Source organism: Vibrio coralliirubri, from assembly GCF_024347375.1.
GTDB lineage: Bacteria > Pseudomonadota > Gammaproteobacteria > Enterobacterales > Vibrionaceae > Vibrio > Vibrio coralliirubri.
Genome location: NZ_AP025470.1, coordinates 1 through 115,343, shown reverse-complemented (window position 1 = coordinate 115,343; position 115,343 = coordinate 1). Strand labels below are relative to the sequence as shown.

Annotated in this window: 87 protein-coding genes, 8 tRNA genes, 9 rRNA genes, 1 pseudogene and 2 riboswitches (1 of these 107 running past the window's edge); of the genes and pseudogenes, 34 read left to right on the top strand and 71 right to left on the bottom strand. The window is 46.2% G+C overall.

Annotation, left to right across the window (positions count from 1 at the left end):
• Nucleotides 1-792: the 5' portion of a signal recognition particle-docking protein FtsY gene (gene ftsY / locus OCV20_RS00525; RefSeq protein WP_086775812.1), read on the bottom strand. It extends 477 nt beyond the left edge of the window; the window shows 792 of its 1,269 coding nt (coding positions 1-792); its start codon is at nt 790-792; its stop codon lies beyond the left edge, outside the window.
• Nucleotides 793-1,022: 230 nt separating this feature from the next.
• Here ftsY and rsmD point away from each other — a divergent pair, with 230 nt between their 5' ends.
• Nucleotides 1,023-1,625 carry a 16S rRNA (guanine(966)-N(2))-methyltransferase RsmD gene (gene rsmD / locus OCV20_RS00520; RefSeq protein ID WP_086775811.1) on the top strand — a complete coding sequence of 201 codons (603 nt, stop codon included), beginning with the start codon at nt 1,023-1,025 and terminating at the stop codon, nt 1,623-1,625.
• A 10-nt stretch (nt 1,626-1,635) separates the two neighbouring features.
• A complete protein-coding gene (locus OCV20_RS00515) occupies nt 1,636-1,902 on the top strand; it encodes a DUF1145 domain-containing protein (protein WP_016784000.1) in 267 nt (88 codons plus the stop codon).
• Nucleotides 1,903-2,019: 117 nt separating this feature from the next.
• Here the strand turns inward: OCV20_RS00515 and OCV20_RS00510 are convergent, their stop codons facing one another.
• From OCV20_RS00510 to OCV20_RS00495, 4 genes are all read right to left on the bottom strand, one after another.
• A complete protein-coding gene (locus OCV20_RS00510; protein ID WP_017063768.1) occupies nt 2,020-2,604 on the bottom strand; it encodes a YhgN family NAAT transporter in 585 nt (194 codons plus the stop codon).
• Nucleotides 2,605-2,842: 238 nt separating this feature from the next.
• On the bottom strand, nt 2,843-3,079 hold the full coding sequence (locus OCV20_RS00505) for a YecH family metal-binding protein (RefSeq protein ID WP_017061034.1): 237 nt from the start codon (nt 3,077-3,079) through the stop codon (nt 2,843-2,845).
• A gap of 90 nt (nt 3,080-3,169) precedes the next feature.
• A complete protein-coding gene (locus OCV20_RS00500; RefSeq protein WP_048613047.1) occupies nt 3,170-3,790 on the bottom strand; it encodes a lysoplasmalogenase in 621 nt (206 codons plus the stop codon).
• A gap of 926 nt (nt 3,791-4,716) precedes the next feature.
• Nucleotides 4,717-5,091 (bottom strand): hypothetical protein, encoded by a 375-nt coding sequence (locus OCV20_RS00495; protein WP_004736595.1) that lies wholly within the window; start codon nt 5,089-5,091, stop codon nt 4,717-4,719.
• Between the two features lie 244 nt (nt 5,092-5,335).
• On the opposite strand from OCV20_RS00495, the gene OCV20_RS00490 reads away from it, so the two are divergent.
• Nucleotides 5,336-5,665, top strand: coding sequence for a DUF2500 domain-containing protein (locus tag OCV20_RS00490; protein ID WP_017061032.1), 330 nt, complete (start codon nt 5,336-5,338; stop codon nt 5,663-5,665).
• A gap of 60 nt (nt 5,666-5,725) precedes the next feature.
• Here OCV20_RS00490 and OCV20_RS00485 read toward each other — a convergent pair whose 3' ends face one another.
• From OCV20_RS00485 to rhtB, 7 genes and pseudogenes are all read right to left on the bottom strand, one after another.
• Entirely contained in the window at nt 5,726-6,739 is a 1,014-nt protein-coding gene (locus OCV20_RS00485; RefSeq protein WP_017061031.1) for an acyltransferase, read from the bottom strand.
• 160 nt (nt 6,740-6,899) lie between these two features.
• Nucleotides 6,900-8,120, bottom strand: a complete 1,221-nt coding sequence (gene arsJ / locus OCV20_RS00480) for an organoarsenical effux MFS transporter ArsJ (protein WP_086775810.1) — start codon at nt 8,118-8,120, stop codon at nt 6,900-6,902.
• A gap of 206 nt (nt 8,121-8,326) precedes the next feature.
• Nucleotides 8,327-8,818, bottom strand: a complete 492-nt coding sequence (locus OCV20_RS00475) for a cyclin-dependent kinase inhibitor 3 family protein (protein WP_048615023.1) — start codon at nt 8,816-8,818, stop codon at nt 8,327-8,329.
• A 41-nt stretch (nt 8,819-8,859) separates the two neighbouring features.
• Entirely contained in the window at nt 8,860-9,861 is a 1,002-nt protein-coding gene (locus OCV20_RS00470) for an ArsJ-associated glyceraldehyde-3-phosphate dehydrogenase (protein ID WP_048613042.1), read from the bottom strand.
• 158 nt (nt 9,862-10,019) lie between these two features.
• On the bottom strand, nt 10,020-10,361 hold the full coding sequence (locus tag OCV20_RS00465; protein ID WP_048610763.1) for a metalloregulator ArsR/SmtB family transcription factor: 342 nt from the start codon (nt 10,359-10,361) through the stop codon (nt 10,020-10,022).
• 99 nt (nt 10,362-10,460) lie between these two features.
• A pseudogene (locus OCV20_RS00460) lies at nt 10,461-11,681 on the bottom strand (EAL and HDOD domain-containing protein).
• A 45-nt stretch (nt 11,682-11,726) separates the two neighbouring features.
• Nucleotides 11,727-12,344 carry a homoserine/homoserine lactone efflux protein gene (rhtB, locus tag OCV20_RS00455; protein ID WP_048610767.1) on the bottom strand — a complete coding sequence of 206 codons (618 nt, stop codon included), beginning with the start codon at nt 12,342-12,344 and terminating at the stop codon, nt 11,727-11,729.
• An 81-nt stretch (nt 12,345-12,425) separates the two neighbouring features.
• Here rhtB and OCV20_RS00450 point away from each other — a divergent pair, with 81 nt between their 5' ends.
• On the top strand, nt 12,426-13,406 hold the full coding sequence (locus OCV20_RS00450) for an alpha/beta fold hydrolase (RefSeq protein ID WP_086775809.1): 981 nt from the start codon (nt 12,426-12,428) through the stop codon (nt 13,404-13,406).
• Between the two features lie 182 nt (nt 13,407-13,588).
• Nucleotides 13,589-14,416, top strand: a complete 828-nt coding sequence (locus tag OCV20_RS00445) for a Cof-type HAD-IIB family hydrolase (protein WP_017061022.1) — start codon at nt 13,589-13,591, stop codon at nt 14,414-14,416.
• A gap of 87 nt (nt 14,417-14,503) precedes the next feature.
• Here OCV20_RS00445 and OCV20_RS00440 read toward each other — a convergent pair whose 3' ends face one another.
• Nucleotides 14,504-14,971, bottom strand: coding sequence for an EVE domain-containing protein (locus OCV20_RS00440; RefSeq protein WP_086775808.1), 468 nt, complete (start codon nt 14,969-14,971; stop codon nt 14,504-14,506).
• 39 nt (nt 14,972-15,010) lie between these two features.
• On the opposite strand from OCV20_RS00440, the gene OCV20_RS00435 reads away from it, so the two are divergent.
• Both OCV20_RS00435 and OCV20_RS00430 read left to right on the top strand, forming a co-directional pair.
• Entirely contained in the window at nt 15,011-16,555 is a 1,545-nt protein-coding gene (locus OCV20_RS00435; RefSeq protein WP_086775807.1) for a COG3650 family protein, read from the top strand.
• A gap of 2 nt (nt 16,556-16,557) precedes the next feature.
• Entirely contained in the window at nt 16,558-17,154 is a 597-nt protein-coding gene (locus tag OCV20_RS00430; protein WP_086775806.1) for a tRNA-uridine aminocarboxypropyltransferase, read from the top strand.
• A 150-nt stretch (nt 17,155-17,304) separates the two neighbouring features.
• Here the strand turns inward: OCV20_RS00430 and OCV20_RS00425 are convergent, their stop codons facing one another.
• The 8 genes from OCV20_RS00425 to lptM all read right to left on the bottom strand — a co-directional run bounded on the left by OCV20_RS00425 (nt 17,305) and on the right by lptM (nt 27,275).
• Complete coding sequence (locus OCV20_RS00425) at nt 17,305-19,785, bottom strand: bifunctional diguanylate cyclase/phosphodiesterase (protein WP_086775805.1); 2,481 nt, start codon at nt 19,783-19,785, stop codon at nt 17,305-17,307.
• A 192-nt stretch (nt 19,786-19,977) separates the two neighbouring features.
• Nucleotides 19,978-22,476, bottom strand: coding sequence for a bifunctional diguanylate cyclase/phosphodiesterase (locus OCV20_RS00420; RefSeq protein ID WP_086775804.1), 2,499 nt, complete (start codon nt 22,474-22,476; stop codon nt 19,978-19,980).
• 168 nt (nt 22,477-22,644) lie between these two features.
• The gene (gene yigB / locus OCV20_RS00415; protein WP_086775803.1) at nt 22,645-23,361 is read right to left on the bottom strand and encodes a 5-amino-6-(5-phospho-D-ribitylamino)uracil phosphatase YigB; all 717 of its coding nucleotides are present in this window, start codon (nt 23,359-23,361) and stop codon (nt 22,645-22,647) included.
• A gap of 15 nt (nt 23,362-23,376) precedes the next feature.
• Complete coding sequence (gene xerC / locus OCV20_RS00410; RefSeq protein WP_019825207.1) at nt 23,377-24,309, bottom strand: tyrosine recombinase XerC; 933 nt, start codon at nt 24,307-24,309, stop codon at nt 23,377-23,379.
• Nucleotides 24,278-24,976: a DUF484 family protein gene (locus tag OCV20_RS00405; RefSeq protein ID WP_017061014.1), complete on the bottom strand. Its 699-nt coding sequence runs from the start codon at nt 24,974-24,976 to the stop codon at nt 24,278-24,280. Before OCV20_RS00405 ends, xerC begins: the two co-directional genes overlap by 32 nt.
• A gap of 44 nt (nt 24,977-25,020) precedes the next feature.
• Nucleotides 25,021-25,851, bottom strand: coding sequence for a diaminopimelate epimerase (gene dapF / locus OCV20_RS00400; RefSeq protein WP_017061013.1), 831 nt, complete (start codon nt 25,849-25,851; stop codon nt 25,021-25,023).
• An 11-nt stretch (nt 25,852-25,862) separates the two neighbouring features.
• A complete protein-coding gene (lysA, locus tag OCV20_RS00395; RefSeq protein WP_017061012.1) occupies nt 25,863-27,116 on the bottom strand; it encodes a diaminopimelate decarboxylase in 1,254 nt (417 codons plus the stop codon).
• Nucleotides 27,117-27,158: 42 nt separating this feature from the next.
• Nucleotides 27,159-27,275, bottom strand: coding sequence for an LPS translocon maturation chaperone LptM (lptM, locus tag OCV20_RS25915; RefSeq protein WP_063524726.1), 117 nt, complete (start codon nt 27,273-27,275; stop codon nt 27,159-27,161).
• 75 nt (nt 27,276-27,350) lie between these two features.
• Here lptM and cyaY point away from each other — a divergent pair, with 75 nt between their 5' ends.
• Nucleotides 27,351-27,665 carry an iron donor protein CyaY gene (gene cyaY, locus OCV20_RS00385; RefSeq protein ID WP_017061010.1) on the top strand — a complete coding sequence of 105 codons (315 nt, stop codon included), beginning with the start codon at nt 27,351-27,353 and terminating at the stop codon, nt 27,663-27,665.
• Between the two features lie 71 nt (nt 27,666-27,736).
• On the opposite strand, the gene OCV20_RS00380 is transcribed toward cyaY, so the two are convergent.
• Nucleotides 27,737-30,265 (bottom strand): class I adenylate cyclase, encoded by a 2,529-nt coding sequence (locus tag OCV20_RS00380; RefSeq protein WP_017063755.1) that lies wholly within the window; start codon nt 30,263-30,265, stop codon nt 27,737-27,739.
• A 344-nt stretch (nt 30,266-30,609) separates the two neighbouring features.
• Here OCV20_RS00380 and hemC point away from each other — a divergent pair, with 344 nt between their 5' ends.
• From hemC to OCV20_RS00360, 4 genes are read left to right on the top strand one after another with little or no spacing between them, the layout of a single operon-like run.
• Entirely contained in the window at nt 30,610-31,548 is a 939-nt protein-coding gene (gene hemC, locus OCV20_RS00375) for a hydroxymethylbilane synthase (protein ID WP_050622207.1), read from the top strand.
• 2 nt (nt 31,549-31,550) lie between these two features.
• Nucleotides 31,551-32,279, top strand: a complete 729-nt coding sequence (locus OCV20_RS00370) for a uroporphyrinogen-III synthase (RefSeq protein ID WP_086775802.1) — start codon at nt 31,551-31,553, stop codon at nt 32,277-32,279.
• A gap of 19 nt (nt 32,280-32,298) precedes the next feature.
• Complete coding sequence (locus OCV20_RS00365; protein ID WP_086775801.1) at nt 32,299-33,525, top strand: uroporphyrinogen-III C-methyltransferase; 1,227 nt, start codon at nt 32,299-32,301, stop codon at nt 33,523-33,525.
• The gene (locus OCV20_RS00360) at nt 33,525-34,706 is read left to right on the top strand and encodes a heme biosynthesis protein HemY (RefSeq protein WP_086775800.1); all 1,182 of its coding nucleotides are present in this window, start codon (nt 33,525-33,527) and stop codon (nt 34,704-34,706) included. Before OCV20_RS00365 ends, OCV20_RS00360 begins: the two co-directional genes overlap by 1 nt.
• A gap of 865 nt (nt 34,707-35,571) precedes the next feature.
• On the opposite strand, the gene OCV20_RS00355 is transcribed toward OCV20_RS00360, so the two are convergent.
• The 15 genes from OCV20_RS00355 to trxA all read right to left on the bottom strand — a co-directional run bounded on the left by OCV20_RS00355 (nt 35,572) and on the right by trxA (nt 52,715).
• Nucleotides 35,572-35,648 (bottom strand) — tRNA-Asp (locus tag OCV20_RS00355).
• A gap of 43 nt (nt 35,649-35,691) precedes the next feature.
• A 5S ribosomal RNA gene (rrf, locus tag OCV20_RS00350) occupies nt 35,692-35,807 on the bottom strand.
• Nucleotides 35,808-35,907: 100 nt separating this feature from the next.
• Nucleotides 35,908-38,801 (bottom strand): 23S ribosomal RNA (locus OCV20_RS00345).
• 315 nt (nt 38,802-39,116) lie between these two features.
• Nucleotides 39,117-39,192 (bottom strand) — tRNA-Ala (locus tag OCV20_RS00340).
• A gap of 14 nt (nt 39,193-39,206) precedes the next feature.
• A tRNA-Ile gene (locus OCV20_RS00335) sits at nt 39,207-39,283 on the bottom strand.
• Between the two features lie 67 nt (nt 39,284-39,350).
• Nucleotides 39,351-40,905: ribosomal RNA gene (locus tag OCV20_RS00330) — 16S ribosomal RNA — on the bottom strand.
• A gap of 394 nt (nt 40,906-41,299) precedes the next feature.
• A 5S ribosomal RNA gene (rrf, locus tag OCV20_RS00325) occupies nt 41,300-41,415 on the bottom strand.
• 96 nt (nt 41,416-41,511) lie between these two features.
• A 23S ribosomal RNA gene (locus tag OCV20_RS00320) occupies nt 41,512-44,405 on the bottom strand.
• Between the two features lie 353 nt (nt 44,406-44,758).
• Nucleotides 44,759-46,313, bottom strand: a 16S ribosomal RNA gene (locus tag OCV20_RS00315).
• The 16S, 23S and 5S rRNA genes sit together here with 3 tRNA genes alongside, the layout of an rRNA operon.
• Nucleotides 46,314-46,881: 568 nt before the next feature.
• Nucleotides 46,882-47,595 carry an NAD(P)H-flavin reductase gene (gene fre, locus OCV20_RS00310; RefSeq protein WP_017055264.1) on the bottom strand — a complete coding sequence of 238 codons (714 nt, stop codon included), beginning with the start codon at nt 47,593-47,595 and terminating at the stop codon, nt 46,882-46,884.
• A gap of 20 nt (nt 47,596-47,615) precedes the next feature.
• On the bottom strand, nt 47,616-47,885 hold the full coding sequence (locus OCV20_RS00305) for a 2Fe-2S iron-sulfur cluster-binding protein (RefSeq protein WP_008224727.1): 270 nt from the start codon (nt 47,883-47,885) through the stop codon (nt 47,616-47,618).
• A complete protein-coding gene (gene ubiD / locus OCV20_RS00300) occupies nt 47,882-49,723 on the bottom strand; it encodes a 4-hydroxy-3-polyprenylbenzoate decarboxylase (protein ID WP_086773569.1) in 1,842 nt (613 codons plus the stop codon). Before ubiD ends, OCV20_RS00305 begins: the two co-directional genes overlap by 4 nt.
• A 98-nt stretch (nt 49,724-49,821) precedes the next feature.
• On the bottom strand, nt 49,822-50,817 hold the full coding sequence (locus OCV20_RS00295) for a hypothetical protein (protein ID WP_017059249.1): 996 nt from the start codon (nt 50,815-50,817) through the stop codon (nt 49,822-49,824).
• A 111-nt stretch (nt 50,818-50,928) separates the two neighbouring features.
• Nucleotides 50,929-52,188 carry a transcription termination factor Rho gene (gene rho, locus OCV20_RS00290; protein ID WP_017062978.1) on the bottom strand — a complete coding sequence of 420 codons (1,260 nt, stop codon included), beginning with the start codon at nt 52,186-52,188 and terminating at the stop codon, nt 50,929-50,931.
• Nucleotides 52,189-52,388: 200 nt separating this feature from the next.
• On the bottom strand, nt 52,389-52,715 hold the full coding sequence (gene trxA, locus OCV20_RS00285; RefSeq protein WP_010440700.1) for a thioredoxin TrxA: 327 nt from the start codon (nt 52,713-52,715) through the stop codon (nt 52,389-52,391).
• A 111-nt stretch (nt 52,716-52,826) separates the two neighbouring features.
• On the opposite strand from trxA, the gene rhlB reads away from it, so the two are divergent.
• Both rhlB and gppA read left to right on the top strand, forming a co-directional pair.
• Nucleotides 52,827-54,137, top strand: coding sequence for an ATP-dependent RNA helicase RhlB (rhlB, locus tag OCV20_RS00280; RefSeq protein WP_048610414.1), 1,311 nt, complete (start codon nt 52,827-52,829; stop codon nt 54,135-54,137).
• A 6-nt stretch (nt 54,138-54,143) separates the two neighbouring features.
• Nucleotides 54,144-55,637: a guanosine-5'-triphosphate,3'-diphosphate diphosphatase gene (gene gppA, locus OCV20_RS00275; protein ID WP_048617964.1), complete on the top strand. Its 1,494-nt coding sequence runs from the start codon at nt 54,144-54,146 to the stop codon at nt 55,635-55,637.
• Between the two features lie 510 nt (nt 55,638-56,147).
• On the opposite strand, the gene OCV20_RS00270 is transcribed toward gppA, so the two are convergent.
• The 3 genes from OCV20_RS00270 to recQ all read right to left on the bottom strand — a co-directional run bounded on the left by OCV20_RS00270 (nt 56,148) and on the right by recQ (nt 59,263).
• Complete coding sequence (locus OCV20_RS00270) at nt 56,148-56,819, bottom strand: 7-cyano-7-deazaguanine/7-aminomethyl-7-deazaguanine transporter (RefSeq protein WP_048613244.1); 672 nt, start codon at nt 56,817-56,819, stop codon at nt 56,148-56,150.
• Between the two features lie 245 nt (nt 56,820-57,064).
• Nucleotides 57,065-57,376: a DUF3630 family protein gene (locus OCV20_RS00265; RefSeq protein WP_086773568.1), complete on the bottom strand. Its 312-nt coding sequence runs from the start codon at nt 57,374-57,376 to the stop codon at nt 57,065-57,067.
• Nucleotides 57,377-57,424: 48 nt separating this feature from the next.
• Entirely contained in the window at nt 57,425-59,263 is a 1,839-nt protein-coding gene (gene recQ, locus OCV20_RS00260; RefSeq protein ID WP_017065746.1) for an ATP-dependent DNA helicase RecQ, read from the bottom strand.
• A 179-nt stretch (nt 59,264-59,442) separates the two neighbouring features.
• Between recQ and rarD the strand changes: the two genes are divergently transcribed.
• The 5 genes from rarD (at nt 59,443) to tpx (ending at nt 65,121) form a co-directional block, all read left to right on the top strand.
• Nucleotides 59,443-60,351, top strand: a complete 909-nt coding sequence (rarD, locus tag OCV20_RS00255) for an EamA family transporter RarD (protein WP_086773567.1) — start codon at nt 59,443-59,445, stop codon at nt 60,349-60,351.
• A gap of 86 nt (nt 60,352-60,437) precedes the next feature.
• A complete protein-coding gene (locus OCV20_RS00250; protein WP_048617962.1) occupies nt 60,438-61,232 on the top strand; it encodes a helix-turn-helix transcriptional regulator in 795 nt (264 codons plus the stop codon).
• Nucleotides 61,233-61,329: 97 nt separating this feature from the next.
• Entirely contained in the window at nt 61,330-61,992 is a 663-nt protein-coding gene (locus OCV20_RS00245; RefSeq protein WP_017072452.1) for a LysE family translocator, read from the top strand.
• A gap of 91 nt (nt 61,993-62,083) precedes the next feature.
• Nucleotides 62,084-63,841: a gamma-glutamyltransferase gene (ggt, locus tag OCV20_RS00240; RefSeq protein ID WP_086773566.1), complete on the top strand. Its 1,758-nt coding sequence runs from the start codon at nt 62,084-62,086 to the stop codon at nt 63,839-63,841.
• Nucleotides 63,842-64,623: 782 nt separating this feature from the next.
• A complete protein-coding gene (gene tpx, locus OCV20_RS00235) occupies nt 64,624-65,121 on the top strand; it encodes a thiol peroxidase (RefSeq protein ID WP_048613238.1) in 498 nt (165 codons plus the stop codon).
• Between the two features lie 170 nt (nt 65,122-65,291).
• Here the strand turns inward: tpx and uvrD are convergent, their stop codons facing one another.
• Entirely contained in the window at nt 65,292-67,466 is a 2,175-nt protein-coding gene (gene uvrD / locus OCV20_RS00230; protein WP_086773565.1) for a DNA helicase II, read from the bottom strand.
• A 264-nt stretch (nt 67,467-67,730) separates the two neighbouring features.
• Here uvrD and OCV20_RS00225 point away from each other — a divergent pair, with 264 nt between their 5' ends.
• From OCV20_RS00225 to OCV20_RS00210, 4 genes are all read left to right on the top strand, one after another.
• The gene (locus OCV20_RS00225) at nt 67,731-67,991 is read left to right on the top strand and encodes a BufA1 family periplasmic bufferin-type metallophore (protein ID WP_004736650.1); all 261 of its coding nucleotides are present in this window, start codon (nt 67,731-67,733) and stop codon (nt 67,989-67,991) included.
• Nucleotides 67,992-68,055: 64 nt separating this feature from the next.
• Nucleotides 68,056-68,916, top strand: coding sequence for an MNIO family bufferin maturase (gene bufB / locus OCV20_RS00220; protein ID WP_086773564.1), 861 nt, complete (start codon nt 68,056-68,058; stop codon nt 68,914-68,916).
• Nucleotides 68,913-69,680 carry an HvfC/BufC N-terminal domain-containing protein gene (locus tag OCV20_RS00215; RefSeq protein ID WP_086773563.1) on the top strand — a complete coding sequence of 256 codons (768 nt, stop codon included), beginning with the start codon at nt 68,913-68,915 and terminating at the stop codon, nt 69,678-69,680. The genes bufB and OCV20_RS00215 overlap by 4 nt, the downstream gene beginning before the upstream one ends.
• A gap of 1 nt (nt 69,681) precedes the next feature.
• A complete protein-coding gene (locus OCV20_RS00210) occupies nt 69,682-70,140 on the top strand; it encodes a DoxX family protein (protein WP_009848182.1) in 459 nt (152 codons plus the stop codon).
• An 85-nt stretch (nt 70,141-70,225) separates the two neighbouring features.
• Here OCV20_RS00210 and tsrA read toward each other — a convergent pair whose 3' ends face one another.
• Nucleotides 70,226-70,507 (bottom strand): H-NS-like global regulator TsrA, encoded by a 282-nt coding sequence (gene tsrA, locus OCV20_RS00205; RefSeq protein ID WP_009848181.1) that lies wholly within the window; start codon nt 70,505-70,507, stop codon nt 70,226-70,228.
• A 102-nt stretch (nt 70,508-70,609) separates the two neighbouring features.
• Complete coding sequence (locus OCV20_RS00200; RefSeq protein WP_041473010.1) at nt 70,610-71,809, bottom strand: multidrug effflux MFS transporter; 1,200 nt, start codon at nt 71,807-71,809, stop codon at nt 70,610-70,612.
• A gap of 101 nt (nt 71,810-71,910) precedes the next feature.
• On the opposite strand from OCV20_RS00200, the gene OCV20_RS00195 reads away from it, so the two are divergent.
• Entirely contained in the window at nt 71,911-72,852 is a 942-nt protein-coding gene (locus OCV20_RS00195; protein ID WP_012605070.1) for a LysR family transcriptional regulator, read from the top strand.
• Between the two features lie 122 nt (nt 72,853-72,974).
• Nucleotides 72,975-74,765, top strand: coding sequence for an aminopeptidase P family protein (locus OCV20_RS00190; RefSeq protein WP_086773562.1), 1,791 nt, complete (start codon nt 72,975-72,977; stop codon nt 74,763-74,765).
• A gap of 114 nt (nt 74,766-74,879) precedes the next feature.
• Here OCV20_RS00190 and thiH read toward each other — a convergent pair whose 3' ends face one another.
• The 19 genes from thiH to OCV20_RS00095 form a co-directional block, all read right to left on the bottom strand.
• Nucleotides 74,880-75,992, bottom strand: coding sequence for a 2-iminoacetate synthase ThiH (thiH, locus tag OCV20_RS00185; protein ID WP_017061318.1), 1,113 nt, complete (start codon nt 75,990-75,992; stop codon nt 74,880-74,882).
• Between the two features lie 7 nt (nt 75,993-75,999).
• Nucleotides 76,000-76,764, bottom strand: coding sequence for a thiazole synthase (locus OCV20_RS00180; RefSeq protein WP_086773561.1), 765 nt, complete (start codon nt 76,762-76,764; stop codon nt 76,000-76,002).
• 2 nt (nt 76,765-76,766) lie between these two features.
• A complete protein-coding gene (gene thiS, locus OCV20_RS00175; protein WP_048610390.1) occupies nt 76,767-76,976 on the bottom strand; it encodes a sulfur carrier protein ThiS in 210 nt (69 codons plus the stop codon).
• Complete coding sequence (locus OCV20_RS00170; protein WP_086773560.1) at nt 76,973-77,755, bottom strand: HesA/MoeB/ThiF family protein; 783 nt, start codon at nt 77,753-77,755, stop codon at nt 76,973-76,975. The genes thiS and OCV20_RS00170 overlap by 4 nt, the downstream gene beginning before the upstream one ends.
• Nucleotides 77,745-79,037, bottom strand: a complete 1,293-nt coding sequence (locus tag OCV20_RS00165) for a thiamine phosphate synthase (protein ID WP_086773559.1) — start codon at nt 79,035-79,037, stop codon at nt 77,745-77,747. Before OCV20_RS00165 ends, OCV20_RS00170 begins: the two co-directional genes overlap by 11 nt.
• A complete protein-coding gene (thiC, locus tag OCV20_RS00160) occupies nt 79,037-80,986 on the bottom strand; it encodes a phosphomethylpyrimidine synthase ThiC (RefSeq protein WP_086773558.1) in 1,950 nt (649 codons plus the stop codon). Before thiC ends, OCV20_RS00165 begins: the two co-directional genes overlap by 1 nt.
• A gap of 129 nt (nt 80,987-81,115) precedes the next feature.
• A riboswitch (TPP riboswitch) is annotated at nt 81,116-81,214 on the bottom strand.
• A 62-nt stretch (nt 81,215-81,276) separates the two neighbouring features.
• Nucleotides 81,277-81,660 (bottom strand): fluoride efflux transporter CrcB, encoded by a 384-nt coding sequence (gene crcB, locus OCV20_RS00155; RefSeq protein ID WP_004736665.1) that lies wholly within the window; start codon nt 81,658-81,660, stop codon nt 81,277-81,279.
• Between the two features lie 100 nt (nt 81,661-81,760).
• Entirely contained in the window at nt 81,761-83,143 is a 1,383-nt protein-coding gene (locus OCV20_RS00150) for a multicopper oxidase family protein (protein ID WP_086773557.1), read from the bottom strand.
• Between the two features lie 346 nt (nt 83,144-83,489).
• Nucleotides 83,490-83,566 (bottom strand) — tRNA-Trp (locus OCV20_RS00145).
• Nucleotides 83,567-83,625: 59 nt separating this feature from the next.
• Nucleotides 83,626-83,702 (bottom strand) — tRNA-Asp (locus tag OCV20_RS00140).
• A gap of 43 nt (nt 83,703-83,745) precedes the next feature.
• Nucleotides 83,746-83,861 (bottom strand): 5S ribosomal RNA (gene rrf / locus OCV20_RS00135).
• A gap of 100 nt (nt 83,862-83,961) precedes the next feature.
• Nucleotides 83,962-86,855, bottom strand: a 23S ribosomal RNA gene (locus OCV20_RS00130).
• Between the two features lie 355 nt (nt 86,856-87,210).
• Nucleotides 87,211-87,286, bottom strand: a tRNA-Val gene (locus tag OCV20_RS00125).
• A gap of 33 nt (nt 87,287-87,319) precedes the next feature.
• Nucleotides 87,320-87,395: transfer RNA gene (locus tag OCV20_RS00120), tRNA-Lys, on the bottom strand.
• A 2-nt stretch (nt 87,396-87,397) separates the two neighbouring features.
• Nucleotides 87,398-87,473: transfer RNA gene (locus OCV20_RS00115), tRNA-Glu, on the bottom strand.
• 120 nt (nt 87,474-87,593) lie between these two features.
• Nucleotides 87,594-89,148, bottom strand: a 16S ribosomal RNA gene (locus tag OCV20_RS00110).
• A gap of 530 nt (nt 89,149-89,678) precedes the next feature.
• Nucleotides 89,679-90,206, bottom strand: a complete 528-nt coding sequence (hemG, locus tag OCV20_RS00105) for a menaquinone-dependent protoporphyrinogen IX dehydrogenase (RefSeq protein ID WP_048611256.1) — start codon at nt 90,204-90,206, stop codon at nt 89,679-89,681.
• 10 nt (nt 90,207-90,216) lie between these two features.
• Complete coding sequence (locus tag OCV20_RS00100) at nt 90,217-91,674, bottom strand: TrkH family potassium uptake protein (protein WP_017077285.1); 1,458 nt, start codon at nt 91,672-91,674, stop codon at nt 90,217-90,219.
• 34 nt (nt 91,675-91,708) lie between these two features.
• Nucleotides 91,709-92,332: a YigZ family protein gene (locus OCV20_RS00095; protein ID WP_086775428.1), complete on the bottom strand. Its 624-nt coding sequence runs from the start codon at nt 92,330-92,332 to the stop codon at nt 91,709-91,711.
• 227 nt (nt 92,333-92,559) lie between these two features.
• On the opposite strand from OCV20_RS00095, the gene fadB reads away from it, so the two are divergent.
• The 3 genes from fadB (at nt 92,560) to acuI (ending at nt 97,148) form a co-directional block, all read left to right on the top strand.
• The gene (gene fadB, locus OCV20_RS00090) at nt 92,560-94,731 is read left to right on the top strand and encodes a fatty acid oxidation complex subunit alpha FadB (protein ID WP_086775429.1); all 2,172 of its coding nucleotides are present in this window, start codon (nt 92,560-92,562) and stop codon (nt 94,729-94,731) included.
• A gap of 26 nt (nt 94,732-94,757) precedes the next feature.
• Entirely contained in the window at nt 94,758-95,921 is a 1,164-nt protein-coding gene (gene fadA, locus OCV20_RS00085; RefSeq protein WP_017058821.1) for an acetyl-CoA C-acyltransferase FadA, read from the top strand.
• Nucleotides 95,922-96,167: 246 nt separating this feature from the next.
• Nucleotides 96,168-97,148 carry an acrylyl-CoA reductase (NADPH) gene (acuI, locus tag OCV20_RS00080; RefSeq protein ID WP_019825590.1) on the top strand — a complete coding sequence of 327 codons (981 nt, stop codon included), beginning with the start codon at nt 96,168-96,170 and terminating at the stop codon, nt 97,146-97,148.
• Nucleotides 97,149-97,283: 135 nt separating this feature from the next.
• Here the strand turns inward: acuI and OCV20_RS00075 are convergent, their stop codons facing one another.
• On the bottom strand, nt 97,284-98,225 hold the full coding sequence (locus OCV20_RS00075) for a LysR family transcriptional regulator (RefSeq protein ID WP_004736673.1): 942 nt from the start codon (nt 98,223-98,225) through the stop codon (nt 97,284-97,286).
• A gap of 156 nt (nt 98,226-98,381) precedes the next feature.
• Nucleotides 98,382-98,567 carry a hypothetical protein gene (locus OCV20_RS00070; RefSeq protein WP_004736674.1) on the bottom strand — a complete coding sequence of 62 codons (186 nt, stop codon included), beginning with the start codon at nt 98,565-98,567 and terminating at the stop codon, nt 98,382-98,384.
• Nucleotides 98,568-98,716: 149 nt separating this feature from the next.
• Between OCV20_RS00070 and tusA the strand changes: the two genes are divergently transcribed.
• Nucleotides 98,717-98,968, top strand: coding sequence for a sulfurtransferase TusA (gene tusA / locus OCV20_RS00065; RefSeq protein ID WP_004736675.1), 252 nt, complete (start codon nt 98,717-98,719; stop codon nt 98,966-98,968).
• A gap of 83 nt (nt 98,969-99,051) precedes the next feature.
• Here tusA and OCV20_RS00060 read toward each other — a convergent pair whose 3' ends face one another.
• Together OCV20_RS00060 and OCV20_RS00055 are read right to left on the bottom strand one after the other, a co-directional pair.
• Nucleotides 99,052-99,306, bottom strand: coding sequence for a hypothetical protein (locus tag OCV20_RS00060; RefSeq protein WP_017058818.1), 255 nt, complete (start codon nt 99,304-99,306; stop codon nt 99,052-99,054).
• A 151-nt stretch (nt 99,307-99,457) separates the two neighbouring features.
• Nucleotides 99,458-100,012, bottom strand: coding sequence for a TMEM165/GDT1 family protein (locus OCV20_RS00055; RefSeq protein WP_086775430.1), 555 nt, complete (start codon nt 100,010-100,012; stop codon nt 99,458-99,460).
• Between the two features lie 34 nt (nt 100,013-100,046).
• A riboswitch (yybP-ykoY riboswitch) is annotated at nt 100,047-100,222 on the bottom strand.
• A gap of 209 nt (nt 100,223-100,431) precedes the next feature.
• Here OCV20_RS00055 and glyQ point away from each other — a divergent pair.
• The 4 genes from glyQ (at nt 100,432) to OCV20_RS00035 (ending at nt 107,221) form a co-directional block, all read left to right on the top strand.
• On the top strand, nt 100,432-101,346 hold the full coding sequence (gene glyQ / locus OCV20_RS00050; protein WP_017632669.1) for a glycine--tRNA ligase subunit alpha: 915 nt from the start codon (nt 100,432-100,434) through the stop codon (nt 101,344-101,346).
• A 2-nt stretch (nt 101,347-101,348) separates the two neighbouring features.
• Complete coding sequence (gene glyS / locus OCV20_RS00045; protein WP_050052763.1) at nt 101,349-103,415, top strand: glycine--tRNA ligase subunit beta; 2,067 nt, start codon at nt 101,349-101,351, stop codon at nt 103,413-103,415.
• A gap of 214 nt (nt 103,416-103,629) precedes the next feature.
• Nucleotides 103,630-105,717: an alpha-amylase gene (locus OCV20_RS00040; protein WP_086775431.1), complete on the top strand. Its 2,088-nt coding sequence runs from the start codon at nt 103,630-103,632 to the stop codon at nt 105,715-105,717.
• Between the two features lie 253 nt (nt 105,718-105,970).
• A complete protein-coding gene (locus OCV20_RS00035) occupies nt 105,971-107,221 on the top strand; it encodes a valine--pyruvate transaminase (RefSeq protein ID WP_048611244.1) in 1,251 nt (416 codons plus the stop codon).
• A 106-nt stretch (nt 107,222-107,327) separates the two neighbouring features.
• On the opposite strand, the gene OCV20_RS00030 is transcribed toward OCV20_RS00035, so the two are convergent.
• Entirely contained in the window at nt 107,328-107,762 is a 435-nt protein-coding gene (locus OCV20_RS00030) for an Hsp20 family protein (RefSeq protein WP_009848140.1), read from the bottom strand.
• Between the two features lie 422 nt (nt 107,763-108,184).
• On the opposite strand from OCV20_RS00030, the gene OCV20_RS00025 reads away from it, so the two are divergent.
• Nucleotides 108,185-109,111, top strand: coding sequence for a patatin-like phospholipase family protein (locus OCV20_RS00025; protein ID WP_086775432.1), 927 nt, complete (start codon nt 108,185-108,187; stop codon nt 109,109-109,111).
• Nucleotides 109,112-109,171: 60 nt separating this feature from the next.
• Here OCV20_RS00025 and gyrB read toward each other — a convergent pair whose 3' ends face one another.
• From gyrB to dnaA, 4 genes are all read right to left on the bottom strand, one after another.
• Nucleotides 109,172-111,589: a DNA topoisomerase (ATP-hydrolyzing) subunit B gene (gyrB, locus tag OCV20_RS00020; protein WP_048611241.1), complete on the bottom strand. Its 2,418-nt coding sequence runs from the start codon at nt 111,587-111,589 to the stop codon at nt 109,172-109,174.
• 17 nt (nt 111,590-111,606) lie between these two features.
• Nucleotides 111,607-112,686 (bottom strand): DNA replication/repair protein RecF, encoded by a 1,080-nt coding sequence (gene recF / locus OCV20_RS00015; RefSeq protein ID WP_019825571.1) that lies wholly within the window; start codon nt 112,684-112,686, stop codon nt 111,607-111,609.
• Nucleotides 112,687-112,739: 53 nt separating this feature from the next.
• A complete protein-coding gene (dnaN, locus tag OCV20_RS00010) occupies nt 112,740-113,840 on the bottom strand; it encodes a DNA polymerase III subunit beta (RefSeq protein ID WP_017058809.1) in 1,101 nt (366 codons plus the stop codon).
• 81 nt (nt 113,841-113,921) lie between these two features.
• Nucleotides 113,922-115,343, bottom strand: coding sequence for a chromosomal replication initiator protein DnaA (gene dnaA, locus OCV20_RS00005; RefSeq protein WP_019825569.1), 1,422 nt, complete (start codon nt 115,341-115,343; stop codon nt 113,922-113,924).

Sequence of the window (115,343 nt, the reverse complement as noted above, 5' to 3'; positions counted from 1 at the left end):
CTGTTCAACGGCTGCAGCACGGAAGGTATCACCCGCTGCTAGCATCACTTTCTTGCCTTCATTTTGGAATTGTTTCGCCAGCTTACCGATCGTAGTTGTCTTACCTACACCGTTCACACCCACCATTAAGATAACGTAAGGTGTTTTAGTGGTATCAACAACCAGTGGCTGTTCCACTTGGCTTAAGATGTCTGCCATCTCTTCTTTGAGCAGACCATAAAGCGCTTCACCATCTTTTAGGTCATTGCGAGATGCTTTTTCTGTCAGGTTTTCAATGATCTTAACCGTGGTATTCATACCCACGTCAGCGATCAGAAGTTGCTCTTCTAGCTCTTCAAACAGGTCTTCATCGATTTGCTTGCCTTTGAACAGACCAAAGAAACCCGCACCGATGTTTGCTTTAGTGCGGCTTAGGCTGCGCTTAAGGCGAGCAAAGAAGCTTTCTGTTGGTTTTTCTTGAACTTCTTCAACCTTGGCTTGCGGAGCAGCCACTTCTTCCTGTTCTGCTTCTGCTTCTGCTTCTGCTTCTGCTTCTGCTTCTGCTTCTGCTTCTGCTTCTGCTTCTGCTGCGACAGGTTGCTGCTCTTGTTGAGCTTCTTCAAGCGCTTGCTCAGGTTCAGTTGGCTTAGATTGTTCAGCTTCAGGCGCGACCTGTTCAGCCTCAACTTGTGATTCAACTTCAGTTTGATCTTCAACGATTTCTACGTTCGCTTCATTCTGAGTTTTAGGGCTTTGTTCTTCTTCACCAAAACCAAGCCACGATAATAATCCGCGCTTCTTTTTTTCCGTCATCAGAGGAGTTTCCTAGATCTACTAATTAGCTGTATTGACTTAATACACGTCGACTCTTTGCTATTGTTATACAATACAAGCTTGTACAAACGAATAGTAAAGAAAAATGACAAAGCAGTGATAAGTTTGCTTTTAGCTTGATACACTTTGTCATTGCAAATTTATTTAATACACGAACCCACTTAAATTGGGCTCGGTATAGTATCACTTTATTAGCGGTCAAAAAATCTATGGTAAGACGTCGCCAGCAAAACACATCACAAAAAAAGCCATCCGGAGGCTTTGTTCGAATTATTAGTGGCTCATGGAGAGGTAGAAAGCTACCTGTTCATGATTTAGAAGGATTACGCCCAACCATTGACCGAGTAAAAGAGACGCTCTTTAACTGGGTGGCTCAAGATATCCCACATTCAACTTGCTTGGATGTATTTGCCGGCTCTGGCGGTCTAGGTTTTGAAGCAGCTTCTCGCCAAGCAAAAATGGTGACACTGCTCGAAATGAATCAAAAGGCAGCCAAACAGCTTTCTGATAACGCGAAAGAGCTCAAAGCAGACAACATCAATGTCGTGAATACTGATGCTATCTCTTTCCTTAAGAAACCGGGCACTCCTTACGATATGGTTTTCCTTGATCCACCATTTCGTCAAGGCTTACTGGTAGAAACAGTACAACTGCTTGAGAGTAATGGTTGGCTTGCAGACAATGCCATCATTTACGTCGAGACCGAGAAAGAACTGAAACTCGAAGCTATGCCAGAGAACTGGGAATTGCATCGCGACAAGACCACCGGACAGTCAAGCTACCGACTGTTCAATCGAATCACTGAAGAATAGGAGTTATTGAATGAAGTTCTTGCTTCCACTAGCAAAAGCAGCCATCGCCTTTGTTTGGTTTATCTTAATCGTAAATATTTTCTACCCGTTCCCGGGTAATGCTGCGATTGCGCTTTATATCATGACAGCATTCTTGTTCTTCATGCACGGCCTGCAGATGCTGATTTTCATCGGTGCATTCGGCGATAAGATCGAGATGTCACGTTGGGAGAAGTGGTCAATATTGATTTTCGGTGTCTTCGCCTTACTCGATATCCGACGCAAACACATGATGTAATCGAGCTTAAGCCCAGACATAAAACGCTTAGCTACAGAAAACATCACGACAGAAACAGTAGAGACAAAAACGCCGCTCATTTGAGCGGCGTTTTTTTATTCAGCAATGATATTGATGTTAGCCCATGTAGCCTTTCACACCATCGAGGAACATTTGCGTCGACAGCATAACCAACAACAAGCCCATCAAGCGTTCGATGGCTTTAAGGCCTCTCTCTCCCAGCACTCGCAGGAAGAAGCCATTAAACATCAGAATAAAGAAGGTAGCACCCCAAGCCAGCATCACTGCTCCTGAAAGCTCTAACATATTGTCAGGGTGCTGTGTCGACAACAGAATCAATGCCGCAATCACTGAAGGGCCAGCAATCATTGGGATCGCCATCGGCACAATAAACGGTTCTTCACCCGCCGCGAGGCCAGTAATACTACCCGCACTTGGGAAAATCATCTTAATCGCGATGATAAACAGAATAATACCGCCAGAGATACTCAAGGTTTCAGGCTGCACGTGCAGGAAGTTCATGATGCTTTGACCAGCAAACAAGAACAACAGCAGGATAACCAGCGCAAACATCAGTTCACGAACAAGAACAATACGGCGACGCTTCGGATCAATATGCTTAAGGATAGAGAGTACGATTGGTAGATTGCCAAGCGGGTCCATAATAAGAAACAGCATGGTTGCTGCAGATAAAATTTCCATAAGTTTGTCTCGAAAAGCGTAAGTGCGCGGAGTATAGCAGCCTCAACATTGATTTTCGAACGCAGTAATAAAAGGATTAACTTATGTAATTAGAAGGGAATTTTGCGAAAGCAAATAGAACAGTAGAAAGGCGCAAAGGAGAAAAGTAAAAAGAGAATTTAAAGAGTGAAGCCGAAACGTCGCATCCACTCTTCTTATCTATAAAAGCCAAAGGCTCTAAAAACCAAGTCACTGGGAATTAGTGGTTACACACACGTTCGCGATTAGTGCAAAGCTTGTCATCAATAACCACGACCTTTTCCATCTTCAGGAAAAACTTCAGCAATCCATCTAAATCCAGGCCATTCAGCTTACAGGTATGAAAACGCGCTTCTGCGCCATAAGTTTGAGCGAGTTCTTGCGTCAACTCTTCACGAGTCAGTGGCTTTTCACTCAGTAGGTTTAAAACGTTGTGTGCATGAATTTCGGTAGTCATAACTCTATCTCATGTTTAATGGACTAGACGTAGAGTACCTACTTTCATCTGAGCTGCCTTGATGTAGCTCAGAGTTAAGTTAGCTCTACCCTAAATGGTCAGGGAAGCAACAATGAGCGCGTGTGCCAGAAAGTAGCTGCCCGTCACCCAAAAGTAGGCACCCTTAATTGGGCTACGATAGAAATTTAGCGCGTACGCCAATGCTGAAAGCAGCAACACGACACAACCCGCAAAACCCACCGCATGCGACAGTTGAGGATCAAGCAACCAGAGCTCACCAGAAGCCCATGCAAGCTGAATAAGCACGATACCCATGATAACCACAGGAAAGACGAGTTTGTCTAAACGAGGCAGAAGTAAGAAAAAAGCAACGACACAAGCCGCCAACAGCAGAGCGAACAACCACCAGACCATTTCTCCTGATAGCTGTAGCCAAAATGCTTTGCTGTAACAGAGCTGAGCCAGCAAGAAGCAAACAAAATGCAGAGGACGTTTTTGAGTAACAGTATGCAAGACATCTGCGATCGCAGAGACCGCCAACCCAGCAACGACCCAATAGGTAAAATCAGCAACGACAGATTGAGTTAAAGCAATGGTCGCCAATAATACATAGGTAAAAACCTTATACGATAAGGCCTGACCGAGATGTCCATGTTTCGTTCCTGCTATTGCTCCGATACCAGACAAGGAAACCGCCAACCAACTCCACATACCATTTGCCCTATTGCTTTAAATCGTCGCCAGTCTAGGCACACGAGTGTTGATGTAAAGCCTCAGCCCCTCAAAATTGGATCTTGATTACGCTTCCACTAAAAAGAGTCTCTTTAGATTGAAGTCGTAACAATTACCACCATGACAATGGCCATTCGTTTAAAACTAGAACGAATCAACATAAAACCCATTCAAACTGGCATTAGAGTCGCCATACTTGAATTTTGGCCAATTCTAACCTATCGGCCCCACCAAAACCGGCCTAATTCCGTCAAATACCACACTTAAAAAATTAAAATAACCACATTTAAAACAAACAATAACAATAACTTAAATGAAAAACTCAAGATTAATAGGAAAATAAAAACGCCAACCAAGCCTAGACATGTAAAGTAGCCAGTTTTCTTTTTTAACGCCCAGTTTTGTCAGGTTATTTCAAGCCTCCGGTAAAAACCGCCACAAAAACCAAGCCGAAAACTTAAAAAACCAACCAAAAACAGCCTAGCCACCACCAACCCCTATTAATACAGTTTAACAACCTTTAACAATATAAATTACACAAAACAACCATTACAAAACAACAAGTTAAATAAAATTAGAACAAACATAAATCACAACGAACAAATTAAGAACACACCATAAAACACAGTTAAACACTGTCAAACAAGCCAAAAACTCATAGTTTTCTACTACTTTTAAAGCTTTCGAAAGTAATTCTTGATCTAAAGCCATAAGTAGTGCTATTCTTTAAAACATAGCGAGAGACAACCAAATTTAGGAGTAGTGTTATGATTTCATCTTCGCAAAGACAAGGACTTGTAATGATCGCGGTAGTTGTAGGTCTAATGACACTACCGATGATGTACTAAGCAAGTTACAGATAAAAAAAGGGACGCCATGAGCGTCCCTTTTTTTGTTCAATTTTTTCACTTCGAAAACAGATGCAGTGTTAGCACATCCCAGTTCGCATAATAGAAACCTGCGGCAGCTAAAGTCATTGCCATCATCAGTAAGATCGCAACTCGCCAGATAAAACGACCACTACGTGGAGTCAGCTCCTTCTCACAGTCGTTACACATCATGATGAACTTATGTTGATCTTCCAACTTAGCCTCATGTTCATTGACTACCTTATTACGACACGTTGCGATATAGCGCAGCTTGCTCACCATATCGTGCGGTAGCCTTTCTTCACAGCTTGTTACAAGCTCATGCAATCCTTCGCCTTCGGCATGATATTGAAGCCTCAATAATTTCTCTATATTGCGAGTTCTTGTCACCACTTTTTCAATATCGGTCATCTTGGCCCTCCCACTCCACACTATAATTCTAGTCGAGCATTTCCCTATTCTTATACAAAATCACTGTTATTTACGAGAGAAAGAGACAATAAATAACAATGCTTTATCCCAAACTGGCCATTAAATGTGATGTCTGCCGAAAAATAATCAGCTTGGCTTACAACAGTTCACGAATAACGGCTTTAAACACATATCCCTATGGCCTGAAAGACTAGAATAACCATCACGACTACATGGAGGTTATATGCCTAATTCACTCTTTTTTGCCATCTTTGCACTCGCTGCTCTAGCGGCTTGGGTATTTATTGGTTTCTATCGAAAACACTCGCAAGGTGAAAATGCGCCAGAGAAGAAAGTGAATGTCACTGTGTTAGACAAACAATCCATCGACCTTCCTGACGCAGAACCTGGCCAAGAAGATCAAGAGTACTGGATTTACGTTCAACGTGGTGTGGTTGGTCCGAAGCGAGAATTCCAAGTCGGCATCCACTACTTCCACGCCCTGAACCCTGGCGACAAAGGAACCTTAACCTACCAAGGCGATAAGTTCTTACACTTTGCGTTGAAGCGCTAAACGTCAGCCGCTTCAACTGTCTCCCCTAAGTAATCCATCAGAAAGCCTTAGCACTCACCGCTAAGGCAATAACCAACGCGTTTTCTCTGACTTAGACACCAACCAGCTCATCCATAACGCGCCAGCTCCACTGATCACAATCCATAATGGAATAACCCATGCCGGATGTCCTTGGTACCAACCAAACTCTTTCATCGGCCACAAGAAAATCGGGTGCAGCAGGTAAATACCTAAGCTGTGCTTACTGATAAAGCCAACCACTTGGTTACTCTTCTCAGAAAGGCCTTCACCATAGTAACGGCATACCATGAACACCATGCTCGCGGCTAATACGGTATTCAACGTTTTGTAAGATAACCAGCGCCCTACCGTGTACTCTTCTGCCACCAAGCTTGCATCAACCACCATGTAAACCGTGGTTAGTAACGCTAGCCCACCCAGTAAAACACTCACGCCAACTGTCATCTTGTTAAGTGGCACAATCTTATACAGCAAGTAACCCAATGGTAAGTAACCGGTGTACAACCACAATTCGTGGCTCCAAGGGCCATCGATTTTCAGTAAGAACAATAACGTTGTGAACAGCCATACCGCTGTAAAGGCATAGACCGATCTATCACCGTACTTTCTAACCATGATCTGCAAGAACGGAATCACAAAGTAGAGCGGGATGAAGTAATAGAAGAAACCAAGGTGGTAATAGGTGTAATGATGGTAGCTATTCAGCAACACATCCCAACTGACGTCGGCATCAAAACCCATTGCCGACCAACCCGACAGATAGGTATAGAAAAGCGACCAGACAATGAAAGGTATCAGCACCTTGCCCAGACGACGCTTGAGGTAGTATTTGGCGTCAAACGGGCGCTGATCACTGAGCATCAGTGCGCCGGTAATCAAGATGAACACAGGTACTGCCCAGCGGCTGAAACCGTTTACCGTAATGGCAGTAAGCCATTCACCGAAAGGAATAGTGCCCAATTCATTGCGATAAGGCGCCAAAACATGAATCGCGATAACCGCTACGGCCGCGACACATCGTGCTAAATCAAAAAAGAGAATTCGCTGCTTCATGTAAATGCCTGATTAATATTCAATCATTCTACTATAGCAATAAAAAAGCTGACCGGAATAAATACCAAGTCAGCTTAGTGTTAAAGGAGATGCTTATCGCGAATTTAGCTCATACGACGCTAGCTTATGCGACTTTGGCTCTCAATCATGCGGCTGAAGCTTATGCCGCTGAGATTTGCGGTACTTTAGGTAAACGCAGAGAGATCACCGTCGTTATCGCTAAGAATGCGAAGGAGACCCACAGACACGCAGACAAACCTGCCAATTGGAATACCAAGCCCGACAATATCGTGCCAATCAAACGGCCCATCGCGTTTGCCATGTAGTAGAAACCGACATCAAGAGAAACGCCATCGCCTTTCGCATAACTCACAATCAAATATGAGTGAAGTGATGAGTTCACCGCAAAGATGGCACCAAATACCATCAAACCACCCACGATAACGAGCTCTGGTTGCCAACCAATCTGTACCGCATAAGCGATAGCAGCGGTCACGATAGCCAGCGCACCCGCCCATAACAGCGCAGCATGCCCATCTGGCACCTTGCCTTGAGCTTTACTAGTAATCTTCGGCGCTATGCCCTGTACAAAGCCATAAGCGATAGTCCAAGCAGCTAAGAAGCCACCGACCCATGAGTGATCCCAACCAAACACACTGCCTAGGTAAATCGGCAAAGCAATCACAAACCACACATCACGAGCGCCAAACAGGAACATACGTGCTGCGGATAGGATGTTGATGGATTCAGACTTAGAGAAGATCTGTTTGAACTTAGGTTTAGTTTTCGCTTTACCCATGTCCGCTTCTAAGCTCAACACACTGCCAATGAAGACCAATGCCAACACGGCTGCCATCGCGAGCACGGCGTATTGGAAGCCAATCGTTGAAAGCAGCAAACCACCAATAAAGAAGCCAGCCCCTTTAAGCGCATTCTTAGATCCGGTCAGAATCGCAATCCACTTATAAAGTGCGCCCTGTTGTTCATCAGGAACCAAAGTCTTAATTGAACTCTTGGCACTCATCTTATTGAGGTCTTTAGCGATACCAGACAAGGCTTGCGCCGCCATGACCCAAGGAATGGTCAGCATTGCCGTTGGCACAGCGAGCATACCCAAGGCTACAACTTGCATGCCTAACCCGATGTTCATGGTCTTATTGAGGCCAAGACGCGCCCCTAACCAGCCACCGATTAGGTTAGTCACCACACCAAAGAATTCATAGAAAAGGAACAGTGAGGCGATTTCTAACGAACTGTAACCAAGGTCGTAAAAATACAGAACCACCAGCATGCGAAGTGCACCATCAGTAATGGTGAAGTTCCAGTAGTTAAAAGTCACCAACATGTATTGGCGAACACTCTTACTTAGATTTGAAAACATAACGCTATCTCTGCAATCTAAACAAAAAGAGCTTTTAGATCATAGGTGTCCAAAAGCTCTAATTCTTACTTTCCACTTAACTTATACTCAAAATAATTGGAGTTGCAGCTAGGCAACAAGCAAGTTCAGCCCTATGAGCATAGGTGTTCTATGTGATTAGGGTGAACTTGCGCAGTTAACAACGCTGCAGGTTCAAGTATGAAGAGCTACGCAGAAGCTACGCCGTTGATATACTCAACCTGAATAGGCTTAGTAAATGCGCCGGGACGCAGTGCCTGCACCTCTTGAACAACCTTGCTCAAATCCCAGCCTTTTTCTAACAGTAGGTGAGCCGCGAACAAACCAGTGCGACCAGAGCCACCCATGCAGTGCATCGCGACTTTGCCGCCGTTATCGACGATGTTATGTAGCTCAGGGCTAGCTGCTTGCCACTTCGCAGCAAAATCAGCACCCGGTGCACAGTCATCTTCAATTTCGATCTGGAACCATTGCATACCTAGCGCACGTGTTTTTTCGCCAAGTGCCGCCACGTCTTTGCTTGCAAGCTCATGGTCATCAAGTGCTGTCACGATAGCTTCAACGCCTTGCTCTTTTAGCTGAGCCAGTGATGCATCAAGCGTTGCTTCTTTTGTACCTGGGCATGGAGTAAGGATTAACGCACCTTGCTCTAAGTCTAGTTGCCATGTTGGATGTGTCATTGTGTAATCTCCAGATTCTACTATTTCTTAAGTACGCAGGCTTATGCTAAACCAACAGTGCGAACTAACTCAGCGGTACGTGTTGCGTAACCCATCTCGTTGTCGTACCAAGCGTAGATCTTAACCATGCGCTTACCGACCAACATCGTTGATAGTGCATCCACGATTGTTGAGCGTTGGTCGCCTTTGTAATCGATAGAAACCAGTGGACGCTCTTCAAAGCCAAGAATGCCTTTTAGTTCATTCTGAGACGCTTCTTTCAGCATCGCGTTAACTTCTTCTACCGTGGTGTCTTGCTTCACTTCGAAGATGATGTCTGTTAGAGAAGCGTTCGCTAGCGGTACACGAACTGCGTGGCCGTTGATGCGGTTTTCAAGCTCTGGGAAGATCTCAACAATCGCCTTAGCGCTACCCGTTGTTGTTGGGATAAGGCTCATGCCACATGCACGTGCACGGCGTAAGTCTTTATGGGGCGCATCAAGAATAGTTTGCGTGTTAGTTAGATCGTGAATAGTGGTAAACGCTGCGTTCTCGATACCAAGCTTCTCGTTGATCACCTTAACCACTGGCGCGATACAGTTGGTTGTACAAGACGCTGCCGTTACGATTTTGTGTACCGCAGGATCGAAGATATTGTCGTTCACACCTACAACGATGTTTGCAATGCCTTCTTCTTTCACTGGCGCAGATACCACAACGCGCTTCACGCCTTGCTCTAGGTATTTGTTTAGGAAAGAGGTCTTACGGTGTTTACCCGTTGCTTCAATCACCACATCACAACCAGACCAATCGATCGCATCAATGTCGCGCTCTTTTGTGGTTTTGATGCGTTGACCGTTGATGATCATCTCGTCGCCTTCAACAGCCACTTCGTGATTCCAACGACCTTGAACCGAATCGAACTCAAGAAGGTGAGCCAGTGTTGTTGTGTCGCCAGCAACATCGTTAATTTGAACAAACTCTAGCTCTTCCCAATCGAAAGCTGCGCGAAGTGCTAGACGGCCGATACGACCAAAACCATTGATACCTACTTTGACTGTCATTTTCTGTTCTCTCAGTTAATTGCCTTCATATTTGAAGCCGCAGCGTTGTTGACTACGTTCACTTACCCTAATCACATAGAGCCACTATGCTCATAGGGATAAGTTCACTTGTCGCCTAGCTGCAACTCCAACTATTTCGGCATTAAGTTTTAATGTATTTAAACGCAACATACTGGGCGTGAGTTCATCGACTCTAAGCGCTCAATATCTTGCTGGTATTCAGTTTTCAAACAGTTCGATGCGATAAGGTCATCAATTAACTTTAGCATCCAACCCGGTAAATCTTTTGACAGACGGTAAAAAACCCACTGCCCTTGGCGAACATCAGTCAAAATGCCGTTTGAACGCAACTGCGCAAGGTGGCGTGAAACCTTTGGCTGACTTTCTTGTAATGCCTGAGTCAACTCACCAACAGAAAGGCACTCTTGGCGCACAATCATCATTAAGCAACGCACTCGCGTTTCATCAGACAGTAATTTAAAAAATTGGTGAGGAAGCATAATTACATACTCATATATGGATATGCGTATATATTAGTTATAAAAAAACGCACGTCAAGGCGTGCGTTTAAATTGTCATAAAAGTTTAACGAAGAAATATCAGAGCTTGTTGGTCACGGTATGGCTCCAACGGCGCGCTTCAGTAAGCTCCGTTTTGACCTGATCCACGCTTAATCCTAAATCAGCGCAGTGCTCATCAATCTGTTACCAATCGGCATGCTCAAAGCTCTCTTCAAGTGCGAGCAAGGTACCATATGGCCCTTCTCTACGAAGCAGAGCCACCTTGATACTTTTACACAAAGGCAGTTGCTCTACTAAATTCTCTAATGATAGATCGAGCAATGCATCCAGCAACGAGAACAGACCAATCATAAAAGCTTGCTCAGTATGTCCTTCAAAGGCCTGATAACGAGACATACGCTGGCAAAACTGTGCACGCTGCAAAGACAAGCCATACAACTCTTTCGGTTTTTTATCCGAGACGTAAGACGCCACCGCCAGCGAGACGAACATTTTCAGTTTTTCTTGCCCTAGGTACACCAAGGCCTGACGGAATGAAGAGATGGTCACTTCTAGACGAGGCGACATGGTGTTCACAAAGCGCAGTAGCTTATAAGACAAGGCGACATCTTTCGCGACGATACTCTCGACACGCTGAAAGTCGACATCGGGCTTACACACTTCTTGGAACAGCTCCATGGCAATCACTTGCTCTGGGCTAATGTACTTAGTCTTAATGATTTCCGGCTTGCTAAAGAAATAGCCTTGGAAGAACTTAAAGCCCGCCTCTTTGGCTTGCTGGAATTCTTGTTCGGTTTCGACTCGTTCAGCAAGAAAGCTAAACTTTTTCCCTTGATGTGCTTTGACCAAATCACACGCCTCATCCAAGCCCATCTGCATGATATCGAGCTTAACAATATGCGTGTATTTGAGGAAACGTTCCCATTCTGGCGTCGAAGTAAAATCATCTAGGGCAATCATGTACCCCGCTTGATAAAGCTCTTTAACGGCTTCTAATAATTCGTCGGTCGGTTGACAGGTTTCAAGGATCTCAACCACCACCTTGTCTTTCGGCAAGCTCAAAGGCAACCGACGAATCAAGCTTTGGTACGGGAAGTTAATAAAGCAGCGTGAAGATGGGATTGACGGGTTGAGCCCAACCGACAAGAAATTCTCAACGATCAGACGATACGTTGCTCGATTAGACTCTATATGCGCTGGATAGGCATTCCTTTCTCCGTCACGAAACAGCAGCTCATAACCAAGCGTGTTCTTCTTACGGTTTAAGATAGGTTGTCGAGCAACGTAGGTAGCGGTCATTTCTTGATAACTCTAGTTGGTTTAACTATAACTCTATTGCTTTGATTAGGCTTTGGCGGCAGCCAGCAATGCGCCGCAGCCCATGAACATACCACCAAAGATTTTATTTATCTTACCCATTATTCGATCTGAACGAATAAAACGTCCCATTTGTGAAGCTAATGAGGTGTAGCCCAACATAACAACGCTATCAATGAATACCGTTGTAACACCTAGCACTAATAATTGCGGTGCTTGCGGCTGTGTTGGATCAATAAATTGAGGGAACAGAGCCACCAAAAACACGATAGATTTTGGGTTAGTAAGGTTAATCAGCACCGCATTTCTAAGCAGCTTGCCACTCGATAGCGTCGAGTTTTCTTGTGAAGCCACTAAGCTAGAGTTGTCACGCCACTTTTGAATACCCAACCAAAGAAGGTAAACCACGCCCACCCATTTGATGATGGTGAATGCCAACGCGGATTGAGCCACTAATGCACCAATGCCCGCGCCCACCAGCATGATATGGAATGCAAGACCGAGCTGTAAGCCCGCGATCGACGCAAGTGACTTCTTGGTGCCATAACTTAGCCCATTGCTGATTGAGTTAACGGTACCTGAGCCCGGAGCCAAACTAAACAATATCGCCGTAACGACATAAGCAAGCCAAACATGAGTATCCATTTGCATTTCCTTACTAGTTCTTTAATCTAACAACATTAGTAGCAATAAAGCTCTCACACGCATCAGTTCAGGTAATTTCCCATGGAAAACCACAGCGGCGCCCCGATTTCGTACACGCAAGAACCTCAATTCGAGCAAGCGATTAAACACCCGATCCCCACCCTTTGGCAACAACGAAAAGATGGGTATGTAACAACATCCGGTAAAAAGAAGCTGTACTGGTGTAGCCTGACTTCAGAGACTCATACCAAGGCGATTGTTATTTCAAATGGCCGCATTGAGTGCTGCCAAAAATACCAAGAACTTTTTTATGATTTCTATCAACAAGGCTATGACGTTTATTCATTTGACCACCAAGGTCAAGGCCAGTCTGAGCGTATGGTAACAGACTCTGACATTGGTCACATTCATGAGTTTGATGATTATGCATCTGACATGTCTGACGTCATTGCCAGTTTCGATCTCAGTAAGTATTCCAATCGCTACCTGCTCGCACACTCAATGGGCAGCACCATAGCCACCCGCTACCTACAAACTCATCCAGACCACCCATTTGATAAGGTGACTCTGTGCGCTCCGATGTTTGGTATCAATACCGAGTGGTACCTGAAACCTATCGCGATGATCGTTGGACAAGTGCTCACCGCTTTTTATGCCAAGCCGACTTACGCGCCGGGCCAGCAAGCATATTATTCGAAGCCTTTTGAAAACAACTTACTAAGCCACAGCAAGGTTCGTTATCAGTGGTTCCGTCGCTTATATGACGAGTCTCCATCTTTGCAGGTGGGTGGACCAAGCACGCGTTGGGTGTGGCAAGGGTTAATGGCCTCCAAGCAAGCGATTCAACAAACTCGTCAAATCAAGATCCCTCTGCTATTGATTCAAGCTGGGGACGAAAAGATTGTCAGTAACAGTGCTCAAGTAAAGTTCATCTCTAAGCTGAAGAAAACCAACTCTGATTGTCAGTTTAAGTTGGTTGAGGGTTCTAGACATGAGGTGTTGTTTGAGCAAGATGAATATCGCAATCAAGCACTGGATGCGATCAATCAGTTTTTCGCCTAAAGCTAATAGGCTAAGCAACCGACCAAGAAAATAAGCGCTAAAGAGGAAGAGAAGTAAGTGAGCTTTGCCCTCTTTTCTTGCATGAATTTGGCATACAATTTCTACCTAGAGATATTGTATTTAAAACGATTCTAGCGCTGGCTAGCGTCAATATTGGTTAAGCATTTTGCAATGAGGGTTAAATGAGTATTCCTGCACTAAAAGATTCCGTGAAAATTGTTGCTTCTGATTTAGATGGTACGCTTTTGGCTCCCAACCATCAGCTAAGCGACTTTACCAAGCTAACGCTTAAGAAATTACACGACCAAGGTTATACCTTCATCTTCGCAACGGGTCGTCACCACGTCGATGTAGCGGGTATTCGTCAGATCGCAGGCATTCCGGCGTACATGATCACTTCAAACGGTGCACGCGTGCATGACCAGAATGATCAACTGATGTATAGCCAGAACGTACCTCAGGAACTCGTTCAGCCGGTTATTGATATTGTGCGCCAAGATCCAAACCTCTTTATTCACATGTACCAGAATGAAGATTGGCTACTAGACCGTGAAGATGAAATGTTGGCTAAATTCCACAGCGAATCTGGCTTTAGCTACAAGCGCTTTGAAGCTGAAAACGCACCAAGCGAAGGCATCGCGAAAGTCTTCTTCACACATCCAGAACAAGACCACGAATATCTCGTCACGTTTGAACAAAAGCTAAGAGATGCTTTTGGCGACAAACTGAACATCGCCTTCTCTACACCTTGGTGTCTGGAAGTGATGGCCGCTGAAGTCTCTAAAGGCCACGCCCTAGACGCTGTTGCGAAATCACTGAACCTGACACTGGACAACTGTGTTGCGTTTGGTGATGGCATGAACGACGCTGAAATGCTGGCTATGGCAGGTAAAGGTCTAATCATGGGTACATCACATGAGAAAGTGATGAAAGCTCTGCCAGACAATGAAGTGATTGGCAGTAACGCAGACGATGCTGTTGCTCACTACCTAGAAAAGCACCTGCTCTAATCTCGCTCGTCGAACAGATCTGAATAAATAAAAAGGCAGCCAACTGGCTGCCTTTTTTGAACCTTACGTAAAAAGCTCTCTCTAACGCTATCGAGAACCTAGCACTTCTTTACTTAAGATTGCCTGCCACTCTTGTTCGGTAACCGGCATGATCGATAAGCGATTACCGCGTTTCACCAATGGCATTTCGGAGAGTTCAGGCATGGCTTTAAGCGTAGCCAAAGGAATCAAGCGCTCAGTCACTCGCACAAACTCGACATCCACCATAATCCAGCGCGGGTTATCGGGTGAAGACTTAGGATCGTAGTAATCACTCTCTGGGTCGAACTGAAAGTGGTCTGGGTAGGCTCCTCTGGTTACTTTAGCGATCCCCGCTACGCCAACTTTTTTGCATGATGAGTGGTATATCATCACCAAATCTCCAAGCTTGACGTCATCACGCATCATGTTTCGAGCCTGATAGTTGCGTACACCCTCCCAACAAGAGGTTTTTTGTACTCTCAGGGTCTGAATAGAGAAAGTGTCGGGTTCTGTTTTAAATAACCAATATGCCATAATAAATCCAATTAACGGTTGCTCCGAGGAAGATATAACATGAAGGTAATGAAAAACCCAGTGACATGGCTAGTCGCGTTCGCTCTACAAGGCTGTGTTACGGCACCTGATACGCCGCAACAACCGGAACTGCCCCCAGCAACCTTGGATGAGCCACTAAGCATTCAACCGCAAACCTTCATCATGCGTGGTCAGGTGGTGGTTGGTCACGAAAGTCGAACCTTCACGCCTTGCGGCAGCCAACAACAATACTGGTTAGACTTATCTCCAGAGTTAGCGCTAGAAGCACAAGGGCTCTCAACGAGACCTTACCAAGCTTTATATGGCGAGCTGATTGGTCACCTAACCGTGCCGAGCCAAACGGGGTATAATGCAGACTTCACAGCCCGTTTCGTGGTTGATCAAGTGAACATCCTAACCGCAGAGAACCCAGAGCGCTGCGACCAACCACTGCGTTCAACACGAGTATTTGGTAATGAACCCTTCTGGTCAGCAACCTTCGATAAAGACCAGCTCAAATACACTAAGATGGGCGAACAGCCACAGACCCTCGATATTGAATCAAGCCGCACCACATCGAGCAGCCGTGATTACCAATTAGAAGGTAAAGCAGCACAAGGCAAACTCAACCTTACGAAAGAGAGCTGCAGCGACGGCATGAGCGATTCTATCTATGGATGGCATGCCAAGCTTAACCTCAATGACAGTGACTATAATGGTTGTGCGACGGTCTCTAACCAAGATCCAACACTGGATTGGAGCGGACTCTACTTCGCTAGCTCAACGCAAAACTCAGGGTTCTCTATCAACCTTGAACTCAACAATGACCACAGTGCTATCACGACTTATTCATACAGCAATGGAGACCCTTCTATTGTTGAACAAGGCTTCTGGCAGCAACTGAACCAAAATCAGGTACAAGTGGTTATGACTCGCCACCAGCAACAGTATTTGATCTCCGAGCGCATCTTCACACTCGATAATGGCAAGCTAATCGCTGAAAAAGAGAAAGTGGGCAACGTGGTCTATCCGATTGCCAATGGCGGTCTGGTGCTATTCGAAGCTAAGAGTGCGCAAGCACAAGTAAACACCAAAGCTAACGTTGATCTAACCGCAAAGCAGGTCAACTCCAGTGATCAACTTGATCCAAAAGTCGACCAAGCGATCCGAGAATATTTTAAGATCAACAACAGCTCACCTGACGATACCAAGTACCGCTGGTTAACTTACGATCTCAACGGCGACGGTAAAGAAGAGCTGTTCGCCCAACTCGATTGGTGTGGTTCTGGTGGCTGTACACTGCTAATTTTCGAAAACCATCAAGATAACTGGCGCTTCAATAGCCGAGTGACACTGGTTAAGGGCGACATACGCTTAGGTAAATCGCAAAACCATGGCTGGCAGGATCTGATCTTCAACGTCAGTGGCGGCGGTGCAACACCGGCGAATCACACACTGTCATACTCTGGAGTCAGCTACCCGCTAAACCCAAGTGTCGCTCCAGTTGCAGATGATGCTGATATCAGCGACGTGGTTTTGTTTGCTGATGGTATCTCACCCGCACAAAGTGGAGTGAAGCTGTAAACATGAGTAACCAACAAGCTTGCCCTGGTTGTGGCTTTACTCACCAATGTATTTGTCACCTGATACCTAGTGTCGAAAGCCAAATCGATCTTGTACTGCTCACTCATGAGAATGAACTGTCGCGCGATACCAATACCGGAAAGCTGCTTCAGCAATCCCTTGAGCAGTGTCAGTCCATTGTATGGCAAAGGAAAACACCACCAGCGGAGCTCATCGCGCTACTTGAAGATGAAACACGACAACCGTTTCTGCTATTCCCAAGTGCTCAAAGTATCGAGTGCCAGCAAGCCGTGATGACCCAAGCCCAGAGTCGTAAGCCGCTATTCATCATCTTGGATGGCACATGGCAAGAAGCGAAGAAGATGCTTAACAAGAGCTCGTGGTTACAAGCCGTTCCGCAAGTTCACCTCGACATCACCAGCGAATCCTCTTACACCTTGCGCCGCAATCAAGACAGCGGCCACTTGTGTACTTGTGAAGTGGGTATTGAGCTACTCAAGTCTTTAGGTGAAAGCGAACCTGCCAAGCTCATTGATGACTACTACCAACAGTATCTAAAAGTTTTCCACGCCGACAAGTGTGGCCACGCCCTCAAATAGACCGACCAAACAGGCGCTCGCGAAGGCAATAAACACATTTCAGGACGGGACAAGTACTGAAAACAAAAAGGGTGAGCCATAAGCTCACCCTTTTTACATCGTACTTTCGTTATTGAACCAATCAGTGTTTCACGTGAAACGCTCGCTCCATCAAAACAAACGCTGAGGTTGGCCAAAGTAATACCCTTGCAAGTAATCGACCCCCATGTCTTCAGCAATACGACACACCTGTTCGTTATGAACGAACTCCGCCACCGTCTTAGCATTCAGAATCTGACATAAGCTCACTAACTGCTGAGCGATCTTGCGCTGCTTTTTATCTTTATCAATATTGCGAATCAAACTGCCATCAAGCTTGATCACCTGTGGTTCTAGCTTCAATATCTCATCAATGTTCGAATAGCCCGAACCAAAATCATCAACAATAATATTCACACCAAGATCGCGGAAGTGATTACACACCTCAATCAAGCGACCGTAATCCTGAATTTGTTCCGTTTCTAACACCTCTAAGCCAATACGCTGTGGGTGACTGATTTTCTTGATGGCTTGCTCAAGGTGAAGAATGGTTTTCTCATTGCTGAAATCTTGTGGCGCTAAATTAATTGAGAACGAATCGGTTCGCTGACTCATAAAATCGAAGGTGCGCGTTATCATCTGACGACTGAGGCGTGTATAGAGATGGGTTCCTTCAATGATTGGTAAGAACTTACCCGGTGCAATCAGCTGACCGTCCTCTTCAATTCGAACCAAACACTCGTAGCTCTCTACCTGATGACTGTGTGCTGAGACTATGGGCTGAGAACACGCCACAATATTCTGATTAAGCACCGCGCGACTCACGCACGACAGCCAACCAAGTTGCTCTTGACGATGTTTCTCCAATTGAATGAGTGCCTTGGCGCTCACTAGGTGTTTGTTCTGGCTGACTGCGCTGCGCCGCGCATCAATCGCCTTCAACAATAAGTCATCAATAGAGGTAGTCGGGAAATCTCGACGGCTGGCAATACCCGCACAGATAGACACCGACAAGTAATCAATATCGGGTAAACCGGTAGGCTCAAAATTCACATGCTCGGTTTGATCAGCAAATTCCGAGAATCGCTGGTGAATATGTTCTTGGTTCGCCCAACTATCAAACACCACCGCCCACTCACCAATACCGATACTGTAGAGCTGACAGCCCTCATCAAAGAACTGCCACAGCGCCTTTTGAAAGTACTCACTCAAGTCATGTAGAAGCTTGTCACCCACTCGATATCCATACTTCTCATTGATCTGACCAAAGGTCGTGACCTTCAAAGCTAACAAGTGGCTGTCACTGCTCATCTTTGATAGCTTCTCACGCAACACACTGCGATTGGGTAAGCCAGTACGGTGATCAATTCGGTAACTTGCCGTCAATGCGGTGGCTTGCTGCTGAATCTTACTCGCCATGCTGTTGTTCATGTCATCGACATCAAGCAGTGCATTTCGGATCAATGAAAACAGAGGGGATATGTTGGTCGCGGGTTGTGTCTCTAATGGCAATACCGCCTTACCCTCGCCTTCTCTAAGCGCAAGGTAAGTGAGGCTATGGTGCAAGATTCGCTGTTGGCTATTCTCTTGATAAAGTTCTCCCATGCAGTAAACGCCATAGCTGTCGGCCAATTTTTGGAAAACCTCAACCTCTTGGTTACCATCGATAAAGTCGATACGAGAGGTGCAGTTGTAAATGAAGAACTGTTCTGGTCTATGAGAAGCGATCTGTTGAACGCCCAGTCGTATTTGCTCTAGGGTTAATGATGGATGGTCATAACAAAACCGGACCTCATCGCCCACTTGGAACAGGCCGCTGAATTCTATCTCCCCACTTTCCGTTACCTTGAGCGGTAAGTGAATGTTTTGCTCTTTCGGGTCACCGACCATCAAGGGAAAGTTATGCAGTTGCTCAAAAGGTACTTCGAGGCCATCAGCGAGGTAACGATTATAGAGTTCACGAACAGGCATCCCATCCAACTCCAGCAACCGGTTCTCTTGAGCACCTGTCACCCGGAAAGTCCGACCAATCGGATTCCATTCAGTGTAATAACCCTTAGCGATGGAGAGCTCGCCACTGTGCAGCGCCAACATCACATAGGCATTTTCATAGCAAATGCCGTCTAACATCACCCAACGTCCATTATCTGTGATGGTCGATGCACCGCCACAGATAGGTAATGAATATCTCGACTGCTCAAACGCTGAAAATAGATCTCGGTTATTTATCTGCAAGCGGTCTGCGAAACAGATGATACTTTGAGTATTATCATTGCACTCAAGCTGTTGCCACATAGCGTGGCTATCGAGTAATGGTTGTTCGCTATATTCGACAACACCACAAGAGTAAGACGTCGCGTCAAAGCGGGTAACAATCAGATAAAGACCTTGGTGCAGGATGACACCTTGGCTGATGTAGTGGTTAGCACTGCAACCAATCAATTTGGCATTGGGAAAAGTCGATTGAATCACTTGGCAGGCAGCCAAAACAGAACCTTTCTCGAAAGACGAAAACACCTGAATCAGAAGGCTTTCATGTTGATGAAAATCTATCTTTTCCAATTCACGTTGGGTTTGCTCAATGTCTTGTATCAGGAGAGAAGTCGACTGCATATTCACATTAATCGTTACGTTAATGATTTGTTATTGTGCTTATTATAGATAAGGCTTGCACGGAATACTTACGATAGTGTTATGAATAATGTGACCTTAGTTAGACATCATTCATTCCGCCAAAAAGCAGTCATTAATGGCGGCGCAGTACTTTTATCGTCAGTAGTTACACAATGCTGGAAGCTTTAACAGCTAAAACAGTCGCTTAGGCTCACCAAAGTAGTAACCCTGCAGATAATCAACACCCATTTGCTCTGCTATCTCACAAACTTGTTGGTTATGGACAAATTCAGCGACCGTTTTGGCATTGAACACTTGGCACAAACGAACCAACTGAGAAGCGATGTTTCTTTGTTTTTGGTCTTTGTCGATATTACGAATCAAGCTACCGTCGAGCTTAATGATCTGCGGCTCTAGCTTAATGATTTCATCAATATTGGAATAACCAGAGCCAAAGTCATCAACAATAATTCTCGCTCCGAGTGCGCGAAAGTGATCACACACCTCAATCATGCGGCCATAATTTTTAATCTGTTCTGACTCGAGAACCTCTAAACCTAGTCGAGTGGGATCGTTCATGCCACTGATCGCAGCTTCAAGAACCTCAAGCGTCTTGTCGCTCAACAAATCTTGTGGGGATAGATTGATAGAAAACGAGCTCTGCTTATCCGCCATATAGCCAATAGTGCTCTTAATCATGTGTCGACTAAGGCGCGTATAAAGGTGGGTGTCAGCAATGATAGGTAAGAACTTTCCTGGTGGCACAATGGTACCGTCCGACTCCATGATTCTGACCAAACACTCTTGGCCAATCATTTCGTGCGTACCCGATTCCACAATCGGCTGTGAATAGGTGATGATGTTCTGATCTAAAATCGCACGGCTCACACAGCTCAACCAACCAAGTTGCTCTTTGCGGTCCTCTTCGCTCACCTGAATGTCTTTGGCATTGGTGATGTGGGTATTGTTACGTACTCCATAGCGTCGAGCTTCGATCGCTTTCAATAAGATCTCGTCACCGCTGTCGGTTAAGAAATCACAACGACTAGCAAAGCCGCCACACAGAGAAACTGACAGGTAATCAATATCAGCCAAACCATACGGCTCAAAATTTATGTGTTCGATGTCATCGGCGAACTCAACGAAACCTTCTTTTATTTTCGTACTACCAACACTGGCATTAAAAATAATCGCCCACTCTCCGACACCAATACTGAACAGCTCAACCTTCACGCGAGGCTCTTTCACGACACGAAGCTGCAATCGCTCGATAAAGTGATTAGACAGATCAAGCAGTAACTGATCACCCACCTGATAGCCGTATTTTTCATTAACTTGATGGAAATTCGTGAGCTTTAACGTGAGTAAGTGTTCACTAAACAGAATCGTATTGAGGCGTTCTTTCAATACGATACGGTTCGGCAAACCAGTACGCGAGTCAATGCGATAGCTTTCGGTTAAGCGACGCGCTTGTTGATGGAGTTTTTTCTCCATCTGAGTATTCATACTGTCGAGATCAGCGACTGCATTTCTGACAAGGTTAAGCAACGGCGACACGGTTGAGCCGCACTGAAAGTCTTCACAATGAAACTCTTTAATCTCGTCAGACTCACGCATAGCGATATAAGTCAGGCTGTGGTGCAGTATCTCTTGGCGGTCTTCATTACGGTATAGCTCCCCCATGCAGTAGGCACCACATGTATTCACTATCCCTTCAAACGGCTTGAGCTCAAGTTTGCTGTCGATAAATTCAAGTCGAGATACGCAGTTATAAATGATCACCGATTCAGGCTGATGCATGGCTAGCATCTCGGCCCCGTGGCGCACCTTTTCTGCAGTAAGAGATGGGTGGTTATAACAAAACTGCGCCTCTTCACCGACGTGCCAAGGGCTATCAAACTCGATACTGCCATCATCATTAATACGTAGCGGCGTCGAGATACCCTTCTTTCTGCCAAGTTCTCGATAAAGCGGAAAGCTCATCAGCTGGCTAAAAGGAAGGTCTTTGCCATCCGCAAGGTAATGTTTGAATACTTCGATAGCCGGCTTGTCGTTCAAAGCGTATAAGCGATTTCCAACGGCATGTGTGACTCGTAGCTTCATCCCAATCGGGTTCCACTCAGAGTACGCGTCCGACCAAACCTTCAATCTTGGGTTAGTCAGAGCCACCGCAACACAGGCGTGCTGGTAGGTCTGCTCGTTATACATAACCCAACGGCCAAATTCATTCTCATGGCACAGTCCACCAGCAATCGGCAAGGCGTAAGGCAAATTTTCAAAAGCGCTATAGATAGGATAATCACGCCCTTCAACTTGATCGCACAAACTGATGACCGTTTTGGTGTCTTCTGTAAGGCGCAGCTGAAAAGCTAAGTCTTGGCTGTCTTGATTTGGATTGCCGGAAAAAGGCTGGACCGCAGAGGTTAGATGGGTTTCGTTGAACTCACTGATGATGACTAAGGTGCATGCACTTTCAAGGCAATTATCACAGATAACATGACGAGCACTCTGGCCAATTAGCGTCGCATTATTTAAACGATTGAGGGCAACACACGCGATTTGACGAGCTAGATCTGAAGATTGAGCTGAGAAAATTTGAATAAGGTACTGTTTGCTGTCACACCATTCTCGCTGATCAAATTGAGCTCTAAATAACGCCTCAGTATTTGCGAGAAATGTAAATGTTTGCATGCCAACCCTTGTTCAAAATCGAGTGAAGTAACAACCCGCAACCACTGCTATGACTGAAATGAATCGATAAAAAGTAGTCGCCAATTATCCTAGCCTAATCAGGCTTTTATAGGCGACTAATGTAACAATTCACTATCATAAATGCGACACAATAAGCTTACCGAGCCATTAAATTAGTCGCATAAGATCGCTAAGTTGGTCTATTTCAACATCAGGGAGCACACTCGCCTTCGGGGAGCGGTATAAATTGGAACCAGTGTCATTAAACCAGCACGCTTGGAAGCCATTTTGCTTGGCTCCATAGACATCCGTTTTAAGGTGGTCACCAACATGAAGAATATTCGCAGCGTCGCAATCTAGGTGTTGCTGAGCTTTTTCAAACATATCTGGGTAGGGTTTTGCTCTGCCATCAGGGCCGGCTTTAAGGATTAATTGAAAATACTGCCCTAAGCCAATCTTGTGTGGGTCGACATTGCCATTGGTAATCGCAACCAGAGGAATACGCTGGCTAAGCTCAGTCATCACTCGATGCGTTTCTTGAGGAACGTCGACTTGATTGCGCAGCCATAAGGCATGCTCAATGCCCTCTCGAGCCGCTTGTTCTGCTTGCTGCAGAGAGTAACCCAGTTGCAGCAAACCACTCTTAATCTGAGTTTCACGCCACACGGTGACATCATGTTTCAAAGCTGGGTTTTCAGATGCGACTTGCTGCTTAATGCCCTGCCACTCTTCAAGCGATAAAGAAGCCGACACTGGGTGCTTTTGATAAAGCCACTGTGCCATCTCTTTCTCAACCTTCATGATCACAGGCCAGTTGTCATACAGGGTGTCATCCAAGTCAAAGGTCATGGCTTTGATGGGCTTTAACCCTCGATAAATTCGCATAGTAAACCCTTTAATCTAATCTTTATTCTTCTTACGAGCTCTCGGGTGAGCCTGATCATAAGCTTGTGCTAAGTGTTGGAAATCTAAGTGGGTATACACTTGGGTCGTCGAGATGTTTTCATGGCCAAGCAACTCTTGCACAGCACGAAGGTTTTGACTCGACTCCAGCACATGCGTTGCAAAGGAGTGACGCAGTTTATGCGGGCTGATGTGGCTTGCGACAGATTGCTTCTTGCCCCACTCTTCCATGCGCTTTTGCACGCTACGGTGAGAGATACGAGTCCCGAGCTTAGAGACAAACAGCGCGCTTTCACCCGGTGAAGCCAATTCACCACGAACTTTGAGCCATTTATCGACCCACTCTTTAGCTAAACCAGAAAAAGGCGCTTTGCGTTCTTTGTCGCCTTTACCAATCACTCGGATTTCGCCTTGTCGACCCAACACATCTTTGAGATTGATACCGACCAGTTCTGCCAGTCGTAATCCAGCACCATACATCACCTCCATCATCGCTCGATCACGAATCGACAATGGATCGTCCTCATTCACATCAAGCAGTTGACCCACTTCATCAACATCGAGGTTTTTAGGCAAAGGGCGTTGTTTGCGAGGTGCAGAGACACCTTTAGCTGGATTGGCGGTCATTTCGCCACGCAACACAAGGAAATCAAAGAAGCTGCGCAATGACGATAAGCGAGTCGCGATGCTGCTCGCTTTCATTCCCTCACGCATGCCTTTGCTGGCTAGTTGTCTGACCCACGCCGCATCGACTTGACCCCAGTCTTTAAGTCCGAGCGTGACTAAATGACCGGCCATGGTTTCAAGTTGTTGTTTGTAATTACGTTGGGTGTGTAGGCTGAGTCCCTTCTCGCTTCTGAGATATTCATAGAAGCGAGAAAGTGGCTTTTGAAGGCTGTTAGGAAGAGGTATTTTGGGCTCTAGGCTCATTATTTATCTGCCAAGGTAAGGTGTCCGCCAAATGAGCGACAACAAGTGCTAAATGGCGTAAAAAGAGCGTATCCATATGGGGTTGGAAATGTCCGCCATCTTCACTAGAAAAGGCGAGCAAACCCAATGGAGACTGCTTAGCAAGCGGTAGTACTACATAAGAGCCTAGCTCTGGAACTGGATAATCACCAAACAAATCGTGTCTGTCGGCTTTTCTCAAGCGCCCAAGATAAGCATCTTTGCCATTGAAATGGTTAAGCGAAAACTTAGAGTAACCCTCAGCACTCAACTGATAAAAGCCAGATTGCGAAAGAATTCGAACATGAGCCTTAAGCCCAAGATCTAACGCTTTTTGTTCAACGGCTTTTATCACCTGCATAAAGTCACTGCATTTCAGCACTTGCGCTTGCAGATCCATAAACTCATAGAAGGTTTTATCGTTATTTGCTGCCAACGACATCAAGCCAGTGATCTCTTCTTCAAGCTCTTCGATTCGATGACGCTGGCGTTTAAGCTGAACCTCAACCAGAGAAACAGCGCCCTGCTCAACGTTATTGATAGCAAGGCGATCAACCAAATCTTTTCGGTCTTGGAAAAAATCTGGGTTATCACGTAAATATTCCGCGACCACTTCTGCGGTGAGTGCGTCGGCTTCAACGTAAGACAAAACCTATCCTTTATTTTTATGAATCTATTTGTTTTGGGTCGTTGTTAACAAGAAAGTTGACCATCAAACACATGCGTTGCAGGGCCAGTCATAAACAGAGGTTTACCCGGGCCTTGCCAGCTAATGTGTAAGTCACCGCCAGGTAGACGAACCTTCACATTCTCAGCCAGTAAACCTTGAGTAATACCCACTGCAACAGCACCACACGCACCGCTACCACAAGCCTGAGTTTCACCCGCGCCGCGCTCGTAAACACGCAAGCGAACTTCTTCACGGTTAACGACCTGCATAAAGCCAGCATTAACACGCTCAGGGAAGCGTTCATGTGATTCAAGTAGCGGGCCCAAGGTGTCCACATCAGCCGTGTCGACATCATCAACCACGGTAACCACATGTGGGTTACCCATGCTTACCGCACCACAGAACAAGGTGTGTACATCCGTTCTTAAGATATACGTCTTCTCTGGCTGCTTGGCCTTGAATGGAATCTTACCGGGTTCGAACTCAGGAATACCCATGTTCACCGTGATCAGGTCATTCTCTTCAATCTTGAGAACCATTTTACCTTTCTTGGTACTCACGTTAATGCTGTACTTATTCGTTAAGCCTTTCATGCGAACGAATCGTGCAAAACAACGAGCACCATTGCCACACTGCTCCACTTCACTGCCATCTGCATTGAATATGCGGTAATGGAAATCAGTTTCTGGATCATAGGGAGCCTCAACCACAAGTAGCTGATCAAAGCCCACGCCAGTATGACGATCCGCCAAACGACGGATCAAATCTGGAGAAAAGAAAATATTTTGAGTAATGCAGTCCACGACCATGAAATCATTGCCCAAACCATGCATTTTAGAAAAGTGGAAGTGCATAACGCTTAAAATTACTCCGGAAGAATGTTTTCAAGTTCCCACAGACTCGTAAGCTCTTCACGCTGACGAACCAAGTGAGTTTTATCGCCATCCACCATCACTTCAGCCGCACGCGAACGAGTGTTGTAGTTAGATGACATCGCGAAGCCATAAGCACCCGCTGAACGAACTGCTAGCAGATCACCTTCTTCAAGAACAAGGTCACGATCTTTACCTAGGAAATCGCCTGTCTCACAGATTGGGCCAACCAAATCGTAAGTCACAGCCTCACCCTGACGAGGGCTCACAGGAACAATATCCTGCCAAGCTTGGTAAAGTGCTGGGCGCATTAGGTCGTTCATTGCTGCATCGATGATGGCAAAGTTCTTGTGCTCTGTTGGCTTGAGGAACTCGACTTTCGTTAATAATACACCAGCGTTAGCAGCAATCGCTCTTCCAGGCTCGAAAATCAGCTCTAGATCAGAATGATTGTCTAGGCGAGCCAATAAGGCTTTCGCGTAGTCAGAAGGCTGTGGTGGTAATTCATCACGATAAACCACACCCAAGCCGCCACCGACATCAAGGTGTTTGATGTTGATACCGTTAGCACGTAGCTGGTCGATCAGCGCAAGCAGGCGATCGGTTGCATCGATGAAAGGTTCGATATCCGTTAGCTGAGAACCAATGTGGCAATCAATACCATGGATAGACAAGTTATCGAGTGTTTTTGCAAACTCATAGACAGCAGGAGCACGGTCGAAAGCAATACCAAACTTGTTATCACGCAGACCAGTAGAGATATAAGGGTGAGTGTTGGCATCAACGTCTGGGTTGATACGCAGTGAAATCGGCGCTTTAACACCAAGCTCACCAGCTACTTTATTCAGTCGCTCTAGTTCTGGTTCAGACTCTACGTTGAAACACTTAATGTTCAACTCAAGCGCACGCTTCATTTCAGCGGCTGTTTTGCCGACACCAGAGAATACAACTTTTGCTGGATCGCCACCGGCAGCAACCACACGCTCTAGCTCACCGCCAGAAACGATATCGAAACCTGAGCCCAAACGAGCCAAAGTATTCAACACGCCAAGGTTCGAGTTAGCTTTAACGGCATAACACACCAAGTGCGGATGCTCACCAACCGATGAATCAAACGCATTCCAGTGGCGTTCTAATGTTGCACGAGAATATACATACAGCGGTGTACCATATTGCTCTGCTAGTTGTGAAAGTGCGACGTCCTCAGCCCAAAGCTGGCCATCTTCCTGATAGTTGAAGTAATCCAAAGTTCTTATCCCTTATAAATAACGATTTCTGCGTGTTTTCACTTATTGTGATTGTTCGGTCTGCTGAACTTCATCAGGATCGTACAAAGGACCCGTTTGACCACAACCAGAAAGTCCAATAACGGACAGCATAAATAGAGCAGTAATTAATTTTTTCATTTTGCATATCGTGATTATTAACTCAATGCCCCCTATAATCGCACCACACTCAGGAAAAGCAATAGGATAGAAAGGATGAACGAGACTGAATTTCATCAGCTGGTCGATATACAGATGCAAAACATCGAAGAAGCTATCGATGAATCAGAGGCAGATATTGATTACGAAGTGACTGGTAACGTGATGACGCTGGAGTTTGAGAACCGCAGCCAAATCATCATTAACCGCCAAGAACCAATGAAAGAAATCTGGTTAGCGTCTAAGTCTGGTGGCTTTCACTTCAAGCTAGTTGACGACAAGTGGACATGTTCAAAGACGGGCATGGAGCTGTTTGAGATGGTTAAAGAAGAATGCGTGAAGCACGCAGGTGAAGCGATCGATTGGGTCTAATCATTTGTAAGCAAAACTAAAAAGGAGTGAATCAATCACTCCTTTTTTAATATCAATCAGTCTTAGTAAGACTAGATGTTGACTATCTTTGAGCTCCGAGAAGCTAAAGTTGCATCATTACGATAAGGCACAACGTAAGAATTGCCCTCTTCAGGATGAACGATTTGGTAGTACTGAGGTAGATTAAAGTTAATCAACTTAGACGACATCTTCGACTCATCTTTTACCGACGTGTAGAAAGAATTCACGCTCGCGATCATCTCATCTTTTTCACCGCTGTATTGGTGATACACCTCAACTTGGTTCGACTCGTCCAATACATAAATATTGAAGCCTTTATCAGTATCTTCGAAGAAGAACTGAATCAAGCCCTCACTTGCAAAACCATCGACGACTTCTGGCAGCTGATACTCTTGCTCTTTGTCGAGCATCAGTAAAGGTGAGCCCTTGAGCTTGTTGGTTGAGATACTACGGTAGAAATCGACCGAGTTTTCCAACATCTGTACCGACACACCACGACGCTCGAAGAATAGTCCAAACATCTTATTAGCTAAACGAATAGCCTTAAAGCGGCGGCGCTTCTCAGGTTCAATCGGTTTCAATCGTAAATCGATACACTCAGCAAGCAGTTGATACACCATGTTACGCATCACACCACGCAGGTTTTTGCTGTAACAGAACACATCAACCGACTCTGGTGGCAGCGCATCTTGGTGCATTTTGCCAAGTACCGTCTTCAGCGCATCCAGCATTGCCGTATCACCTTGGAAATGCAGCGTACGTACTTCATGCCAAGAGTTACGATAAACCAAGTCGACACTGCCGACTAAGCTCTTACCTTCTTCACCAAAGCTGAAGATATCGGCGTTCTTAAGATCCACTTTTAATGCACGACCACTTAATTCAGACGTCGGGTCATTTTCAAAGTTGATGAACATCGCTAGCTGGCTTATCTCACAAGGGCTCGCCAGTGCTTGCATACTTGGGCGACGCTTACGCAAAGAAAACGTATTACGCAGGTCGCTCACCATTTGATAGAACTTATCGATATCAATGTGAGCGTCACGAACCACAGAGTGCAAACGAGTCGATTCAGTAATCAAGCCATTAAAGAATGACCAAGCAACCAGCTTACTCAAGTACTCATGGTGCTCTAGTGAAGGCTGACCAAGAATACGATGCGCAACCAACGGCTGTTTATACAGATACCAACCTGCTTTGTTGGACTGACCCTGACGAACTTCGATGAAGCTCAAGTCTGGTTCATGCAGATCCGGAGAGATTTGTGGGTTCAGTAGCGTCACTTTACCTGGCAAGACCTCAAACGCAGCGTAAAGCTTACGTGCCAAGATACTGATATCTTGCGGGCTGATTGCCGAAGTAATGTCGTTACGACGCGCAAATTGAATCAGATTACGGTAGCTCAGCATCAAGGCATCAAGCAGCGCATGGTGCACCACTTTAACCTGCTCAACCTTCCAGTTACGGCGGTTATCGAGCTCAGCAATGGTTTCATGTCCCCAATTCCAAGATTTAGTCATCTCGGTTAAGGCTTCACGACGCCACGCGACAGAACCAATGCCTGCATCTCGTGACAACTTTTCGTGGGTCTTAAGATAAAAACAGCGTCTTACTAAGTCCAATCGAGTGTGGTCGTTAATGCGTTCTAGGTAGCGCGTTACCTTTTCAAGCATCAGATAGTAGCTATCCATGCCGTACAGATCCGGTTCATCCGCGAAGAAGCGACGCTTGGTATCAATACTCAGCAGTTGGGTGTTTGGGTATTCCCATGAATAGGCCTCTAACAAGATCGCCTTCAAAACCGATTTATACGGTGAGTCGATACTCTTATAAAGCTGCCACAGGTTTGAACCAAAGTACTCTTCAGCGGGAATGCGATTCAGCTTGCCGAAATCGATCCACTGCGAGCAATCAAGATAACCATCCTGACACAAGCCTTGAACATACTCGTCGTAACACTCTTCCATTTCTGGCGGAATGATTTGCCACAACAAACGTTGACCAGCCAAACGAACCGCAGAGCGATAGAACTCATCAAGCAGTAATAAATGCTGTGAAGAACCACAGTTATCGCCTGTCATCTCTTCAGAATGATTCGAGCGAAAACGCTCTTCATCCATCAAGAAGAAGTTCGCTTCTACTCCTAAGGTTTCAGCCCAATCGGTAATCAGCAAACACTTGTTAGTTAGGCTATCGCGAGAGGCGCCATCCATATCCGGGGAAACACACACCCAGATATCAAGATCACTTGAAGTACTTTGACCAATAGAAGAAGTACTACCCATGGTGTACAAGCCAAGGATTGCAGGTTCATCCGCCTCGGTGAGTTTGCCACCCAGCGTTAATTCGGTATCAGAGACAAATTGCTTTTGGAATTCATTAAGCGTGAAGCTACGAATTCCAAAAGGAACTTGTTGGTCATAATAACCAGGCATCATCGGGTGATTGAAGTGAAGCAGTGCGGGAATAAGGTTGAATACTCGCTGGCCTTGCACATTCATCAACGCCAACGCACGATCAATGCGCTGCTGATTTAGATTGTCTAATCGTTGAATCAAAGTTTGAGTGTAAGCCTGCAAGGTAAGTCCTTGGTTTGAGGTTAAGTGCAGTTCTGTTTAGTTACTGAACGAAAGGAGCAACAAAACGTGATCAATTTAACACTTTTACCCTTAATGGTAAAGCAAAGGAACCCGTCATACTGGTCAATTCCTTGATGACAGAAAGTTAAACTCACGGCGCCGTAGTGTCCTCTTTATTGACTATTTCTAATAATAGCCCATGTTTCAAATGAGATACCAATCACACTATTTTGGTGAACTCATGAAAATCTCTCAGCTATCAAAGTATGGAATGATCAAACAGTAAGAATTCTCGCCTCATAATGGTAGGATTAGGCTATTACAGAACCTATATCGGAAACACCATGACAAATTCAGCACCAATCCGTATCGCGACCAGAAAAAGCCCTCTTGCCCTTTGGCAGGCATACTTTGTAAGGGATGCACTGCAAGCTGCTCACCCTGGTTTAGAGGTTGAGTTGGTAACTATGGTGACCAAAGGTGACATCATCCTCGATACTCCGCTTGCTAAAGTGGGTGGTAAAGGGTTGTTCGTTAAAGAACTTGAAGTAGCAATGCTAGAAGGTCGTGCTGACCTAGCCGTTCACTCAATGAAAGATGTACCTGTCGACTTCCCTGAAGGTCTAGGTCTGGTAACGATTTGTGAGCGCGAAGATCCGCGTGACGCTTTCGTATCAAACACTTACAACAACATCGACGAACTCCCACAAGGTGCTGTCGTAGGTACATGTAGCCTGCGTCGCCAATGCCAACTGTTAGAATACCGCCCTGACCTCATCATCAAAGAGCTGCGCGGCAACGTTGGTACTCGTCTAGGTAAACTCGATGATGGTCAATACGATGCGATCGTGCTGGCTGCGGCAGGCCTTAAGCGCCTAGAGCTAGAAGAGCGTATTCGTAGTTTCATCGAACCAGAACAGTCTCTACCGGCTGTCGGCCAAGGTGCCGTTGGTATTGAATGTCGTCTAGATGATGAACGTCTAATCAAGCTTCTTGAGCCGCTGAATCACAAAGACACGGCTGATCGCGTACTTTGCGAACGTGCAATGAACCTTACTCTAGAAGGTGGTTGCCAGGTGCCTATCGGTAGCTATTCACTATTAGATGACGACAACATCTGGCTACGTGCATTAGTTGGTGAACCGGACGGTTCTAAGATGGTTCGTGGTGAGATCTCAGGCCCTCGTAAAGATGCAGAAGCACTTGGCGTGACTCTGGCAAATCAATTGCTGGATGATGGTGCAAGAGAAATCCTAACCAAGCTCTACGCTGACCAAGAATAATCATGGCAGTGTTGGTGACACGTCCCGGTTCTGAGGGACAATCGCTTTGCCAACAACTAGCGGATGAAGGTATTCAAGCAATCCATCATCCGCTGATTCGTATCGTTGATAATCCAAACTCTGCGGATTTAAGCACCCAGCTTAATAACAGCGATATCATTATTGCAGTCAGTCACCACGCCGTGACGGCTGCCCAAAACATCCTTTCGAAAACCTCATCCATTTGGCCCACTTCGCCGCTTTATCTTGGCGTTGGTCAAAAAACTGCGCACGTTTTAAGCAAAGTCTGTAAACAAAAAGTAAACTACCCTCAAGTTAGTGATAGTGAACATCTTCTTAAACTTACTGAACTTAATGGCGTAGAAAATAAGTCCATTTTGATACTACGTGGTAATGGTGGGCGTGAGCTCATTAGAGATTCTCTACTCAATCGAGGTGCACAAGTCTCTTATTGTGAGACCTACCGTAGAGAATATATTCCTATTAGCGACCACAATACCTATCAAACATGGATAAACAAAAAAACGTCCAAAGTTGTCATCACTAGTCAGGAACAATTGGAGTATCTCTGCTCAATTACCCCTGATGAGTATTTGGCTTGGCTTTCAACAAGACATCTATTTGTCCCAAGCCAGCGCATTGTAGAACGAGCACAACAACTCGGTTTCTCGAATGTGACCAATACTCACAGTGCTACGAACCAAATATTACTGGCTGCTCTCCGGCCCTAGCTAGAAACAGGAAATAAGCATGACAAGCAAAAAAAATAATGAGCATATTGAACCTGAAAAGAAACAAGATACTCAGCCAGTAGTTGTTGAAAACGAAAAAGCTGACTCTACAGAGACAAAACAGCCTGAACAGAAGCTTGATGCCTCTGCGTCAAATACCGCTAAAAATGAGCAGCCTCAAGCTGAGCATCAAGAGCAAATTGAGAAAGCAGAAAAGCAAGGTAAGCGCGGTGTCAAACTAGGCGCTATTGCGATCGCTATTTCAATTATCTTCAGTGGCGGTATCGCATTTCAAATGCAGCAAAAGAGCGCTGAATACTCGGCTCAAATCGCTGCTCTTCAAGCACAACTGCAAAATACCCAATCTGCAGTAAATAAAGACCTACAAACCATCAAGCAAGAGACTATCCAAGAAGCGTCACACGCGGTGGAGAAAACTCAGGTCGTACAGTCTCAACAGCAGAAGAGTATTCAAAGCCTGCAGTTAGCAGTCGCTGACGTGAAAGGTCGCCGCCCGAATGACTGGTTACTTGCCGAAGCCGATTACCTTGTGAAACTAGCAGGACGTAAACTGTTCCTAGAGCATGATGCCGTTAGTGCAACCAAGTTAATGGAAAGTGCCGATCAACGTATCGCAGCACTGAATGACCCGAGCTTAGTGTCACTGCGTCAATCAATGACCAATGACATTACCAAGCTTCGTACCATTCCTCTGATCGACCGTGACGGCTTAGTTCTGCGTATCACAAGCCTGCAACAGCAAGTCGATACACTGCCACTTGCCTATGCGATTCTTCCAGAAGCTGCGGCTGTTGAGAAAAAAGCGGTATCACAAGATATTAATGATTGGCAGAACAACCTGATGACGTCGATGAAAGACTTCTCAGAAAACTTCATCACATTCCGCAGTCGTGATGGCGAAGTTATCCCTCTACTCTCTCCTGAACAACACTTCTACCTGCGTGAAAACATCAAAGGTAAATTAGAAACCGCAATTCGCGCCGTCTACAAAGAACAAGGTGAGCTCTATAGCGCAGCTCTTAATACCGCTAGCGAGTGGTCGAAAGCGTATCTAAACCAAGATAACAACTCAGTGATTGAATTTGAGAAAGCGATTAAACAGCTAAGTGAACAGAACATCTCTGTGAAATACCCTGTAAAGCTTGAATCTCAAAATGAGTTGTCAGATGTGATACGTGAGCGCCTACGTCGTGAAGTCACCGTTATGACCACGGAGGAAAAATAATGATTCGTTGGATTTTTCTTTTTCTCGTTCTAGGTGCTGGGTTAATTGTTGGTACTCAGTTCTCTGGTCAACAAGGCTACGTTCTGATCTCAATTGCGAATAAGACCATTGAGATGAGCGTGACAACACTGGTTATCTTCGTCATTGCTCTTCTAGCGGCTCTATTCGGCTTAGAGTACCTATTTAAAAAGCTTATGTACGCAAGCTCGACAACTTGGAATTGGTTCAGTGTTCGTAAGCTGAAACGCTCTCGTCGTTATACCAATGAAGGCATCATCAAGCTGCTTGAAGGTGACTGGAAAGGTGCTGAGAAGAAGGTAACTCGTTGGGCTAACCATCACGACATGCCTCTACTTTGTTATTTAGTCGCTTCTCAAGCGGCGCACGAACAAGGTAATACGAGTGAGCGTGATAAGTACATCGAGCTTGCTAGCCAACAGGGCGACTCTCTACTGGCGGTTGAGCTAACAAAAGCTAAACAGCAAATCAGTGAGTCAAACTACGAAGCTGCATTCGATACGCTTTCTACTTTAAAAGGCACATACCCTAATAACACTGCTGTACTTGGCCTGTTAAAAGCCACTTACTTGCAACTGAAGTTATGGCAACCATTGCTAGAGTTAACGCCTAAATTAGTTAAGAACAAGCTTCTAACAGCTGATGAGCAACGTGAATTAGAACAGAAAGCACAATGTGGATTACTTCATGATGTAGCTCAACAACAAGGTAGCGAAGGTTTAATCAGCCATTGGAACAAGCTTTCAAGAAAGCAGAAACAAAGTTCGCATCTTGTATCCTGCTTTGTGAAGCAACTTATCGCGCGTAAAGCTGATTCAGAAGCCTTCACTGTGATCAAAGAGAACATTGCAAAGAATGGGTCAAATGAACTCTACATGTTGCTTCCAGAACTGAACCTAGCCGATCACCACCCAGTAGTGATCATGCTAGAACGTGCAATCAATAAAGACAGTGGTAATGCAGAAGCACACAGCGCGCTGGCTCAGTTCTACTTAAGAGAGCAGAAGTGGGCGGAAGCACAAAGCCACTTCGAAAAAGCCCTAGCACTTCGCTCAAATGTTTCAGATTACGGATACCTGTCTGACGCCTTAGAGAAGCAAAACTTAACGAAAGCAGCTCACGAGGTTTCTCGTAAAGCGCTCGCTCTAGTTCAACCCGCTTAAGTCTAAGCGACTCAAACTAAGCCGATGTCTAGCATCGGCTTTTTTGTATCTGTTACTTATCCCTAGATAACTTCTACAATAGCTATAAACCAAACGTCTCAAACCCTTACCCACCCAATGCTAACAAACCAACTAACCATGAAATTGCTCAACTGAGCTTCTCAAACAGACGGAGAACAACTTTAATTGTGTCTGTACGTAGTTTACCATTCTTATAAACAAGTCCTTATAAGAGGTTCGAGAGGAGTCATAGAGAAAAGTGACACCTAGAAGCTCAAGAGTAAATGGAGATCACCTTGAGAGAAGGCGTTTAAAGATATTTACCCGCAGACAGATACCCACTTAAAGTCACACTGAATTAACAATTAAATAGCCATCAATGTTCCAACTATAAACCGTTATAACCGGGGAGTTCACGTAACTGCTTGTAGATCCATCTATTAAGTAGAAGGGATATAGCAGAGTTACCGAACAAAAAAATCTTGTTATTAAAAACGAGGCAGCTTTTATCAGCCAGTTCAAAGTAGTAGGAAATAGAGCTCTCGAGACGTTCTGGAAAAGTTAATCATCGAATAAATAGCCGACAAATATCAACTAACGTAATCAAGTGCTGTTAGAAAGAGCAGGGCTTTATAATAAGTGTCGAAATATCAGAGTTCGTGTACAACGAAAAACGCTTGTACAAAACTCGAAGACGAATAATAAACTCAGGTGCTGGAAACGACGAAAGCCTAGTCGTCAGACTAGGCTTTCTAATATGTATCGAAGTAGTGAGAGCGTTTAATACCATCATTAATTGAGGAGAAAACACTTTTCTTCAAATGTAAAAAAGCCCTGCTATTTCTAGCAGGGCTTCTCTAATAAGTGGCGGAGTGGACGGGACTCGAACCCGCGACCCCCGGCGTGACAGGCCGGTATTCTAACCAACTGAACTACCACTCCGCAGTGGAATACTTGTCGTCGCTGACAAGTGTTCAAATTTAAAGCCTGGCGATGTCCTACTCTCACATGGGGAAGCCCCACACTACCATCGGCGCTATTGTGTTTCACTTCTGAGTTCGGCATGGAATCAGGTGGGTCCACAATGCTATGGTCGCCAAGCAAATTTTAAAATTCGGAAAACTGATTTAAAAGTCTATCTCTTCAAACTCATTCAAGCGTTTGGTATTTCTTTGAGTCCACAAAACCCCTTGGGTGTTGTATGGTTAAGCCTCACGGGCAATTAGTACAGGTTAGCTCAATGCCTCGCAGCACTTACACACCCTGCCTATCAACGTCGTAGTCTACGACAACCCTTTAGGACGCTTATAGCGCCAGGGAAAACTCATCTCAAGGCTCGCTTCCCGCTTAGATGCTTTCAGCGGTTATCGATTCCGAACTTAGCTACCGGGCAATGCCATTGGCATGACAACCCGAACACCAGAGGTTCGTCCACTCCGGTCCTCTCGTACTAGGAGCAGCCCCTTTCAATTTTCCAACGCCCACGGCAGATAGGGACCGAACTGTCTCACGACGTTCTAAACCCAGCTCGCGTACCACTTTAAATGGCGAACAGCCATACCCTTGGGACCGACTTCAGCCCCAGGATGTGATGAGCCGACATCGAGGTGCCAAACACCGCCGTCGATATGAACTCTTGGGCGGTATCAGCCTGTTATCCCCGGAGTACCTTTTATCCGTTGAGCGATGGCCCTTCCATTCAGAACCACCGGATCACTATGACCTGCTTTCGCACCTGCTCGAATTGTCATTCTCGCAGTCAAGCGGGCTTATGCCATTGCACTAACCACACGATGTCCAACCGTGTTTAGCCCACCTTCGTGCTCCTCCGTTACTCTTTGGGAGGAGACCGCCCCAGTCAAACTACCCACCAGGCACTGTCCGTAATCCCGATTCAGGGACCAACGTTAGAACATCAAAACTACAAGGGTGGTATTTCAAGGACGACTCCACCACATCTAGCGACGCGGTTTCATAGTCTCCCACCTATCCTACACATGTAGGTTCAATGTTCAGTGCCAAGCTGTAGTAAAGGTTCACGGGGTCTTTCCGTCTAGCCGCGGGTACACTGCATCTTCACAGCGATTTCAATTTCACTGAGTCTCGGGTGGAGACAGCGTGGCCATCATTACGCCATTCGTGCAGGTCGGAACTTACCCGACAAGGAATTTCGCTACCTTAGGACCGTTATAGTTACGGCCGCCGTTTACCGGGGCTTCGATCAAGAGCTTCGACCGAAGTCTAACCCCATCAATTAACCTTCCGGCACCGGGCAGGCGTCACACCGTATACGTCATCTTACGATTTTGCACAGTGCTGTGTTTTTAATAAACAGTTGCAGCCACCTGGTATCTGCGACTCTCGTCTGCTCCATCCGCAAGGGACTTCACTGATAAGAGCGTACCTTCTCCCGAAGTTACGGTACCATTTTGCCTAGTTCCTTCACCCGAGTTCTCTCAAGCGCCTTGGTATTCTCTACCCGACCACCTGTGTCGGTTTGGGGTACGATTCCTTACAATCTGAAGCTTAGAGGCTTTTCCTGGAAGCATGGCATCAATGACTTCACTACCGTAGTAGCTCGACATCGTATCTCAGCGTTAATAGCGGTCCGGATTTACCTAAACCACCCGCCTACATACTTGAACCTGGACAACCGTCGCCAGGCCCACCTAGCCTTCTCCGTCCCCCCATCGCAATTGTAAGAAGTACAGGAATATTAACCTGTTTCCCATCGACTACGCCTTTCGGCCTCGCCTTAGGAGTCGACTTACCCTGCCCCGATTAACGTTGGACAGGAACCCTTGGTCTTCCGGCGAGGGAGTTTTTCACTCCCTTTATCGTTACTCATGTCAGCATTCGCACTTCTGATACCTCCAGCAGCCCTTACAGACCACCTTCAACGGCTTACAGAACGCTCCCCTACCCCACATACCCTAAGGTACGTAGCCGCAGCTTCGGTGTATAGCTTAGCCCCGTTACATCTTCCGCGCAGGCCGACTCGACCAGTGAGCTATTACGCTTTCTTTAAATGATGGCTGCTTCTAAGCCAACATCCTGGCTGTCTGAGCCTTCCCACATCGTTTCCCACTTAGCTATACTTTGGGACCTTAGCTGGCGGTCTGGGTTGTTTCCCTCTCCACGACGGACGTTAGCACCCGCCGTGTGTCTCCCGGATAGTACTTACTGGTATTCGGAGTTTGCAAAGGGTTGGTAAGTCGGGATGACCCCCTAGCCTTAACAGTGCTCTACCCCCAGTAGTATTCGTCCGAGGCGCTACCTAAATAGCTTTCGGGGAGAACCAGCTATCTCCAGGTTTGATTGGCCTTTCACCCCTAGCCACAAGTCATCCGCTAATTTTTCAACATTAGTCGGTTCGGTCCTCCAGTTGATGTTACTCAACCTTCAACCTGCCCATGGCTAGATCACCTGGTTTCGGGTCTAATCCTAGCAACTGTACGCCCAGTTAAGACTCGGTTTCCCTACGGCTCCCCTAAACGGTTAACCTTGCTACTAAAATTAAGTCGCTGACCCATTATACAAAAGGTACGCAGTCACACCACGAAGGTGCTCCTACTGCTTGTACGTACACGGTTTCAGGTTCTATTTCACTCCCCTCACAGGGGTTCTTTTCGCCTTTCCCTCACGGTACTGGTTCACTATCGGTCAGTCAGTAGTATTTAGCCTTGGAGGATGGTCCCCCCATATTCAGACAGGATATCACGTGTCCCGCCCTACTCGTTTTCACTGATGATGAGATGTCGATTACGGGGCTATCACCCTTTATTGCGGCACTTTCCAGAGCCTTCATCTGTCTCATTAAAAGCTTAAGGGCTAATCCAATTTCGCTCGCCGCTACTTTCGGAATCTCGGTTGATTTCTCTTCCTCGGGGTACTTAGATGTTTCAGTTCCCCCGGTTTGCCTCCTGTTGCTATGTATTCACAACAGGATACTTACTTATGTAAGTGGGTTTCCCCATTCAGGAATCCCAGACTCAAAAGGTTATTACTACCTAATCTGGGCTTATCGCAAGTTATTACGCCTTTCATCGCCTCTGACTGCCAAGGCATCCACCGTGTACGCTTAGTCACTTAACCATACAACCCGAAAGGGTCTTAGTGTATGGCAACTAACCAAGGTTTTTGGTTGTCATTAAGAAGGGTTAATTCTCAATGACTGTTTGCCGGACTCAATTGTGATTCAAACAAGTTTGAATCGAATACAAGACACTTGAATGTGTTTGTTGTGTTTATACCGTTCTTATTAACTAAGAGCAGATAAACATTGAGAACTTTTAAATTTGATTGAATTACTCGTAAGTAAATCAATCAGTCAGCTTTCCAAATTGTTAAAGAGCTTGATTCAATAAATTGAACCATTTTTAAAGACTCTCTTAAGAGAATACTTAAAGATGGTGGAGCTATGCGGGATCGAACCGCAGACCTCCTGCGTGCAAGGCAGGCGCTCTCCCAGCTGAGCTATAGCCCCATCTAGGTCGATATTGGTGGGTCTGAGTGGACTTGAACCACCGACCTCCCGCTTATCAGGCGAGCGCTCTAACCAGCTGAGCTACAGACCCAATATCGTCTCTTAACTTTTCTAAACCTAATCAATCTGTGTGGGTACTCATCAAAGATATCTTCGTATAAGGAGGTGATCCAGCCCCAGGTTCCCCTAGGGCTACCTTGTTACGACTTCACCCCAGTCATGAACCACAAAGTGGTGAGCGTCCTCCCCGAAAGGTTAAACTACCCACTTCTTTTGCAGCCCACTCCCATGGTGTGACGGGCGGTGTGTACAAGGCCCGGGAACGTATTCACCGTGACATTCTGATTCACGATTACTAGCGATTCCGACTTCATGGAGTCGAGTTGCAGACTCCAATCCGGACTACGACGCACTTTTTGGGATTCGCTCACTATCGCTAGCTTGCTGCCCTCTGTATGCGCCATTGTAGCACGTGTGTAGCCCTACTCGTAAGGGCCATGATGACTTGACGTCGTCCCCACCTTCCTCCGGTTTATCACCGGCAGTCTCCCTGGAGTTCCCGACATTACTCGCTGGCAAACAAGGATAAGGGTTGCGCTCGTTGCGGGACTTAACCCAACATTTCACAACACGAGCTGACGACAGCCATGCAGCACCTGTCTCAGAGCTCCCGAAGGCACACCTGTGTCTCCACTGGCTTCTCTGGATGTCAAGAGTAGGTAAGGTTCTTCGCGTTGCATCGAATTAAACCACATGCTCCACCGCTTGTGCGGGCCCCCGTCAATTCATTTGAGTTTTAATCTTGCGACCGTACTCCCCAGGCGGTCTACTTAACGCGTTAGCTCCGAAAGCCACGGCTCAAGGCCACAACCTCCAAGTAGACATCGTTTACGGCGTGGACTACCAGGGTATCTAATCCTGTTTGCTCCCCACGCTTTCGCATCTGAGTGTCAGTATCTGTCCAGGGGGCCGCCTTCGCCACTGGTATTCCTTCAGATCTCTACGCATTTCACCGCTACACCTGAAATTCTACCCCCCTCTACAGTACTCTAGTTCACCAGTTTCAAATGCAGTTCCGAGGTTGAGCCCCGGGCTTTCACATCTGACTTAATGAACCACCTGCATGCGCTTTACGCCCAGTAATTCCGATTAACGCTCGCACCCTCCGTATTACCGCGGCTGCTGGCACGGAGTTAGCCGGTGCTTCTTCTGTTGCTAACGTCAAGAGACAGCGCTATTAACACTACCCCCTTCCTCACAACTGAAAGTACTTTACAACCCGAAGGCCTTCTTCATACACGCGGCATGGCTGCATCAGGCTTTCGCCCATTGTGCAATATTCCCCACTGCTGCCTCCCGTAGGAGTCTGGACCGTGTCTCAGTTCCAGTGTGGCTGATCATCCTCTCAGACCAGCTAGGGATCGTCGCCTTGGTGAGCCATTACCTCACCAACTAGCTAATCCCACCTAGGCATATCTTGACGCGAGAGGCCCGAAGGTCCCCCTCTTTGGCCCGTAGGCATTATGCGGTATTAGCCATCGTTTCCAATGGTTATCCCCCACATCAAGGCAATTTCCTAGGCATTACTCACCCGTCCGCCGCTCGACGCCCATTAACGCACCCGAAGGATTGTTAGTGTCGTTTCCGCTCGACTTGCATGTGTTAGGCCTGCCGCCAGCGTTCAATCTGAGCCATGATCAAACTCTTCAATTTAAGATTTTGTGACTCAACGAATACTGACTTCAAAACTAATATTTACCGAAGTAAACATGTAATTCTAAAGCTATTACCATTCCAACAGAATGATAATGAATTGACTGTGCCGAATAACTACAAGTAGTTAAACGTATTGGTCACTCAGTTCATTGAAATCAATTTTGATTCCGAAGAATCTGTTTTATCTAACGATAAAACGTTTTGACATTCATCAACGAGTGCCCACACAGATTGATAGGTTTAAATTGTTAAAGAGCTTTGCTTTCAGTGCCTTAGCACTCAAGCAGGACGCGTATAATACGCTTTCTACTTTGAAAGTCAACATAAAATACTAAGAAAACTTAGAACTCTATGGTGACTTGTCTATTTAATAGACAAAGTCGAAATTAAAGCCTGGCGATGTCCTACTCTCACATGGGGAAGCCCCACACTACCATCGGCGCTATTGTGTTTCACTTCTGAGTTCGGCATGGAATCAGGTGGGTCCACAATGCTATGGTCGCCAAGCAAATTTTAAAATTCGGAAAACTGTATTTAAAAGTTATTTCTCTTCAAACTCATTCAAGGTCTGTCTTTGAGTCCACAAAACCCCTTGGGTGTTGTATGGTTAAGCCTCACGGGCAATTAGTACAGGTTAGCTCAATGCCTCGCAGCACTTACACACCCTGCCTATCAACGTCGTAGTCTACGACAACCCTTTAGGACGCTTATAGCGCCAGGGAAAACTCATCTCAAGGCTCGCTTCCCGCTTAGATGCTTTCAGCGGTTATCGATTCCGAACTTAGCTACCGGGCAATGCCATTGGCATGACAACCCGAACACCAGAGGTTCGTCCACTCCGGTCCTCTCGTACTAGGAGCAGCCCCTTTCAATTTTCCAACGCCCACGGCAGATAGGGACCGAACTGTCTCACGACGTTCTAAACCCAGCTCGCGTACCACTTTAAATGGCGAACAGCCATACCCTTGGGACCGACTTCAGCCCCAGGATGTGATGAGCCGACATCGAGGTGCCAAACACCGCCGTCGATATGAACTCTTGGGCGGTATCAGCCTGTTATCCCCGGAGTACCTTTTATCCGTTGAGCGATGGCCCTTCCATTCAGAACCACCGGATCACTATGACCTGCTTTCGCACCTGCTCGAATTGTCATTCTCGCAGTCAAGCGGGCTTATGCCATTGCACTAACCACACGATGTCCAACCGTGTTTAGCCCACCTTCGTGCTCCTCCGTTACTCTTTGGGAGGAGACCGCCCCAGTCAAACTACCCACCAGGCACTGTCCGTAATCCCGATTCAGGGACCAACGTTAGAACATCAAAACTACAAGGGTGGTATTTCAAGGACGACTCCACCACATCTAGCGACGCGGTTTCATAGTCTCCCACCTATCCTACACATGTAGGTTCAATGTTCAGTGCCAAGCTGTAGTAAAGGTTCACGGGGTCTTTCCGTCTAGCCGCGGGTACACTGCATCTTCACAGCGATTTCAATTTCACTGAGTCTCGGGTGGAGACAGCGTGGCCATCATTACGCCATTCGTGCAGGTCGGAACTTACCCGACAAGGAATTTCGCTACCTTAGGACCGTTATAGTTACGGCCGCCGTTTACCGGGGCTTCGATCAAGAGCTTCGACCGAAGTCTAACCCCATCAATTAACCTTCCGGCACCGGGCAGGCGTCACACCGTATACGTCATCTTACGATTTTGCACAGTGCTGTGTTTTTAATAAACAGTTGCAGCCACCTGGTATCTGCGACTCTCGTCTGCTCCATCCGCAAGGGACTTCACTGATAAGAGCGTACCTTCTCCCGAAGTTACGGTACCATTTTGCCTAGTTCCTTCACCCGAGTTCTCTCAAGCGCCTTGGTATTCTCTACCCGACCACCTGTGTCGGTTTGGGGTACGATTCCTTACAATCTGAAGCTTAGAGGCTTTTCCTGGAAGCATGGCATCAATGACTTCACTACCGTAGTAGCTCGACATCGTATCTCAGCGTTAGTAGCGGTCCGGATTTACCTAAACCACCCGCCTACGTACTTGAACCTGGACAACCGTCGCCAGGCCCACCTAGCCTTCTCCGTCCCCCCATCGCAATTGTAAGAAGTACAGGAATATTAACCTGTTTCCCATCGACTACGCCTTTCGGCCTCGCCTTAGGAGTCGACTTACCCTGCCCCGATTAACGTTGGACAGGAACCCTTGGTCTTCCGGCGAGGGAGTTTTTCACTCCCTTTATCGTTACTCATGTCAGCATTCGCACTTCTGATACCTCCAGCAGCCCTTACAGACCACCTTCAACGGCTTACAGAACGCTCCCCTACCCCACATACCCTAAGGTACGTAGCCGCAGCTTCGGTGTATAGCTTAGCCCCGTTACATCTTCCGCGCAGGCCGACTCGACCAGTGAGCTATTACGCTTTCTTTAAATGATGGCTGCTTCTAAGCCAACATCCTGGCTGTCTGAGCCTTCCCACATCGTTTCCCACTTAGCTATACTTTGGGACCTTAGCTGGCGGTCTGGGTTGTTTCCCTCTCCACGACGGACGTTAGCACCCGCCGTGTGTCTCCCGGATAGTACTTACTGGTATTCGGAGTTTGCAAAGGGTTGGTAAGTCGGGATGACCCCCTAGCCTTAACAGTGCTCTACCCCCAGTAGTATTCGTCCGAGGCGCTACCTAAATAGCTTTCGGGGAGAACCAGCTATCTCCAGGTTTGATTGGCCTTTCACCCCTAGCCACAAGTCATCCGCTAATTTTTCAACATTAGTCGGTTCGGTCCTCCAGTTGATGTTACTCAACCTTCAACCTGCCCATGGCTAGATCACCTGGTTTCGGGTCTAATCCTAGCAACTGTACGCCCAGTTAAGACTCGGTTTCCCTACGGCTCCCCTAAACGGTTAACCTTGCTACTAAAATTAAGTCGCTGACCCATTATACAAAAGGTACGCAGTCACACCACGAAGGTGCTCCTACTGCTTGTACGTACACGGTTTCAGGTTCTATTTCACTCCCCTCACAGGGGTTCTTTTCGCCTTTCCCTCACGGTACTGGTTCACTATCGGTCAGTCAGTAGTATTTAGCCTTGGAGGATGGTCCCCCCATATTCAGACAGGATATCACGTGTCCCGCCCTACTCGTTTTCACTGATGATGAGATGTCGATTACGGGGCTATCACCCTTTATTGCGGCACTTTCCAGAGCCTTCATCTGTCTCATTAAAAGCTTAAGGGCTAATCCAATTTCGCTCGCCGCTACTTTCGGAATCTCGGTTGATTTCTCTTCCTCGGGGTACTTAGATGTTTCAGTTCCCCCGGTTTGCCTCCTGTTGTTATGTATTCACAACAGGATACTTACTTATGTAAGTGGGTTTCCCCATTCAGGAATCCCAGACTCAAAAGGTTATTACTACCTAATCTGGGCTTATCGCAAGTTATTACGCCTTTCATCGCCTCTGACTGCCAAGGCATCCACCGTGTACGCTTAGTCACTTAACCATACAACCCGAAAGGGTCTTAGTGTATGGCAACTAACCAAGGTTTTTGGTTGTCATCAAGAAGGGTTAATTCTCAATGACTGTTTGCCGGACTCAATTGTGATTCAAACAAGTTTGAATCGAATACAAGACACTTGAATGTGTTTGTTGTGTTTATCTAATGAAAGATAAACATTGAGAACTTTTAAATTTGATTGAATTACTCGTAAGTAATCAATCAGTCAGCTTTCCAAATTGTTAAAGAGCATAAAGCAAAAAGCTTTAATCAATAACTTACGTTATTAATTAAAGCTCTGGCTTTAACTAAATCTAAACCATCAATCTGTGTGGGTACTCATCAAAGATATCTTCGTATAAGGAGGTGATCCAGCCCCAGGTTCCCCTAGGGCTACCTTGTTACGACTTCACCCCAGTCATGAACCACAAAGTGGTGAGCGTCCTCCCCGAAAGGTTAAACTACCCACTTCTTTTGCAGCCCACTCCCATGGTGTGACGGGCGGTGTGTACAAGGCCCGGGAACGTATTCACCGTGACATTCTGATTCACGATTACTAGCGATTCCGACTTCATGGAGTCGAGTTGCAGACTCCAATCCGGACTACGACGCACTTTTTGGGATTCGCTCACTATCGCTAGCTTGCTGCCCTCTGTATGCGCCATTGTAGCACGTGTGTAGCCCTACTCGTAAGGGCCATGATGACTTGACGTCGTCCCCACCTTCCTCCGGTTTATCACCGGCAGTCTCCCTGGAGTTCCCGACATTACTCGCTGGCAAACAAGGATAAGGGTTGCGCTCGTTGCGGGACTTAACCCAACATTTCACAACACGAGCTGACGACAGCCATGCAGCACCTGTCTCAGAGCTCCCGAAGGCACACCTGTGTCTCCACTGGCTTCTCTGGATGTCAAGAGTAGGTAAGGTTCTTCGCGTTGCATCGAATTAAACCACATGCTCCACCGCTTGTGCGGGCCCCCGTCAATTCATTTGAGTTTTAATCTTGCGACCGTACTCCCCAGGCGGTCTACTTAACGCGTTAGCTCCGAAAGCCACGGCTCAAGGCCACAACCTCCAAGTAGACATCGTTTACGGCGTGGACTACCAGGGTATCTAATCCTGTTTGCTCCCCACGCTTTCGCATCTGAGTGTCAGTATCTGTCCAGGGGGCCGCCTTCGCCACTGGTATTCCTTCAGATCTCTACGCATTTCACCGCTACACCTGAAATTCTACCCCCCTCTACAGTACTCTAGTTCACCAGTTTCAAATGCAGTTCCGAGGTTGAGCCCCGGGCTTTCACATCTGACTTAATGAACCACCTGCATGCGCTTTACGCCCAGTAATTCCGATTAACGCTCGCACCCTCCGTATTACCGCGGCTGCTGGCACGGAGTTAGCCGGTGCTTCTTCTGTTGCTAACGTCAAGAGACAGCGCTATTAACACTACCCCCTTCCTCACAACTGAAAGTACTTTACAACCCGAAGGCCTTCTTCATACACGCGGCATGGCTGCATCAGGCTTTCGCCCATTGTGCAATATTCCCCACTGCTGCCTCCCGTAGGAGTCTGGACCGTGTCTCAGTTCCAGTGTGGCTGATCATCCTCTCAGACCAGCTAGGGATCGTCGCCTTGGTGAGCCATTACCTCACCAACTAGCTAATCCCACCTAGGCATATCTTGACGCGAGAGGCCCGAAGGTCCCCCTCTTTGGCCCGTAGGCATTATGCGGTATTAGCCATCGTTTCCAATGGTTATCCCCCACATCAAGGCAATTTCCTAGGCATTACTCACCCGTCCGCCGCTCGACGCCCATTAACGCACCCGAAGGATTGTTAGTGTCGTTTCCGCTCGACTTGCATGTGTTAGGCCTGCCGCCAGCGTTCAATCTGAGCCATGATCAAACTCTTCAATTTAAGATTTTGTGACTCAACGAATACTGACTTCAAAACTAATATTCATGTAAACATGAACATGTAATTCTAAAGCTATTACCATTCCAACAGAATGGTAATGAATTGACTGTGCCGAATAACTACAAGTAGTTAAACGTATTGGTCACTCAGTTCATTGAAATCAATTTTGATTCCGAAGAATCTGTTTTATCTAACGATAAAACGTTTTGATATTCATCAACGAGTGCCCACACAGATTGATAGGTTTAAATTGTTAAAGAGCTTAACTTCTTGAGCGTTCCTTTTAAGCAAGGAGCCTCTCGAAGTGGACGGCCATTCTAGCGAATTAACATTCAGTGTCAAACACTTTTTGAAAATTAATTTTTTGTCGCTTTCCGTCTTACTGATTCTTGCTGAAGCCTTGTGGCGTCTGCCGTCTCAGTGGTGTCGCATTATAGGGAACCCTCTCAGCTTAGCAACTACTTTTTCATAAAAAATGAATAAATAGGGGTTAACTGCCTAATAGTTCACCTAAACGTAAAAAAGAGAGCATTTCTGCTCTCTTTTTGCTCAAAACCTAAGGGTATTGTTAGATAAATGCGTAAGCATCCGCGTACATATGGTCGCGCTTTGCTTCTTTATTCTGAGTAAATAGGTCTCTTGCAGCGCCCGCCATTTCAAAACGACCCGCAATATAGATATCGAAATCAGCTAATGATTCGAAACTTTGCGTGATAGCCTCAAGCACATTACCTGTTTGGCCGTGCCAAACTTCCGGTGCTTCTTCTACTACCGGTACAAAGTGCACATTGCTATGCTTTTCTGCAATGCCAACCAACTCTTCTTTCGCATATAACTGGCACTCATCTTTTGCGCCCCAGTATAGGTAGATCTCTTTCGAGCTATTTTGCGCGATGCAGTGATCAAGAATAGAGCGCACGTAGCTGAAACCCGTGCCACCAGCAATAAGTAATAGAGGGCGATCGCTTTCTTCTTTGATCCAAGCATCTCCGTGTGGAGCATCAATAGCAATATCACCATCTTCAGCTTGTGCCTTCTTCATCGCTTCAACGACTTCTAGTGCGTAAGCATTATGCTCGGCAGCACCAATATGTAGCTCAAGCTCACCTTCGTGGCGGCAAGGGCTACTTGCGATAGAGAATGGGCGCTTATCTTTCTCGCCCATTTCAACCATCAGGTACTGGCCCGCTTTAAAAGCGACCGGTGTTTCTGGGTGGAGTAGGATTTGGTAAGTATTACAAGCCAAAGGCTCGATAGACTTCACTTTACATTTAATAGTCATGTTCTTCCTCTTACTAACCCTTAATCGGCAAAGGTTAGAACTAAATTACTTTCTGCAAATGCTTGGCAAGCAAAAATCCAGCCTTGTTGCTGCTCTTTCTCTGTGAGCATGGGTTCAAGGTGGTAACTCACTTGCCCTTCTAATTTTTTGCACATACACATTGCGCATGCGCCAACTTGGCAACGGTTTGGGAAATAGATATCGCTGTTGAGCGCAGCATCCAAGACCGTTTGCCCTTTTTCTACTGTGAAACTGATGTTTTCTGGGTATAAGACTACTTGGTAGCTCATGAAATTCCTAGCTGTTCCCAGATGCTATCAATCTTTTTCACGACATCAGGATCTTTTGTGATTGGTACACCCCACTCACGCAAGCATTCACCTTCCCACTTATTGGTCGCATCGAGGCCCATTTTTGAGTGTCCAGTTTCATTCTGTAGGAATAACGTATCTCTCGCCGGATCCATTCTGGTCGTTACCGCCCAAATGATGTCATTCCAATCACTCACATTGACATCACCGTCACACACGATAACAAACTTGTTCTCATCAAATTGAGACCAAACCGCTTCCATGATTTTCTTACCATTACCGGCTGCTTGCTTATCAATAGACACCACAACCATGCTGGCATTGTCGTTTTGCAGGTGAATATCAATAATTTCAGGATGAACCTTGGTTAACTCAGCCAAGCTACCCTCTATATGTTCACTATTTACAGGTGCTGCTTGGGCATCTGGCGATAACGCTAACTCTGCGTCCCACTTCTTAGTGATATCTAGACCCATCTTAGAGCCTAACCCAACCACGGGTGAAGCAAAATCCAATGAATCGATCGGCGTGTTCTCTATCATCAAGCTATCGCGTGACGGATCCATATGTTCGCACATCGCTGCGGTTACTTGAGACCAATCACGTGCATTCACATCTTCATCGCACACCAATACAAATTTGGTGTACATGAATTGGCGTAAGAAAGACCATACACCCATCATCACTCGCTTAGCGTGACCTGGGTATTGCTTCTTCATGGTCACTACTGCCATTCGGTACGAACAACCTTCAGGCGGTAGATAGAAATCTTCAATCTCTGGGAACTGCTTTTGAAGAATAGGCACAAACACTTCATTGAGCGCAACACCCAATACCGCTGGCTCATCAGGTGGACGGCCAGTATAGGTGCTGTGATAGATAGGGTTCTCGCGCATGGTTACATGAGTAATAGTAAACACATGGTGCTTTTCTTTCTCGTTGTAGTAACCAGTATGATCTCCGTAAGGCCCTTCATCCGCGAATTCATTCGGGTCAATGTAACCTTCCATCACGATTTCTGCACTTGCAGGAACTTCTAAGTCGTTGCTGATTGATTTAACGACCTCAGTTTTACTACCACGTAATAAGCCTGCAAACGCGTACTCCGATAAAGTATCCGGCACTGGCGTAACTGCTCCAAGAATGGTGGCAGGGTCAGCACCAAACGCTACCGATACTGGGAATGGCTTCTCTGGGTTGGCTTCCATCCAATCACGCAGATCCAGCGCTCCACCACGGTGGGCTAACCAACGCATGATGATTTTATTCTTGCCGATCTTCTGTTGACGATAGATGCCTAAGTTTTGGCGTTTCTTGTTTGGACCACGAGTAACCGTTAAACCCCATGTTAGCAATGGTGCGACATCGTCAGCCCAACAGCTCATCACAGGTATTTTATCTAGGTCGACGTCATCGCCTTGCCATACCACTTGTTGGCAAGCCGCTTTGCGAAGGCGTTTAGCCGGCATGTTCAAGACTTGCTTAAATACAGGCAGTTTATCAAGAGCGTCTTTAAAGCCTTTTGGTGGCTCAGGTTCTTTTAGGTAAGCAAGCAACTTGCCCACTTCACGCAGTTCTTTGACTTCTTGACGCCCCATACCAATAGCAACACGGTTGGGTGTACCAAATAGGTTGGTCAAAACAGGCATGTCATAGCCTACTGGATTTTCAAACAAAAGAGCCGGGCCACCAGCACGTAGAGTACGGTCGCTAATCTCGGTCATTTCGTAGTCTGGATCGACTGGGTGAGAAATGCGTTTCAACTGACCAATACTTTCAAGATGGTCGATAAAATCACGTAAATCTTTAAAACTCATAGGACTTCTACATGCTGATTATTCTGCGCTCAGTATATCAAAAAGGGTGACGCTGAGGTCCCCCTTTTTAGTGTGGTTATTGAGAGGCAAAATCCACTTTACGGTAATGCTTGCTCGATCAAAGAACTCTTCACCTGAGGGTTATCATTGACGAGATCTTGCAACCATCGCGTATGACCTTGTTTGGCGAGTTCACGCGCAACTAATGGTGCTTCATCAGCAATCGCCATCCTAGAGACAAGGAACAGCTTCACCTCTTCTGATAACGGGTTAACTTTGGTAAGCAAAGTAATCGCTTCATCTTTCAAACGCGGGTTCTTAGTCGCTGCCATCACCTGTTCAAGCGCGAACGTTTGTTTGGTTTCAGCAAGGCGAACTAGCTCAGCTTGGCTATGATAATCGGCCTTCATTCGCCATAGAATTTTGTAGACCTCTGGGTCTTCGCTCACTTGCGCTAATCGAACCACCACCTCAGTAGAAGGTAACCAGCTAACAATAGAAGATGCAGTGAGTTGCTTAGTTAGGTAATCAACCGCTTCAGGAGATAAACTGTCTAGCTCTCTAATGAGCAATGCTTCTCGCGTTTGAACTTGATGTTCAGATCCAGATAACCACTCTTTTAGGTCGAGTTCCTGTTTCTCTGCATCTAACACAAACACCAATGTCTTCTGATCTTGACGCCATTGTTTAATAAGGCGATTAGCAATTGAAGGGTAATTAAAGGCAGGTACCGTAAACTCATAGCCATCTCCACGCTCTAAGACTTGATAAGTAGGCGTGATAGCAAGTTGCTGCTCAATGAAGATAGACATCTTGGGTGTGAGTACGATTTTTTGCTGTTCAAGCTTCTTCAAGAGTTGGTAACGAGCCACCTCTTGCTGGGGAAATGTCAGGCGCTCAAGCGCAAAGCGTAGCGAATTGACTTCGTCACGTACGACAAGCTCGAGTAGTTCAGCAGTTTTCAGTTTTACTTGATCATTCTCAAGCCAAGACTCTACTGTAAGTGGAGACATCTCGGTGGCATAGCTCATACCAACCGGTGAAAATAACAGTGAAGTAGACAGGAGTAATGATGACAACAGTCCATGTTGCATTTTAACTTCCTTGTAACACTTTTACTCATTCTGCAAGCTGGCGCTACAAAATGCAAATAAAAAGCGCCACCCGAGGGCAGCGCTTATTAAATAACGATCAGCTAATCAATATTACTGACGACGCATTGCGTCAAAGAACTCATCGTTCGTTTTCGTCATTGCTAGCTTGTCGATAAGGAATTCCATTGCGTCGATTTCGCCCATTGGGTGAACAATCTTACGCAGGATCCACATCTTCTGTAGTTCATCGTTCTTGGTAAGAAGCTCTTCACGACGAGTACCAGAGCGGTTGAAATCAATCGCTGGGAATACGCGTTTTTCAGCAATCTTACGGTTAAGGTGCAGTTCCATGTTACCTGTACCTTTGAATTCTTCGTAGATAACTTCATCCATCTTAGAACCAGTATCAACCAGTGCTGTTGCGATGATAGTCAAGCTACCGCCTTCTTCTACGTTACGTGCCGCACCGAAGAAACGCTTTGGACGATGTAGAGCATTCGCATCAACACCACCAGTAAGAACTTTACCTGATGAAGGAATCACAGTGTTGTAAGCACGAGCTAGACGAGTAATAGAATCCAGTAGGATAACTACGTCTTTCTTGTGTTCAACAAGGCGTTTCGCTTTCTCGATAACCATTTCTGCAACTTGTACGTGGCGAGATGCTGGCTCATCGAATGTTGAAGCAACTACTTCGCCTTTAACTAGACGCTGCATTTCTGTTACTTCTTCTGGACGCTCATCGATAAGTAGAACCATTAGTTCACACTCAGGATGGTTACGCGCAATGCTTTGAGCAATGTTTTGCAGAAGCATTGTCTTACCCGCTTTAGGCGGAGCAACAATCAGACCACGCTGACCTTTACCAATTGGAGATGCAAGATCAAGAATACGAGCCGTAATATCTTCAGTCGCACCATTACCCGCTTCCATCACCATACGTTCGTTAGCGTGAAGAGGAGTAAGGTTTTCGAAAAGAATCTTATTACGAGCGTTGTCTGGCTTGTCGTAGTTAACCGTGTTTACTTTAAGCAGTGCAAAGTAACGCTCACCGTCTTTAGGTGGACGGATTTTACCGCCAATAGAGTCACCTGTACGTAGGTTAAAACGACGAATTTGGCTTGGTGATACGTAGATATCATCTGGGCCAGCCAGGTATGAACTGTCGGCGCTACGTAGGAAACCAAAACCGTCTTGAAGAATTTCTAGAACACCATCACCAAAGATGTCTTCACCACTTTTTGCATGCGCTTTAAGGATGGAGAAGATAATATCTTGTTTTCTTAGGCGAGCTTGATTTTCAAGACCTAAGCTTTCGCTAAGTTTAACAAGCTCAGACACAGGTCTGTTCTTCAGTTCAGTAAGATTCATAGTGGTGGAAGTTTGTTTAGTCAAAATAGGATCTGTTTTCTTAAGTTAAGAAGGATTTGGTCACAGGATCGACCAAGAAGAGAAATTCGTTCAATTAACGTGCGATAAATTAGCACTAAAACTAAGACTAGTCCATAGCTTAGAAAAAACAAAACCGCGCATTTGTTAACTGCACGGTTTCTTTTCAAATGCTGACCTGATTATAGGTTAGCGTCTAAGAACTCTTTAAGTTGAGTTTTAGATAATGCACCAACTTTAGTCGCTGCTACGCCGCCATCTTTGAAAAGAAGTAGCGTTGGAATACCGCGAATACCAAACTTTGGTGGAGTACCAGCATTTTGGTCGATATTTAATTTACCGATTGTGAGCTTGCCTTCGTACTCGTCTGCGATTTCATCAAGAATCGGCGCAATCATTTTACATGGACCACACCATTCTGCCCAAAAATCAACAAGAACAGGGCCTGCAGCATTGATTACATCGTTATCAAAACCGTCATCAGTTAGCTGCAAAATCTTATCACTCATCTTCCACTCCAATGTATTTTTTAGAACTGGTTGGATGATAACCAGTAAATAGATGCCCTATTGGAATGTATTTACTTTCGTATTGCAAGCTTAAGCTGATATTCTATAGCAATGAAAAAGACGCATATCACAGAGCAAAAGTTCGCCGACTTGGATTTACTTCCGCAAGTCATTGAAGGATTGGAGAAAAAAGGGTTCGATTATTGTACCCCTATCCAAGCCTTGGCGCTCCCGGTACTGCTCACCGGCCAAGACATTGCAGGCCAGGCCCAAACGGGTACTGGTAAAACGCTTGCGTTTCTTACTGCTACTTTTAACCACCTGCTAAAAACACCTGAGCATGAAGGGCGTAAGCCTAACCAGCCACGTGCGATTATTATGGCACCAACGCGTGAACTCGCGATTCAGATCTACAACGATGCTGACTCTCTGGTTGAAAGCACAGGTATCAAGGCAGCACTTGCTTACGGTGGCGAAAGCTATGACAAGCAACTAGGTAAAATCGAAGAAGGCGCAGATATCTTAATTGGTACGACTGGCCGCATCATCGATTTCTACAAGCAGAAGGTATTTAACCTTAACCACATTCAAGCTGTTGTTCTTGACGAAGCTGATCGCATGTTCGATCTTGGCTTCATCAAAGACATCCGCTTCTTGTTCCGCCGTATGCCTGAGCCAAAAGATCGCCTGAACATGCTGTTCTCTGCGACATTGTCTTACCGCGTACAAGAGCTAGCGTTCGAACACATGCACAACCCAGAGCATGTTGTTGTTGAGCCAGAGCGTAAAACAGGTCACCGCATTCAGGAAGAGCTGTTCTACCCATCAAACGAACACAAAATGGCACTTCTGCAGACTCTAGTTGAAGAAGAGTGGCCAGAGCGCGCTATCATCTTCGCTAACACTAAGCACAAATGTGAGTCTGTTTGGGGTCACCTAGCTGCAGATGGTCACCGTGTTGGCCTGCTAACTGGCGATGTTCCTCAGAAGAAACGTGAAAAGATTCTTGAGCAATTCACTAAAGGTGATGTTGACCTGCTTGTCGCAACCGATGTTGCAGCACGTGGTCTACACATTCCTCAAGTAACACACGTATTCAACTTCGACCTACCTGATGACTGTGAAGATTACGTTCACCGTATCGGCCGTACAGGTCGTGCTGGCGCAAGTGGTCACTCAATAAGCTTTGCTTGTGAAGATTACGCAATCAACTTGCCGCCAATCGAAGAATACATTGAGCACGCTATCCCTGTATCTGACTACGATGCTTCAGCACTGCTAGAAGATCTACCAGCACCATTGCGCTTACGTACACGTAACCCGCAACAACGCCGCTCAAACAACAATGGCCCACGCAACGGTAACCGTAAACCAAACCAGAACCGTCGCCCACGCCAACCGCGTCATAACAAGGAAGCTTAGTCGCTTATGAGTCAAACAGTGTCACCCCCGCTTTACGCTGCAATCGACCTCGGGTCGAACAGTTTTCATATGCTCGTTGTGCGTCATATCGATGGCAGCGTACAAACCATGGCTAAAATTAAGCGCAAAGTGCGTTTAGCTGCAGGCTTAGATGAAAATAATGCGCTTAGTACAGAAGCCATGCAGCGCGGTTGGGACTGTTTGAGTCTCTTTGCAGAGCGACTGCAAGATATTCCGAAAGAAAATATCCGCATTGTCGGTACAGCGACCCTACGTACTGCTATCAATGTGGATATATTTCTAGAGAAAGCGAACCAGATCCTTGGTTACGACATCAATGTTATCTCCGGTGAAGAAGAAGCTGCGACTATTTATAAAGGCGTAGCACACACTTCTGGTGGCAGCGGCCGCCGACTGGTTGTTGATATTGGTGGCGCAAGCACCGAGATGATCATTGGTGAAGGCTTCTCAGCGAAAGCACTAACCAGCCTGAAGATGGGCTGTGTTACTTGGCTTGAGCGCCACTTTAAAGATCGCCAATTAACCGCAACCAACTTTAACAACGCCATTGAAGCGGCGAAGTCAACGTTGGCTCCTATCCTAGATAGCTACACTGATATCGGATGGGATGTGTGTGTGGGCGCCAGTGGTACAGTTCAAGCACTGCAAGAGATCATGTTGGCGCAAGGCATGGATGAAGTAATTACTCATGCCAAACTTAAGCGCCTACAGAAACAAGCCATGATTACAGAGCGCTTGGAAGAGCTAGAAATCGAAGGGCTGACCCTTGAACGCGCATTAGTGTTCCCGAGTGGCCTTTCTATTCTTATTGCTATTTTTGAGCTGCTTGAAATAGATTCAATGACACTCGCAGGCGGCGCACTCCGTGAAGGCCTAGCTTACGAGATGGTTGATGAGCTGCGCCAAGAAGATATCCGAGCGCGTACCATTAAGAGTGTTCAATCACGCTACCAGATGGACGTAAGCTACGGTGAGCAAGTAGCAGTAGTCGCACAAACGCTGCTAGACCAAGCAGGCGCCGAAGCATGGGTTTCAGAACCTCAAGCTGGTGTGCTATTGCAAACGGCAGCTAAGCTTCACGAGATTGGTTTAACCATCGATTTCAAAAAAGGCGGTGAGCACAGCGCTTACCTGCTGCAGAACTTAGACCTACCTGGCTTTACTCGAGCGCAAAAGCACTACTTGGGTGAGTTAACTCGTCGCTACCGTGAACAGTTAACCTCATTACCAGAGCAACACGCTATCTCAGGCACCAGTAGCAAGCGTATCTTACGTATTCTGCGTTTGGCTATTTTGTTGACTCACCGTCGTAACCCAGACCTTGAGCCACAAGTGACACTTACAGCCAATGGTGACAACTTAACACTCACCATCGATAAGCAATGGCTTGCGAGTAATCCACTGACCGCCGCTGAACTAGAGATCGAATCCAACCGTCAAACAGACATTGGTTGGCCTCTGACGATCGCAGAGTCGTAATTCTTACACCTGTTTAGATACACAAAAGGCCTTCACAATTGAAGGCCTTTTTATTACTCACTTCCCTGCACGCTTCCTTTGCACACTTCATCTCATAAACTCCATTACGAGAGTGCTCACTTCGAACCATCGAATTATTCCGATTGAATAGGAAATGCTTTCTTCCACTTTTTACGGCGATAGTCGCTGTATACACAGTAGAGTTTGAAGGTGATAAGGATGAACATGGCGAGCCTCATAATGACAAAGAGCCGCCATTCTACAAACGTACACGTTCACCACATCACCAAAGGATTACCATTCAATAATAACGATATAAATAAAACATAAACCAACAACTTATCAATCACTTATAATAAAAAATAAGTTGTCTGGGTAGTGAGTTTGAAGGTACAGAGGGAGAAAAATCGCTAGAGAAGAGAAGAAAAAGAGAGGGGAATAAACGCCCTTCAACGAAAATCAAAGGGCACTGAATGATTAAGGTCTTATCGAACTATCGATAGTAAAAAGCTATACGTTCACGCCTGTCGCTTTAAAGTCAGGGTTCACTGCGGTTAGCTTTCTAACAATGTAGTTAAGAAGCACACCGTACATAGGCACGAACAAGCCTAGGCTGATGATAAGTTTGAATCCGTAATCGACTAAGGCAATCTCAGTCCAATGCTCAGCCATGAATGGATCTGGGCTTTGGTAGAAAGCAATCGCAAAGAACGCGATGGTATCAATGGCATTACCGAATAACGTTGAGCATGTTGGGGCTACCCACCACTGTTTAAGCTGACGCAGACGGTTAAAAACATGCACATCCAAGATCTGACCCAGTAAATAAGCCATGAAGCTCGCCGCGGCGATACGTGCAACAAACAAGTTGAACTCACCTAGTTGGCTAAAGCCTTGGAATGAACCTTCAAAGAACACCACTGACAAGAAATAAGAAACGGCCAGCGCTGGTAGCATCACCAAGAAAATGATTTTACGGGCAAGCTGCGCGCCAAAAATGCGTACGGTCAGATCGGTCGCTAGAAAGATAAACGGGAAAGTGAAAGCACCCCAAGTGGTGTGCATACCGAAGACGGTAAAAGGTAGCTGAACCAGATAGTTGCTTGACGCAATAATCACCAAATGGAACAAAACTAATAGTGCTAGGGCTTTGCGCTGTTGCGCAGGGGTAAAGTTACTCATGCTGTACCTTTTTAGTTTGGTTTGGGGGTGAGGGAACCCAAATCGAGTCATTTCTTCGAATAATCCAAGAAAGCTCTTACCAATAATGTGAATTAAAAAATGTATCTAAAAATTGCTCTGTTGAGCGGCGGGCGATTATACATTAATCAATATTGGCTGCAACGGTGAGAACAAACGCAAACGTTTATTCTCACTTTTATTGGCGAATAGCGCTAGAAGCTGTGTTTTAGAAGAGATGCCAAAAGTTAAAAACCGCGCTTGAAAAGCGTCGCGAGATAATCAAACTCTTCTAGGCTTTCTTCCGCGTTTAACGACTCAAACCAAATTGACTCACTGTAATGTTCAGACTTTAAGAACATTCGGCAGTCTTCAAAATCGATCAACCAAGAATGCATATCGGCGTCCCACTGTTTTTCAACAACAGACGCTGACAGCAACGCCACCAGCTTTTCACCTAGCACTTCGTAAGAATCAAAATCAAAACTTGGAGACGTAATCAATAAACGCCCTTCCTCAGCTAAATATTCTCTTAAGCTAAATTCTGTTTGTGTTGTCATGTCCCTATCAACCTTATTCTTTCTCTATAAACTAATCGTTTTTTTAAACTAGCCGTGCGTGGTGATGTGTTCTTGAATCAAATCTAGGAATGGGTCTGCGTACTTATCCAGTTTACGTTGACCAACACCGTTGACTGCCAGCATCTCTCCGTATGAAGTAGGCAGTATTTCAGCCATATCAATCAAGGTCGCATCACTGAATACCACGTATGGTGGTAAGCCATCTTCATCAGCAATCGACTTACGCAGCTTACGCAGTTTGGCAAACAGCTTCTTATCGTAGTTCTTACTGCTCAGTTTATCGGACTTAGCATTACGCACCGCTGTATCTAAACGAGGAACAGCCAGCTCCAAAGACATCTCACCGCGCAGTAGCGGGCGAGCTTCTTCTGTTAACTGTAAAGTCGAGTTACGAGTGATGTTCTGGAACAATAAGCCTTTATGAATCAGCTGACGGAAGATACTGATCCAGTAATCGTGGCTATGGTCGCGGCCAATACCGTAGGTAGACAGCTTATCGTGACCATTATCGCGGACACGGATGTTCTGCATACCACGCATCACTTCAACCACGTAGCCCATACCAAACGACTGATTCACGCGGTACACACAAGACAACGCCTTTTGCGCTTCTTGGGTCGCATCAAAATGCTTAGGTGGATCGAGGCAGATATCGCAGTTGCCACATTGCTTCTCACGATACTCACCAAAGTAGTTAAGCAGAACCTGACGACGACACGTTTGCGCTTCAGCAAAGGCACTCATCGCATTCAGCTTGTGCATCTCAACTTGTTTCTGTGGGCCTTCTTCTTTCTCGTCTAGCATACGACGCAGCCAACCCATATCAGCCGGGTCAAACAGCATCATCGCTTCAGCAGGCAAACCATCACGACCTGCACGGCCGGTCTCTTGATAGTAAGACTCGATGTTACGTGGGATATCAAAGTGCACCACAAAGCGTACGTTGGGTTTGTTGATGCCCATACCGAAAGCCACAGTCGCGACCACGATCTGAATATCATCGCGTTGGAAGGCTTCTTGAACGTAAGCACGCTCATCGGTGTCCATACCAGCGTGATAACCCGCGGCGCGAATACCGTTATTGCACAGCTTCTCGGTCACCATCTCCACTTTCTTACGGCTACCACAGTAGATGATGCCGCAATTGCCCTTTTGTGTTTCTAGGTAGCGAACCACCTGTGACACGGGTTTGTGCTTCTCAACTAGGTTGTAGCGAATATTAGGGCGATCAAAGCTGCCTAAGTAAGTGTGCGGATCTAGGAGCTGCAAGCGCGAGATAATATCTTTACGCGTCGCATCATCGGCGGTTGCTGTGAGCGCCATGTAAGGCACATGCGGGAAATACTGTTTAAGCTGGCCTAACGATGCGTATTCAGGGCGGAAGTCGTGACCCCATTGAGAGATACAGTGCGCTTCATCGACTGCAATCATCGAAAGCGGTAAACCCTGAAGACGTTCGATAAAGTCACGCATCAACACGCGCTCTGGCGATACATACACCATTTTTAGCTGACCTGAGTTCATGCGATTGAACACATTCAGCAACTGGTCACGTGGCATTGAAGAGTTAATACACTCAGCAGCAACACCATTAGCCTTCAGTTGATCGACTTGGTCTTTCATCAACGAGATCAGCGGCGAGATAACCAGAGTCAGCCCTTCACGAACCAACGCCGGGATTTGGTAACACAGAGATTTACCACCACCGGTCGGCATAATCACCAAGCTGTCTTTACCTTCAACGGCCAAATCAATGACCTCTTGCTGACCATCTCGAAAGCTTTGATAGCCAAACACATCTTGTAAGATGGTTTGCGCATCATTCGCGGGAGTTGGTATTTGCTCAGCAATCAGAGTGGCGGTCATTGTGGTTCCTAATCGAGGTATGAAATCAGCAAGCATCTTCGGCAAGCAAGTCGCACATTGTAGAGGGGAACGCTGGCGAATTAAACCGCAAATTGTTAGGTGAAAAGGGTTATCGCTCCTATACTGACCAACTCTCTTATAAATCTTATTAATAAGCACTCAGTGCTAGAGAAAGATGCATGACACAGGAAGAACAACAACGTACGCGCCAGGGAGTTTTGCTTGCCGTCGGTGCCTACACAATGTGGGGTATCGCCCCTATATATTTCAAATCTTTAAGTGACGTTTCCCCATTAGAGATCCTCAGCCACCGTGTAGTATGGTCTTTTTTCCTACTCGCTTTCTTACTGCACATTGGCCGCAGCTGGCGTAAAGTCCGTGACACCCTGACCTCAAAACCCAAAATGCTCTATTTGGTAGCGACCTCTATTTTGGTGGGTGCTAACTGGCTGATCTTTATCTGGGCAGTGAATTCCAATCACATGCTCGATGCCAGTTTGGGGTATTACATCAACCCGCTAATTAACGTGCTACTTGGGATGCTCTTCCTCGGCGAACGCTTACGTAAGCTGCAATGGTTTGCAGTGGCTCTTGCTGCGATTGGCGTATTAATCCAATTGATTGCCTTCGGCTCAGTACCGATCGTCGCCATTGCCCTAGCCTTTAGCTTTGGTTTTTATGGCTTGCTGCGTAAGAAAGTCAGCTTAGAAGCGCAAACGGGTTTGTTCATTGAAACTCTGGTGATGCTGCCTCTCGCCGCAACCTACTTATTGTTTATTGCCGATAGCCCGACCTCAGACTTATCGATGAACCCGATGCAACTTAACCTGTTACTGGTTGCGGCAGGTGTGATTACCACGGTTCCATTGCTGTGTTTTACTGGCGCTGCAACTCGCTTGAAGCTATCGACACTCGGTTTCTTCCAGTACATCGGTCCAAGTTTGATGTTCTTACTGGCGGTTCTGATCTACGGCGAAGCCTTTACCTCAGATAAAGCGATCACCTTTGCTTTCATATGGGGAGCACTGGTTATTTTCAGCTTTGATGGCCTGCGTAACAACAAGAAGAACAAACACGCGAAACAGTGATATTGATCGTTTTTTACAAGACAATCCCTTAATACGCAGATAAGCTTGGTTGAATTGATGACTATTTGACCAAGCTTTTTTGTACCATGGATAAAGTCCACTACTACTCAACCCCAACAGAAGATATCAGCCTGATCCAAGCTCAATACCAAGAGTTTGCCTTTCAGCGCCACTATCATTTGGACTTTCACATCGGCTTAATTACCCAAGGGCAGCAAAAATTCGCCTATAAAGGGACAAGCCATCATGTAGGTGCAGGCCAAGTTGTTATCATGCCACCTGATGAGCTGCATGATGGGCACTCCAAACTCGATTCGGGTTATCAAGTCAGTGTGTTTGCAGTTTCTCCCCAGTGGTTTCAAGATCTTGCCGATCCCAAGCAAAATGGTCACACATTAGGCTTTTCTGAGTTGATCCTCTCCGATCAGGCTGCGTTTTTACAATTACGTAACTTACACGGTCTGTTAATCAATCAAAACATCAGCCAACTCGCTCAAGATTGCTTACCATTCGAGGGATTCTCGACGATCGTCGATCGTTATGCCAAATTTGGATCGAAGAGCGACATCAAACTTGGCAATCAATCGATTGATACACTCAAAGACTATTTGATGGCGAATTTGGATCAACCAGTGCGATTAGAGCAACTGTCTGAGCTGTGCGGCTTAACCACAACTCAATTCCAACGCCACTTTAAGAACAGAATGGGCATCACCCCTTATGCGTGGCTGAGCCGTTTACGTATGGAACAGAGCATGCGCCTGATTAAATCTGGGATCTGTGGCACTAAGGTCGCGCACCAAGTAGGCTTCTATGATCAAGCACACTTCTCCAAAGCATTCAAAACCACATTCGGCGTACCACCCTCACAAATCAACTAAGTGTTGATAATTTACAATTGCTCGATTTCAAATCGCGGTAAGCTACGCTCAATACGATTACTTATTTAAAATAGCGGCAACGTTATTGAGAACTGACATGAACGAAGTCACCATACTGATCACCCTCGCCTCTATCCATTTCATCGCTTTGATGAGCCCCGGCCCAGACTTTGCGTTAGTCGTGCAAAATGCGACACGCCACGGCAGACAAACAGGCTTGTATATTGCGCTTGGTTTATCTTGCGGGATCTTGCTGCACTCATTGCTGAGCCTGACGGGAATCAGTTACCTAGTCCACCAGCAACCAACCCTATTTGCCATTATCCAATTGGCTGGCGGTAGCTACTTGCTGTACTTAGGCTACGGTGCCCTTAAAGCAACCTGGCAAATCATTCAGAACCACGACGATGACGACGATACCGTCAATGCCAAAGATCTTATTTTGACCAACAAACGTCAGGCATTTTCGAAAGGGTTTGCGACCAATATTCTCAACCCTAAGGCTTTGGTGTTCTTTATCAGCTTGATGTCTAGCTTAGTGCCTGCCGACATGTCTCTGTCGGGTAAAGGCTTTGCGCTTATCATCCTGTTCGGTCTGTCTCTGTTTTGGTTTTCACTACTGGCGTGGATGCTTTCGACTAAGGCTCTACAGAAGAAACTTAGCGAAGCAACGGTATACATCGATGGCTTATGTGGCGTGGTATTCAGCCTGATTGGCGTGAGTATTCTTTGGCAGTCGCTGTCCGGTTTAATCGCTTAAATTCGAATCAAGATTACAATTCGTTAACAACGCACTGGCTATCTAATCTTTCCACTGCCAATCTAGCTCTGCATATTAAAAGGAGAAGATCATGCAGTGGAAAACAAAACTAACAACCCTCGCCACTTCTACCCTACTTTTTGCCTCTCACGTCAGTTGGGCAAATCAAGCTGCCGATTCCGTCGCACCCGAACAAAGTAGTGGTTTAGAAACCAAACAACTCGTTAAAGCCAATGATTGGATGGTCACCGCAGCCAACCCTCTTGCAACACAAGCCGGTGCTGATGTACTTGCTCGTGGTGGTAACGCAATTGACGCCATGGTTGCCGTGCAGCTTATGCTTGGCTTAGTGGAACCTCAGTCATCAGGTATTGGTGGCGGCGCGTTCCTTGTCTATTTTGATGGCAAGGACAAGCAACTCAAAACCTACGATGGCCGTGAAACTGCGCCGCTTGATGCCACACCACGTCTATTCCAAGACGAAAACGGACAACCGCTTAAATTCTATGATGCCGTGGTTGGCGGTCGTTCAGTTGCCACGCCAGGCACCGTGCAACTGTTATGGGATACACACCAGAAATACGGCAAGCTAGAGTGGGCATCACTGATTAAACCTATCGCTCAGTTGGCTGAGGAAGGTTTCACCATCAGTCCACGTTTAGCCACCTTGATTGAGAATGACCAAGAGAGACTGAGCCGATTTGCGACAACTAAAGCCTACTTCTTCAATGCCGATGGCAGCCCGAAAGCCGCTGGCACGCAGCTTAAGAACCCTGAATACGCGGCAACGTTAAACGCTATCTCGAAGGATGGTGCTAAAGCCTTCTACCAAGGTGAGATCTCTGCCGACATCATTAATACTGTGCAAACAGCGAAAGGTAATCCTGGCGTATTGGCGCAGAAAGATTTCGACGCTTATTCGTTAAAGCAGCGCGAACCGGTTTGTTCTGCTTATGAGAGCTACGATATTTGTGGAATGGGGCCACCAAGCTCTGGTGCGTTAACGGTTGGGCAAATCCTAGCAATGACCGAGCAGTTTGATCTTAAATCATGGGGGCCAAACGACGCGAAATCTTGGCAGGTGTTAGCAGACGCTTCTCGCCTAGCCTTTGCAGACCGTGGTATGTACATGGCGGATCAAGATTATGTGCCAATGCCTACCCAAGGGTTAGTGAACACTGACTATTTGCAAGAACGTGCTCAGTTAATTACCGCAGGTAAGGCATTAGACAGCGCACCTTCAGGCACACCACCGTGGGATCACGCAATGCAGAGAAGCCAAGATGTTTCTATTGAGTTGCCGTCCACCAGCCACTTCAACATTGTCGATAGTGATGGCAATGTCGTATCGATGACCACCACCATTGAGAACGCATTTGGCTCACGCTTGATGGTAAGAGGCTTCCTACTCAATAACGAACTAACCGACTTCTCATTCAAGACTCATAACGATGGCAAACCTATCGCGAACCGACTCGAGCCGGGTAAGCGCCCACGTTCTTCAATGGCACCGACCATCATCATGCAAGACGATAAGCCTTACATGGCGATTGGCTCTCCGGGCGGCAGTCGTATCATAGGTTATGTGGCGCAAGCGATCATTGCCCATACCCAATGGGACATGGATATTCAGCAAGCGATCAACCAACCACACTTCCTAAACCGCTTCGGTACCTTAGATTTGGAAAAAGGAACATCAGCGGAAAACTTCAAACCTGAGCTAGAAAAGATGGGATTTGAGGTCAACGTTCGCGATCTTAACTCTGGTTTACACGCGATTCGCATCACAAAAGATGGTTTAGAAGGCGCTGCAGACCCTCGTCGTGAAGGTGCAGCCATTGGTCAGTAGGGAATAATCCTCCCTTTTTACTCGCTGCCTTGTGCGAGATCTCTCACAAGGCAGTGAGTAAATATCGATATTTGATGACGAAATTAGTCACCCCTACAACATAACCAATTGAAATTAAACGATACGTACATTTATCATTCAAATAATTATATAGAAATTCGCTTATGCACCATTGCTGATAAATAAGGAATCGGTAATATGAATGGTGTCGGAAGGATGCTGACACGGAACAGGAAACGCCAAGGACTTGGTTATCTTCAGGATGAAGATTCGATTACTCAGGATGAATAATCGGCATGGATAGCGAAATGGACATTGAATGGACGCAATAGTAACTAGGATGGTTGCTACTAAGGAAAGACAATGGACACCTCTGGACGAGGAAAGGACTGAACATCAGGATGATGTAAAGGACACCGCTCAAGGAACAAGTGACGCGCGCTAACGAGGATTGTTGGCAGATCAGGATAAGATCAAGGACACCGCTAGGAAGGCGACGAAAGGAATACGCTGAAGGATAACAGCACACTATCATGGATTTGATGCATGGAGCACACTTAGTAGCCGGATTGCTGCGAGTAAGACTATAGACCCCGATGAGCGCAAGCTCTCGGGGTTTTTCTTTATCTGCCGTTTCATTTATTCCCTTGTCAGCAAATAAATCAAAGACCTTTGATTACAATTCTGACATTTAAAGCATTCACTTCTTAACCACTTCAGAGTAACGTAAGTCGAACTAGGCTCAACTAGTTTCATAACCATAATTAAACTAAGGACAATTCATGTCACACGTTACCTTCAAAGGCGCTGCTGTACCACTAACAGGCACATTCCCACAAACTGGCGAACAAGCACCAAGCTTTGCACTTGCTGCAGGCGATCTTTCTGAACTGACTCTTGCTTCTCTTGAAGGCAAGAAAGTGGTTCTAAACATCTTCCCAAGCATCGACACAGCAACTTGTGCAACGAGCGTGCGTACGTTCAACGCAAAAGCGGCTGAGCTTGAAAACACGGTTGTGGTTTGTATTTCTGCTGACCTACCGTTTGCTGCGGGTCGCTTCTGCGAATTAGAAGGTATTGAAGGCGTTCAACACGCTTCAACTTTCCGTTCTCCTGCGTTCGCATCAGACTACGGCGTAGCGATTGCTGAAGGCCCACTGTCTGGTCTAACTACACGTGCAGTTGTGGTTGTTGATGAAAAAGGTGTGGTAACACACAGCGAGTTGGTTGCAGAGATCACTGAAGAACCAAACTACGAAGCTGCACTTGCAGCACTGTAAGTCTTCTTCCTAGGCAGAAATGCCTTAAGCTCGATTCAACCTATTTAGACTGGTTCCGAGCAATAAAAAGAGCAGCCATTGGCTGCTCTTTCTGTTTTTAATGCGGATTACTTTTAAATGCTGAACGGTTTTTAAAAACCAAACAGTTTTCTAAATGCTGAAGTAGCGGATTACAACTGTTCTAAACGAGCGTAAGCCGTCACTAACCACTTGATGCCTTCACCGTTAAACGCGACTTGAACTCGGCTTTGCGGGCCACTTCCCTCGAAGTTGATGATGGTACCTTCACCAAACTTAGGGTGCTTAACGCGCGAGCCCAAGCTAAAGCCCGTTTCGTTGAAATTCTCTTTCACGGCGGTTTGGCTAAAGCGACCGCTGCTTGCAGGGCGACTCACTTGCGCTTTCATACGCACTTCATCCAGACATGTCTCTGGTAGTTCACGAATAAAGCGAGATGGTTTGTGGTACTTATCCTGGCCATATAATCGACGCATCTCTGCGTAGGTGATGTAAAGCTTCTCCATCGCACGAGTCATGCCTACATAGCACAGACGACGCTCTTCTTCCAAGCGCCCTGCTTCTTCAGCAGACATCTGACTTGGGAACATGCCTTCTTCGACACCCACCATAAATACCATTGGGAATTCTAGGCCTTTGGCACTGTGCAGAGTCATGAGCTGAACCGCGTCATCAAACTCATCAGCTTGACCTTCACCCGCCTCTAACGCTGCATGAGTCAAGAAAGCAGTAAGCATGCTCATCTCATCCGCTTCTTCTGGCTTTTCAAATTGACGCGTTGCCGTTACCAATTCTTCCAAGTTCTCAATACGCGCCTTCGACTTCTCACCCTTCTCTTGCTCGTACATCGCAAACAGACCCGACGATTTAATCACGTGGTCGGTTTGTTCATGCAGGCTAAGTTCTAGCGTGTCATCTTCAAGCGCATTAATTAGCTCGATAAAACGACTTAATGCACCCGCAGCACGACCGGGTAGCACTCGCTCTTCGATCAAAGCAACACTGGCTTCCCACATGGTTGCACCACGATCACGCGCTGCAAGACGAATCGTTTCTAACGTTTTATCACCCAAGCCACGCGTTGGCGTATTAACCACACGTTCAAACGCCGCATCATTACTGCGGTTGCTCATTAAGCGCATGTAGCTCAAGGCGTCTCTGATTTCTTGACGTTCGAAGAATCGCATACCGCCGTATATTCGGTAAGGTAGACCACCTTGAATCAAAGCTTCTTCAAGAACACGCGATTGGGCGTTATTACGATACAGCATCGCGGTATCTTCTAACGCACCGCCTTTCTCTTGCCACTCTTTGATTTTGCTAACCGTGAAACGCGCTTCATCTAGCTCGTTATAAGCCGAGTACACAGAGATTGGCTCGCCATCGTTGCCATCAGTCCACAGCTCTTTACCCATACGTTCGGTGTTGTTCGAGATAAGCTCGTTCGACGCCTGCAGAATGGTTTTGGTTGAACGGTAGTTTTGTTCAAGTCGAACCGTCGAAGCACCAGGGAATTCATCCAAGAACTTCTGAATATTTTCGATCTTCGCACCACGCCAGCCATAGATAGATTGGTCATCATCGCCTACGATCATTACGCGACAATCTGGGCCTGCCATCATACGCAGCCAAGCATATTGGATGTTGTTGGTATCTTGGAATTCGTCGACAAGGATATGCTTAAAGCGAGCTTGGTAGTGCTCTCGGATGTGTTTCTTATCGCGTAATAGTTCATGCGATCTCAGCAAGATTTCCGCAAAGTCGACCAAACCAGCACGGTCACATGCTTCTTGGTAAGCAGAATAGATCTTTAACCACGTTTGAGTTATTGGATCATGGTAGGCGTCAATGTGACTTGGGCGTAATCCCTCGTCTTTCTTACCATTGATCCACCAAGAAGCTTGCTTGGCAGGCCACTGCTTTTCATCAAGGTTTTGCGCCTTGATTAAGCGACGTAACAAACGAATCTGATCATCAGAATCTATGATCTGGAAATCTTCCGGCAGCTTTGCATCTAGGTAGTGAGCACGAAGGATTCGGTGACAAATACCGTGGAAGGTGCCGTTCCACATGCCTGACGAACTACCCATCATCAACTCTTCAATACGACCACGCATTTCTGCTGCCGCTTTGTTGGTGAAGGTAACCGACATAATAGAGAACGGTGATGCTTGCTCTACACTTTGCAGCCAAGCGATACGATGCACCAACACTCGCGTTTTACCACTGCCTGCACCTGCCAGAATAAGTAGGTTTTCTAAAGGTGCCGCGACCGCCTCACGTTGTTTATCGTTTAGGCCGTCGAGTAAAAGCGAAGGATCTATCATTGGATATGCTCACTACTGGGTATTTATACATAAAAGTTGATTATAACCTAAACACTAGGCTGCGTTTAGGATAATAAGAAGAAAAAACAATCAAAAATTAACATCACAAATTCAACAACTTAAAATATAAAACATCATTAATATTGATATTTTTTATAATGCCGTGAAATTATTTCCCGGTTGTTCCTATCCTTTTTAGTAAGCAAGTTAACAATCCATTAACCTGCGATATCAAAATACTATTAAGTCCTAGAGGGAATGACTATGAAAAATTCTAATCTTGCTGTTACAGCTGCAATCACAAGTGTACTAGCGTTCGGCGGTGCAGTTCTTACATCAGCACCTGCGGAAGCAGCAGCAAAAGAAAAATGCTACGGCGTGGCAAAAGCTGGCCAAAATGATTGTGCAACCAAAACAAGCTCATGTGCGGGTACAGCAAAAGAAGACAACCAATCCGATGCATTCGTAGTCGTACCTAAAGGGCTATGTGGCAAATTATCAGGTGGTAACACTCAATCATCATAATTGAGCTGCTTAGTATGGTGAGCTGACACTCAGCTCACCTCCACTTCTTATTAGGAGAATCGTTGTGACTGAAACTCTTCACCCCAACACAGGGGTTGGCCTTAGAACACCGCACTTGGACTTCTTTAGCCAAAATCCAGCCTTAGTAAGTTGGTTAGAAGTTCACAGCGAGAACTACTTCTTAGCTCAATCACCGCAACGCCAACAACTCAGAGAAATTCGTCACGCACACAACATCAGTTGTCACGGTGTTGGGTTGTCGCTAGGTTCTGTTGAGCGCATCAATCAACATCATCTTGTGCAATTAAAAGAGCTCATTGATGATATCGAACCCTTCTTGGTTTCTGATCATCTCAGCTGGAGCCAGACAGGTGGTCATTACTTCAATGACTTGTTACCGCTGCCTTATACCGAAGAAGCGCTAGAGGTCTTTTGTCGCAATGTCATCGAGGTGCAAGACAGCCTGCAACGCCCTATGCTGATTGAGAACCCATCGAGCTACCTTGCCTTCAAGCATTCTACTATTCCTGAGTGGGAATTTTTGGCTGAGGTACAGAAGCGCACTGATTGCCGACTGTTACTCGATTTCAATAATATTTTCGTCTCATCGTTTAATCATGGCTTCAGCTGTGAAGAGTATCTCAGTGGAATACCGGCAGACAAAGTGGAAGAGATTCACTTGGCAGGTTTCACGAAGAAGAAACTCGAGCAAGGTGAGATCTGGATAGACACCCATAGCAAGCCTGTCTGTGACGAAGTGTGGCAACTCTACACTGACTGGATAGCACAACATGGTTCGCGCCATACCTTGATTGAGTGGGATCTAGATATCCCACAGCCACAAGTTTTACTGGCTGAAGCAACCAAAGCCAGTGACATCTTGTATCAACACGACAAGTTCATTCAAAGGAGTCGCGCATCATGAGCCACTCCCTAGCAGATGTTCAATCAGAGTTTGCGAACGCCCTACGCTACCAAAACAGTGGTGAGCATTGCGACATAGTGAGCGACCATTTTACTGATGAGCAACGAATCCAGATTTACCGTAATAACTTTGTGATCAGCTTAAGCGAAGTACTCGCTGCAACCTACCCACTCACTGAAATGCTGGTTGGTGAAGAGTGCTTCCAACAGATGGCTCGTCAACATGTCTTAAGTTATCCATCAACCTCTGGTGATGTCAGTGGTTACGGTGAACACTTTGAACAAACCATACAAGCCTTTCCTGCCGTTATTGAGGCTGCACCTTACCTTTGCGAAGTGGCTATGTATGAATGGAAAAAAGATAACTTGGTGAGATGCGTTTCAGAATCAAAAGCCGACCAACGTCCTCTGGCTGGTTTAGCTGATGTGCCACCAGAGCAACAAGGCGCTTTAGTCTTTCATCTCAAAGATTCAATAACGCTCATTAATTCTAACTATACGATTATCGCACTTGAACACGCTATCTATCAGCAACAACTCGATGGGTTAGACATCAACCAACCTGAATTTGGGGTGTTAATACGAGCGGAAAATTCTCAGATTGAGAATCATCAGTTGAGTGAAGAATGCCATCAATTACTTCGCGAATTTCAATCAGGCCAAATGCTCGCAGCGATAGACCCTTCATTACTACAACATCTGAATGCTGTCATGGCGCTTAACGTCATCTCAGGCTTTTCAATCAATGCCGAATTGGAGACATAATATGGATAACAACACAGTCACAAACATGATGGCTCAATACGACAGTTTGATTGAGAAATCACAGGCACTCTTTGTTCCGGTACTACTACTATTTTGTCGCCTATGGGTGGCGTGGGTATTCTTTAATTCTGGCCTGACCAAGATAGCGACTTGGGATAGCACCCTTTACTTGTTTGAGTTGGAATACCAAGTACCACTGCTACCTTGGGAGTTAGCCGCCTACATGGGCACCGCAGCTGAATTGATTCTGCCGGTATTCTTAGCGCTTGGTCTATTAACACGACCTATGGCAGCGGTTCTGTTCGTTTTCAATATCATTGCGGTTGTGTCTTACCCAGTGTTATGGGCGCAAGGCTTCTATGATCATCAGTTGTGGGGATTAATGATTCTTATCGTTGTCGTATGGGGCGCAGGGCCATTCTCACTTGATCGAATTTTGAAAGCACAGTTTAGAGGTTAGAACGAACTTTCATTCGCACTAAATTGATATACCCCAAAACGCAAAAAACCACTCAATTGAGTGGTTTCTTTTTAACTGGGATAAACTACTTATTCAGAAAAGCTTGTAGCTCTTCAGCAGAGATACCTTGCTCGGCTAGCTCTTTTGCTAGTAGCTGAACCTGCTCACCCTTACGAGACTCTACCACACGCTGAAATTGGTAAATGATGTCTCGCAAAGTATCGATTGGAACTTGTTTTGCCGCACTGCGAATACGCTCTTCACTTTGGTTGCCTAGCTCTTTAAGCAATTTACCAAACATGACCTTTTCAGGTGCATCTTCCATTTGTTCTAAGACGCGCGCCATTTCGTAGGTTGTTAATGACATTACAGTATTTTCCGTTGGGGACTAACGTTTCAATGAGTGACAAATATACCATGTTTTAACGTTTCGCAAACCGCCATTTGTATATTTTGTCACCCTTGAGACTTACGCCTTAGCAAACGTCGTGTGCCACGACTTGCCTGCTTTGCTCGCAAGCACTAACAACGCTGGAACAATAAGGAACATTTGCAGCGCAATCATCACTTGAGACGTTAAATCAAGGCGTTGCATGGTACCAACAAGCAGCCCTGAGCCGCTCATTTGGAACAAGCCAAGCAGTGCAGCAGCTGTGCCCGCACGGTCACCGAAAGGTTCAAGAGCCTTACCAGCAGCAGCACCGAGAATCCAAGCAAAACCTACTGAAGACAAGAAGATTGGCAGCATGAATGCAATTGGGCTAGCGTGTTCTGCAAGCACTAACATAATCACGCCCGCTAAACCTAGCGTTGAGATACCAACGACCAGTGCTTTATAGGTACCAAAACGGTCCATAAATTTAGGTGCAGTAAACGCAGCTGCAATGTTGATGGCTGCATTAACACCAAACCAGAAAGTAAACTCTTTCATGGTCAGGCCTAGATTCTCCATCAACACAACCGGTGCAGAGGTTACATAAGCGAGGATGACCGCCATCGCCATCAGACACAAGGTTGCGTGGAAAAGGAATGATGGTGTTTTCAATACTGACCAGTATCGCTCAAGCTTGAACACCGCAACCTTTTCTGTCGCAGGGTTAGACTCTTTCATTTGGAAAAATAAGATAGTGCCAACAACGACTGCGAAGCCTGCCATAAAGCTAAAGTTCGAACGCCAACCAAATTGATGAGTTAACCAAGCGCCAAGAATGGGTGCCAAAGCAGGAATAAAACAGATTGCACCATTAAGGTAGCTGATCATACGGCCACTCTTCTCTGGGCCAAATAGATCGCGAACCGTTGCAAAGGCTGCTACAGAAGTCGCACAAGCTCCTAAGCCTTGTAGCAGCCGAGCCATTAGCATCATATCAATCGATTGAGCTGCCCACGCCAAGCAAGCACTCAATGCATAGATACTAACACCTCCCAATGCAACGGTTCGACGTCCTAACTTATCAGCCAAAGGGCCAGCAAATAATTGCCCGACACCCATAGCGAATAAAAACCAGGTAATCGTATCTTGTGCTAGTGCATGTTCCACGTGAAACGCTGTTGAAATTTGTGGCAGAGCTGGAAGATAAATATCTATAGCCAAAGGGCTAAATAGAACCAGCATTGCCAATAAAGCAACCTGCAGTTTACTAGGGGTTGGAAGCGCGTTAGAAGGCACAAGATTCTCCGAATGAGTTAATTTAGGTGCATAATAACCAACTAAAGATATGAACAAAAATGGCATATACTCATTAGCATTATTCCAAATAGGAAACTCACATGAATATTGAGAAACTATCACGCCTCGACTTAAACCTACTGGTTTGCTTACAGGTGCTGATGGAGGAGCTAAGCGTCACGCGCACCGCACATCGATTGTGCCTGAGCCAGTCGGCAGTGAGTAAATCGCTAGCCAAGCTTCGTGAACAATTTAATGATCCCCTTTTCACGCGAAGTGCACATGGCTTAAGACCAACACCAAAAGCCGTATTCCTTAAGCCTCGCTTAGAAACGTTGATCAACCAACTTGATGTGCTTACCCAGCCGGAAACTTTTATTCCCAACAACAGCGACCACAGCTTTCACATCGCTGCCGTTGAGAGTGTTTACCCCCTGATTCTTCCGCACTTCTTACCAGCAATATTTCGACAAGCGCCTAAGGTCAATATCAACACCCACGCGTGGACCGAACAAACCTTTAAGAAACTACAGCTTGGCGAATTAGATATTGGACTCACAGGCAAAGACATCGACATTAACGATGCACGTTTGACCATGCTGCCGCCAGACGACATCTGTGAGCAAGAGATCTATCGTGATGCACAAATGTGTGTGTTAAGACGCAACCACCCTGCTCTAAGTGGTAAATGGGATCTAGAAACCTACCTCGCCCAGCGCCATGTACAAGTGAGATGTGATGGTAACGACCGTTGGCTGCTCGATTACAAACTTGCCGACCTTGGCCACCAACGTGATATCGCGATTTCTGTTCCAGACTTTAATAGCGCCGCTAGCCTGTGTACCTACACCGATTTTGTCTTTACCGCACCAAGCCACTTTACTTACCTTGTCGCCAAACAACTCGACTTAGTGGTTGTGCCTTTACCAATGGAATTCCCGCCGATGGCATACACTCTGTTTTGGCACCGTGATAGAGAAAATGACCCAGCGCTAACTTGGTTGCGAGATATCATCAAAGAAAAAACTCTGCATCTTAGATAAAAATGGCGTACAGCGTTTGCAGCAAACGAACAAAAGCGCTAGCTTATTGACCTAATAAGTCCCCTCATATGTATATCTACTGTGAGTGTTAACAAGGACCCTAACAATAAGGATAAACACAGATGCACAATATCACTGCTGAACGCGTTGCTGCGGTTCGAGCTTGGCTTGAAACAAGCAAACTAGATGCCGTTATCATTCCACACGAAGACGAATATCTAGGTGAATACGTTCCAGCTCATAACGAGCGACTTCACTGGTTAACAGGTTTCACTGGCTCTGCTGGTGCTGCAGTTATCACTCGTGAGAACGCTGCTATTTTTGTTGATGGTCGCTACACGGTTCAGGTTCGTAAGCAGGTACCAGCAGAGTTATTTGAGTATCGCCACCTTATTGAAGAGCCGGCTTTAGATTGGATCATCAGCTCTCTAGCACAAGGCAGCAAGGTTGCATTCGACCCACGCATGCACACTGCTGCTTGGTTGAAAGGCGCTCAAGCTAAACTGGCAGAGAAAGTTGAACTAACAACGCTATCTTCGAATCCAATTGATGAGCTTTGGTCTGATCGTCCTGAGCCTGTGGTATCTGATGTTCGCCTAATGGAAACAGATGCAGTAGGCCAATCAAGTGAAAGCAAACGTGCGGAGATTGCTGGCTTACTAAAAGCCAAAGGTGCTGATGCCGCTATCCTTACGGAACTCGATTCGATCTGTTGGCTGCTTAACATCCGTGGTTTGGACGTATCTCGCCTACCTGTTGTGTTATCCAATGCGATCATTCACGCAGATGAAAGCGTAGATTTCTTCCTAGACCCTGCTCGTATTCCTACTGGCTTTGAAGCACACGTTGGCAATGGTATTCGTGTGTCTCACCCATCAGAGCTTGAAGCACGCCTTCAATCTTTGGAAGGCAAAAATGTATCTGTCGATTCAGGTACCAGTAACGCTTGGTACACGCTGGTTCTACAAAACTCTGGTGCTCATATCATTGAAGCAGCAGACCCATGCCTAATGCCAAAAGCAGCAAAGAATGAAACTGAAATTGCCGGCATGAAAGCGTGTCATATTCGTGATGGTGTTGCGATGGCGAAGTTCCTATCTTGGATTGATGCAGAAGTCGCGCAAGGTAATCTGCTCAATGAAGCTGTGCTAGCAGACAAAGTTCAATCATTCCGCGAACAAGACCCAACGCTGATGGACCTAAGTTTTGACACAATTTCAGCAGCAGGCGGCAACGCAGCAATGTGTCACTACAACCACGAGAACCAACCTGAACCAGGTCAGTTAGAGATGAATACTCTTTACCTAGTCGATTCAGGTGGTCAGTACCTAGACGGCACAACCGACATCACTCGTACTATCGCAATTGGCCAGCCAAGCGCCGAAATGATCCAGCAGTTCACGTTAGCGCTTAAAGGTCACATCGGCATTGCACGTGCACGTTTCCCACAGGGTACTCGTGGTTTCCAACTTGATATCCTAGCTCGACAGCATTTATGGGCAGAGGGCTTCGACTACGACCACGGTACTGGTCACGGTGTTGGTCATTTCCTAAGTGTTCATGAAGGTCCGCAAAGCATCTCTAAGAAGCTAATCGACGTACCTCTTGTTGAAGGCATGGTGTTATCAAACGAGCCGGGTTACTACCGTGCAGATGAATTTGGTATCCGTATCGAAAACCTAGAACTGGTGGTTGAGCTGCCAACTCAAGGTGACTTCTCAGTACTAACGTTTGAATCACTAACACGCTGCCCTATCGATAAGCGCAACATCAACGTCGATTTACTGACACGACCTGAACTTGCATGGCTTAATGATTACCACCAGAAAGTATGGAACGATGTTAGCCCATTAGTTGAAGGTGATACATTGGAATGGTTACGCCAATCAACCACTCCACTTGCTCATGCTTAATGCTTAGCTAATCCAAACTTAATGAAACGAAAAACGGCTACCTTAGGGTAGCCGTTTTTATTTGTCGATTTAACTTCGTCGATGTTTCACGTGGAACATCAATCTATGTGTTCGCTAACCAGAGTAAGCACTGTGCCAGTCTCGCCACACAGGATCAAAACCACGTTGACGAATCATTGACTCAACATCGGCAGCACTTCGCTCATCACTTATTTCAAATTGCTCGAGTTCTTCTTCGTCAGAAGCATAACCACCGGGTTGGGTTTTAGACGCAGCCGACATACTGGTGATTCCCAATGGCAACACATTGTCGCGGAAAGCTGCAGACTCACGAGTCGAAAGAGACAATTCAACCTCAGGGTTTAATAAGCGATAAGCACAGATAAGTTGAACCAACTGTTTATCACTCATAATCGATTTAGGCTGCAAACCACCCTCACACGGACGAAGACGTGGGAATGAAATCGAGTAACGTGTTTGCCAATACGTGCGCTCAAGATAGTCTAAGTGAGCGGCCACGAAGAAGCAGTCGGTACGCCAATCTTCCAAGCCAATCAAAGCGCCAATGCCTATCTTATCAATACCCGCTTTTGCCAAACGATCGGGCGTTTCAAGCCGGTATTCAAAATCCATTTTATTGCCACGCAAGTGGTGTTCCGCGTAGGTACTTGGACTATAGGTTTCCTGGTAAACCATCACCGCATCTAAGCCGAGAGTTTTAAGCTCTGCGTAGTCATCTTGATCAAGCGGCTGCACTTCCATCGCAAGATAGTTAAATTGAGCCTTAATATTCGGTAGCACTTCACGGAAGTACTTCATCCCGACCTTGGTTTCATGTTCACCAGTCACCAACAGTACACTATCAAACTTCATCTTTTTGATAGCGGCACTTTCAGCATCGATTTCATCCAAAGTAAGTGTGCGACGCTTAATGCGGTTCTCCATTGAGAAACCACAATACGTGCACGCATTCGCACATAAGTTTGAGAGGTACAATGGAATATACAACGACATTGTATTGCCGAATCGCTTGCGTGTTAGTGCCAACGATTGTTGCGCCATCTGCTCTAAGTAAGGTTCTGCTGCCGGAGAGATAAGAGCCTTAAAGTCTTCCAAGTCGCGTTTAGGTTTACTCAGAGCGCGCTCAACATCCGCTGCCGTTTTACTGAAGATAGACATACCAATGTCATCCCAGTTGAGCTGTTTAAATCGATCAACAAACGTCATAGGGACACTACTCGTCTAGAAATGAAGTTAGCGGACTAGAAGCAACCGCGTGAGACACCTGACCAGCGAGACCAGAAAGGTAAGCCATACGGCCAGCTTCAACTGCCAGTTTAAAAGCAATCGCCATATCAACGGGTTGTTGAGAAGCCGCAATCGCAGTATTAACTAACACGGCATCCGCGCCCATTTCCATTGCACGAGCAGCATGAGATGGCGCACCAATACCGGCGTCAACAATCACAGGGACATTCGCTTGGTCGATAATGATCTCTAAGAAGTCTGCCGAAGCGATACCTTTATTCGACCCAATCGGCGCACCTAGCGGCATAACCGCAGCACAACCCACCTCTTCTAAACGTTTACACAACACTGGGTCAGCATGGCAGTAAGGCAACACAACAAAGCCATCTTTAACCAGTTGCTCAGCCGCTTTTAATGTCTCAATTGGGTCTGGCATCAAGTACTTTGGATCTGGGTGAATTTCCAGTTTGAGCCAGTTTGTGCCTAGCGCTTCGCGAGCCAAATGTGCAGCAAAGATGGCATCCTTCGCGTTCTTTGCACCGGAGGTATTTGGTAACAAGTTAACGCCAGCATTAATGATAGGCTGCAAAATATCATCTTGCTCAGAGCGAATATCAACCCTCTTCAACGCCATGGTTGCAAGTTGAGCACCGGAAGCTTCAATAGCACTCGCCATCAAGTGCTTGTTCGCGAACTTACCCGTTCCAGTGAAGAGTCGAGATTGAAACGTTTTATCTGCGATAGTTAACATGGTTAGCCTCCTGCAATGGCTTGGAAAAGAGAAATAGCATCGCCTTCATTGACGACTGTTTGTTGCCACTGACTACGCGGGACAACCGCATTGTTGATAGCAAAGACACAACCCAGATCGGGCAGTGAAAGCGCTTGGATGATATCCGCTAGAGACGACGATTGTGCAACCTGTTCTGGTTGCTCATTGATAGAGATCGTTATGTTGCTCATTGGGCTTCTTCTTCTAAATAGTTAACTGTAGATGTGCAGCAAACGGGGCATTCACTATCTTGAGTGACACTTAAGTTTTGCCAGTTCATCGTCTGACCATCAAACAGTTTGAGCTGATGTGTTGCAACTTGGAACTCACCAGTGCTAAGGCGTTGAATAGCAGCCAGTGCTTGGAGGTTACCTATAGTGCCAACAACTGGGCCGATGATTCCGCTGTCGCTACAACGTGTCGTTTGTGGATGATGACTGAACGGGAACAAACAGTGATAGCACCCTTTCTGCTTCTGATAATCAAAGACAATAAACTGACCTTTCCAGCCGATCGCAGAACCAGAAATCAAAGGCGTACTACTGCCGAAACATGCTTGGTTAACCTGTTGGCGTGACTCAAAGTTGTCAGTACAATCCAACACCAAATCAGCGAGCATCACCTCAAGCTCAAGTTGGCTTTGAGTCATTCGCTTATTGATGGTTCTTACTTGGCTTCGACCATTAAGCTCACTCAACTGTTGCTTCAGGGCTTCAACCTTAGGTGAACCTAACTGACTTTCCTTGAACGCTACCTGTCGTTGCAGGTTAGACGAATCCACACAGTCATCATCTACCAATACGATTTTCCCGATACCGGAAGCCACAAGATAGAGAGCTGCTGCATTTCCTAAGCCACCACAACCAATAACCAACACATGGCTATCTAATAGATTGCGTTGCCCTTGCTCACCCACTTCAGGGAGTGCGATTTGTCGTTGATAACGAATGAATTCGAAATCACTCAGCATGACTTAGCTCCCGAGTTACCTTTTTAACAGCACTTGTAGAACTGTCAGCCATTAATGCTTCGAAGAACTCAATCACTTGTTTTGGGTCTTCGGCTAACGTAATCGCACGTACAACAGCAAGGCTCGATACCCCACAACTCCACACCTGTGCAGCCGACGACTGGTCAATTCCACCAATCGCAACCGTCGGATAGCCGGTGAGTTCTTCTGTGTATGGGATAGTATCAATCAGCTGCTGATAGAGAGATAAACGCACAAGCCCTTGAGGCTTTGATGGCATCTGCTTAGTGGTGGTTGGGAATATATGCCCAAGCGCAATATAGCTTGGGTTGATTTGCACAATACGTAGCAACTCGTAATAGCCATGTGTCGAGAGACCGATCTTAATACCAGCTTGGCTCAGTTGAGATAGGTTGGATTCTTCGATGTCCTCTTGACCCAAATGAACACCAAAAGCATCATGCTTAAGTGCTAATTGCCAATAGTCATTGATAAAAACCTGAGCGTTGTGCTCTCTACCGAGTTCGATAGATCGTTCGATTTGTTGTTCTAAACCTTCTTGCTGCGGGTTCTTAATACGCAGTTGAACTGTCTTGATTCCAAGCTTGAGCAGCCTTTCGATCCACTCAACATCATCAACCACTGGGTATAGTCCTAGGCTACTCTTACTCAGTTCAGGGAACGAAAGTGAGGTTCCTTGATGCGCCCAACCAACACTAATATCCAGTCGTTCATCTTCCAGAATGGGAATAGGAAAGTTTTGGTAGCTTGCTGGCCATGTTCCACGTGAAACATTAGATGCGGCGCGAGCTAAAACCAGTGCATCTTCTAATGGGAACTCCAACGCCAACAAAGTAACTAACCAAGCAAAGTGGCCACGACTATCTAACTCCTGATGAGCTGGAGTTTCACTCTTGATAGCACGATTAGCATCTAGCTGTGACCAGAGATCCAATACAGCTGAGTCATCTAAGACACCGATATAGATGGTATTCGGAGTTTGTGCCAAGGCATCGCGGACACCAGCTAGCGCCACTGAATGACTGTAATCAACGATATGATCAAGCTCACTTGAGCGACACTCCGCCAATGAATCAACATCATGAGCAAAACCAATAGATAACGCTTGCTGAGCATCAACGATAGAGAAGCATTGAGTTGGGCTTACACCCAACTCAACTGCATCGGTTGCCAAGCCTTGTCGCTTAGCAACCAGTAGACAGCTTTGCACCTCTCCCGTTAACTCAATGTTTTGAGATGGGATAAGAATTTTCACTGTCATTATTCCTCTAATTGAGCTTCTTTTGCACCCACTGCAGGATGATAAAGTTCAGAGCCAGTATCACGGAATTCTTGGGATTTCTGACGCATCCCTTCCAACGGGTTATCTAGCATCTTAATCTCGATAGCCTGATCAGCTGCCACTTGTTCAGTGTCTTTCGCGTACTCTCGAACTTCTTGAGAGATCTTCATTGAGCAGAATTTAGGGCCACACATTGAGCAGAAGTGAGCAACCTTGCCCGACTCTTGCGGCAAGGTTTCATCATGGAAAGAACGCGCAGTTTCCGGATCAAGAGCTAGGTTAAATTGGTCTTCCCAACGGAATTCAAAACGTGCCTTTGATAAAGCGTTATCTCGGATTTGTGCACCCGGATGTCCTTTAGCCAAGTCTGCTGCGTGTGCAGCCAGCTTGTAAGTAATCAGGCCAGTCTTCACATCTTCTTTGTTTGGTAAGCCTAGATGCTCTTTAGGGGTTACATAACAGAGCATCGCACAGCCGTACCAACCAATCATGGCCGCGCCAATTCCAGAGGTAATGTGGTCATAACCAGGGGCAATATCGGTAGTCAATGGACCTAATGTATAGAACGGTGCTTCATGACAGTGCTCTAACTGCTCATCCATGTTCTCTTTAATTAGGTGCATTGGTACATGTCCAGGGCCTTCAATGATCACCTGCACGTCGTATTCCCAAGCAACTTTAGTCAACTCACCCAAAGTACGTAATTCGGAGAATTGAGCTTCATCATTCGCATCAGCAATCGAACCCGGACGTAGACCGTCACCCAATGACAGAGCGACATCGTACTTCGCACAGATCTCACAGATCTCACGGAAATGGGTATAAAGGAAGCTTTCTTGGTGATGAGCAAGACACCATTTCGCGATGATAGAGCCGCCACGAGAGACAATACCAGTCACACGTTTAGCGGTCATAGGAACGTAGCGAAGCAATAAGCCTGCGTGGATAGTAAAGTAATCAACACCCTGCTCTGCTTGTTCAATCAAGGTATCGCGCATCACTTCCCAGTTAAGGTCTTCCGCAACGCCATTCACTTTTTCAAGCGCTTGATACATAGGAACCGTACCAATTGGTACTGGGCTATTACGTAGTATCCATTCGCGAGTCTCGTGAATATTACGACCGGTAGAAAGGTCCATCACGGTATCTCCACCCCAACGAGTCGACCATACTAGCTTCTCAACTTCTTCTTCAATCGAAGAGCTCACTGAAGAGTTACCGATATTAGCGTTCACTTTCACTAAGAAGTTTCGGCCAATAATCATCGGCTCGGATTCAGGGTGGTTAATGTTCGACGGAATGATAGCTCGGCCTTCAGCGACTTCTTTACGCACGAACTCAGGGGTGATTTCTTTCGGCAGGTTTGCGCCAAAGTTATGGCCAGGGTGTTGGTGGTTCAGCTGCTCATCAGCAAACTTCTGACGTCCCATGTTCTCACGTATCGCAATGTACTCCATCTCAGGAGTAATAATCCCCTTACGAGCATAGTGCAGCTGAGTAACACATTGATCGCCAGTCGCGCGACGAATTCTAGGCAGATTACCGTAACGAAGGTCGTCTAGAGTTTCATCTTCTAAACGCTCTTTGGTGTATACAGAACTTACATCGCCTAACAGTTCCGTATCAGCACGCTCTTCAATCCATTGCTCTCGTAACTTAGGAAGGCCACTGTAAAGGTCAATTTCGTGCGTAGGGTCAGTATAAACACCAGAGGTGTCGTATACATGAATTGGCGCATTAGGTTCGAATACAGGCTCTTTTTTGGTACCACCAACAAGGCTATCTGCTAGTGATATTTCTCGTACAGGGACTTGAATGTCCTCGCGAGATCCTTGGATGTAAGCTTTTTTTGAATTTGGATAAGGTTGTACGGATAAAGAATCAATGAAATTCTTCGCTTCCAGTCTTGCTTGTTTACGACTCGACATAGCATTTTTCCTTGGCTTTTAGCCATTATTTATAGGGATAAAAATGCTTGACGGATAAGATGCTACAAGAGGGATCACGGTAAGAAATACAGTTGTGATCTGGAGATAGATCTCTAGAAGGATTCTAGTTAGATATCTACTCTTGTTCCCTTCGCAGGTATTAGCCTGATCAGGTTCAACGGATCCCGAGTTAACGGTCTCAGCCATATGGCACTCCGACAAGTACGATCGAGTATATAAAAACGGCTTGGATAAACCAAGCCGAGTTGTTAACAAATCGTAAGAAAGTTTTAAGACTTTATCAGAAGTTGGAAGCCGATCCATGCCGCTGAAATACTGAGCACCACGTTGAGCAGTACATTGAGCCCCATCTTGAAGAACGCACCCTGCTGCATAAGAAGCACGTTATCCATCGAAAACGTAGAAAATGTCGTCAGGGCCCCAAGAAAACCAAGACCGATAATTTGTCTCCACGGCTCCGTCGCAACCATCTCATTTTCAAACGCGGCGATGAGCAATCCCATAATCAAAGAGCCAATCACGTTAACAGTCAGCGTACCGTAAGGGAAACCACGTCCTAACATCACAACGCATAACTCTGAAATCAAGTAACGTGAACAAGCACCAAACGCGCCACCGATGGCGATAAAACCTAGAATAGATAACTGACCCATGAATCCTCCCAAACAATAATCCCTATATTCTAGCTTTAACGCCGATAAAAGCGAGGGTAGAAACTAAGAATGCATGCGCAAATATTAAACGTTACAGGTGTCACTTAACTTCAATATATCCCATCAAACCCGTTTTCATGTGTTCGATAACATGACAGTGATACATCCAGCGGCCAGGGTTGTCGGCAACAAATGCGGCTTTAGCTCGGCCGTTTTTTCCAAGTAACACTGTATCGGTATGGAAAGGCTCTTCAACTTTCTTCCCGTCAAGTTCGAGTACTGTAAAAGTATGTCCATGAATATGGATCGGGTGATGGTATTGAGTGACGTTCTTAAGATCGAATATATAGGTTTTTCCCAGCTCTAACGTCGCCAACGGTTCAGGGATACTATCTTTGCTCATCCCCTCCCATGCTCGTTTATTAGTTAGCCAAAACTTAGGCATAGATTTTCCATCTTTAGATACTGGAGAAACCGCCCCTTCCCATTCAAATAAAAAGTCGATTTCTTCTGCATTAGCCAAATCTAAGTTGGGCACAGGATTAAGGGGCAAAGAAGGTAGAGAGCGATTCTCAACAAAGGTTGAATCTACAACCTCGAACTCACACAAAGAGAAAGGAAAGCGTCCTTTCATTTGAAGGACGCTAACTCGCCCACCGGCTTTGGGTGCTATCAGTCCAATATCCACTCGCATCCCTGGACCAATTTTATGTTCCGTCAGCTTATAAGGTGTTTTGACAGGGTTACCATCAATGGCAATCACCCATGCCTCAGCCCCTTCAACAGCAATAGGGTAAGTGATCGTATTATCGACATTAGCGATACGCAGCCTGGTCGTTGCATGTTGTTTTAACTGATAGACAGGTTCATGTATTCCATTAACGCTACTCCACTCTCCTGGCGTACCCATACGAGCACTGAGTCGTGGGATCATTAGATCTTTCCATTTGTCTTTCTTATCTATATGCCAATGTTTAAGCATCAGTGCGTGCTCTTCATCAAACGGCACTGGAATGCTCTCCTCTACGATAATAAGACCAACCAAACCCATACCAAGCTGCTTAACGCTGTTCATATGTGGGTGATACCAAAACGTACCAGCATCTGGTGGCGTAAATTCATAAATGAATGTTTCACCTGGCATGATCGGTGGCTGACTTAAGAAGGGAACCCCATCCATTTCGATGGGAATTCTTAAACCATGCCAATGAATAGTCGTCGGTTCAGCGAGCTTATTCGTAAAGCGGATCGTAACCTTTTCACCCTGTCGACATCGAATCATCGGAGCAGGGATCTGTCCATTAAAGGCTAAAACATTGGTATTAAATCCCGTCACCAACTCAGCTGTTGAAGGCTCTGCCGTTAGGTCGTAAACATGCTTTCCTTGTTCATCAACCGACCGTTTTATTGAGCAAGCGGGCAGTACAGTGAGTGCAGATATAGCGATAGATGATTGAATAAACTTACGACGGGAGATATCCATATTTGTTGCCTTTTAGTAATAACGACCAAAATGTAACAAAATATTGAGAATAATTCTCATAAAGAAGTGTGGTTTGTGCTGTTGGTTGTTTATAAAAGAGGCTGAGATAAGTAAGCACTTACATTTTTAAGGCCAGGTTTTATTAAAAGTAAGAATTGTCGACTAAAAATCGAACAAATCTAAAGCAAAAAACAGAACTTCTGCTGAGGCGTAGATATGACAGGCTGGAGGTTTCAACTCCAACGCGCGCTGTTTTGGTAAGTCGGGGGATCAGCTGCTCTGTTAATGGCGTATATTGGATTCAGAAAGCAAAAAGGCTCTAGCATTTCTGCTAGAGCCTTAAATATGGCAGGGGTGGAGAGATTCGAACTCCCAACACGCGGATTTGGAATCCGCTGCTCTGCCAATTGGAGCTACACCCCTAAAACTTTCATTACTTCAGATTCGAAAAAACCTCGCACTAGGCGAGGTTATCGAATAAGTGGCGGAGTGGACGGGACTCGAACCCGCGACCCCCGGCGTGACAGGCCGGTATTCTAACCAACTGAACTACCACTCCGCAGTGGAATACTTGTCGTCGCTGACAAGTGTTCAAATTTAAAGCCTGGCGATGTCCTACTCTCACATGGGGAAGCCCCACACTACCATCGGCGCTATTGTGTTTCACTTCTGAGTTCGGCATGGAATCAGGTGGGTCCACAATGCTATGGTCGCCAAGCAAATTTTAAAATTCGGAAAACTGATTTAAAAGTCTATCTCTTCAAACTCATTCAAGCGTTTGGTATTTCTTTGAGTCCACAAAACCCCTTGGGTGTTGTATGGTTAAGCCTCACGGGCAATTAGTACAGGTTAGCTCAATGCCTCGCAGCACTTACACACCCTGCCTATCAACGTCGTAGTCTACGACAACCCTTTAGGACGCTTATAGCGCCAGGGAAAACTCATCTCAAGGCTCGCTTCCCGCTTAGATGCTTTCAGCGGTTATCGATTCCGAACTTAGCTACCGGGCAATGCCATTGGCATGACAACCCGAACACCAGAGGTTCGTCCACTCCGGTCCTCTCGTACTAGGAGCAGCCCCTTTCAATTTTCCAACGCCCACGGCAGATAGGGACCGAACTGTCTCACGACGTTCTAAACCCAGCTCGCGTACCACTTTAAATGGCGAACAGCCATACCCTTGGGACCGACTTCAGCCCCAGGATGTGATGAGCCGACATCGAGGTGCCAAACACCGCCGTCGATATGAACTCTTGGGCGGTATCAGCCTGTTATCCCCGGAGTACCTTTTATCCGTTGAGCGATGGCCCTTCCATTCAGAACCACCGGATCACTATGACCTGCTTTCGCACCTGCTCGAATTGTCATTCTCGCAGTCAAGCGGGCTTATGCCATTGCACTAACCACACGATGTCCAACCGTGTTTAGCCCACCTTCGTGCTCCTCCGTTACTCTTTGGGAGGAGACCGCCCCAGTCAAACTACCCACCAGGCACTGTCCGTAATCCCGATTCAGGGACCAACGTTAGAACATCAAAACTACAAGGGTGGTATTTCAAGGACGACTCCACCACATCTAGCGACGCGGTTTCATAGTCTCCCACCTATCCTACACATGTAGGTTCAATGTTCAGTGCCAAGCTGTAGTAAAGGTTCACGGGGTCTTTCCGTCTAGCCGCGGGTACACTGCATCTTCACAGCGATTTCAATTTCACTGAGTCTCGGGTGGAGACAGCGTGGCCATCATTACGCCATTCGTGCAGGTCGGAACTTACCCGACAAGGAATTTCGCTACCTTAGGACCGTTATAGTTACGGCCGCCGTTTACCGGGGCTTCGATCAAGAGCTTCGACCGAAGTCTAACCCCATCAATTAACCTTCCGGCACCGGGCAGGCGTCACACCGTATACGTCATCTTACGATTTTGCACAGTGCTGTGTTTTTAATAAACAGTTGCAGCCACCTGGTATCTGCGACTCTCGTCTGCTCCATCCGCAAGGGACTTCACTGATAAGAGCGTACCTTCTCCCGAAGTTACGGTACCATTTTGCCTAGTTCCTTCACCCGAGTTCTCTCAAGCGCCTTGGTATTCTCTACCCGACCACCTGTGTCGGTTTGGGGTACGATTCCTTACAATCTGAAGCTTAGAGGCTTTTCCTGGAAGCATGGCATCAATGACTTCACTACCGTAGTAGCTCGACATCGTATCTCAGCGTTAGTAGCGGTCCGGATTTACCTAAACCACCCGCCTACGTACTTGAACCTGGACAACCGTCGCCAGGCCCACCTAGCCTTCTCCGTCCCCCCATCGCAATTGTAAGAAGTACGGGAATATTAACCCGTTTCCCATCGACTACGCCTTTCGGCCTCGCCTTAGGAGTCGACTTACCCTGCCCCGATTAACGTTGGACAGGAACCCTTGGTCTTCCGGCGAGGGAGTTTTTCACTCCCTTTATCGTTACTCATGTCAGCATTCGCACTTCTGATACCTCCAGCAGCCCTTACAGACCACCTTCAACGGCTTACAGAACGCTCCCCTACCCCACATACCCTAAGGTACGTAGCCGCAGCTTCGGTGTATAGCTTAGCCCCGTTACATCTTCCGCGCAGGCCGACTCGACCAGTGAGCTATTACGCTTTCTTTAAATGATGGCTGCTTCTAAGCCAACATCCTGGCTGTCTGAGCCTTCCCACATCGTTTCCCACTTAGCTATACTTTGGGACCTTAGCTGGCGGTCTGGGTTGTTTCCCTCTCCACGACGGACGTTAGCACCCGCCGTGTGTCTCCCGGATAGTACTTACTGGTATTCGGAGTTTGCAAAGGGTTGGTAAGTCGGGATGACCCCCTAGCCTTAACAGTGCTCTACCCCCAGTAGTATTCGTCCGAGGCGCTACCTAAATAGCTTTCGGGGAGAACCAGCTATCTCCAGGTTTGATTGGCCTTTCACCCCTAGCCACAAGTCATCCGCTAATTTTTCAACATTAGTCGGTTCGGTCCTCCAGTTGATGTTACTCAACCTTCAACCTGCCCATGGCTAGATCACCTGGTTTCGGGTCTAATCCTAGCAACTGTACGCCCAGTTAAGACTCGGTTTCCCTACGGCTCCCCTAAACGGTTAACCTTGCTACTAAAATTAAGTCGCTGACCCATTATACAAAAGGTACGCAGTCACACCACGAAGGTGCTCCTACTGCTTGTACGTACACGGTTTCAGGTTCTATTTCACTCCCCTCACAGGGGTTCTTTTCGCCTTTCCCTCACGGTACTGGTTCACTATCGGTCAGTCAGTAGTATTTAGCCTTGGAGGATGGTCCCCCCATATTCAGACAGGATATCACGTGTCCCGCCCTACTCGTTTTCACTGATTATGATGTGTCGGTTACGGGGCTATCACCCTTTATTGCGAGACTTTCCAGACTCTTCACCTGCATCGTTAAAAGCTTAAGGGCTAATCCAATTTCGCTCGCCGCTACTTTCGGAATCTCGGTTGATTTCTCTTCCTCGGGGTACTTAGATGTTTCAGTTCCCCCGGTTTGCCTCCTGCTGCTATGTATTCACAACAGGATACTTACTTATGTAAGTGGGTTTCCCCATTCAGGAATCCCAGACTCAAAAGGTTATTACTACCTAATCTGGGCTTATCGCAAGTTATTACGCCTTTCATCGCCTCTGACTGCCAAGGCATCCACCGTGTACGCTTAGTCACTTAACCATACAACCCGAAAGGGTCTTAGTGTATGGCAACTAACCAAGGTTTTTGGTTGTCATTAAGAAGGGTTAATTCTCAATGACTGTTTGCCGGACTCAATTGTGATTCAAACAAGTTTGAATCGAATACAAGACACTTGAATGTGTTTGTTGTGTTTATCTAATGAAAGATAAACATTGAGAACTTTTAAATTTGATTGAATTACTCGTAAGTAAATCAATCAGTCAGCTTTCCAAATTGTTAAAGAGCAATGAGACTTCTTGTGAAGTTCATTTTCTAAAGACTCTCACAGTCGAAAAATCCAACCAGCGACATAAGAAGTGGTTTGGAGATTTAACTTCCAAGAATATTTAGAGAATGGTGGGCGATACCGGGCTCGAACCAGTGACCCCCTGCTTGTAAGGCAGGTGCTCTCCCAACTGAGCTAATCGCCCACTAAAAGTTTTAATTCCTTCGTGGAGAAAGAATGGTGGGTCGTGCAGGATTCGAACCTGCGACCAATTGATTAAAAGTCAACTGCTCTACCAACTGAGCTAACGACCCAATGGTATCCCGTAGGGGAGTCGAACCCCTGTTACCGCCGTGAAAGGGCGGTGTCCTAGGCCTCTAGACGAACGGGACACTGCAATTTATCTCTACTTTAAAGCAGAAACAAACTTCGAAGAACTTGGGAGTTCTTCATCTCTTTGCTTTTCTAAACCTAATCAATCTGTGTGGGTACTCATCAAAGATATCTTCGTATAAGGAGGTGATCCAGCCCCAGGTTCCCCTAGGGCTACCTTGTTACGACTTCACCCCAGTCATGAACCACAAAGTGGTGAGCGTCCTCCTCGAAAGGTTAAACTACCCACTTCTTTTGCAGCCCACTCCCATGGTGTGACGGGCGGTGTGTACAAGGCCCGGGAACGTATTCACCGTGACATTCTGATTCACGATTACTAGCGATTCCGACTTCATGGAGTCGAGTTGCAGACTCCAATCCGGACTACGACGCACTTTTTGGGATTCGCTCACTATCGCTAGCTTGCTGCCCTCTGTATGCGCCATTGTAGCACGTGTGTAGCCCTACTCGTAAGGGCCATGATGACTTGACGTCGTCCCCACCTTCCTCCGGTTTATCACCGGCAGTCTCCCTGGAGTTCCCGACATTACTCGCTGGCAAACAAGGATAAGGGTTGCGCTCGTTGCGGGACTTAACCCAACATTTCACAACACGAGCTGACGACAGCCATGCAGCACCTGTCTCAGAGCTCCCGAAGGCACACCTGTGTCTCCACTGGCTTCTCTGGATGTCAAGAGTAGGTAAGGTTCTTCGCGTTGCATCGAATTAAACCACATGCTCCACCGCTTGTGCGGGCCCCCGTCAATTCATTTGAGTTTTAATCTTGCGACCGTACTCCCCAGGCGGTCTACTTAACGCGTTAGCTCCGAAAGCCACGGCTCAAGGCCACAACCTCCAAGTAGACATCGTTTACGGCGTGGACTACCAGGGTATCTAATCCTGTTTGCTCCCCACGCTTTCGCATCTGAGTGTCAGTATCTGTCCAGGGGGCCGCCTTCGCCACTGGTATTCCTTCAGATCTCTACGCATTTCACCGCTACACCTGAAATTCTACCCCCCTCTACAGTACTCTAGTTCACCAGTTTCAAATGCAGTTCCGAGGTTGAGCCCCGGGCTTTCACATCTGACTTAATGAACCACCTGCATGCGCTTTACGCCCAGTAATTCCGATTAACGCTCGCACCCTCCGTATTACCGCGGCTGCTGGCACGGAGTTAGCCGGTGCTTCTTCTGTTGCTAACGTCAAGAGATAGCGCTATTAACGCTACCCCCTTCCTCACAACTGAAAGTACTTTACAACCCGAAGGCCTTCTTCATACACGCGGCATGGCTGCATCAGGCTTTCGCCCATTGTGCAATATTCCCCACTGCTGCCTCCCGTAGGAGTCTGGACCGTGTCTCAGTTCCAGTGTGGCTGATCATCCTCTCAGACCAGCTAGGGATCGTCGCCTTGGTGAGCCATTACCTCACCAACTAGCTAATCCCACCTAGGCATATCTTGACGCGAGAGGCCCGAAGGTCCCCCTCTTTGGCCCGTAGGCATTATGCGGTATTAGCCATCGTTTCCAATGGTTATCCCCCACATCAAGGCAATTTCCTAGGCATTACTCACCCGTCCGCCGCTCGACGCCCATTAACGCACCCGAAGGATTGTTAGTGTCGTTTCCGCTCGACTTGCATGTGTTAGGCCTGCCGCCAGCGTTCAATCTGAGCCATGATCAAACTCTTCAATTTAAGATTTTGTGACTCAACGAATACTGACTTCAAAACTAATATTTACCGAAGTAAACATGTAATTCTAAAGCTATTACCATTCCAACAGAATGATAATGAATTGACTGTGCCGATTAACTACAAGTAGTTAAACGTATTGGTCACTCAGTTCATTGAAATCAATTTTGATTCCGAAGAATCTGTTTTATCTAACGATAAAACGTTTTGATATTCATCAACGAGTGCCCACACAGATTGATAGGTTTAAATTGTTAAAGAGCTTTTCCTTTTTGAGCTTCGCTCAAATCGGACGGCCATTTTAGCGATTTAAGTTTTAGTGTCAACCACTATTTTCAAAACTTTTTTCAAGCGCTTAGCTTGGCTAATTTGACCTGCTGATTCGTTTTGGTTTCTGTTGAAGCCATCCCGTGTCAGCGAGGTGGCATTATAGAGATTTCGATCACACTGGCAAGCCCTTTTTGAAGTTTTTCTCGTTTTTTTATTCGTTCGATTAAAAAGAACTCAAAACGCCTCAAAAGTAGGCTTTTCTCTTACATCTCTTGTAGTTTCTTAGAGAATAAAGAGACTTTTTCCCAATTTGTGTACTCGACTTCCTTGGTTGTATCCGTTTCCCCACCTGTCATATTCATAATGAAGCGAATCATGGTTTTATCGAACCAGTTATAACGTGGGTAATAGAGAGCCCCCGCGAATACACCGATCAAAGTTGGCTGCCACGGTGACTTAAGAAGAAACTTCTTAATATAAGCGCTACCTTCAGGGGTATCTTTACCTTGGTCTTCTTTACGAGCCGTTAAGTTAACGCAGAAGAAAGCGACCTTGTTTGATTGCAACTGAGCAAGGTTGGCATCAATGAACTGATATAGCTTCTTATTAAGGTGGCCATAACGAATAGATGCACCAATCAAAACTCTGTCGTATTGAGCAAAGTCGACACTAGTAATAGTGTGCAGATCTTGAAGCTCACATTCGAACTCATTCATTTCTTCTTTTATATAGTTCAAGATTTTCTTGGTTTGCCCTTCACGGCTTGAATACAAAAATAGAGCTTTTGCCACAATGTTGTCCTTAGCTACGCCAAAACGTAGGGGTCAATAAAATTAATAAGGTGAATATCTCTAAACGACCAAACAGCATAGATACGATCAACACCCACTTAGCCTTGTCATTCACATCGCCGAAATGCATTGCCACTTCACCCAAGCCCGGGCCAAGGTTATTCAATGTTGCCGCTACGGCAGAGAAAGCACTCAGCTCATCCATACCAGTTGCAATAAGAGCCAACATACAAACCACAAAAACCAAGGCATATGCAGAGAAGAAGCCCCAAACCGCATCCACGACACGTTGTGGTAACGCAGAACCACCAACCTTGATGGTATAGACAGCACGCGGGTGAACAAGACGCTTCATTTCACGAGCACCTTGCAGAGTAAGCAGTAAGATTCGAATGACTTTCATACCACCGCCCGTTGAACCTGCACAGCCCCCTATAAAAGAAGAGAATAGAAGCAGAACAGGTAAGAACAATGGCCACTCGGAGAAACCGGTGGTGGTGAAGCCTGCTGTCGTAGATATAGATACTGTTTGGAACAAGGCTTGATCAAAGGCATCGTAATACGAGTCATAAGAGTGGTGATTAAGCAGTAATAAGAAACAAACCAAGAACAAGACCGCCTGAATAAAGATAAAGGCGCGGAATTCAGGATCTTTCCAGTAATACTTAGGATGCACACCACCAGAAGCAAACGCAGCAAAGTGAAGCGAATAGTTACATGCGGATATAAGAAGGAACACGACTGTAATCATGTTGATCGCAGGGCTATTGAAATACCCCATGCTCGCATCGTGAGTCGAGAAGCCACCAATCGCAATAGTAGAGAAGCTATGACTGATAGCATCAAAGAAGCTCATCCCAGCAAGCCAAAACGCCACTGCACAAGCAATGGTTAAGCTCAGGTAGATGTACCAAAGCGCTTTTGCCGTTTCAGCAATACGCGGAGTCATCTTGCTATCTTTTACTGGACCCGGGATTTCAGCACGATATAGCTGCATACCACCGATACCCAGAACAGGGAGGATGGCTACCGCCAATACGATGATACCCATACCACCGAACCATTGTAGGAACTGACGATAAAACAGAATCGCTTTAGGCAGATCATCAAGGCCAACAATTACAGTCGCACCTGTCGTAGTTAATGCAGAGAAGGATTCGAAGAAAGCATCGGTTACCGACACATTGGGGTTATCGGCGATCAAAAACGGCAACGCACCAGCACTACCGATTACCGTCCAAAACAGAACTACAATCAAAAAGCCATCACGCGCTTTCAATTCATGCTTATAACGTCGGTTTGGAAACCAGCAAGTTGCTCCACAGAATAAGAGGACGAAGAAGGTCGTCACAAATGGCACACCCGCACCATCTCGATAGATCAGTGCGACGAGCGCAGGAGCAAGCATTGATACACTAAAAAGTGCTAATAATAATCCGACGATTCGAATAATTGAGCGAAATTGCATGAGCTATTGAACGAAGCGAAATGCTTCACACTTCCTAGTTGTCTTTGACTTTCGTTACCAGTGCCTTAGCACCGCTTTTATTGATCATGGTTTGGGTAAACGAATCTACCTGAAGGAGCTCTATTTCAATAATAAGCTCAACTTGAACACCATAATCCGCTTGGACCTCAACAGCCTGATGCTGAGCCATGATGGATTGTGCGATCGGCACAAAGCCATAGTCTAACTCTAGCCGTAATTTTGTGGTTATTTTTTTCTCGATAGTTTGAAGCAGCTTGAGAGCTTGTTGTACGCCACCACCATAAGCCTTAACCAAACCACCGGTACCAAGCTTGATTCCGCCAGAATAACGAGTGACTACAGCCGTTAACTCGCCAACACCAGAACCAGACAGTTGCGCCAAAATCGACTTACCCGCTGTACCTGAGGGTTCACCATCATCACTGAAGCCCCAAAGCATTGAGTCTTCAGGTCGCCCAGCCACAAAACCCCAACAGTTATGTCGTGCTGAAGAATGCTCTTTTTTCACCTGTTCTACGAACTGTTTTGCAGCTTCTACACTTGGAGTATGTGCAAGATGCGTAATAAAGACGCTCTTTTTTATCTCTTCTTCAAACAGAGCCGACGCAGACGGTATTAAATAAGGCTGTTCATTCATATCGTTAACTTAGTTAATAAGAGCGACGAAGTGTATCACGCGTGAATAATAAGGGTTAGAGGATCTGTGCTATCGCACAATGTTAAACAATTGTTTAAAAAATGTATTGAAATTAATCAAGCAGAGGTACAGACTAAGATAACTGGTCTTACCAGGTATTCTACAATAATAGAAAGATAACAAGATTCTCTCAAACAATCGTGGATTGTATGTCATGGAGATAGACAATGATTTACCAAGCTAACACCCTACAGGTAAAGGAATTACAAGATGGTATTGCGGAATTAAGCTTCTGTGCACCAGCCTCTGTAAACAAACTCGACCTTGCTACTTTAGAATCACTAGATAAAGCGTTAGATGCTCTTAATGCTCACGCAGGATTACGTGGTTTAATCTTAACTTCAAACAAAGACGCGTTCATTGTAGGCGCAGACATCACTGAATTTCTTGGCCTATTTGCTAAGCCAGAAGCAGAACTTGATGAATGGTTAAGATTCGCTAATTCAATCTTCAGCAAGCTCGAAGACCTTCCTGTCCCAACTCTTTCAATGATGCGTGGCCATGCCCTTGGCGGCGGCTGTGAATGTGTACTCGCTACTGATTTCCGTATCGGTGACAAGACCACCAGCATTGGCCTACCTGAAACCAAACTTGGCATCATGCCTGGTTTTGGTGGTTGTGTGCGCCTACCTCGTGTTATCGGTGCTGACAGCGCAATGGAAATTATCACGCAAGGCAAAGCATGCCGTGCAGATGAAGCGCTTAAAGTTGGCTTGTTAGATGCGATTGTTGAAACAGACCAGTTACTAGAATCGGCAATCAACACCGTTTCACTGGCTGCTAATGAAAAATTAGACTGGCAATTACGCCGTAAACAAAAAACATCAGCGCTTTCACTAAGCAAACTCGAAGCGATGATGAGCTTTACCATGGCTAAAGGCTTAGTGGCTCAAAAAGCAGGGCCTCACTACCCAGCTCCGATTACTTCTGTGATTGCGATTGAAGAAGCAGCACGTAGCGATCGCGATGCAGCACTCGACATCGAACGTAAACACTTCGTTAAGCTAGCAAAATCTGAAGAAGCGAAAGCACTGGTTGGCCTGTTCTTAAATGACCAATACATTAAAGGCTTAGCAAAACAGGCTGGTAAATCTGCGAATAAAGCGACTGAACGCGCAGCAGTACTTGGTGCTGGCATCATGGGCGGCGGTATTGCTTACCAGTCTGCATTGAAAGGCGTGCCAGTGATGATGAAAGACATCGCACAGGCATCTCTTGATCTTGGTATGAACGAAGCGTCTAAGCTGTTGAATAAACGCTTATCACGCGGTCGCCTAGATGGATTCAAGATGGCAGGTATTCTGTCTTCTATTACTCCAAGTTTGCATTATGCAGGTGTTGAGCAATCAGATGTGATTGTAGAAGCCGTTGTAGAAAACCCTAAAGTAAAAGCAGCAGTGCTGAGTGAAGTTGAAGGTCTCGTGGGTGAAGACACCGTTCTTACATCAAACACCTCAACGATTCCGATCAACCTGCTAGCAAAATCTCTAAAACGCCCAGAAAACTTCTGTGGCATGCACTTCTTTAACCCAGTACACCGCATGCCTTTGGTTGAGATCATCCGTGGCGAGCATACTTCAGAAGAAACCATTAATCGCGTAGTCGCTTACGCAGCGAAGATGGGCAAATCCCCTATCGTTGTTAACGACTGCCCAGGCTTCTTCGTTAACCGTGTACTTTTCCCTTACTTTGGCGGTTTCAGCATGTTGCTACGTGACGGCGCTGACTTCACCAAGATCGATAAAGTGATGGAGCGTAAGTTCGGTTGGCCGATGGGCCCTGCATACTTGCTAGACGTTGTGGGCCTAGATACAGCACACCACGCACAAGCAGTAATGGCGCAAGGTTTCCCTGAGCGTATGGGTAAACAAGGTCGTGATGCGATTGACGCGCTTTATGTTGCTGAAAAATACGGCCAGAAGAACGGCAGCGGTTTCTACACATACAGCGTAGACAAACGCGGTCGTCCTAAGAAGACCTTCTCTGAAGACATTCTTCCTATCTTGGCTGACGTATGCCAACAGCCACAAGACTTTGATGACCAGACCATTATCCAACGTGTGATGATTCCAATGATCAACGAAGTAGTACTTTGTCTAGAAGAAGGCATCATCGCGACACCGCAAGAAGCGGATATGGCACTGGTTTACGGTTTAGGCTTCCCTCCATTCCGAGGCGGCGTATTCCGCTACTTAGACAGTGTGGGTATTGGTAACTTCGTTGAAATAGCGAAAGGCTACCAAGACTTAGGTGCAATGTACCAAGTTCCTCAACTATTGCTTGATATGGCAGCGAAGGGCGAAAGCTTTTACGACAGCCAACAAGCCAGTTCTCTGTAACCCACATTTGGAAAAGGAATAGCAAAATGAAAAATGTAGTTGTTGTTGATTGCCTTCGTACCCCAATGGGACGTTCCAAAGGTGGAGCTTTCCGTCACACTCGTGCTGAAGATCTGTCGGCACATTTGATGAAAGGCATTTTAGAGCGCAACCCAGAAGTAAACCCTGTCGAAATTGAAGACATTTACTGGGGTTGTGTACAACAAACACTAGAGCAAGGCTTCAACGTTGCACGTAACGCTGCCTTGCTTGCTGGTCTACCGATTGAGATTGGTGCGGTGACGGTCAACCGTTTATGTGGCTCATCTATGCAAGCTCTGCATGATGCAACTCGCTCTATCATGGTGGGTGATGCTGAAATCTGCCTGATTGGTGGTGTGGAACACATGGGACACGTACCAATGAACCATGGTGTTGATTTTCACCCTGGCATGTCAAAACACGTAGCGAAAGCGGCCGGCATGATGGGTCTAACCGCTGAGATGTTAGGTAAAATGCACGGTATTAGCCGTGAAGACCAAGATGCATTCGCAGCACGCTCACATGCTCGCGCTCAAGCAGCAACGGTTGAAGGTCGTTTCAAAAATGAAATCCTACCAACCGAAGCTCACGCTGCAGACGGTTCTCTGTTCACTCTTGATTACGACGAAGTCATTCGCCCAGAGACAACAGTTGAAGGCTTATCTCAGCTGCGTCCTGTATTTGACCCAGCAAACGGCACGGTAACAGCAGGTACTTCATCAGCTCTGTCTGACGGTGCTTCTGCGATGCTTATCATGAGCGAAGAGAAAGCTAACGCACTTGGCCTTAAGATTCGCGCTCGCGTTAAGTCGATGGCTATCGCTGGCTGCGATCCTTCAATCATGGGTTACGGTCCAGTACCAGCAACTCAAAAAGCACTTAAACGTGCAGGCCTAACCATTGAAGACATGGGTGTGATTGAGCTAAACGAAGCGTTTGCTGCTCAATCTCTTCCATGTGCGAAAGACCTAGGTCTACTGGATGTGGTTGACGAGAAAGTAAACCTTAACGGCGGTGCGATTGCTCTTGGTCACCCACTAGGCTGTTCTGGTTCTCGTATCTCGACAACGCTAATCAACCTGATGGAAGCACAAGACGTGAAATACGGCTTGGCGACTATGTGTATTGGTTTAGGCCAAGGTATTGCAACGGTATTTGAACGCCCATAGCGTTTACTGACTGTAATAAATACTTGAAGGGTAATCTTTTGTGCAGCTATATTTATATAGCTGCACTTTTTATTACTTGGCATCCAACAATGAATCGGTTGCGTTCAGCGAACTCAACGAGAGAAAAACCAACCCTGACATCTATGCACAAAACGCATATATTCAATGTTGATGTTTCATTATTTTTTCTCGGATGATTCAACTAAAGTTACTTCAGTTTCCTAATATTCCTCCACGGAGCAGATCATGTTTAAAGCACTTGTACTAAACCAAGAAGACAAAAAAACTATCGCGTCAGTTTCTCAAATTGAAGAGTCTCAATTACCAGAAGGTAACGTGAAGATTGATGTTAGCTACTCTTCTTTGAACTACAAAGATGGTTTGGCGATTACAGGCAAAGGGCGCATTGTTCGTAACTTCCCTATGGTTCCTGGTATCGACCTTTCAGGTGTGGTTTCACAATCTGATGACCCACGCTACAAAGCAGGCGACGAAGTTGTTCTAACGGGTTGGGGTGTTGGTGAAGGTCACTGGGGCGGCATGGCTGAAAAAGCGAGCCTAAACGGTGATTGGTTAGTGCCAATGCCAGCAGGTCTAGACGCTAAGAAAGTCATGGCGATCGGTACAGCAGGCTTCACAGCAATGCTTTGTGTGCAAGCTATCGTAGATGCAGGCATCAAACCAGAAGACGGTGAAATCCTAGTAACAGGTGCAAGTGGCGGCGTAGGTAGCGTATCTATCACTCTACTAAACCAACTGGGCTACAAAGTGGCAGCAGTGACTGGCCGTGCTTCTGTAAACGGTGAACTACTTAAATCACTAGGCGCGACACGTATTGTAGAGCGTGCTGAACTAGAAGAACCAGCAAAACCACTAGAGAAACAACTGTGGGCTGGCGCTATCGATACGGTAGGCAGCAAAGTGCTTGCTAAAGTATTGGCGCAAATTGATTACAACGGTGCAGTTGCGATGTGTGGTCTAGCAGGCGGTTTTGACTTACCAACTACGGTAATGCCATTCATTCTGCGTAATGTTCGCCTACAAGGTGTGGATTCTGTAATGTGCCCTCGTGAAAAACGCATTAAAGCGTGGGAACAACTGGCTGAGCTACTACCAGAATCTTTCTACGCTCAAGCAACCAAAGAAGTGTCTTTAGACGGTGCAATTCAAGCCGCAGAAGACATCACTAACGGTCAAATCACTGGTCGCGTAGTCATTAAACTATAGATCCTCAAACATAAAGTTATCAAACCTTAAGCAACAGCTTTAGGCTTGGATAACCCAAAACGCAAAAGGGCTGATTTTTATCAGCCCTTTTGCGTTTTTGTCATTCGGGTCAAGTGAACCCAGACTCAGCCCCGGTTAACCCAAACCTACATCCGCAATTCGTTTTTGAATGAGCTCACCACACTCTTCTTTTACCACTCTTCTTAACCACTGTTGTGAAGCAGAAGAATCACAGCGTGAGTGCCAGATCAGTGAGTAATCAAACGGCATAAATTCAAATGGTAATGGCTTAACAACCAAGTCATAACGCTCTGCCACCAAATAAGCCAAATCAGCAGGTACAGTAATCACTAATGGCATTCTATCGACAATCGCCAATGCGGCTTCAAGGTGATAAGCACGCAACACCATTTTACGAGGCTGTTGATTGGCTAACGCGTTGTCTAATAAAGCCTTAACACCATCACTAATAGCAATCATCGCATGTGGGAGCGAAACATAGTCTTCAAGGCTTAAAGGTTGATCCGCCAACGGGTGATTTTTAGATAATAGACACGACACACCAACCGGCCCCAAGACTTCTTGATGAAGTGGTGCAATACTGCCACTCGGTCTACAAATCGCCATATCAACGCGTTCTGTGCTGAGCTGTTTAAACAAATGCTCATGCTGCAACGGAGCAAACTCCAAAGAGATATTGGGTGCTTGTTCATAAATCTTCGGCAACGCATAAGGCAAGATGGTTTGCATCGCATAGTCGGTGGTTGCGATCAGGAAACGTTCGCTGCAATAGTAAGGATCAAAGTCACTCGGACTCAGCAATTGGCGAAAAGACTCCAATGGCTGATCAATACGTTGACTGATCTCGAGTGCTTTCTTGGTAGGAATAAGGTGCTGACCTTGGCGTGTAAACAGCGGATCGTTTAGTAATTCTCTTAAACGCCCTAGTACTCGGCTGGTCGCCGATTGGCTTAAGTTAAGACGAAGCGCAGCCTGGCTTACGCTACCCTCTTCAATCAATACCTTTAAAGCGACCAATAAATTAAGGTCTCTACGATAGATGTCTTCTAATTCCACGCCACTTACCTAGCTGTATACGATTGTCATTAGTCACTAAGTTGTTTATAGCATGCTTTAGATAAAAAAAATCCCGCAATTACGCGGGGAAGCCCAAGAAAATTTGGGGATAGTGTCGGAATGTTGTCGTATCGGAATTAGCTTGTTGTATTCGGGTTAGTGCTCTTGCTCTTCGGCTATGCCTTGCCAACGGCGCATCTCTACCCAAATACCAATAATCGTTGCTACTATGCCAAAAATAGGCATCAGTGAGGTCTCTGTCGATGAACGTAGTACCAACGCACAAAAAGAAATAAAACAGAGAACCGAATAAATTGTTAATCTATCTAATCCTGTCAACATCGCCACTCCTTAGCTAGTTGCCTTTGCTTCAAGTTGTTATCAACTTGTTAACTAAGTTATAGGAAATGATTCTGTTTGCCAAGCACTTATTGCATATTTTTTCTGCAGACGTATTATTCACTCGTTAGATAGATATAGAGATACAAACCATGACATTCAAACCTGAACTGGCAACCCATACTTTAGAAGCTGAAGGCCTGCGTTGCCCGGAACCAGTAATGATGGTCAGGAAGACAATTAGAAACATGCAGGATGGCGATGTGTTACTGGTAAAAGCTGACGATCCTTCGACAACTCGAGATATTCCGAGCTTTTGTCGATTCATGGATCACCAGTTGGTAGGCCAAGCAACAGAAACGTTGCCTTACCAGTATTTGATCAGAAAGGGATTGGAGGCGTAACGCCCCACCGACTATCAAGTATCAAAAAAGCCGCTCGTACCTTATGTTCTTAAACAGAACTCAGAGTACGAGCGGCTTTTTGTTTATTCGCTTCTAGACTTGTTTTGCAGATGCTCGAGCTGATGCTGAATTTCTCGGATATCTTTGCGCATCGGAATAATATGCGCGACCCGAATCCAAGCCTCTACCGCAAGTGCAGTCATGATGATGGCACCCGCGACCATTGGCAGCCACATGTCCGTCAACACCATGCCTAATAGTGTAAGTGCAAGACCAAAGGTAAAAAGATAACTTTGGCTTTGTGGAGTAATACCCATATAACGCGTCAACATAATCATGCCCTCGTGTTCTTAACTCACAAGATTAAAATATCATGACAAGTATGACAGTTATATGTCCATTCGCTCGATAAACCCCACAATACTGTAAGAGTATGACCTACAACACATTACTCTACTGATTGAGTATAATAAGACTCAATACGAGCTGTTAATAGAAAGCCGCAGCGATAGCTAAACCCACGAATAACAAGGCTGTGATCTTACGAATCAGATCAAGAGGCATCTTATCCGCAGAGAGCTTACCGATGATCACCACAGGCACATTCGCCAGCAGCATACCGATCGTAGTACCCAGAATCACCCACGTTAATGCATCAGAGTATTGAGCCCCTAGAATAGAGGTCGCAATCTGGGTTTTATCACCGATCTCAGCAATGAAGAAGGCGATGAAACTGGCGACAAACGGGCCTCGGTTTGAGATCTGCTCATCGTCATCCAACTTATCCGGAATCAGAATCCAGCCCGCCATAGCGATGAAACTGACCACCAGCACCCACTTTAATACTTCAGGTGAAAGATACTCGGCGACCACAACCCCGAGCCATGCAGCAAGGGCATGATTGGCAATGGTGGCAAAGAAGATAGCCGCAATGATAGGTATCGGTTTTCGATATCGACTGGCTAATAAAAGGGATAGCAACTGGGTCTTATCACCGATCTCGGCTAAGGCGACAGTTGTAATTGAAATTGCTAAAACGCTCACGACATGCTCATTTGGGATGGAGATTATTATATTTAACCAAAGACAAACCTCGCGCCCCATCCCGGTTCACGATGCTTGTCTAAGGTCTTGCTAAGCGCCACCAAGGTGGTGGTTGCCTCGAACGCCATGATGATTTTGCATCAATTATGTTGACGAACGAACTCATTCAATAGGATATGAATAAGTAAGCTACTCCCCAAAGACCGCGAGATTTTAATCACCCACGCTTTCAAACACAAGTGTCAAACTTATCAAAATATCTACTTGTACCGAAAAACAAACATTAAAGGCAAAAAAATCCACTAAACGACATTTTAGACCACTAATTAAACAAGATTACCCCTACTCGCTTTACGAATATCTCGGTATACTCAGAGGTTATTTTCTCATTCATTTAAAAGAATCGCGCGAACCTGACTATGCAAAAATACGATATCAAAACCTTCCAGGGAATGATCCTCGCGCTGCAGGATTACTGGGCTCAAAACGGTTGTACCATTGTTCAACCTCTAGATATGGAAGTAGGTGCAGGCACCTCTCACCCTATGACATGTCTACGAGCACTTGGCCCAGAGCCAATGTCTACAGCTTACGTTCAACCTTCTCGTCGTCCGACCGATGGCCGTTACGGTGAAAACCCTAACCGCCTGCAGCACTACTACCAATTCCAAGTAGCGCTAAAACCATCGCCAGACAATATCCAAGAGTTGTACCTAGGCTCCCTAGAGGTTCTTGGTGTTGACCCACTTGTTCACGACATTCGCTTCGTTGAAGATAACTGGGAAAACCCAACACTAGGCGCATGGGGCCTTGGTTGGGAAGTATGGCTAAACGGCATGGAAGTAACTCAGTTTACTTACTTCCAACAGGTTGGCGGCCTAGAGTGTAAGCCTGTAACTGGCGAGATCACTTACGGTATCGAGCGTCTAGCAATGTACATCCAGGAAGTAGATTCTGTTTACGACCTAGTTTGGAACGTAGCACCAGACGGTTCTAACGTGACTTACGGTGACATCTTCCACCAAAACGAAGTTGAGCAATCAACGTACAACTTCGAGCACGCAGACGTAGATTTCCTATTCACTTTCTTCGACCAGTGCGAGAAAGAGTGTAAAGAGCTACTTGAGCTTGAGAAGCCACTGCCGCTTCCAGCTTACGAGCGCATTCTAAAAGCAGGCCACGCATTCAACATCCTTGATGCGCGCAAAGCTATCTCTGTAACAGAGCGTCAACGTTACATCCTTCGTATCCGCAACCTGACTAAATCAGTTGCTGAGGCGTACTACGCGTCACGTGAAGCGCTTGGCTTCCCAATGTGTAAGAAGGACAAATAATCATGGCGAAGAATTTTCTAATTGAACTGGGTACGGAAGAGCTTCCACCAACAGCACTTCGTTCTCTAGCAGAAGCATTTGCTTCTAACTTTGAAGCGGGCCTTAAAACGGCTGAGCTTTCTCACGAAGGCATCAAGTGGTACGCAGCACCTCGTCGTCTAGCACTTAAAGTAACTGCACTGGCTGAAGGCCAAGCAGACAAAGTGGTTGAGAAACGTGGTCCTGCTGTTTCTGTGGCATTCGATGCTGAAGGCAACGCGACCAAAGCAGCACAAGGTTGGGCTCGTGGTAACGGTATTACTGTTGAGCAAGCTGACCGTCTAAAAACAGACAAAGGCGAGTGGCTTCTTTTCAAACAAGAAGTAGCTGGCAAACCAGTTCAAGAATTGGTGATGGACATCGCTGCGAAAGCACTGGCTGGCCTACCCATTCCTAAAGCAATGCGCTGGGGTAACTCAGACATTCAATTTATCCGTCCAGTAAAAACACTGACAGTACTACTAGGTGATGAGCTTGTTGAAGGCGAAATCCTAGGCGTAGCATCTGCTCGTACTATCCGTGGCCACCGTTTCATGGGCGAACAAGAGTTCACAATCGACTCTGCTGACCAATACCCTGCGATCCTAGAAGAGCGCGGTAAAGTAATGGCAGATTACGAAGCGCGTAAAGCGATCATCCTTGCTGATTCGCAAAAAGCGGCAGCTGCGGTTGGCGGTACAGCTGACCTAGAAGATGACCTTGTTGAAGAAGTAACGTCTCTGGTTGAATGGCCAGTAGTACTTACAGCTAAGTTCGAAGAAGAGTTCCTGAAAGTCCCTTCTGAAGCTTTGGTTTACACCATGAAAGGTGACCAAAAGTACTTCCCTGTTTACGATGATAACAAGAAACTACTACCAAACTTCATCTTCGTATCAAACATCGAGTCTAAAGAGCCTCGTCACGTTATCGAAGGTAACGAGAAAGTGGTACGCCCACGTCTTGCTGATGCTGAATTCTTCTTCAACACAGACCGTAAGCGCCCGCTTATCGACCGTCTTGCTGAACTAGACCAAGCTATCTTCCAGAAGCAATTGGGTACTATCAAAGACAAAACAGACCGCATCACAGAGCTTGCAGGCTACATTGCTGAGCAAATCGATGCTGACGTTGAAAAGTCTAAGCGTGCTGGCCTACTGGCTAAGTGTGACCTAATGACATCAATGGTATTCGAATTTACGGATACTCAAGGTGTGATGGGCATGCACTACGCAACACATGATGGTGAAGACGAGCAGGTTGCACTGGCACTTTACGAGCAGTACATGCCTCGTTTCGCGGGTGACGATCTACCAAGCACTGGTATCTCTTCAGCAGTAGCAATGGCAGACAAGCTAGACACTATCGTTGGTATCTTCGGTATTGGCCAAGCACCAAAAGGTTCTGACCCATTCGCGCTACGTCGTGCATCACTAGGTGTGCTTCGTATCATCGTTGAAAACGGCTACAACCTAGACCTAACCGATCTGATCGGTAAAGCGAAAGAGCTACTAGGCGACAAGCTAACTAACGAAAACGTAGAAGCTGACGTTATCGACTTCATGCTAGGTCGTTTCCGCGCATGGTACCAAGATGCTGGTTTCAGCGTTGATATCATCCAAGCGGTACTAGCACGTCGTCCAACTAAGCCAGCTGACTTTGACCAACGTGTTAAAGCGGTTTCTCACTTCCGTGAACTGGAAGCAGCAGAAGCACTAGCAGCAGCGAACAAGCGTGTAGGTAACATCCTTGCTAAATTCGATGGCGAGCTACCAGCTGAAATCGATCTTGCTCTTCTTCAAGAAGATGCAGAGAAAGCGCTGGCTGAAAACGTTGAAGTAATGACAGAAGCACTAGAACCAGCATTCGCAACAGGCAACTACCAAGAAGCCCTAAGCAAGCTTGCTGATCTACGTGAACCTGTTGATGCATTCTTCGATAACGTAATGGTTATGGCTGATGACGAAGCGCTTAAGAAGAACCGTCTAACGCTACTGAACAACCTACGTAACCTGTTCCTACAGATTGCTGACATCTCTCTACTGCAAAAATAAGCACAAGTGAGACAGTTACTCTAAGTCATACTCTAAGTCATACTCTGAGTAATTAACGGTAAACCCCCAAAGGGAAGCGAAAGCTTCCCTTTTTGTTTTTGTGAACCAAGCATTTGTTTGTAGAGGTATTATTGATTAACTGAATGAAACAGCACTCAGACTGTAGAGGGTATTGTTTGCTATAACTGACCTGTTTATTCAGGGGAAGGGAACAATGAAAAAAACAGTACTCGCGCTTTCAATGCTCGCACTCAGCGCATGCAGCCAAACCAGTGACAACAACCTATTACTAACGATTGATAACGACACTGTCGTATTCGAATCATCCGGTAAAGGCACCGTGATTGCAGAACAGGAACTCGCGAAAGGTAGCTATACCTTCTCTATCAGCGATACTCAAAATACCTGTGGCACTAACTATGCGCTGGCCGAAGAGAGTCGCATCAAGTTCAATAAACCCCTTCGCCTAGACGACTGTGCCGAGAAATCTGAGATCGCCATAAAAGTCTTTCGCGCTAACACTTATCAATTCACGCTCAACCCACAGACCAATGAACTCACGGTTCAGATAAAGCCGAAGCAGCAACAAGTTCAAAGCTTTGCCTGTCCTGTACCCAGTGACCAACCAACCACCATCGATGTTACTCAAACCTTTGATGATGGCACCGTGGTAAGAGACGCTCTTTCAGGCAAACAAGTCACAGTAACGAATGGCAGCGTCACCATGCAGCCTGCAGAAAACAGCCAAGGTGTTCTGCTGCTTGAGAAAGTAGAACCAGAAACCAAAGCTGACTTTAGTTGGGATAACGCCACGGTTTACTTCGTAATGACTGACCGTTTCCACAATGGTAATCCTGACAACGACAACAGTTACGGTCGCAGCCAAGATGGACAAGACGAAATCGGCACCTTCCACGGTGGTGACTTGGCAGGCTTAACCGAAAAGCTCGATTACATAGAATCACTCGGTGCTAATGCTATTTGGATAACATCTCCGTTAGAGCAAATCCACGGCTGGGTTGGCGGTGGTGATCGCGGTGACTTCAAACATTACGGCTACCACGGTTACTACCATCAAGATTGGACTAAGCTCGATGACAACATGGGCACCGAAGACGAGCTGAAAACCTTCATCGATACCGCGCACAGCAAAGGCATTCGCGTTGTTTGGGATGTAGTAATGAACCACACCGGCTATGCGACGCTTGCCGACATGCAAGAGTTTGATTTTGGTAAGCTCAACCTAACGGACGAAGAAGCCAAACAAACACTTGGCGAAAACTGGACAGACTGGCAGCCCGCTAAAGGTCAAAATTGGCACTACTTCAACAACTACATCTCTTACAGCGACAAAGAAGCGTGGGAAAAGTGGTGGGGCAAAGCTTGGCTGCGCAGCGATATCGGCGCCTATGACTCTCCGGGCTACAATAACCTCACCATGTCTTTGGCGCACCTACCCGATTTTAAAACAGAATCGACCGAGACAACCGGACTGCCTAACTTCTATCGCAATAAATCCACCAGCGCGACCGATGAACTCAAAACACCTCGTGACCATTTAATCACTTGGTTATCGGATTGGGTACGCGAATATGGTGTCGATGGTTTCAGGGTCGATACCGCTAAACACGTTGAACTCGAAGCATGGGCAGAGCTTAAAGAGAACACTAACCAGGCACTTGCCGAGTGGAAGCAGAACAACCCAGACAAGGCCTTGGATGACTTACCTTTCTGGATGACTGGCGAAGTATGGGCACACAGCGTGGTCAAATCAGATTACTTCGCGAATGGCTTTGATTCGATTATCAACTTTGAATTCCAGAGCGATATCGCACCTAAGGCGCTTAAATGCCTATCCGATCTAGATGCTGATTACCTTCGTTATGCAGAGAAGATCAACAACGACAGCGAATTCAATGTACTGAGTTACCTATCGTCTCACGATACCTCACTATTCTGGACACAACACGGTAGCGACTTTGCGAAACAGACCAAGGCAGCAAACGCATTAATGCTAGCTCCCGGTGCGGTACAGATCTATTACGGCGATGAAATCGCCCGAGACTTTGGCCCAACGGGTTCTGATCCAATGCAAGGCACACGCTCAGACATGCCTTGGGATCAAATCACTGGCGAACGTGCAGAGCTGCTAGAACACTGGCAAGCGCTTGGCCAATTCCGCCAACGCCACCCAGCGGTAGCCCAAGGTAAGCACATCATCCGTAACAGCAAGGGCTACTATGCGTTCGAACGCCAATACCAAGATGACAAGGTATTAGTCGTTTATACCGGTTCGAACTAAACCTTCATTAACATAAACACCAGAAACTAAAGGGGAAGCTTAGGCTTCTCCTTTTTTATTGTTAAAGGTGCGTTCAATAAGCAAGCTGTTACTCATTAACCAAACTTTATAGAAGTTTTTTACGTGTTAGAGCATTTGGCGCTATGCGTCGCAAAAACATTGCGGTATGTTCAAGGAATACACTGATGGCAGACATAAGGTCTGCCTTAATTACACGTAACAAGCAATCACAATGAATTAGGTAAAATTAGTAATGCAGTTCTCTAAGTTTGGCGAAAAGTTTAATCGATACTCTGGAATCACTCGTTTAATGGATGATTTGAATGATGGCCTGCGCACTCCTGGCGCTATCATGCTCGGTGGTGGCAACCCAGCCGCTATCCCAGCCATGCTCGATTACTTTAACCAAGCCAGTGCCGACATGCTCGCCAGTGGAGAACTCATCGCCGCCCTCGCCAACTACGATGGTCCGCAGGGTAAAGACAGCTTCATCAAGTCGTTAGCAGCAATGCTGAAAGAGACCTATGGTTGGGACATCAGCGAGAAGAACATCAGCCTGACTAATGGCAGTCAAAGTGGCTTCTTCTACCTATTCAACCTGCTAGCAGGCCAACAGCCTGACGGTTCGCACAAGAAAATCCTACTGCCGATCGCACCGGAATACATCGGCTACGGCGACGCGGGTATTGATGACGATATCTTTATCTCTTACCACCCAGAGATCGAGCTGCTAGAAAACCGCCAGTTCAAATACCACGTCGATTTTGAACAACTAAAGGTTGATGACTCAGTAGCGGCTATCTGTGCATCTCGTCCAACCAACCCAACGGGTAACGTACTGACCGACGAAGAAGTACGTAAATTGGATAAACTGGCGCGTGAAAACAACATCCCACTGCTGATCGACAATGCTTACGGCCTGCCGTTTCCAAACATCATCTTTGAAGATGTCGAACCGTTCTGGAATGAAAATACGATTCTGTGCATGAGCCTTTCTAAGCTTGGTTTGCCAGGTGTGCGTTGCGGTATCGTGATTGCGAGTGAAGAAGTAACACAAGCATTGACCAACATGAATGGCATCATCAGCTTAGCGCCAAACAGTGTCGGCCCTGCGATTGCCAATCACATGATTGAAAAAGGCGATTTACTGCGCTTGAGCAGTGAGGTGATCAAGCCTTTCTACAAAGACAAATCGCTACGTGCAGTTGAACTGTTACAAGACGCTATCGACGACCCTCGCTTCCGTATTCACAAACCTGAAGGCGCTATCTTCTTATGGCTATGGTTTGATGAGCTACCGATCACCACAATGGAACTGTACGACCGCCTTAAAGCTCGCGGCGTATTGATTGTTCCGGGTGAATACTTCTTTATCGGTCAAGAAGACGAGTGGGATCATGCTCACCAGTGCTTGCGTATGAACTACGTGCAAGATGATGAGGCGATGCAGAAAGGCATTGCTATCATTGCTGAAGAAGTGAAAAAGGCTTACTCAGAGCAGTAATAAGAGCTTTTAGCTTACCGTAGGTCAAATACAAAAAGAGCACCTCATGAGGTGCTCTTTCACTTTTACTTCCCGATATTTTTTAGCTCTAAGGAGCTAACAGTAATTAACCTTCTAGTAGGCTATTACCATTGATAGCAATCTTACGTGGTTGCATCGCTTCTGGGATTTCGCGTTCTAGGTCGATGTGAAGAAGACCGTTTTCCATGCTTGCACCTACCACTTTTACGTAGTCAGCCAGTTGGAATTTACGCTCGAAATCGCGCTCTGCGATACCTTGGTATACGAAGGTTTTCTCTGCTTCTGCTTTACGCTCACCTTTCACAATTAGCATGTTCTCTTTCTGAGTCAGATCTAATTGGTCATCAGCAAAACCAGCGACTGCCATAGTAATACGGTAGTTGTTCTCGTCTTTTTGCTCGATGTTGTATGGAGGGTAACCGCCAGAAGAGTTCTTCGATGTGTTCGCTTCCATCATGTTGAATAGACGATCGAAGCCGATTGCGTTGCGGTAAAGTGGAGTGAAATCTACAGTTCTCATAATGCTATCCTTTTAGTAAGCAATAGTCTTAGCTGCGAATTTTACTTGGATCGAACCTGTGTGTGATCCAGTAAACAGCTAAGAGATTCAATTCGCATTCCTCGGGTTTCGCCTCTATTGGCGACAACGCTGGGACATGGCAATGAATCAATTTTTAAGTTGTGTGCTGCCAAAGTTATCCTCTATTGAGCGATACTTCGTTAGCGTAAATGAAGGTTCTGTTTCTTCTCTTTTGAGCAAGACAGTCATCCTCTTCATAAATAGATATGTGGTGCCACAAAGCGCTTTTCAAGCAGCTTGATTCAACTTTTTAGTTAAGAAAAACCAAACGCTATATAAATATTACTTAATTTTAATTAACCACCATTGGTCATATCCTAATCAGGTTGAATCCTTTTTTATCGCTTTTGGTGGCAATTCTAATGTCTTCTACACATATATCTTACGCACTCCACTCTTACGATGCCTTGGCGCACCTAGATATCCACATAGATAAGGTGGCTCTGGTAACGGAAGGCGGCGGCCAGCGCGGAATTTTTACAGCGGGCGTGTTAGATGCTTTTCTCGAACAAGGCTTTAATCCGTTTTCATTGATGATTGGCACATCCGCGGGCTCTCTTAACCTAGCATCCTATATATGCGGGCAACATCGCCATGCTTATCGTGTCATCACAGAAGCAACAGCCAGCCCTGAATTCTTCGATACCTATAAGTTCTTACTACAAAAGAAAGGATTAGACCTAGACTGGTTGCTTGAGCAAACCGAAACAAGCTTGCCGCTCAACTGGCAGTCAGGTCATGACAATATGAAGAGTTGTCAGGTGCTTGCCTGTGCATCCCACGCGACTCGTCACGAGCCAGCCTATTTTGACTTAGATTCACACGCTTGGCAGGACGCTCTCAAAGCCTCATGTGCGGTTCCCTTTATCAGCCCAAAGGCAATTCAAGCGAATGATGAAGAGTGGCTTGATGGTGGCATTGCCGCCCCGATCCCAGCACAAGAAGCCTATAAACGGGGTTATAAACATATTGTGGTGATTCGGACAGTACCTATCTCAACGTCTTTTGATCACCGCTGGATGTGCAAATACAGTAAGTTGTTAGGGAAAACAAAAGCTAAAGCAATGGTAGATCTGTTACTCAAGCACGAAGCCCATTACCGTACGACTCAAGACTTTTTGAGTAACCCGCCAGAAGACGCGACCATCTATGAGATTCATCCAGACAAAGCGCTGCACTCTACATTGCTGGGAAGCCCACAGCATGCACTTGAACATGACTACGAGGTAGGACTTTTATCCGGGAAGTACTTCCTCGCCACGGCAGGTCGTCATATCGAACAGACATAAAAAAGCACCGCCAATGGGCAGTGCTTTTATGGTTTTAAGTTTCTTTATTGCTAAAGAAATCTATACATCAAGGTTAGCAACCTTCAATGCGTTCTCTTCGATGAAGTTACGACGAGGTTCAACTTGGTCACCCATTAGCGTCGTAAACAACAGATCAGCACCAACAGCATCTTCAATGGTTACTTGCATCATACGGCGAGTTTCAGGATCCATTGTGGTTTCCCAAAGTTGATCAGGGTTCATCTCACCTAGACCTTTGTATCGCTGTAGGCTTAGACCACGACGAGACTCTTTCACTAACCAGTTTAGAGCATCAACGAAGCTAGAAACTTCCTGAGTACGCTCACCACGCTTAATGTAAGCGCCTTCTTCAATCAAGCCATCAAGAGCTTCAGAAAGGTCCGCTAGCTTACCAAACTCTTTAGAGTTAATAAGATCGATGCTCAGTACGTGCTCATGAGTCACACCATGAGTACGAACCACAATCTTAGGAACGCTTAAGCCTAGCTCTTCGTGTTTTTCAACTTCAAGGCTGTATTGGCTCGCACCTACTTCTTTCGCGTTTAGCTGCTCAACAAGCTGCTTACCCCAAGCTTCAACTGCCGCGTCATCATGACACTGTTCAGCCGTTAGACGAGGAACGTAAATCAGTTCGTGAACCAATGCGCGTGGGTAACGGCGGCTCATACGATCAACAAGCTTGATGCCTGCATTGTATTGCTGAACAAGCTTCTCTAAACCTTCACCTGCAAATGCTGGCGCTTCAGGGTTTACGTGCAGTTCTGCATTGTCTAAAGCCAAAGATACTTGATACTGGTTCATCGCATCTTCATCTTTAATGTACTGCTCTTGTTTACCTTTCTTCACTTTGTAAAGTGGCGGTTGAGCAATGTAGATGTAGCCGCGTTCAATCAGCTCTGGCATTTGACGGTAGAAGAACGTCAGTAGCAGGGTACGGATGTGAGAACCATCGACATCGGCATCGGTCATGATGATGATGTTGTGGTAACGCAGTTTATCTGGGTTGTATTCGTCACGGCCAATACCACAACCAAGAGCTGTGATTAGCGTTGCGACTTCTTGAGAAGACAGCATTTTATCGAAACGTGCTTTCTCTACGTTAAGGATTTTACCTTTCAGCGGTAGGATTGCTTGGTTCTTACGGTTACGCCCCTGCTTAGCTGAACCGCCAGCAGAGTCTCCTTCCACAATATATAGTTCAGACAGTGCAGGATCTTTTTCCTGACAGTCAGCAAGCTTACCTGGAAGACCCGCTAAATCTAATGCGCCTTTACGACGAGTCATTTCACGAGCTTTACGCGCTGCATCACGAGCACGTGCTGCATCAATAATTTTAGAACAAACTGTTTTCGCTTCACCTGGGTTCTCAATAAGGAACTCAGACAACTTCTCACCCATTGTAGATTCAACGGCAGACTTCACTTCTGAAGAAACCAGCTTATCTTTAGTTTGGCTTGAGAACTTAGGATCAGGTACTTTAACAGAAACAATCGCCGTCAGACCTTCACGAGCATCATCACCAGAGGTTGCAGTCTTCGCTTTCTTAGAAAAGCCTTCCTTGTCCATGAAGCTGTTCAGTGTACGCGTTAGCGCCGCACGGAAACCTGCTAAGTGAGCACCACCATCGCGTTGAGGGATGTTGTTGGTGAAACAGTAGATGTTTTCTTGGTAGCCATCATTCCACTGCATCGCAACTTCAACGGTAATACCGTCTTCACGCTCAGAGTTAAAGTGGAAGATTTTTTGGATGATTGGCGTTTTATTCGTATTAAGGTGTTCAACAAACGCTTGGATACCGCCTTCGTATTCGAAGTGATCCATTTTGTCTTCTTCGCGCTCGTCAATTAGCTTAATTGACACACCTGAGTTCAAGAATGATAGCTCACGTAGACGCTTAGCTAAAATGTCGTAATGGAACTCGATGTTAGTGAAGGTTTCTTCACTCGGCCAGAAACGAATCTCTGTACCTGTTTTATCCGTGTCACCGATAACCGCTAGTGGCGCTTGAGGCTCACCGTGGCTGTAGGTTTGAGTGTGGATTTTGCCACCGCGATGGATAGTAAGAGTAACTTGCTTAGAAAGTGCGTTAACTACTGAAACACCAACACCGTGCAGACCACCAGATACCTTGTACGAGTTATCATCGAACTTACCACCAGCGTGAAGAACCGTCATGATTACTTCTGCTGCTGATACGTTTTCTTCTGGGTGCAATTCTGTTGGAATACCACGGCCGTCATCGCTCACAGACACTGAACTATCTTCATGGATAGTTACAATGATGTCATTACAGTGACCAGCTAGCGCTTCATCAATAGAGTTATCTACCACCTCAAAAACCATGTGGTGCAGACCGGTACCATCATCCGTGTCGCCAATGTACATTCCAGGACGCTTACGTACCGCATCCAGACCCTTCAGTACTTTAATACTCGATGAATCGTAATTATCTGACATAGTTACTCTCTGACTAATTATCCTTGCTCTATTTTGCCATGTTCCACATGAAACATCCTGCTATTTTCGTCATGCATATCTGCAATCTGATCAGCGGTAATAGAGCTTACAAAAACTTGAGCCTGGGTCGCCTTTAAACACTCAGCAAGACGTGCTCGGCGTTGGCTATCTAATTCGGAAGCGAAGTCATCTATCAAATAGATGCACTGCTTACCTGTCATTTGAGTGAGGTGTTGCCCTTGTGCTACTCGTAGCGCGCACACCATCAACTTCAATTGACCTCGTGACAAGACATCTTCCACTGGAGTGCCGTTCACTTTTATCTTCAGATCCGCTTTGTTTGGCCCACTAAAGGTGTAACCAAGCTGCTGATCCCTTTCAAAATTCTTTTCTAATATCTCGGCGTACGGGGTGTCTTTGTCCCAGCCACGATAGTAGTTAATCTTTATCTCAAACTCAGGAAGGAAGGTCGCACAGATTTCTTCGGCGACTTCTTTGAGCTGATCAACGTAGGTGGCACGCCACTGACTGATGCTTTCTGCTAAACGGGCCAATTCTTGGTCCCAATAGCTCAGCTCTCGATAGTGGGTTGCCGTTTTCAATAAGGCGTTTCGCTGCTTATTGAGGCGCTTTACCCTGCCCCACGCATCATAAAAGCCCGACTCACTGTGGAAGACTCCCCAATCAATGAATGCTCGGCGATGCTTAGGTCCATCGGTTAGTAAATCAAACCCTTCGGGGTGAATCAACTGCAAAGGTAAGACTTGAGCTAACTGAGCCAATTTTTGCCCAGTTTGACCGCTTATTTTAACCTCTGTGGTGCCATCGCGCTGCTTATTAATGCCAATTGGCAGCTCAAATTGATCCGAGGTCATAAAACGGCCATGGACAAACAGTTCGCTACACTCATTTTGAATGATACGACCGGTTAAGGAGCTTTTGAACGAGCGACCATGTCCGAGCAGATACACCGCTTCAAGGACACTGGTTTTGCCGCTTCCGTTAGCCCCTATAAGAAAGTTAAAGCCTGATGACGGTTGAATGTCACAGGCTTCAATATTTCTAAACTGCTTAACGATTAAGCGCGATAAAGGCATAACGTCTTCATATTAATCTTCAATCACGACTCGGTAGGTCAACATAGGGCAGCTTATAAGCGAATTGGCATAACAACGTACATCGCGCTGTCATCCTGTGCGTTCTCGATAAGAGCACTCGCATTGGCGTCTGACATTGAGATACGAACCTGTTCACAACGCAGTGTGTTCAGAACGTCCAATACGTAGCTTACGTTGAAGCCAATCTCTAACGCATCACCGTCGAAGTTAACATCGAGTACTTCTTCTGCTTCTTCTTGCTCTGGGTTGTTCGCGGTAATACGCATCTCGCTATCCGCAAGGTTAACGCGAACACCACGGAATTTTTCGTTCGACAGAATCGCGGCACGAGAAAATGCTGAACGTAATTCATCACAGCCAGCTTCAAGTGTCTTGGTGGTATTTTGCGGCATTACGCGGCGATAATCAGGGAAACGACCATCAACTAGCTTAGAAGTGAAGACATAGTTGTTCACTTCAGCACGCACGTTAGAGTTACCAATTTGCAGTGTTACTGGCTGTTCAGGTGCATCCAATAGCTTCACTAGCTCTTGAACACCTTTACGAGGAACAATGATCTGCTTCTGAGCAAAATCCGCACCCAGTTGTGCTTGAGATACTGCCATACGGTGACCATCGGTCGCCACGCTGCGCAGGATAGAGCCTTCAATCTCAAACAACATACCGTTGAGGTAGTAACGAACATCTTGGTTCGCCATTGAGAATTGTGTTTTCTCGATAAGACCGCGAAGTTCAGCTTGTGTCACTGACACTTCAACTTCACTGCTCCAGTCTTCAATATTTGGAAAATCTGCCGCAGGTAATGTTGCTAATGAGAAGCGGCTACGACCAGAGCGAACCTGAATACGGTCACCATCCAATACCACAGTGATCACTGAGTTATCTGGCAATCCACGGCAGATATCTAGGAATTTACGTGAAGGTACGGTAATGCTGCCCGCTTCGAAATCACCTTCAAGCGTTACACGGCTGATCAGTTCAACTTCTAGATCCGTCGCTGTCATCGACAACACGTTATCTTCTACTTTAATCAGTAGGTTTCCTAGAATTGGAAGCGTTGGCCTGCCACCGAGTGCGCCAGATACTTGTTGTAATGGCTTAATCAGGTGACTACGTTCAATGGTAAATTTCATATCTTGCTCTTACGGTCTAAATGGCACTGCGTAATAGTACGTGGCCAAGATTCTGCTTATTAAGGTTAAGAATACTGTGTATTAAGAAGAAAGGGTACGAATCAAGTTCGAATAATCTTCTTTAATGTCGTGGCTCTCTTCACGCAGCTGAGCAATCTTACGACAAGCATGCAGTACCGTCGTGTGGTCACGACCACCGAATGCATCGCCAATCTCAGGCAAGCTGTGGTTTGTTAGCTCTTTCGCCAGTGCCATCGCCAATTGACGTGGACGAGCAACAGAACGAGAACGACGCTTAGACAATAGATCAGCAACTTTGATTTTGTAGTACTCGGCTACTGTCTTTTGAATGTTATCAATAGTGACCAGTTTTTCTTGCAGTGCAAGTAGGTCACGCAGTGCTTCACGCACGAAGTCGATCGTGATCGGGCGGCCAGTGAAGTTTGCATTCGCAATAACACGGTTCAATGCGCCTTCCAGCTCACGAACATTAGAGCGTAGACGCTTCGCAATAAAGAACGCTACTTCATCCGCAAGGTGAATTTGGTGGTCTTCTGCTTTCTTCATTAAGATCGCAACACGCGTCTCAAGCTCTGGTGGCTCAATCGCAACCGTCAAACCCCAGCCGAAGCGAGATTTAAGACGATCCTCTACCCCGTTGATCTCTTTGGGATAACGGTCAGACGTTAGGATGATCTGTTGGTTGCCTTCAAGCAGCGCGTTAAAGGTATGGAAGAACTCTTCTTGAGAACGCTCTTTATTAGCAAAGAATTGGATGTCATCGATAAGCAATGCATCAACACTACGGTAGTAGCGCTTAAATTCTTCGATCGCGTTGTTTTGCAGGGCCTTTACCATATCCTGAACAAAACGCTCTGAGTGCATGTAAACCACTTTCGCATTCGGCTTATTATCAACAATGGCGTTACCCACCGCATGCAACAAGTGTGTTTTACCTAAACCAGTGCCGCCGTATAGGAACAACGGGTTGTAGGCTGTACCTGGGTTATCAGAAACCTGACGTGCCGCAGCCAAACCCAGTTGGTTCGACTTACCTTCAACAAAGTTATTGAACTTATGTTTTGGGTTCACGTTTGAGCGGTGATTCAAGTCAACCGCGACAGGCTCTTCATCACGCCAGATATTATGGACAGGCTTACGAGCTTGTAATTGCGCAGGTGCTGATGACTCAGCGGCCACATCAGCTGCAGTACGAGTCTGAGTTGGTGCCGGTGTCGCTGGCTTTGGTGCAATCACACGCTTGCTTCCCACTTCAAAATGAAGATGTGGGATATCGTTACCGCAATATTCTTGCAGCAGACGGTTAATGCTATTTAGATACTTATCACGAACCCAATCGAGTACGAAACGGTTCGGTGCAAATAGAGTTAGAGTATTGTCATTGAGTTCCGCTTGTAACGGACGAACCCACATACTGAATTCTGTAGCTGGTAACTCTTCTTGAAGCTGTTGCAAACACTGCAACCAAAGCGAAGATGACAC

Coding starts and splice junctions, on each gene's coding strand:
- hemC (WP_050622207.1), top strand. CDS start 30,610: ATGACAAATTCAGCACCAATCCGTATCGCGACCAGAAAAAGCCCTCTT.
- rsmD (WP_086775811.1), top strand. CDS start 1,023: ATGGTAAGACGTCGCCAGCAAAACACATCACAAAAAAAGCCATCCGGA.
- tpx (WP_048613238.1), top strand. CDS start 64,624: ATGTCACACGTTACCTTCAAAGGCGCTGCTGTACCACTAACAGGCACA.
- yigB (WP_086775803.1), bottom strand. CDS start 23,361: ATGCGAATTTATCGAGGGTTAAAGCCCATCAAAGCCATGACCTTTGAC.
- recQ (WP_017065746.1), bottom strand. CDS start 59,263: ATGACCGCCACTCTGATTGCTGAGCAAATACCAACTCCCGCGAATGAT.
- OCV20_RS00270 (WP_048613244.1), bottom strand. CDS start 56,819: ATGAGTAACTTTACCCCTGCGCAACAGCGCAAAGCCCTAGCACTATTA.
- glyQ (WP_017632669.1), top strand. CDS start 100,432: ATGCAAAAATACGATATCAAAACCTTCCAGGGAATGATCCTCGCGCTG.
- OCV20_RS00365 (WP_086775801.1), top strand. CDS start 32,299: ATGACAAGCAAAAAAAATAATGAGCATATTGAACCTGAAAAGAAACAA.
- acuI (WP_019825590.1), top strand. CDS start 96,168: ATGTTTAAAGCACTTGTACTAAACCAAGAAGACAAAAAAACTATCGCG.
- OCV20_RS00250 (WP_048617962.1), top strand. CDS start 60,438: ATGGATAAAGTCCACTACTACTCAACCCCAACAGAAGATATCAGCCTG.
- rarD (WP_086773567.1), top strand. CDS start 59,443: ATGACACAGGAAGAACAACAACGTACGCGCCAGGGAGTTTTGCTTGCC.
- OCV20_RS00070 (WP_004736674.1), bottom strand. CDS start 98,567: ATGTTGACAGGATTAGATAGATTAACAATTTATTCGGTTCTCTGTTTT.
- OCV20_RS00195 (WP_012605070.1), top strand. CDS start 71,911: ATGAATATTGAGAAACTATCACGCCTCGACTTAAACCTACTGGTTTGC.
- OCV20_RS00225 (WP_004736650.1), top strand. CDS start 67,731: ATGAAAAATTCTAATCTTGCTGTTACAGCTGCAATCACAAGTGTACTA.
- ggt (WP_086773566.1), top strand. CDS start 62,084: ATGCAGTGGAAAACAAAACTAACAACCCTCGCCACTTCTACCCTACTT.
- OCV20_RS00505 (WP_017061034.1), bottom strand. CDS start 3,079: ATGACTACCGAAATTCATGCACACAACGTTTTAAACCTACTGAGTGAA.
- thiC (WP_086773558.1), bottom strand. CDS start 80,986: ATGTCGAGTCGTAAACAAGCAAGACTGGAAGCGAAGAATTTCATTGAT.
- OCV20_RS00060 (WP_017058818.1), bottom strand. CDS start 99,306: ATGATTATGTTGACGCGTTATATGGGTATTACTCCACAAAGCCAAAGT.
- OCV20_RS00420 (WP_086775804.1), bottom strand. CDS start 22,476: ATGCAAACATTTACATTTCTCGCAAATACTGAGGCGTTATTTAGAGCT.
- trxA (WP_010440700.1), bottom strand. CDS start 52,715: ATGAGTGATAAGATTTTGCAGCTAACTGATGACGGTTTTGATAACGAT.
- OCV20_RS00305 (WP_008224727.1), bottom strand. CDS start 47,885: ATGAGCTACCAAGTAGTCTTATACCCAGAAAACATCAGTTTCACAGTA.
- OCV20_RS00440 (WP_086775808.1), bottom strand. CDS start 14,971: ATGGCATATTGGTTATTTAAAACAGAACCCGACACTTTCTCTATTCAG.
- OCV20_RS00245 (WP_017072452.1), top strand. CDS start 61,330: ATGAACGAAGTCACCATACTGATCACCCTCGCCTCTATCCATTTCATC.
- gyrB (WP_048611241.1), bottom strand. CDS start 111,589: ATGTCAGATAATTACGATTCATCGAGTATTAAAGTACTGAAGGGTCTG.
- OCV20_RS00215 (WP_086773563.1), top strand. CDS start 68,913: ATGAGCCACTCCCTAGCAGATGTTCAATCAGAGTTTGCGAACGCCCTA.
- OCV20_RS00100 (WP_017077285.1), bottom strand. CDS start 91,674: ATGCAATTTCGCTCAATTATTCGAATCGTCGGATTATTATTAGCACTT.
- OCV20_RS00040 (WP_086775431.1), top strand. CDS start 103,630: ATGAAAAAAACAGTACTCGCGCTTTCAATGCTCGCACTCAGCGCATGC.
- OCV20_RS00190 (WP_086773562.1), top strand. CDS start 72,975: ATGCACAATATCACTGCTGAACGCGTTGCTGCGGTTCGAGCTTGGCTT.
- cyaY (WP_017061010.1), top strand. CDS start 27,351: ATGAACGAGACTGAATTTCATCAGCTGGTCGATATACAGATGCAAAAC.
- OCV20_RS00360 (WP_086775800.1), top strand. CDS start 33,525: ATGATTCGTTGGATTTTTCTTTTTCTCGTTCTAGGTGCTGGGTTAATT.
- crcB (WP_004736665.1), bottom strand. CDS start 81,660: ATGGGTCAGTTATCTATTCTAGGTTTTATCGCCATCGGTGGCGCGTTT.
- OCV20_RS00430 (WP_086775806.1), top strand. CDS start 16,558: ATGAGTAACCAACAAGCTTGCCCTGGTTGTGGCTTTACTCACCAATGT.
- fadA (WP_017058821.1), top strand. CDS start 94,758: ATGAAAAATGTAGTTGTTGTTGATTGCCTTCGTACCCCAATGGGACGT.
- dapF (WP_017061013.1), bottom strand. CDS start 25,851: ATGCACTTCCACTTTTCTAAAATGCATGGTTTGGGCAATGATTTCATG.
- OCV20_RS00030 (WP_009848140.1), bottom strand. CDS start 107,762: ATGAGAACTGTAGATTTCACTCCACTTTACCGCAACGCAATCGGCTTC.
- OCV20_RS00475 (WP_048615023.1), bottom strand. CDS start 8,818: ATGACACATCCAACATGGCAACTAGACTTAGAGCAAGGTGCGTTAATC.
- OCV20_RS00450 (WP_086775809.1), top strand. CDS start 12,426: ATGGAAAACCACAGCGGCGCCCCGATTTCGTACACGCAAGAACCTCAA.
- thiS (WP_048610390.1), bottom strand. CDS start 76,976: ATGAGCAACATAACGATCTCTATCAATGAGCAACCAGAACAGGTTGCA.
- OCV20_RS00445 (WP_017061022.1), top strand. CDS start 13,589: ATGAGTATTCCTGCACTAAAAGATTCCGTGAAAATTGTTGCTTCTGAT.
- xerC (WP_019825207.1), bottom strand. CDS start 24,309: ATGAGCCTAGAGCCCAAAATACCTCTTCCTAACAGCCTTCAAAAGCCA.
- fre (WP_017055264.1), bottom strand. CDS start 47,595: ATGACTATTAAATGTAAAGTGAAGTCTATCGAGCCTTTGGCTTGTAAT.
- glyS (WP_050052763.1), top strand. CDS start 101,349: ATGGCGAAGAATTTTCTAATTGAACTGGGTACGGAAGAGCTTCCACCA.
- rhlB (WP_048610414.1), top strand. CDS start 52,827: ATGAAAAAGACGCATATCACAGAGCAAAAGTTCGCCGACTTGGATTTA.
- thiH (WP_017061318.1), bottom strand. CDS start 75,992: ATGACGTTTGTTGATCGATTTAAACAGCTCAACTGGGATGACATTGGT.
- OCV20_RS00025 (WP_086775432.1), top strand. CDS start 108,185: ATGTCTTCTACACATATATCTTACGCACTCCACTCTTACGATGCCTTG.
- OCV20_RS00470 (WP_048613042.1), bottom strand. CDS start 9,861: ATGACAGTCAAAGTAGGTATCAATGGTTTTGGTCGTATCGGCCGTCTA.
- OCV20_RS00485 (WP_017061031.1), bottom strand. CDS start 6,739: ATGAAGCAGCGAATTCTCTTTTTTGATTTAGCACGATGTGTCGCGGCC.
- OCV20_RS00165 (WP_086773559.1), bottom strand. CDS start 79,037: ATGACAGTGAAAATTCTTATCCCATCTCAAAACATTGAGTTAACGGGA.
- OCV20_RS00170 (WP_086773560.1), bottom strand. CDS start 77,755: ATGCTGAGTGATTTCGAATTCATTCGTTATCAACGACAAATCGCACTC.
- OCV20_RS00295 (WP_017059249.1), bottom strand. CDS start 50,817: ATGCAACATGGACTGTTGTCATCATTACTCCTGTCTACTTCACTGTTA.
- OCV20_RS00210 (WP_009848182.1), top strand. CDS start 69,682: ATGGATAACAACACAGTCACAAACATGATGGCTCAATACGACAGTTTG.
- arsJ (WP_086775810.1), bottom strand. CDS start 8,120: ATGTTTTCAAATCTAAGTAAGAGTGTTCGCCAATACATGTTGGTGACT.
- OCV20_RS00515 (WP_016784000.1), top strand. CDS start 1,636: ATGAAGTTCTTGCTTCCACTAGCAAAAGCAGCCATCGCCTTTGTTTGG.
- OCV20_RS00265 (WP_086773568.1), bottom strand. CDS start 57,376: ATGACAACACAAACAGAATTTAGCTTAAGAGAATATTTAGCTGAGGAA.
- gppA (WP_048617964.1), top strand. CDS start 54,144: ATGAGTCAAACAGTGTCACCCCCGCTTTACGCTGCAATCGACCTCGGG.
- OCV20_RS00495 (WP_004736595.1), bottom strand. CDS start 5,091: ATGACCGATATTGAAAAAGTGGTGACAAGAACTCGCAATATAGAGAAA.
- OCV20_RS00435 (WP_086775807.1), top strand. CDS start 15,011: ATGAAGGTAATGAAAAACCCAGTGACATGGCTAGTCGCGTTCGCTCTA.
- OCV20_RS00095 (WP_086775428.1), bottom strand. CDS start 92,332: ATGAATGAACAGCCTTATTTAATACCGTCTGCGTCGGCTCTGTTTGAA.
- OCV20_RS00370 (WP_086775802.1), top strand. CDS start 31,551: ATGGCAGTGTTGGTGACACGTCCCGGTTCTGAGGGACAATCGCTTTGC.
- OCV20_RS00465 (WP_048610763.1), bottom strand. CDS start 10,361: ATGCTTCCTCACCAATTTTTTAAATTACTGTCTGATGAAACGCGAGTG.
- OCV20_RS00035 (WP_048611244.1), top strand. CDS start 105,971: ATGCAGTTCTCTAAGTTTGGCGAAAAGTTTAATCGATACTCTGGAATC.
- ubiD (WP_086773569.1), bottom strand. CDS start 49,723: ATGAGTTTTAAAGATTTACGTGATTTTATCGACCATCTTGAAAGTATT.
- OCV20_RS00180 (WP_086773561.1), bottom strand. CDS start 76,764: ATGTTAACTATCGCAGATAAAACGTTTCAATCTCGACTCTTCACTGGA.
- OCV20_RS00490 (WP_017061032.1), top strand. CDS start 5,336: ATGCCTAATTCACTCTTTTTTGCCATCTTTGCACTCGCTGCTCTAGCG.
- OCV20_RS00500 (WP_048613047.1), bottom strand. CDS start 3,790: ATGTGGAGTTGGTTGGCGGTTTCCTTGTCTGGTATCGGAGCAATAGCA.
- OCV20_RS00425 (WP_086775805.1), bottom strand. CDS start 19,785: ATGCAGTCGACTTCTCTCCTGATACAAGACATTGAGCAAACCCAACGT.
- tusA (WP_004736675.1), top strand. CDS start 98,717: ATGACATTCAAACCTGAACTGGCAACCCATACTTTAGAAGCTGAAGGC.
- OCV20_RS00150 (WP_086773557.1), bottom strand. CDS start 83,143: ATGGATATCTCCCGTCGTAAGTTTATTCAATCATCTATCGCTATATCT.
- tsrA (WP_009848181.1), bottom strand. CDS start 70,507: ATGTCATTAACAACCTACGAAATGGCGCGCGTCTTAGAACAAATGGAA.
- lptM (WP_063524726.1), bottom strand. CDS start 27,275: ATGAAAAAATTAATTACTGCTCTATTTATGCTGTCCGTTATTGGACTT.
- uvrD (WP_086773565.1), bottom strand. CDS start 67,466: ATGATAGATCCTTCGCTTTTACTCGACGGCCTAAACGATAAACAACGT.
- rhtB (WP_048610767.1), bottom strand. CDS start 12,344: ATGGATACTCATGTTTGGCTTGCTTATGTCGTTACGGCGATATTGTTT.
- dnaN (WP_017058809.1), bottom strand. CDS start 113,840: ATGAAATTTACCATTGAACGTAGTCACCTGATTAAGCCATTACAACAA.
- recF (WP_019825571.1), bottom strand. CDS start 112,686: ATGCCTTTATCGCGCTTAATCGTTAAGCAGTTTAGAAATATTGAAGCC.
- rho (WP_017062978.1), bottom strand. CDS start 52,188: ATGAATCTTACTGAACTGAAGAACAGACCTGTGTCTGAGCTTGTTAAA.
- fadB (WP_086775429.1), top strand. CDS start 92,560: ATGATTTACCAAGCTAACACCCTACAGGTAAAGGAATTACAAGATGGT.
- OCV20_RS00510 (WP_017063768.1), bottom strand. CDS start 2,604: ATGGAAATTTTATCTGCAGCAACCATGCTGTTTCTTATTATGGACCCG.